105 protein-coding genes, 1 pseudogene and 1 riboswitch (1 of these 107 only partly in view) are annotated in these 112307 nt (G+C 72.1%); of the genes and pseudogenes, 51 read left to right on the plus strand and 55 right to left on the minus strand.

Annotated elements, in window-relative coordinates:
• Positions 1–119: 119 nt before the first annotated feature.
• On the minus strand, positions 120–767 hold the full coding sequence (locus AC27LF_RS24700; RefSeq protein WP_479658661.1) for a class II aldolase/adducin family protein: 648 nt from the start codon (positions 765–767) through the stop codon (positions 120–122).
• Between the two features lie 220 nt (positions 768–987).
• Between AC27LF_RS24700 and AC27LF_RS24705 the strand changes: the two genes are divergently transcribed.
• The 9 genes from AC27LF_RS24705 (at position 988) to cobI (ending at position 14169) form a co-directional block, all read left to right on the plus strand.
• Positions 988–2244: an inorganic phosphate transporter gene (locus AC27LF_RS24705; protein WP_479658605.1), complete on the plus strand. Its 1257-nt coding sequence runs from the start codon at positions 988–990 to the stop codon at positions 2242–2244.
• Between the two features lie 70 nt (positions 2245–2314).
• Positions 2315–2536, plus strand: coding sequence for a hypothetical protein (locus AC27LF_RS24710; protein WP_479658604.1), 222 nt, complete (start codon positions 2315–2317; stop codon positions 2534–2536).
• A 438-nt stretch (positions 2537–2974) separates the two neighbouring features.
• Positions 2975–3095, plus strand: a riboswitch (cobalamin riboswitch).
• A gap of 98 nt (positions 3096–3193) precedes the next feature.
• Entirely contained in the window at positions 3194–4135 is a 942-nt protein-coding gene (locus tag AC27LF_RS24715; RefSeq protein ID WP_479658603.1) for a cobalamin biosynthesis protein, read from the plus strand.
• The gene (locus tag AC27LF_RS24720; protein ID WP_479658602.1) at positions 4132–5643 is read left to right on the plus strand and encodes a cobyric acid synthase; all 1512 of its coding nucleotides are present in this window, start codon (positions 4132–4134) and stop codon (positions 5641–5643) included. The genes AC27LF_RS24715 and AC27LF_RS24720 overlap by 4 nt, the downstream gene beginning before the upstream one ends.
• Entirely contained in the window at positions 5640–9290 is a 3651-nt protein-coding gene (gene cobN, locus AC27LF_RS24725) for a cobaltochelatase subunit CobN (RefSeq protein ID WP_479658601.1), read from the plus strand. Before AC27LF_RS24720 ends, cobN begins: the two co-directional genes overlap by 4 nt.
• Before the next feature lie 169 nt (positions 9291–9459).
• The gene (locus tag AC27LF_RS24730) at positions 9460–11460 is read left to right on the plus strand and encodes a putative cobaltochelatase (RefSeq protein ID WP_479658600.1); all 2001 of its coding nucleotides are present in this window, start codon (positions 9460–9462) and stop codon (positions 11458–11460) included.
• Positions 11460–12074 (plus strand): cob(I)yrinic acid a,c-diamide adenosyltransferase, encoded by a 615-nt coding sequence (gene cobO, locus AC27LF_RS24735; protein ID WP_479658599.1) that lies wholly within the window; start codon positions 11460–11462, stop codon positions 12072–12074. Before AC27LF_RS24730 ends, cobO begins: the two co-directional genes overlap by 1 nt.
• On the plus strand, positions 12068–13441 hold the full coding sequence (locus AC27LF_RS24740) for a cobyrinic acid a,c-diamide synthase CobB (RefSeq protein WP_479658598.1): 1374 nt from the start codon (positions 12068–12070) through the stop codon (positions 13439–13441). Before cobO ends, AC27LF_RS24740 begins: the two co-directional genes overlap by 7 nt.
• On the plus strand, positions 13438–14169 hold the full coding sequence (cobI, locus tag AC27LF_RS24745; protein WP_479658597.1) for a precorrin-2 C(20)-methyltransferase: 732 nt from the start codon (positions 13438–13440) through the stop codon (positions 14167–14169). The genes AC27LF_RS24740 and cobI overlap by 4 nt, the downstream gene beginning before the upstream one ends.
• A gap of 17 nt (positions 14170–14186) precedes the next feature.
• On the opposite strand, the gene AC27LF_RS24750 is transcribed toward cobI, so the two are convergent.
• On the minus strand, positions 14187–15164 hold the full coding sequence (locus tag AC27LF_RS24750; RefSeq protein WP_479658660.1) for a ZIP family metal transporter: 978 nt from the start codon (positions 15162–15164) through the stop codon (positions 14187–14189).
• A 128-nt stretch (positions 15165–15292) separates the two neighbouring features.
• On the opposite strand from AC27LF_RS24750, the gene cobM reads away from it, so the two are divergent.
• From cobM to cobC, 6 genes are read left to right on the plus strand one after another with little or no spacing between them, the layout of a single operon-like run.
• Positions 15293–16111 carry a precorrin-4 C(11)-methyltransferase gene (gene cobM, locus AC27LF_RS24755; RefSeq protein WP_479658596.1) on the plus strand — a complete coding sequence of 273 codons (819 nt, stop codon included), beginning with the start codon at positions 15293–15295 and terminating at the stop codon, positions 16109–16111.
• A 5-nt stretch (positions 16112–16116) separates the two neighbouring features.
• Positions 16117–17349, plus strand: coding sequence for a precorrin-6y C5,15-methyltransferase (decarboxylating) subunit CbiE (cbiE, locus tag AC27LF_RS24760; RefSeq protein ID WP_479658595.1), 1233 nt, complete (start codon positions 16117–16119; stop codon positions 17347–17349).
• Complete coding sequence (gene cobJ / locus AC27LF_RS24765) at positions 17346–19040, plus strand: precorrin-3B C(17)-methyltransferase (RefSeq protein ID WP_479658594.1); 1695 nt, start codon at positions 17346–17348, stop codon at positions 19038–19040. The genes cbiE and cobJ overlap by 4 nt, the downstream gene beginning before the upstream one ends.
• Positions 19037–19627, plus strand: coding sequence for a precorrin-8X methylmutase (locus tag AC27LF_RS24770; RefSeq protein ID WP_479658593.1), 591 nt, complete (start codon positions 19037–19039; stop codon positions 19625–19627). The genes cobJ and AC27LF_RS24770 overlap by 4 nt, the downstream gene beginning before the upstream one ends.
• Entirely contained in the window at positions 19624–20547 is a 924-nt protein-coding gene (locus tag AC27LF_RS24775; RefSeq protein WP_479658592.1) for a sirohydrochlorin chelatase, read from the plus strand. The genes AC27LF_RS24770 and AC27LF_RS24775 overlap by 4 nt, the downstream gene beginning before the upstream one ends.
• Positions 20537–21646, plus strand: coding sequence for an Rv2231c family histidinol phosphate aminotransferase CobC (cobC, locus tag AC27LF_RS24780; protein WP_479658591.1), 1110 nt, complete (start codon positions 20537–20539; stop codon positions 21644–21646). The genes AC27LF_RS24775 and cobC overlap by 11 nt, the downstream gene beginning before the upstream one ends.
• A 436-nt stretch (positions 21647–22082) precedes the next feature.
• Here the strand turns inward: cobC and AC27LF_RS24785 are convergent, their stop codons facing one another.
• The 5 genes from AC27LF_RS24785 to AC27LF_RS24805 form a co-directional block, all read right to left on the minus strand.
• Positions 22083–23009 carry an SCO1860 family LAETG-anchored protein gene (locus tag AC27LF_RS24785; RefSeq protein WP_479658590.1) on the minus strand — a complete coding sequence of 309 codons (927 nt, stop codon included), beginning with the start codon at positions 23007–23009 and terminating at the stop codon, positions 22083–22085.
• A 150-nt stretch (positions 23010–23159) separates the two neighbouring features.
• The gene (locus tag AC27LF_RS24790) at positions 23160–24251 is read right to left on the minus strand and encodes an amidohydrolase family protein (protein WP_479658589.1); all 1092 of its coding nucleotides are present in this window, start codon (positions 24249–24251) and stop codon (positions 23160–23162) included.
• Between the two features lie 21 nt (positions 24252–24272).
• On the minus strand, positions 24273–25064 hold the full coding sequence (locus AC27LF_RS24795; RefSeq protein ID WP_479658588.1) for an amino acid ABC transporter ATP-binding protein: 792 nt from the start codon (positions 25062–25064) through the stop codon (positions 24273–24275).
• Positions 25061–25897, minus strand: a complete 837-nt coding sequence (locus AC27LF_RS24800) for an amino acid ABC transporter permease (RefSeq protein WP_479658587.1) — start codon at positions 25895–25897, stop codon at positions 25061–25063. The genes AC27LF_RS24795 and AC27LF_RS24800 overlap by 4 nt, the downstream gene beginning before the upstream one ends.
• Positions 25894–26745: a transporter substrate-binding domain-containing protein gene (locus AC27LF_RS24805; RefSeq protein ID WP_479658586.1), complete on the minus strand. Its 852-nt coding sequence runs from the start codon at positions 26743–26745 to the stop codon at positions 25894–25896. Before AC27LF_RS24805 ends, AC27LF_RS24800 begins: the two co-directional genes overlap by 4 nt.
• 188 nt (positions 26746–26933) lie before the next feature.
• Here AC27LF_RS24805 and AC27LF_RS24810 point away from each other — a divergent pair, with 188 nt between their 5' ends.
• From AC27LF_RS24810 to thpD, 5 genes are all read left to right on the plus strand, one after another.
• Positions 26934–28034 (plus strand): pyridoxal-phosphate-dependent aminotransferase family protein, encoded by a 1101-nt coding sequence (locus AC27LF_RS24810; RefSeq protein ID WP_479658659.1) that lies wholly within the window; start codon positions 26934–26936, stop codon positions 28032–28034.
• A 304-nt stretch (positions 28035–28338) separates the two neighbouring features.
• Positions 28339–28857 (plus strand): diaminobutyrate acetyltransferase, encoded by a 519-nt coding sequence (ectA, locus tag AC27LF_RS24815; protein WP_479658585.1) that lies wholly within the window; start codon positions 28339–28341, stop codon positions 28855–28857.
• Between the two features lie 12 nt (positions 28858–28869).
• Positions 28870–30141, plus strand: a complete 1272-nt coding sequence (ectB, locus tag AC27LF_RS24820; protein ID WP_479658584.1) for a diaminobutyrate--2-oxoglutarate transaminase — start codon at positions 28870–28872, stop codon at positions 30139–30141.
• A gap of 98 nt (positions 30142–30239) precedes the next feature.
• Positions 30240–30644 carry an ectoine synthase gene (locus AC27LF_RS24825; RefSeq protein WP_479658583.1) on the plus strand — a complete coding sequence of 135 codons (405 nt, stop codon included), beginning with the start codon at positions 30240–30242 and terminating at the stop codon, positions 30642–30644.
• Between the two features lie 4 nt (positions 30645–30648).
• Positions 30649–31533 carry an ectoine hydroxylase gene (thpD, locus tag AC27LF_RS24830; protein ID WP_479658582.1) on the plus strand — a complete coding sequence of 295 codons (885 nt, stop codon included), beginning with the start codon at positions 30649–30651 and terminating at the stop codon, positions 31531–31533.
• A gap of 130 nt (positions 31534–31663) precedes the next feature.
• Here the strand turns inward: thpD and AC27LF_RS24835 are convergent, their stop codons facing one another.
• From AC27LF_RS24835 to AC27LF_RS24865, 7 genes are all read right to left on the minus strand, one after another.
• Entirely contained in the window at positions 31664–32089 is a 426-nt protein-coding gene (locus AC27LF_RS24835) for an NUDIX domain-containing protein (protein WP_479658581.1), read from the minus strand.
• A gap of 18 nt (positions 32090–32107) precedes the next feature.
• Entirely contained in the window at positions 32108–32905 is a 798-nt protein-coding gene (locus tag AC27LF_RS24840) for an STM4013/SEN3800 family hydrolase (RefSeq protein WP_479658580.1), read from the minus strand.
• Positions 32902–33405: a hypothetical protein gene (locus AC27LF_RS24845; protein WP_479658579.1), complete on the minus strand. Its 504-nt coding sequence runs from the start codon at positions 33403–33405 to the stop codon at positions 32902–32904. Before AC27LF_RS24845 ends, AC27LF_RS24840 begins: the two co-directional genes overlap by 4 nt.
• Positions 33383–34048, minus strand: a complete 666-nt coding sequence (locus tag AC27LF_RS24850) for a dTMP kinase (RefSeq protein WP_479658578.1) — start codon at positions 34046–34048, stop codon at positions 33383–33385. The genes AC27LF_RS24845 and AC27LF_RS24850 overlap by 23 nt, the downstream gene beginning before the upstream one ends.
• A complete protein-coding gene (locus AC27LF_RS24855) occupies positions 34045–35064 on the minus strand; it encodes a radical SAM protein (RefSeq protein ID WP_479658577.1) in 1020 nt (339 codons plus the stop codon). The genes AC27LF_RS24850 and AC27LF_RS24855 overlap by 4 nt, the downstream gene beginning before the upstream one ends.
• 209 nt (positions 35065–35273) lie before the next feature.
• Complete coding sequence (locus AC27LF_RS24860) at positions 35274–35564, minus strand: hypothetical protein (RefSeq protein WP_479658576.1); 291 nt, start codon at positions 35562–35564, stop codon at positions 35274–35276.
• Between the two features lie 279 nt (positions 35565–35843).
• On the minus strand, positions 35844–36257 hold the full coding sequence (locus AC27LF_RS24865; protein ID WP_479658658.1) for an ATP-binding protein: 414 nt from the start codon (positions 36255–36257) through the stop codon (positions 35844–35846).
• A gap of 355 nt (positions 36258–36612) precedes the next feature.
• On the opposite strand from AC27LF_RS24865, the gene AC27LF_RS24870 reads away from it, so the two are divergent.
• Positions 36613–38001 carry an NsdA family TPR-like regulatory protein gene (locus AC27LF_RS24870; protein WP_479658575.1) on the plus strand — a complete coding sequence of 463 codons (1389 nt, stop codon included), beginning with the start codon at positions 36613–36615 and terminating at the stop codon, positions 37999–38001.
• 30 nt (positions 38002–38031) lie between these two features.
• Complete coding sequence (locus tag AC27LF_RS24875) at positions 38032–38505, plus strand: SAM-dependent methyltransferase (protein WP_479658574.1); 474 nt, start codon at positions 38032–38034, stop codon at positions 38503–38505.
• A gap of 328 nt (positions 38506–38833) precedes the next feature.
• Here AC27LF_RS24875 and AC27LF_RS24880 read toward each other — a convergent pair whose 3' ends face one another.
• The 4 genes from AC27LF_RS24880 to AC27LF_RS24895 form a co-directional block, all read right to left on the minus strand.
• Complete coding sequence (locus tag AC27LF_RS24880; RefSeq protein ID WP_479658573.1) at positions 38834–39886, minus strand: aminotransferase class V-fold PLP-dependent enzyme; 1053 nt, start codon at positions 39884–39886, stop codon at positions 38834–38836.
• A 97-nt stretch (positions 39887–39983) separates the two neighbouring features.
• Complete coding sequence (locus AC27LF_RS24885; protein ID WP_479658572.1) at positions 39984–40700, minus strand: DsbA family oxidoreductase; 717 nt, start codon at positions 40698–40700, stop codon at positions 39984–39986.
• A gap of 183 nt (positions 40701–40883) precedes the next feature.
• Positions 40884–41492: a DUF1349 domain-containing protein gene (locus AC27LF_RS24890; protein ID WP_479658571.1), complete on the minus strand. Its 609-nt coding sequence runs from the start codon at positions 41490–41492 to the stop codon at positions 40884–40886.
• A gap of 176 nt (positions 41493–41668) precedes the next feature.
• The gene (locus AC27LF_RS24895) at positions 41669–43198 is read right to left on the minus strand and encodes an aldehyde dehydrogenase (NADP(+)) (protein WP_479658570.1); all 1530 of its coding nucleotides are present in this window, start codon (positions 43196–43198) and stop codon (positions 41669–41671) included.
• A 120-nt stretch (positions 43199–43318) separates the two neighbouring features.
• Between AC27LF_RS24895 and AC27LF_RS24900 the strand changes: the two genes are divergently transcribed.
• The 5 genes from AC27LF_RS24900 to AC27LF_RS24920 all read left to right on the plus strand — a co-directional run bounded on the left by AC27LF_RS24900 (position 43319) and on the right by AC27LF_RS24920 (position 48674).
• Entirely contained in the window at positions 43319–44092 is a 774-nt protein-coding gene (locus tag AC27LF_RS24900; RefSeq protein ID WP_479658569.1) for an IclR family transcriptional regulator, read from the plus strand.
• Positions 44093–44180: 88 nt separating this feature from the next.
• The gene (locus AC27LF_RS24905) at positions 44181–45212 is read left to right on the plus strand and encodes a hypothetical protein (RefSeq protein ID WP_479658568.1); all 1032 of its coding nucleotides are present in this window, start codon (positions 44181–44183) and stop codon (positions 45210–45212) included.
• Positions 45209–46459: a sensor histidine kinase gene (locus AC27LF_RS24910; RefSeq protein WP_479658567.1), complete on the plus strand. Its 1251-nt coding sequence runs from the start codon at positions 45209–45211 to the stop codon at positions 46457–46459. The genes AC27LF_RS24905 and AC27LF_RS24910 overlap by 4 nt, the downstream gene beginning before the upstream one ends.
• On the plus strand, positions 46456–47163 hold the full coding sequence (locus AC27LF_RS24915) for a response regulator transcription factor (RefSeq protein ID WP_479658566.1): 708 nt from the start codon (positions 46456–46458) through the stop codon (positions 47161–47163). Before AC27LF_RS24910 ends, AC27LF_RS24915 begins: the two co-directional genes overlap by 4 nt.
• Positions 47164–47216: 53 nt before the next feature.
• The gene (locus AC27LF_RS24920; protein WP_479658565.1) at positions 47217–48674 is read left to right on the plus strand and encodes a peptidoglycan D,D-transpeptidase FtsI family protein; all 1458 of its coding nucleotides are present in this window, start codon (positions 47217–47219) and stop codon (positions 48672–48674) included.
• Positions 48675–48766: 92 nt separating this feature from the next.
• Here the strand turns inward: AC27LF_RS24920 and AC27LF_RS24925 are convergent, their stop codons facing one another.
• Positions 48767–50218 (minus strand): NCS2 family permease, encoded by a 1452-nt coding sequence (locus tag AC27LF_RS24925; RefSeq protein WP_479658564.1) that lies wholly within the window; start codon positions 50216–50218, stop codon positions 48767–48769.
• A gap of 210 nt (positions 50219–50428) precedes the next feature.
• Here AC27LF_RS24925 and AC27LF_RS24930 point away from each other — a divergent pair, with 210 nt between their 5' ends.
• The 3 genes from AC27LF_RS24930 (at position 50429) to AC27LF_RS24940 (ending at position 52329) form a co-directional block, all read left to right on the plus strand.
• Positions 50429–51031 (plus strand): SigE family RNA polymerase sigma factor, encoded by a 603-nt coding sequence (locus tag AC27LF_RS24930; RefSeq protein ID WP_479658563.1) that lies wholly within the window; start codon positions 50429–50431, stop codon positions 51029–51031.
• A complete protein-coding gene (locus AC27LF_RS24935) occupies positions 51028–51786 on the plus strand; it encodes a hypothetical protein (protein WP_479658562.1) in 759 nt (252 codons plus the stop codon). The genes AC27LF_RS24930 and AC27LF_RS24935 overlap by 4 nt, the downstream gene beginning before the upstream one ends.
• A gap of 135 nt (positions 51787–51921) precedes the next feature.
• Positions 51922–52329, plus strand: a complete 408-nt coding sequence (locus tag AC27LF_RS24940) for a hypothetical protein (RefSeq protein ID WP_479658561.1) — start codon at positions 51922–51924, stop codon at positions 52327–52329.
• Between the two features lie 37 nt (positions 52330–52366).
• Here the strand turns inward: AC27LF_RS24940 and AC27LF_RS24945 are convergent, their stop codons facing one another.
• From AC27LF_RS24945 to AC27LF_RS25000, 12 genes are all read right to left on the minus strand, one after another.
• Positions 52367–53500: a pectinesterase family protein gene (locus AC27LF_RS24945; RefSeq protein WP_479658560.1), complete on the minus strand. Its 1134-nt coding sequence runs from the start codon at positions 53498–53500 to the stop codon at positions 52367–52369.
• Positions 53501–53575: 75 nt separating this feature from the next.
• Positions 53576–54895: a pectate lyase family protein gene (locus tag AC27LF_RS24950; RefSeq protein ID WP_479658559.1), complete on the minus strand. Its 1320-nt coding sequence runs from the start codon at positions 54893–54895 to the stop codon at positions 53576–53578.
• Positions 54896–55083: 188 nt separating this feature from the next.
• Positions 55084–56421, minus strand: a complete 1338-nt coding sequence (locus AC27LF_RS24955; protein ID WP_479658558.1) for an ABC transporter substrate-binding protein — start codon at positions 56419–56421, stop codon at positions 55084–55086.
• Between the two features lie 152 nt (positions 56422–56573).
• The gene (locus tag AC27LF_RS24960) at positions 56574–58136 is read right to left on the minus strand and encodes a glycoside hydrolase family 43 protein (RefSeq protein ID WP_479658557.1); all 1563 of its coding nucleotides are present in this window, start codon (positions 58134–58136) and stop codon (positions 56574–56576) included.
• Entirely contained in the window at positions 58133–58978 is an 846-nt protein-coding gene (locus tag AC27LF_RS24965) for a DUF6807 domain-containing protein (protein WP_479658556.1), read from the minus strand. Before AC27LF_RS24965 ends, AC27LF_RS24960 begins: the two co-directional genes overlap by 4 nt.
• On the minus strand, positions 58975–60123 hold the full coding sequence (locus AC27LF_RS24970) for a Gfo/Idh/MocA family protein (RefSeq protein ID WP_479658555.1): 1149 nt from the start codon (positions 60121–60123) through the stop codon (positions 58975–58977). Before AC27LF_RS24970 ends, AC27LF_RS24965 begins: the two co-directional genes overlap by 4 nt.
• On the minus strand, positions 60120–61004 hold the full coding sequence (locus AC27LF_RS24975) for a carbohydrate ABC transporter permease (protein ID WP_404029167.1): 885 nt from the start codon (positions 61002–61004) through the stop codon (positions 60120–60122). Before AC27LF_RS24975 ends, AC27LF_RS24970 begins: the two co-directional genes overlap by 4 nt.
• Positions 61001–61936 (minus strand): carbohydrate ABC transporter permease, encoded by a 936-nt coding sequence (locus AC27LF_RS24980; protein ID WP_479658554.1) that lies wholly within the window; start codon positions 61934–61936, stop codon positions 61001–61003. Before AC27LF_RS24980 ends, AC27LF_RS24975 begins: the two co-directional genes overlap by 4 nt.
• A 102-nt stretch (positions 61937–62038) precedes the next feature.
• Positions 62039–63775, minus strand: coding sequence for an L-arabinonate dehydratase (gene araD, locus AC27LF_RS24985; protein ID WP_479658657.1), 1737 nt, complete (start codon positions 63773–63775; stop codon positions 62039–62041).
• Entirely contained in the window at positions 63772–64680 is a 909-nt protein-coding gene (locus AC27LF_RS24990; protein WP_404029171.1) for a dihydrodipicolinate synthase family protein, read from the minus strand. Before AC27LF_RS24990 ends, araD begins: the two co-directional genes overlap by 4 nt.
• Positions 64677–65468: a GntR family transcriptional regulator gene (locus AC27LF_RS24995; protein WP_479658553.1), complete on the minus strand. Its 792-nt coding sequence runs from the start codon at positions 65466–65468 to the stop codon at positions 64677–64679. Before AC27LF_RS24995 ends, AC27LF_RS24990 begins: the two co-directional genes overlap by 4 nt.
• Positions 65469–66273: 805 nt before the next feature.
• Positions 66274–66867, minus strand: a complete 594-nt coding sequence (locus AC27LF_RS25000; protein WP_479658552.1) for a TIGR03086 family metal-binding protein — start codon at positions 66865–66867, stop codon at positions 66274–66276.
• Positions 66868–67038: 171 nt separating this feature from the next.
• On the opposite strand from AC27LF_RS25000, the gene AC27LF_RS25005 reads away from it, so the two are divergent.
• Complete coding sequence (locus AC27LF_RS25005) at positions 67039–68271, plus strand: MFS transporter (protein WP_479658656.1); 1233 nt, start codon at positions 67039–67041, stop codon at positions 68269–68271.
• Between the two features lie 123 nt (positions 68272–68394).
• On the opposite strand, the gene AC27LF_RS25010 is transcribed toward AC27LF_RS25005, so the two are convergent.
• Together AC27LF_RS25010 and AC27LF_RS25015 are read right to left on the minus strand one after the other, a co-directional pair.
• On the minus strand, positions 68395–69558 hold the full coding sequence (locus AC27LF_RS25010; protein ID WP_479658551.1) for a hypothetical protein: 1164 nt from the start codon (positions 69556–69558) through the stop codon (positions 68395–68397).
• A complete protein-coding gene (locus tag AC27LF_RS25015; RefSeq protein WP_479658550.1) occupies positions 69555–70496 on the minus strand; it encodes a 5-dehydro-4-deoxyglucarate dehydratase in 942 nt (313 codons plus the stop codon). Before AC27LF_RS25015 ends, AC27LF_RS25010 begins: the two co-directional genes overlap by 4 nt.
• A 230-nt stretch (positions 70497–70726) precedes the next feature.
• Between AC27LF_RS25015 and AC27LF_RS25020 the strand changes: the two genes are divergently transcribed.
• The 7 genes from AC27LF_RS25020 to AC27LF_RS25050 all read left to right on the plus strand — a co-directional run bounded on the left by AC27LF_RS25020 (position 70727) and on the right by AC27LF_RS25050 (position 78269).
• Positions 70727–71536 (plus strand): NAD-dependent epimerase/dehydratase family protein, encoded by an 810-nt coding sequence (locus tag AC27LF_RS25020; protein WP_479658549.1) that lies wholly within the window; start codon positions 70727–70729, stop codon positions 71534–71536.
• A gap of 311 nt (positions 71537–71847) precedes the next feature.
• Positions 71848–72618, plus strand: coding sequence for a DeoR/GlpR family DNA-binding transcription regulator (locus AC27LF_RS25025; RefSeq protein WP_479658655.1), 771 nt, complete (start codon positions 71848–71850; stop codon positions 72616–72618).
• A gap of 127 nt (positions 72619–72745) precedes the next feature.
• Positions 72746–74116 carry an ABC transporter substrate-binding protein gene (locus AC27LF_RS25030; RefSeq protein ID WP_479658548.1) on the plus strand — a complete coding sequence of 457 codons (1371 nt, stop codon included), beginning with the start codon at positions 72746–72748 and terminating at the stop codon, positions 74114–74116.
• On the plus strand, positions 74113–75051 hold the full coding sequence (locus tag AC27LF_RS25035) for a carbohydrate ABC transporter permease (protein WP_479658547.1): 939 nt from the start codon (positions 74113–74115) through the stop codon (positions 75049–75051). Before AC27LF_RS25030 ends, AC27LF_RS25035 begins: the two co-directional genes overlap by 4 nt.
• Positions 75048–75893: a carbohydrate ABC transporter permease gene (locus AC27LF_RS25040; RefSeq protein ID WP_479658546.1), complete on the plus strand. Its 846-nt coding sequence runs from the start codon at positions 75048–75050 to the stop codon at positions 75891–75893. Before AC27LF_RS25035 ends, AC27LF_RS25040 begins: the two co-directional genes overlap by 4 nt.
• A complete protein-coding gene (locus tag AC27LF_RS25045; RefSeq protein ID WP_479658545.1) occupies positions 75890–76879 on the plus strand; it encodes a zinc-dependent alcohol dehydrogenase family protein in 990 nt (329 codons plus the stop codon). The genes AC27LF_RS25040 and AC27LF_RS25045 overlap by 4 nt, the downstream gene beginning before the upstream one ends.
• 205 nt (positions 76880–77084) lie before the next feature.
• Positions 77085–78269, plus strand: coding sequence for a TerD family protein (locus AC27LF_RS25050; protein WP_479658654.1), 1185 nt, complete (start codon positions 77085–77087; stop codon positions 78267–78269).
• 130 nt (positions 78270–78399) lie between these two features.
• Here the strand turns inward: AC27LF_RS25050 and AC27LF_RS25055 are convergent, their stop codons facing one another.
• From AC27LF_RS25055 to AC27LF_RS25080, 6 genes and pseudogenes are all read right to left on the minus strand, one after another.
• Entirely contained in the window at positions 78400–79842 is a 1443-nt protein-coding gene (locus AC27LF_RS25055; protein WP_479658544.1) for an alkaline phosphatase PhoX, read from the minus strand.
• Between the two features lie 503 nt (positions 79843–80345).
• On the minus strand, positions 80346–81773 hold the full coding sequence (locus tag AC27LF_RS25060) for a hypothetical protein (protein ID WP_479658543.1): 1428 nt from the start codon (positions 81771–81773) through the stop codon (positions 80346–80348).
• A gap of 284 nt (positions 81774–82057) precedes the next feature.
• A complete protein-coding gene (locus AC27LF_RS25065) occupies positions 82058–82798 on the minus strand; it encodes an SRPBCC family protein (protein WP_479658542.1) in 741 nt (246 codons plus the stop codon).
• Between the two features lie 443 nt (positions 82799–83241).
• A pseudogene (locus tag AC27LF_RS25070) lies at positions 83242–83823 on the minus strand (ArsR/SmtB family transcription factor); the annotation flags it as partial.
• Positions 83824–83917: 94 nt separating this feature from the next.
• The gene (locus AC27LF_RS25075) at positions 83918–84643 is read right to left on the minus strand and encodes a hypothetical protein (RefSeq protein WP_479658541.1); all 726 of its coding nucleotides are present in this window, start codon (positions 84641–84643) and stop codon (positions 83918–83920) included.
• Complete coding sequence (locus AC27LF_RS25080) at positions 84640–84786, minus strand: hypothetical protein (protein ID WP_479658540.1); 147 nt, start codon at positions 84784–84786, stop codon at positions 84640–84642. Before AC27LF_RS25080 ends, AC27LF_RS25075 begins: the two co-directional genes overlap by 4 nt.
• A 169-nt stretch (positions 84787–84955) precedes the next feature.
• Between AC27LF_RS25080 and dapA the strand changes: the two genes are divergently transcribed.
• The 3 genes from dapA to AC27LF_RS25095 all read left to right on the plus strand — a co-directional run bounded on the left by dapA (position 84956) and on the right by AC27LF_RS25095 (position 87031).
• Entirely contained in the window at positions 84956–85858 is a 903-nt protein-coding gene (gene dapA, locus AC27LF_RS25085; protein WP_479658539.1) for a 4-hydroxy-tetrahydrodipicolinate synthase, read from the plus strand.
• 157 nt (positions 85859–86015) lie between these two features.
• Positions 86016–86477, plus strand: coding sequence for a pyridoxamine 5'-phosphate oxidase family protein (locus AC27LF_RS25090; RefSeq protein WP_479658653.1), 462 nt, complete (start codon positions 86016–86018; stop codon positions 86475–86477).
• A 59-nt stretch (positions 86478–86536) separates the two neighbouring features.
• Positions 86537–87031, plus strand: a complete 495-nt coding sequence (locus AC27LF_RS25095; protein ID WP_479658538.1) for an NUDIX hydrolase — start codon at positions 86537–86539, stop codon at positions 87029–87031.
• Between the two features lie 278 nt (positions 87032–87309).
• Here the strand turns inward: AC27LF_RS25095 and dapD are convergent, their stop codons facing one another.
• From dapD to AC27LF_RS25110, 3 genes are all read right to left on the minus strand, one after another.
• Entirely contained in the window at positions 87310–88299 is a 990-nt protein-coding gene (gene dapD / locus AC27LF_RS25100; protein WP_479658537.1) for a 2,3,4,5-tetrahydropyridine-2,6-dicarboxylate N-succinyltransferase, read from the minus strand.
• A 327-nt stretch (positions 88300–88626) separates the two neighbouring features.
• Positions 88627–89163, minus strand: coding sequence for a TetR/AcrR family transcriptional regulator (locus tag AC27LF_RS25105; protein ID WP_388722095.1), 537 nt, complete (start codon positions 89161–89163; stop codon positions 88627–88629).
• Positions 89163–89483 (minus strand): DMT family transporter, encoded by a 321-nt coding sequence (locus AC27LF_RS25110; RefSeq protein ID WP_404029206.1) that lies wholly within the window; start codon positions 89481–89483, stop codon positions 89163–89165. Before AC27LF_RS25110 ends, AC27LF_RS25105 begins: the two co-directional genes overlap by 1 nt.
• A gap of 215 nt (positions 89484–89698) precedes the next feature.
• On the opposite strand from AC27LF_RS25110, the gene AC27LF_RS25115 reads away from it, so the two are divergent.
• Entirely contained in the window at positions 89699–90550 is an 852-nt protein-coding gene (locus AC27LF_RS25115) for an AbfB domain-containing protein (protein ID WP_479658536.1), read from the plus strand.
• 107 nt (positions 90551–90657) lie between these two features.
• On the opposite strand, the gene AC27LF_RS25120 is transcribed toward AC27LF_RS25115, so the two are convergent.
• From AC27LF_RS25120 to AC27LF_RS25155, 8 genes are read right to left on the minus strand one after another with little or no spacing between them, the layout of a single operon-like run.
• Positions 90658–90993: a metal-sulfur cluster assembly factor gene (locus AC27LF_RS25120; protein ID WP_479658535.1), complete on the minus strand. Its 336-nt coding sequence runs from the start codon at positions 90991–90993 to the stop codon at positions 90658–90660.
• A complete protein-coding gene (sufU, locus tag AC27LF_RS25125) occupies positions 90990–91457 on the minus strand; it encodes a Fe-S cluster assembly sulfur transfer protein SufU (RefSeq protein WP_404029211.1) in 468 nt (155 codons plus the stop codon). Before sufU ends, AC27LF_RS25120 begins: the two co-directional genes overlap by 4 nt.
• A gap of 16 nt (positions 91458–91473) precedes the next feature.
• Positions 91474–92730, minus strand: coding sequence for a cysteine desulfurase (locus AC27LF_RS25130; protein WP_479658534.1), 1257 nt, complete (start codon positions 92728–92730; stop codon positions 91474–91476).
• Positions 92727–93491 carry a Fe-S cluster assembly ATPase SufC gene (sufC, locus tag AC27LF_RS25135; RefSeq protein ID WP_479658533.1) on the minus strand — a complete coding sequence of 255 codons (765 nt, stop codon included), beginning with the start codon at positions 93489–93491 and terminating at the stop codon, positions 92727–92729. The genes AC27LF_RS25130 and sufC overlap by 4 nt, the downstream gene beginning before the upstream one ends.
• A 7-nt stretch (positions 93492–93498) precedes the next feature.
• The gene (locus AC27LF_RS25140) at positions 93499–93819 is read right to left on the minus strand and encodes a non-heme iron oxygenase ferredoxin subunit (protein ID WP_351743334.1); all 321 of its coding nucleotides are present in this window, start codon (positions 93817–93819) and stop codon (positions 93499–93501) included.
• Entirely contained in the window at positions 93816–95039 is a 1224-nt protein-coding gene (gene sufD, locus AC27LF_RS25145) for a Fe-S cluster assembly protein SufD (RefSeq protein WP_479658532.1), read from the minus strand. Before sufD ends, AC27LF_RS25140 begins: the two co-directional genes overlap by 4 nt.
• A gap of 58 nt (positions 95040–95097) precedes the next feature.
• Positions 95098–96519, minus strand: a complete 1422-nt coding sequence (gene sufB / locus AC27LF_RS25150; protein WP_479658531.1) for a Fe-S cluster assembly protein SufB — start codon at positions 96517–96519, stop codon at positions 95098–95100.
• Positions 96516–97259, minus strand: coding sequence for a helix-turn-helix transcriptional regulator (locus AC27LF_RS25155; RefSeq protein ID WP_479658530.1), 744 nt, complete (start codon positions 97257–97259; stop codon positions 96516–96518). The genes sufB and AC27LF_RS25155 overlap by 4 nt, the downstream gene beginning before the upstream one ends.
• A gap of 171 nt (positions 97260–97430) precedes the next feature.
• On the opposite strand from AC27LF_RS25155, the gene AC27LF_RS25160 reads away from it, so the two are divergent.
• From AC27LF_RS25160 to AC27LF_RS25175, 4 genes are all read left to right on the plus strand, one after another.
• Positions 97431–98240 carry an AAC(3) family N-acetyltransferase gene (locus AC27LF_RS25160; protein WP_479658529.1) on the plus strand — a complete coding sequence of 270 codons (810 nt, stop codon included), beginning with the start codon at positions 97431–97433 and terminating at the stop codon, positions 98238–98240.
• Between the two features lie 31 nt (positions 98241–98271).
• Positions 98272–99249, plus strand: a complete 978-nt coding sequence (locus AC27LF_RS25165; protein ID WP_479658528.1) for an ABC transporter ATP-binding protein — start codon at positions 98272–98274, stop codon at positions 99247–99249.
• A 50-nt stretch (positions 99250–99299) separates the two neighbouring features.
• Positions 99300–100025 (plus strand): ABC transporter permease, encoded by a 726-nt coding sequence (locus AC27LF_RS25170; RefSeq protein ID WP_479658652.1) that lies wholly within the window; start codon positions 99300–99302, stop codon positions 100023–100025.
• A 126-nt stretch (positions 100026–100151) separates the two neighbouring features.
• Positions 100152–101162: a COX15/CtaA family protein gene (locus AC27LF_RS25175; RefSeq protein WP_479658527.1), complete on the plus strand. Its 1011-nt coding sequence runs from the start codon at positions 100152–100154 to the stop codon at positions 101160–101162.
• Between the two features lie 283 nt (positions 101163–101445).
• On the opposite strand, the gene AC27LF_RS25180 is transcribed toward AC27LF_RS25175, so the two are convergent.
• From AC27LF_RS25180 to AC27LF_RS25190, 3 genes are all read right to left on the minus strand, one after another.
• Positions 101446–102555, minus strand: coding sequence for an amidohydrolase family protein (locus tag AC27LF_RS25180; RefSeq protein WP_479658526.1), 1110 nt, complete (start codon positions 102553–102555; stop codon positions 101446–101448).
• A 155-nt stretch (positions 102556–102710) separates the two neighbouring features.
• Positions 102711–103031, minus strand: coding sequence for a hypothetical protein (locus AC27LF_RS25185; protein ID WP_479658525.1), 321 nt, complete (start codon positions 103029–103031; stop codon positions 102711–102713).
• 58 nt (positions 103032–103089) lie between these two features.
• Complete coding sequence (locus AC27LF_RS25190) at positions 103090–104058, minus strand: heme o synthase (protein ID WP_479658524.1); 969 nt, start codon at positions 104056–104058, stop codon at positions 103090–103092.
• Positions 104059–104390: 332 nt separating this feature from the next.
• Here AC27LF_RS25190 and tkt point away from each other — a divergent pair, with 332 nt between their 5' ends.
• From tkt to pgl, 5 genes are read left to right on the plus strand one after another with little or no spacing between them, the layout of a single operon-like run.
• Complete coding sequence (gene tkt / locus AC27LF_RS25195) at positions 104391–106478, plus strand: transketolase (protein ID WP_479658523.1); 2088 nt, start codon at positions 104391–104393, stop codon at positions 106476–106478.
• A gap of 34 nt (positions 106479–106512) precedes the next feature.
• Positions 106513–107631 (plus strand): transaldolase, encoded by a 1119-nt coding sequence (tal, locus tag AC27LF_RS25200; RefSeq protein WP_479658522.1) that lies wholly within the window; start codon positions 106513–106515, stop codon positions 107629–107631.
• A 4-nt stretch (positions 107632–107635) separates the two neighbouring features.
• Positions 107636–109201 (plus strand): glucose-6-phosphate dehydrogenase, encoded by a 1566-nt coding sequence (gene zwf / locus AC27LF_RS25205; protein WP_479658521.1) that lies wholly within the window; start codon positions 107636–107638, stop codon positions 109199–109201.
• On the plus strand, positions 109198–110253 hold the full coding sequence (gene opcA, locus AC27LF_RS25210; protein WP_479658520.1) for a glucose-6-phosphate dehydrogenase assembly protein OpcA: 1056 nt from the start codon (positions 109198–109200) through the stop codon (positions 110251–110253). The genes zwf and opcA overlap by 4 nt, the downstream gene beginning before the upstream one ends.
• Complete coding sequence (gene pgl / locus AC27LF_RS25215; protein ID WP_479658519.1) at positions 110250–111032, plus strand: 6-phosphogluconolactonase; 783 nt, start codon at positions 110250–110252, stop codon at positions 111030–111032. Before opcA ends, pgl begins: the two co-directional genes overlap by 4 nt.
• 37 nt (positions 111033–111069) lie before the next feature.
• Here the strand turns inward: pgl and AC27LF_RS25220 are convergent, their stop codons facing one another.
• Entirely contained in the window at positions 111070–111909 is an 840-nt protein-coding gene (locus tag AC27LF_RS25220; protein WP_479658518.1) for a carbohydrate ABC transporter permease, read from the minus strand.
• Positions 111906–112307: the 3' end of an ABC transporter permease gene (locus AC27LF_RS25225; RefSeq protein WP_479658517.1), read on the minus strand. It continues 957 nt past the right edge of the window; only the last 402 of its 1359 coding nucleotides appear in the window; its start codon lies off the right edge, out of view; its stop codon occupies positions 111906–111908. The genes AC27LF_RS25220 and AC27LF_RS25225 overlap by 4 nt, the downstream gene beginning before the upstream one ends.

The following is a 112307-nucleotide window of genomic DNA, read 5'->3' on the forward strand; positions in this document are numbered from 1 at the left end:
GGTTCGGCCGGGTTGCGCAGTTCCCGGCGGCCCTGGGGAGGGGGGTGCGTGGCGTTGTGGCTGAGTGCGGGGCGTTGTGGCTTGGTGTGCGGTTTCCCGCGGTCCTGGAGAAATGGGGGTCAGGGGTGTTGGCCGTAGGTGGTGAGGTGGGTTGCCGTCTCTGTCAGTTGGGCGGGGGTCAGGAGGGTGGGGGTGTGGCCCGGTACTGAGGATGCCGTCAGCCACAGGCGGCACATCCACTCCAGTTGGGCGGTGCGGTCGTAGGCCTGGTCGAGGGTGGCGCCGTAGGTGAGGGTGCCGTGGTTGCGCAGCAGGCAGCCGGAGCGGCCGGCGAGGGCGCGGAGCATGTTCCGGGCCAGTTCCTCGGTGCCGTACGTGGCGTACGGTGCGACGCGGACGGGGCCGCCGAGCGCCGCCGTCATGTAGTGGATCGCGGGCAGTTCCAGGACCAGCGTGGAGACGGCCGTGGCGTGCACGGCGTGGGTGTGGACGACGGCCCGCGCGTCGGTGGCGCGGTAGACCGCGAGGTGCATGGGCAGTTCGCTGGTGGGCACCAGCGTGCCGAGCACCTGCCGGCCGTCGAGGTCGACGCCGGTCACATCGTCCGGCGTGAGCCGGTCGTACGGTACGCCCGAGGGTGTGACCAGCACGGTGTCGCCGACGCGCACCGAGACGTTCCCGGAGGTGCCGACGACCAGCCCGTCGGACACGGTGCGGCGGGCCGTGCCGACCAGCGCCTCCCAGGCGTGCGCCGTCTGTTCCGTCATGCCCTGGGCGACGCCCTGTTCCCTGCCTTGGTCCCTGCCTTGATCCCTGCCCTGATCCATGTCCTGATCCTGGCGGGTGACGCGGATCTCTTCAACGGGTCGCGGCGGACACCGCGGGCACACCGCTCACGACACCGTGAATCCCTCCTCAGTTCATCTTCCGTTCATCAAGGTTGCCTACGTTCAACCAGCCAATGACTTCGAACGATTGCCTGGGTAAATGGAAAGCTTCTCGCTGATCCTCGCGATTGTGGTGATCACCGCACTCGCGTTCGATTTCACGAACGGTTTCCACGACACCGCCAACGCGATGGCCACGACCATCTCGACCGGTGCGCTCAAGCCCAAGGTCGCGGTGGCCATGTCCGCCGCACTCAACCTGGTGGGCGCCTTCCTCTCCGTGGAGGTCGCCAACACGATCTCCAAAGGTCTCGTCGACGAGACCGGCATCCGTCCCGAGGTCATCTTCGCCGCCCTGGTGGGCGCGATCCTCTGGAATCTGCTGACCTGGCTGGTGGGCCTGCCCTCCAGTTCCTCGCACGCCCTGATGGGCGGCCTGATCGGCGCCACCGTCGCCTCCGCGGGCGCGGGCGCCGTGCACGGCGACGCGCTCGTCACCAAGGTCCTCATCCCGGCGCTCGCCGCGCCGGTCGTCGCGGGCGTGGCGGCGCTGCTCGCCACCCGCCTGTCGTACCGGCTCGGCGCGAAGGCGGACGGCAGGGCCGCCGAGAAGGGGTACCGGGCCGGCCAGATCGCCTCCGCGGGCCTGGTCTCCCTGGCCCACGGCACGAACGACGCCCAGAAGACGATGGGCATCATCACCCTGGCGCTGATCGCCGGCGGCGCCCTCGCCCCCGGTTCCAACCCTCCCACCTGGGTCATACTCTCCGCCGGCCTCGCCATCGCCCTCGGCACCTACCTCGGCGGCTGGCGCATCATCCGCACGATGGGCAAGGGCCTGACCGACCTCCAGCCGCAGCAGGGCTTCGCCGCCCAGACCAGCGCGGCGACCGCCATCCTGGCCTCCTCGCACCTCGGCTTCTCCCTGTCCACCACGCATGTCGTCTCCGGTTCCGTGATGGGCGCGGGGCTTGGCCGCAGGGGCGGCGTGGTCCGCTGGTCCACGGCGACCCGGATGGTCGTCGCCTGGGCGCTGACGCTGCCGGCCGCCGCGCTGGTCGGCGCGCTCGCGGAGACCGTCACGGACCTCGGTGACTGGGGCACCGGGTGCGTGGCCGTCTTCCTGGTCGCCGCCGCCGCCGCGATCTGGAAGACCTCCCGGCGCGAGGTCGTCGACCACAGCAACGTCAACGACACCGGCGAGCCGGCCGGTGTGGTGACCGCCGCGATCGCCGCCGTGACGCCTCCGGCGGCGGGCACCCCGGCGGCGGATCTGACGGCCACGATCCCGTCGCCGCCGGTGTCCGCGGCCCCGGCCGCCGCCGACCAGGCCGTGCCGCCGGCCGCCGCCGTCTGACCGTCCGATCGACTCCCTCTCTTCTCTCTCCCCCGCCTCCCCTGACTCCGGTACCCAAGGAAGCATCACCATGAAGATCGACTGGGCGGCCCTCGGCTCCGTCTTCGGCGTCAGCCTCGCGGTCACCGTGGCGCTGGTGGCCCTGTTCACCCTCGGCGTGGCCGGCCTGTCGCACCGCGAACGGGCCGCCGCCCGGGGCGGATCGGCCGGCCTCGCGCTGACCGCCGCGTACACATGCTTCGCGGCGTGCGCCGCCGCGGTGGCCTACGGGATCCACCTCATCACGGCGTAAGCGCTCCGCTGGGTGGGCCGCGGTATGCCGTCAGTTGTCTGCGGCGCCGTCGTGGCTTGTCGCGCCCGCGCGGCGGAGCCGCACATCGATACAGCCCCGCGCCCCTTTGGGGCGTTGCCCTGCCGCAGCGGGCTTCGCCGGACCCTGCTTAGGCCGAAGCCGGCGTGGCTGAGCGCGCCCGCGCCGTCGTGGCGGATCCGCCGGTCTCGCGCTGACCGCCGCGTACACGTGCTTCGCGGCGTGAGCGCTCCGCTGTGTGCTGCGTTGTGCCGTCGGTCGTCTGCGGCGCCGTCGTGGCTTGTCGCGCAGTTCCCCGCGCCCCTTTGGGGCGTTGCCCTGCCGCAGCGGGCTTCGCGGGACTGTGGATATGAGTCTCGGCACACTCTCCCCTTGCAGGTCAGCGGTCAGTTGACGGGGGTTCCGGGGGCGTGGTGGACTGCCCGGGCCATGTACGGCGGCAACGAGAGGAAGCCGGTGTGAATCCGGCGCGGTCCCGCCACTGTCACCGGGGACGAACTCCCCGGGAGCCAGGAACTCTCGCCGCCGGTCTCGTCGAACCAGGGCGTGGACACCCTGAGTGAGGACACATCGCCATGCTCGGCTGCGCGTTGAGGTACAGCACCAGGTCGCTTCCCGACCCCACGGCCGGCTGAGCCGGTGCGTGCCGAGCGCGTCTTCGCGTACGGCGCCGCCCTCGGCCTCCTCGGTGATCTGCTCGTCGGCGATCCGCGCCGCGGGCATCCGGTCGCCGTGTTCGGGCGTGCCGCCGGCGCGGCGGAGCGGGCGCTGTGGCGGGACCACCGCGGATGGGGTGCGCTGCACACCGCCGTGTGCGTCGGCGGCGCCGCGGCCCTCGCGGCCGTGGCACAGCGGGCCGTACGCCCCTCCCCCGCCGCCTCCGTAGCGCTCACCGGGGCCGCCACCTGGGCGGTGGTGGGCGCCACTTCGCTGGCCCGGGAGGCCCGGGCGATCGGGCGGGCCCTGGATATGGGGGACGTCGCGGCGGCCCGGGCACGGCTGCCGCATCTGTGCGGGCGGGACCCCGAGGCCCTGGACGCCGACGGGATCGCCCGGGCGGTCGTGGAGTCCGTGGCCGAGAACACCTCCGACGCGGTCGTCGGGGCCCTGGTGTGGGGGGCGTTGGCCGGGGTGCCCGGGCTCGTCGGGTTCCGTGCCGTGAACACCCTCGACGCGATGGTCGGGCACCGCTCGCCGCGCCACCGCCGGTTCGGCTGGGCCGCGGCGCGGCTCGACGATGTCGCCGGCTGGCCGGGGGCCCGGCTGACCGCCGCGCTGGCCGCCGTCTGCGGGCCCGACGCGCGGGGCGCCGTACGGGCGTGGCGGGCCGACGCCCGCCGGCATCCGAGCCCCAACGCCGGTCCCGTGGAGGCGTCTTTCGCGGGGGCGCTGGGCGTGCGGCTGGGCGGGACCCTGTCGTACGGGGGGCGGGTCGAGCACCGGCCCGTGCTCAACGGCGGCGGGCGTGCCGTCGCCGCCCCGGACATCGAACGTGCCGTACGGCTCTCCCGCCGGGTCGGCCTGCTCGCGTTCGGCGTCGTGGCCGCCGCGCGCCTGACCGTGAGGGGACACGGGTCATGACCGGTGGGGGTCTCCTCGTCGCCGGCACCACCTCCGACGCCGGCAAGAGCGTCGTCACCGCGGGGATCTGCCGGTGGCTGGTGCGGCAGGGGGTCAAGGTCGCGCCGTTCAAGGCGCAGAACATGTCGCTGAACTCGTTCGTCACCCGGGAGGGCGCCGAGATCGGGCGGGCCCAGGCCATGCAGGCCCAGGCGTGCCGGATCGAGCCGACCGCGCTGATGAACCCGGTGCTGCTCAAGCCCGGCGGGGAACAGAGCAGTCAGGTCGTGCTGCTGGGCAGGCCCGTGGGCGAACTGAGCGCGCGCGGCTACCACGGCGGGCGGCAGCAGCGGCTGCTGGGCACCGTCCTCGACTGTCTCGCCACGCTGCGCTCCACGTACGACGCCGTGATCTGCGAGGGGGCGGGCAGCCCGGCGGAGATCAACCTGCGGCGCACCGACATCGTGAACATGGGCATCGCGCGGGGCGCGCGGCTGCCCGTGCTGGTGGTCGGTGACATCGACCGCGGGGGCGTCTTCGCGTCGTTCTTCGGGACCGTGGCGCTGCTGTCACGCGAGGACCAGGAGCTGGTCGCCGGGTTCCTCGTCAACAAGTTCCGCGGGGACGTGGGCCTGTTGGAGCCGGGCCTCGACATGCTGCACGCCCTGACCGGGCGGCGCGCCTACGGCGTCCTGCCGTTCCGGGACGGACTCGGCATCGACGAGGAGGACGGCCTCGCGGTCTCGTCGCGCGGCTCGGTGCGGGAGTCGGCCGCGGCCGAACCCGTCGGTGAGGACGTGCTGCGGATCGCCGTGTGCGCCGTGCCGCTGATGTCCAACTTCACCGACGTGGACGCGCTGGCCGCCGAACCGGGCGTGCTGGTGCGGTTCGTGGACCGGCCCGAGGAGATGGCCGACGCCGACCTGGTCGTCGTCCCGGGGACCCGGGGCACCGTACGGGCCCTGGAGTGGCTGCGGGAGCGCGGCCTGGCCCGGGCGCTGCGCCGCCGGGCCGGCGAGGGCCGCCCGGTCCTCGGCATCTGCGGCGGCTTCCAGATCCTCGGCGAGCACATCGAGGACGAGGTCGAGTCGCGGGCCGGGCGGGTGCCGGGGCTGGGCCTGCTGCCGGTGCGGGTGCGGTTCGCCCGCGAGAAGACCCTTGCCCGGCCCACCGGTTCGGCCCTCGGGGAGCACGTCGAGGGCTATGAGATCCACCACGGCGTCGCCGACGTCACGGGCGGCGAGCCCTTCCTCGACGGCTGCCGGGTCGGCCGGACCTGGGGCACGCACTGGCACGGCGCGCTGGAGTCGGACGGTTTCCGGCGGGCCTTCCTGCGCGAGGTGGCGGCCGCCGCGGGCCGCCGCTTCGTACCGGCCGACGGCACCTGCTTCGCCGCGCTGCGCGAGCAGCGGCTCGACCGGCTCGGCGATCTGATCGAACAGCACGCGGACACGGACGCGTTGTGGCGGCTCATCGAGTCGGGCGCGCCACGAGGACTGCCCTTCATTCCACCGGGAGCGCCCGCATGAGCACAGTGTTGTTGTTGTCGACGGCCGACACCGATCTGCTGGCGGCGCGTGCCGCCGACGCGTCCTATCTGATCGGCAACCCGACCCGGCTCGACGTCGCCGAGGAGCTTCCGGCGCTGCTGCGGGGCGCCGACCTCGCGGTGGTCCGGCTGCTGGGCGGCAAACGGGCCTGGGAGGACGGGCTGGCCGCGGTGCGGGCGTCCGGTGTGCCGGCCGTGCTGCTCGGCGGCGAGGCCGTCCCGGACGCCGAGTTGATGGCCGAGTCGTCCGTGCCCGCGGGTGTCGTGGCCCAGGCGCTGCGCTATCTGGTGGAGGGCGGACCCGCCAACCTCGGCGAACTCGCCCGGTTCCTGTCCGACACGGTGCTGCTGACCGGCGAGGGCTTCGAAGGACCGCAGTCGATGCCGGAGTACGGCGTGCACGGCGAGCGCGCCCTGGTCGCGGACCGCCCGACCGTCGGTGTGCTCTTCTACCGGGCCCATGAACTGAGCGGCAACACCGCCTTCGTGGACACCCTGTGCGACGCGATCGAGGCGCGCGGCGCCAACGCCCTTCCCGTGTACTGCGGTTCGCTGCGCGGCGCGGACGCCGGGCTGTACCGGCTGCTCGGCCGGGCGGACGCGCTGGTGGCGACCGTGCTGGCCGCGGGCGGCACCCACGCCTCGCGGGCGTCGGCCGGCGGCGACGAGGAGAGCTGGGACGTCGGGGCGCTCGCCGACCTCGACGTGCCCGTGCTGCAAGGGCTGTGCCTGACCTCGTCGCGGCAGGCGTGGGAGGCGTCGGACGCGGCGCTCTCCCCCATGGACGCGGCGATGCAGGTCGCCATCCCGGAGTTCGACGGGCGGCTGATCACGGTGCCGTTCTCGTTCAAGGAGCAGGGTCCTGACGACGTGCCCGTGTACGTCGCCGACCCGGAGCGGGCCGGCCGGGTCGCCGGAATCGCCGTGCGGCACGCCCGGTTGCGGCACAAGCCGAACGCCGAGAAGAAGATCGGGCTGGTGTTCACCGCGTACCCGACCAAGCACTCCCGGGTCGGCAACGCGGTCGGACTCGACACGCCCGCGTCGGCGGTCCGGGTGCTGGACGCGCTGCGCGAGGCGGGCTACTCGCTCACCGAATACCCCGCGGGAGGCGACGAGTTGATCCACCGGCTGATCGCGGCCGGCGGGCATGACGTCGAGTGGCTGACGGAGGAGCAGCTGGCCGCCGCGCCCGCGCGGGTGCCGCTCGCCGACTACCGGGCGTGGTTCGACACCCTCGACCCGCGGCTGCGCGGCGCCATGCTGGAGGCGTGGGGCGAGCCGCCGGGCAGCCTGTACGTGGACGGCGAGGACATCGTGCTGGCCTGCCTCCGTTTCGGGAACGTCGTCGTGATGATCCAGCCGCCGCGCGGCTTCGGCGAGAACCCCATCGCGATCTACCACGACCCCGACATGCCGCCGTCCCACCACTATCTGGCGGCCTACCGCTGGCTGGAGAACAGCTTCGGCGCCGACGCGGTCGTGCACATGGGCAAGCACGGCACGATGGAGTGGCTGCCGGGCAAGGGCCTCGGGCTGAGCGCCGGCTGCGCCCCGGACGCCGTCCTCGGCGATCTGCCCCTCGTCTACCCGTTCATCGTCAACGACCCCGGTGAGGGAACCCAGGCCAAGCGGCGCGGCCACGCCACCGTCGTCGACCACCTCGTGCCGCCGATGGCCCGCGCCGACAGCTACGGCGACCTGGCCAAGCTGGAGCAGCTGCTGGACGAGTACGCGCTGGTCAGCGACCTGGACCCGGCGAAGGCACCGGCGGTGCGCAGCCAGATCTGGACGCTCGTTCGGGCAGCGGAACTCCAGCACGATCTGCATGTCGACGAGCAGCCGGACGACGATGAGTTCGACGAGTTCGTCATGCACATCGACGGCTATCTGTGCGAGATCAAGGACGTGCAGATCCGGGACGGTCTGCACGTCCTGGGTGCCGGCCCGGTCGGCGAGCCGCGCGTGAACCTGGTGCTGGCCGTGCTGCGGGCGTCCCAGGTGTGGGGCAGGCAGGCCGACGCCCTGCCGGGGCTCAGGGCGTGCCTCGCCGCCCGTTTCGGGCTGGTCGAGAAGGAGTTGCTGGCCGAGCCGGGCGCTCCGGTGAAGGTGCCGGTGGAGCTGACGGACCTGGTGGAGGGTCCGTCCCGTACGGCCGCCGACGCGATCGACCTGCTGGAGCGGCTGTGCCGGCGGATCGCGGAGGGCATGGAGGAGCGGGCCTGGGACCGCACGGCCGTGCCCGCCGTCCTCAGTGACGCGCTCGGCATCGAACTCCCCGATGCCGTCGCGGTGTTGGACTTCGCCTGCGCCGAGGTCGTACCGCGGCTGGCCCGGACGACCGACGAGATCGGGCACATCCTGCGCGCGCTGGACGGCGGTTATGTCCCGGCGGGCCCTTCGGGCTCCCCCACCCGCGGGCTGGTCAATGTGCTGCCGACCGGCCGGAACTTCTACTCGGTCGACCCCAAGGCCATTCCGTCCCGGCTGAGTTGGGAGGTCGGCCAGTCCCTCGCGGACTCGCTGGTGCAGCGGTATCTGAGCGACACCGGCGCGTACCCGAAGTCCGTCGGCCTGACGGTCTGGGGCACGTCCGCGATGCGCACCCAGGGCGACGACATCGCGGAGATCCTGGCGCTGCTGGGCTGCCGCCCGGTCTGGGACGACGCCTCGCGCCGGGTGACCGGCTTCGAGATCGTGCCGCTCGCCGAACTCGGCAGGCCCCGCATCGACGTCACGGTCCGTATCTCCGGTTTCTTCCGGGACGCGTTCCCGCACGTGGTCGCTCTGATCGATGACGCGGTGCGGGCGGTAGCGGAACGGGAGGAGCCCGCCGAGGCCAACTACGTGCGCGCCCATGTGGAGCAGGACACGGCGCAGCACGGTGACCGGCGGCGCGCGACGGCCCGGATCTTCGGCTCGAAGCCGGGCGCGTACGGCGCGGGTCTGCTGCCGCTGATCGACGCCCGCAACTGGCGCTCCGACGCGGACCTCGCCGAGGTGTACGCGGTGTGGGGCGGTTACGCGTACGGGCGCGGGCTCGACGGGCGGGCGGCGCGCGGCGACATGGAGACGGCGTTCCGGCGGATCGCGGTGGCGGCGAAGAACGTCGACACGAGGGAACACGACATCGCGGACGCCGACGACTACTTCCAGTACCACGGCGGCATGGTCGCCATGGTCCGGCATCTGACCGGCGCCGACCCCGAGGCGTACGTGGGCGATTCCGCCGTACCGGACCAGGTGAAGACCCGCACGCTGGGCGAGGAGACGCACCGGGTCTTCCGGGCCCGGGTGGTCAACCCGCGCTGGATGGCGGCGATGCGGCGGCACGGCTACAAGGGTGCCTTCGAGATGGCCGCGACCGTGGACTACCTGTTCGGCTACGACGCGACGGCGGGCGTGGTCGACGACTGGATGTACGAGAAGCTCAGCGCGGAGTACGTCTTCGCCCCGGAGAACCGGGACTTCATGAAGAAGTCCAACCCATGGGCGCTGCGCGGCATCACCGAGCGGCTGCTGGAGGCGGCGGACCGCGGGCTGTGGGCGGAGCCGGACCAGGAGACCCTGGACCGGCTCCGGGTGACCTACCTCGAACTTGAGGGAGATCTGGAGGGCGGCGCATGAACGCTCTGCGCACCCCCGCGTCGGCGGGGACAACAGCGCACGGGCGGCCGTCGATTGGGCGGTGCCCGGATCGCCCCCGCGTCGGCGGGAAACATGCCCACACCCTGTCAGCCGCAACGGCCTGCGACGCACGGTCATCGCACCAGCCATTCAAAGGAGTGATCTCGGCGTGAGTGTCCCCTATCCGTTCACTGCCGTCGTCGGGCAGAGCGATTTGCGGCTGGCCCTGCTCCTCAACGCAGTGAGCCCTGCCGTGGGCGGAGTGCTGGTCCGAGGGGAGAAGGGGACCGCGAAGAGCACGGCCGTGCGCGCTCTTTCGGCGCTGCTGCCCGAGGTGGCCGTCGTGCCGGGCTGCCGTTTCTCCTGCGACCCGGACTCGCCCGACCCGGCGTGCCCGGACGGGCCGCACGAGGGGGGCAACGGCGTCGTTCGCCCCGCGCGCATGGTCGAACTGCCCGTCGGCGCCTCCGAGGACCGGCTCGTCGGCGCGCTGGACATCGAACGTGCGCTGGCCGAGGGCGTGAAGAGCTTCGAGCCGGGCCTCCTGGCGCAGGCGCACCGCGGCATCCTCTACGTGGACGAGGTCAACCTGCTCCACGACCACCTCGTCGACCTGCTGCTGGACGCCGCCGCGATGGGCGCCTCGTACGTCGAGCGCGAGGGAGTCTCCGTACGGCATGCCGCGCGTTTTCTGCTGGTCGGCACCATGAACCCCGAAGAGGGCGAACTGCGCCCGCAGTTGCTGGACCGGTTCGGGCTGACCGTGGAGGTGGCCGCCTCGCGGGAGCCTGAGCAGCGGGTGGAGGTCGTGCGGCGCAGGCTTGCCTACGACGACGACCCGAGCGGGTTCGCCGCGCAGTGGGCCGAGGAGGAGGCCGCCGTACGGCAACGGATCGTCGCCGCACGGGAAGTGCTGCCGCGGGTGCGGCTGGGTGACGGTGCGCTGCGGCAGATCGCGGCGACCTGCGCGGCCTTCGAGGTGGACGGCATGCGCGCCGACATCGTGATGGCGCGCACGGCGACCGCGCTGGCGGCCTGGGCGGGCCGGACCGACGTGCTCGCCGAGGACGTGCGGCAGGCGGCGCTGCTCGCGCTGCCGCACCGGCGCAGGCGGAATCCGTTCGACGCGCCGGGCTTGGACGAGGACAAACTGGACGACACGCTGGAGGAGTTCTCCGGGCAGGACGAGGGCGACGACGATCCCGATCCCGACGGGCCCGGCGGCGGCGGTGGGCAGCCGGCGCCCGACAGCGGCCCGCAGGGCGACGGGGACACCGCCGCACGGCCCGAGACCGGTGAGGGCGGCCAACCGCAGGCGTCCGGCGGGCCGGAGCAGTCGGCCGTAGGGGCCGGGGAGCCGTTCCGTACCAAGGCGCTGAGCGTGCCCGGGATCGGTGAGGGTGCCGCCGGGCGGCGGTCTCGGGCACGTACCGAGCACGGGCGGACGACCGGGGCCCGGCGGCCCCAGGGTGCGCTGACCAAGCTGCATCTGGCCGCCACCGTGCGGGCCGCCGCCCCGCACCAGCGGGCGCGCGGGCGGTCGGGGCCGGGGCTGGTGATCCGGCGGGACGATCTGCGCCAGGCGACGCGGGAAGGCCGCGAGGGGAACCTCGTTCTCTTCGTCGTGGACGCCTCCGGTTCGATGGCGGCCCGGCAGCGGATGGGCGCCGTGAAGGGTGCCGTGCTGTCACTGCTGCTGGACGCCTATCAGCGGCGGGACAAGGTGGGGATGGTGACCTTCCGGGCCTCGGCCGCGGAGGTCGCGCTGCCGCCGACCTCGTCGGTGGACGCGGCGGCGGCCCGGCTGGAGTCGCTGCCGACCGGCGGCCGTACACCGCTCGCGGCCGGGCTGCTCAAGGCGCACGAGGTGCTGCGGGTGGAGCGGCTGCGGGATCCGGCGCGCCGGGCGCTGGTCGTGGTGGTGACCGACGGGCGCGCCACCGGCGGCCCCGATCCGGTGGCCCTCGCCCAGCGTGCGGCGCGGCTGTTCGCGGCCGGGCAGATCGCCTCGGTGGTCGTGGACTGCGAGTCGGGTCCTGTGCGGCTCGGACTCGCCGGGCGGCTCGCGGACGAACTGGGCGGTACGGCCGTCACGTTGGACGCCTTGCGTGCCGATGCGATCGCCGGTCTGGTCAGGGATGTGCGGGGGACGTCGAGGAGGGCCGCGTAATGCCGCAGGGAAAACCGAGTGTGGTGCCTGACGACGGGCTGACGACGCGTCAGCGGCGCAACCGTCCGCTCGTCGTGGTCCACACGGGTGTGGGCAAGGGCAAGTCCACGGCCGCCTTCGGTCTTGCGCTGCGCGCCTGGAACCAGGGCTGGCCGATCGGGGTGTTCCAGTTCGTCAAGTCGGCCAAGTGGCGGGTCGGCGAGGAGCGGGCGCTGCGGGTGCTCGGGGATTCCGGCGAGGGCGGGTCCGTCGTCTGGCACAAGATGGGCGAGGGCTGGTCCTGGGTGCAGCGGGACGCACTGGACGACCTGGACAACCTGGGCAACGCGGAGAAGGCCCGGGAGGGCTGGGAGCAGGTCAAGCGGGACCTGGCGGCGCAGACGTACCGGCTGTACGTGCTCGACGAGTTCGCGTACCCGATGCACTGGGGCTGGGTGGACACGGACGAGGTGATCGCGGTGCTGCGCGACCGGCCGGGCACACAGCACGTGGTGATCACCGGGCGGCACGCGCCCGCGGCGCTCGTGGACTTCGCCGACCTCGTCACCGACATGTCGAAGGTCAAGCACCCCATGGACGTGGGCCAGAAGGGCCAGCGGGGCATCGAGTGGTGACGTCCGTACCCCGTCTGGTCATCGCCGCGCCCGCGTCGGGCAGCGGCAAGACCACGGTCGCCACCGGGTTGATGGCGGCGCTGGCCGGCCGGGGGCTCGCCGTGTCCCCGCACAAGGTCGGCCCCGACTACATCGACCCCGGGTATCACGCGCTGGCCACCGGGCGCGCGGGCCGCAACCTGGACGCGTATCTGTGCGGCCCCGAGCTGGTCGGCCCGCTGTTCCTGCACGGGGCGCGCGGCTGTGACATCGCCGTCGTGGAGGGCGTGATGGGGCTGTACGACGGGGCCGCAGGGGAGGGCGAGCTGGGGTCCACGGCACAGGTGGCGAAGCTGCTGCGGGCGCCGGTCGTGCTGGTGGTGGACGCGTCCGCGCAGTCGCGGTCGGTGGCGGCGCTGGTGCACGGGTTCGCGTCCTGGGATCCGCAGGTGCGGATCGGCGGGGTGATCCTGAACAAGGTGGCGTCCGACCGGCACGAGGAGCTGCTGCGGGAGGCGTTGGAGTCGGCGGGGGTGCCGGTGCTGGGGGTGCTGCGGCGGGCGGCCGCCGTGGCGACGCCGTCCCGGCATCTGGGTCTTGTGCCGGTCGCGGAGCGCCGGTCCGCGGCCCTCGACGCGGTGCGGGAGATGGCGGCGCTGGTGTCCGAGGGGTGCGATGTGAGCGCGCTGGCGGCGCTCGCCCGTACGGCCGGTCCCCTTCCGGAGGGCTCGGCCCCCTGGGACCCCGCCTCGGCCGCCGCCGGTTCACCGCAGGCCGGGCGGCCGGCGCCGGCGGTCGCCGTCGCCGGTGGCCCCGCGTTCACGTTCTCCTATGCGGAGCACACCGAACTGCTCACCGCCGCCGGTGCCGACGTGGTGACGTTCGATCCGCTCCGGGACGAGCAACTTCCCGAGGGCACGGCCGGGTTGGTCATCGGCGGCGGTTTTCCCGAGGTGTACGGCGCCGAGCTGTCCGCCAACGAGCCGCTGCGCGACGCCATCGCCGGGCTGGCACGGCGGGGCGCCCCGCTCGCCGCGGAGTGCGCCGGACTGCTGTATCTGTGCCGGGAGTTGGACGGCCGGCCCATGTGCGGGGTGCTGGACGCCACCGCGCGGATGACTGAGCGGCTCACCCTCGGCTACCGGGACGCGGTCGCCGTCAGCGACAGCGTGCTGGCCGGGGCGGGCACGCGGATGCGGGGGCACGAGTTCCACCGGACCGTCGTCGCGCCGGGCGCGGGGGCGGCCCCGGCGTGGGGCGTGCGGGGCCCGGAGCGGCGCGTCGAGGGTTTTGTGCAGCAGGGGGTGCACGCGAGTTATCTGCATACGCACTGGGCCGCGCGGCCCGGCGTGGCCCGTCGGTTCGTGGAGAGGTGCCGGACGTCATGAGCAGCAGGCTGATCGGGGTCGGGGTCGGTCCGGGCGACCCGGAGCTGGTGACCGTGAAGGGCGTGAACGCGCTGCGCGCCGCCGATGTCGTGGTCGTACCGGTGATGGACACCGGGGAGCGCGGGCGCGCGGAGGCGACCGTGCTGCACTACGTGCCGGCGACGAAGGTGGTCCGGGTGGTGTTCGCGCTCAACGAGCGCACGGACCGGGCCCGGCGGGAGGCCGCCTGGGACGCGGCCGGGGAGCGGGTCGCGCGGTTGCTGCAAAAGGCGCGGACCGTCGCCTTCGCGACCATCGGCGACCCGAACGTGTACTCCACGTTCACCTATCTCGCCCAGACCGTCGCACGGCTGGTGCCGGGGACCGTCGTGCAGACCGTGCCCGGGATCACCGCGATGCAGGACCTGGCGGCCCGGTCGGGCGCCGTGCTGACGGAGGGGACCGAGCCGCTGACGCTGGTGCCGGTGACCGCCGGGGCGTCCGCGCTCAAGGACGCGCTGGCCGGGCCCGGCACGGTCGTCGCGTACAAGTTCGGGCGGCAGGCCGGGGAGGTGGCGGAGGCGCTGCGGGAGACCGGGCGGCTCCAGGACGCCGTGTGGGGCTCGGCGCTCGGCCTGCCGGAGGAGTCGGTACGGCCCGCCGCCGACCTGGACGGGGCGCCGCTGCCGTATCTGTCCACGCTCATCGCGCCGGCCCGGCGTGACGGCTCGCGGGGCGGCAAGCTGTGAGCGTCGCCGGGGCGCCCTCAGCCGGCGACGCCCACCACCAGCCAGATGAACGCGGCGCCCGCGACGGTGCACAGCACGGTCGAGCGTGCGGGGTGCTGGTGGTGCGCCTCGGGCAGGATCTCGGCCGCGGCGAGGTACAGGAGCACACCGCCGAAGAGGCCGAGATAGCCGCCGAGAGCCTGCTCCGGGATGGTGAAGAGCGCCGTCGACAGGGCGCCGACCAGCGGGGCGCAGGCGTCGGCGAACAGCATCGCGAGCGCCCTGCGGCGGGCGTTGCCGTACAGGCTGGTGAGGGTGAACGTGTTGAAGCCGTCCGCGAAGTCATGGGCGATCACCGCGAGCGCGACGGCCACGCCCATGCCGCCGTCGACCTGGAAGGCGGCGCCGATGGCCACGCCGTCCATGGCGCTGTGCCCGACCATCGCGCCGGCCGCGGTGAGCCCCACCTCGGGCGAGCGGTGGTCAGGGGAATGCGACGGCGCGACGGTCTGCGGCGACACACCGGACACGGGCCCGAGAGCCTGAGCGTCACCACCCACACGGTCCACCGCGGGCGCACGGCCGGACATCGCGGAACCCGGTGGATCGACAGGCTGAGCGTCACCACCCGCACGGTCCACCGCGGGCGCACCCGACCGGCCCAGGGGCCCGGCCTCGCCGCTGTCCCGGTCCGGCGTGGGGGCGGGTGTCGGGGAGTCCGTGGGGCCGTGAGGCCGAGTGGGGCCGGTCGGCCGGACCGCCGCGGGACGTTCCGCGGCGCCGTGGGCCGTGCGGCGGGCCGCCAGGAGGCGTTCCACCAGATGGGCCAGGAGGAAGCCGGCCACGAACAGCAGCAGGGCGGCCGGCACGCCGAACACCTCCCGGCCGGCCACCGCCAGGGCCTCGGGGAGCAGATCGAAGCCGACCACGCCCAGCATCAGGCCGCCGGCCAGGCCGAGGACCAGGTGGCGGCGGTCGGTCACCCGCTGTGCCGTCCAGCCGCCGGCCAGCGTCATCAGGAACGCGCCGAGCGCGACGAAGACAGCCATGGGCCCTTGCTATCCGATCAGCCGCCGACCGCGCACATCCGGCCCGCGCACCCACCGCACCAACCATGACATTTCTTACGAGAGGACCCCTTCCCATGGCCGATGCCTCCACCGGCAAGGTGACGTTCGTCGGTGCCGGCCCCGGCGCCGCCGATCTGCTGACGTTCCGTGCCGCGCGCGCCATCGCCGAGGCCGACGTGGTGATCTGGGCGGCCAGCCTGGTCCAGAGGGAAGTCCTCGACCATGCCCGCGAGGACGCGCGGATCCTGGACTCGGCGACCATGGCGCTGGAGGACGTCGTCGCCGTCTACCGGCAGGCGCACGCCGAGGGGCTGCGGGTCGCGCGGGTGCACTCCGGCGACCCGGCCCTGTGGGGCGGCACCCAGGAACAGCTCGACCGGTGCGCGCAGATCGGGATCGAGACGGAGGTGGTGCCCGGGGTCTCCGCGTTCTCCGCGGTCGCCGCGCTCGCCCGGCGCGAGCTGACCGTTCCCGAAGTGGCGCAGTCCGTGGTCCTCACCCGGCTCGGCGGGGGCAAGACGCCGATGCCGCCCGGTGAGGAGGTGCGCGAGTTCGCCCGGCACGGCACGACCATGGCGGTGTTCCTGTCCGCCGCGCGCAGCGGGCAGCTGGTGCGGGAACTGCTGGAGGGCGGCTATCCGACCGGCACCCCGGTGCTGGTCGCCTACCGGGCGACCTGGCCCGACGAGCTGGTGGTGCGCTGCACGATCGGCACGCTGGAGGAGACGGTCAAGGAGCACCGGCTGTGGAAGCACACGCTCTTCCTGGTCGGCCCGGCCCTGGACGCGCACGGCACCCGTTCGCACCTCTACCACCCCGGTCACTTCCACGGCTTCCGCAGGGCCGACCCCGAGGCCCGCAGGGCGCTGCGCGAGCGGGGCGCGAGACCGTGACGCCGTTGATCACCGTCGTCGGCACGGGTACCGGGGCGCCGGTCCGGCAGGACGTCCTGTCCGGTGCCGCTCTGGTCGTGGGCGCGCGCCGGCACCTGGACGCCGTACCGCTGCCCCAGGACGCCGAACGGCTGGTGCTGGGGCCGCTCGGACCCGCCCTCGACACCATCGCCGCGTATGCCGGGGCGGCCCGGCCTGTCGTGGTGCTGGCCTCCGGTGACCCGGGGTTCTTCGGGATCGTGCGGGCGCTGGCCGAGCGGTTCGGGCCGGGGCTGCTCGATGTGCGGCCCGGTGTCTCGTCGGTCGCGACGGCGTTCGCGCGCATCGGGCTGTCCTGGGACGACGCGGTCGTGGTCAGCGCGCACGGGCGGGACCTGCGCACCGCCGTCAACGTGTGCCGGGCGCATCCCAAGGTGGCCGTGCTGACCGGTCCTGGCGCGGGCCCCGCCGAGCTGGGGGCCGCGCTCGACGCGGGCCGGGTGCTCGTCGTGGCGAGCGCGCTCGGCGACCCGGCCCGTGAGCGGGTGGAGCGGGTCACGCCCGCCGAGGCCGCCGCCCGGGACTGGGGCACCGCGGTGAACGTGGTCGTCTGCCTGGACGAGGCGCGGGCGCCGGGGGCGGTGCGCACGGTGGCCGGGCCGGGCGCCGGGCCGTCCCGATGGGCCCTGGAGGAGGCCGAGTTCGCCCACCGCGACTCGATGATCACCAAGTTCGAGGTGCGGGCGCTGGCCCTGGCCCGGCTCGGGCCGCGCCTGGGCGACCTGGTGTGGGACGTCGGCGCGGGCTCCGGTTCGGTGGCCGTGGAGTGCGCGCGGCTCGGTGCCGCCGCGGTGGCCGTCGAGAAGAGCGCGGACGGCATCGAGCGGATCCGTGCCAACGCGGCGGCGCACGGCGTCGACGTACGGGCGGTGCACGGGACGGCGCCTGCCGTGCTGTCCGCACTGCCCGATCCCGACGCCGTGTTCGTCGGCGGCGGCGGCCGGGAGCTGCCCGCCGTCGTCACGCAGTGCGCCCGGCGGGCCCGGCGGGCGGTGGTGGTCGCCGTGGCCGCCCTGGACCGGGTGCCGGCGGCGCGCGCGGCGCTCACCGATGCCGGGTTCTCCTGCGACGGCGTGCTGCTGCAGTCGTCGCGGCTCGCGCCGCTGCCGGGGGACGTGACCCGGCTGGCCGCGACCAATCCCGTGTTCCTGCTGTGGGGCGAGCGGCCCCACGCGCGTGTCGAAGGAGTTGTTCAGTGATCGGCCTGATTTCCGCCACGGCCGCGGGGGCGGCGGCGCGCGACCGGCTGGCCGCGGCCTGGCCGGACCGCACCCGGGTGTACGACGGCCCGGTCAAGGACGCCGTACGGGCCGCGTTCGCGGAGTGCGAGCAGCTGGTGTGCTTCCTGGCGACGGGGGCGGTGGTCCGGCTGATCGCCCCGCTGCTCGGCGACAAGGCGGCCGATCCGGGCGTGGTGTGCGTGGACGAGAGCGGCCGGTTCGCCGTGTCGCTGGTCGGCGGGCACGGCGGCGGGGCCAACGAACTCGCCCGCGAGGTGGGCGGGTTGCTGGCGGCGACACCGGTGGTGACGACGGCGACGGACGCGGTGGGCGTGCCCGGCCTCGACACCCTCGGGCTGCCCGTGGAGGGCGCCGTCGCGGCCGTCTCCCGGGCGCTGCTGGACGGCGCGCCGGTCGCCCTGGAGGCCGAGGTGACCTGGCCGCTGCCGCCGCTGCCGGTCGCCGCGGAGGGCGCGTACACGATCCGGGTGACCGACCGGGACGTCGAGCCCGGCCCGCGTGAGGTGCTGGTGCGCCCGCCGACACTCGTCGTCGGCGTCGGCGCTTCCCGCGGCGCCCCGGCCGATGAGGTGCTGGAGCTGATCGCGGACGCGCTGCGGGACGCCGGACTCTCGGCCGCGTCCGTCGCCGAACTCGCCACCGTGGACGCCAAGTCGGCGGAGCCGGGCATCGTGGCCGCCGCCGCACGGCTCGGCGTGCCCCTGGTGACCTGCTCCGCCGAGGAGTTGGCGGGCGTCGACGTGCCGAACCCGTCCGCCGCGCCTCTCGCCGCCGTCGGCACCCCGTCCGTCGCGGAGGCCGCCGCCGTGCTGCGCGGCGGTGAACTCCTCGTGCCCAAGCGGAAGTCGGCCGGGCGGCCCGCCATGGCGACCTGCGCCGTGGCGCGGCGGCCGGCGCGCGGACGGCTCGCGGTCGTCGGGCTCGGACCCGGCGCCCGCGATCTGCTCACGCCACGCGCCGGGGCCGAACTGCGGCGCGCCTCGGTGGTCGTCGGTCTGGATCAGTACGTCGACCAGATCCGTGACCTGCTGCGACCGGGCACCCGGATCCTTCAGTCGGGCCTGGGCGCCGAGGAGGAGCGGGCCAGGACGGCGGTCGCCGAGGCCCGTGCGGGGCATGCGGTCGCGCTGATCGGGAGCGGGGACGCCGGCGTGTACGCGATGGCGTCGCCCGCGCTCGCCGAGGCGTCCGACGACATCGACGTGGTCGGCGTGCCGGGCGTGACCGCGGCGCTGGCCGGCGCGGCGGTCCTGGGCGCGCCGCTGGGCCACGACCATGTGTCGATCAGCCTGTCCGACCTGCACACGCCGTGGGAGGTGATCGAGCGGCGGGTGCGGGCCGCCGCCGCCGCGGACCTCGTGGTGACGTTCTACAACCCGCGTTCCCGGGGCCGCGCCTGGCAGTTGCCCGCGGCGCTCGCGATCCTCGCCGAGCACCGTGCGCCGGCCACCCCGGTCGGTGTGGTGCGCAACGCCTCGCGGGCCGACGAGTCGAGCAGGCTGACCACGCTGGCGGCGCTCGATGCGGCGTGGGTGGACATGATGACGGTCGTGACGGTGGGCAACACGGCGACCCGCGAGATCGCGGGACGCATGGTGACGCCGCGCGGCTACCGCTGGCAGGACACCCGGCAGGAGGAGGCCCGGTGAACCGTGTGATCCACCCGATCGAGCAGGAGTCCTTCCGGCGGCTGCGGGCCCGTCTCGACACCTCGCGGTTCGCGCCGCTGACCCGGGCCGTGGTGGAGCGGGTCATCCACTCCGCCGCCGATCTGGACTACGCGCACGACCTGGTCATGGCCGAGGACGACCTGGTGCGGGCGCACGCCGCGCTGCACGCCGGGGCGCCGGTCGTCGTGGACGTGGAGATGGTCGCGGCCGGCATCACCCGCCGCGACACCGTCTGCCGGCTGCGGGACGCCGCGTCCGGGCCCGGACTTACCCGTTCGGCGCACGCGGTCCGGCTCGCGTACGAGGACGTGGGACCGGGGGCGCTCTGGGTGATCGGCTGTGCGCCGACCGCCCTGGAGGAGCTGCTGACGCTGGACGCCTCCCCCGCGCTCGTCATCGGTCTGCCCGTCGGCTTCGTCGGCGCGGCCGAGTCCAAGGCCGCGTTGCGCGCGAGCGGGCTGCCCGCCGTCAGCAACGTCTCCGAGAAGGGCGGTTCCGCGGTGGCCGCCGCCGCCCTCAACGCCCTTCTCTACCATCCGACTTCACCGACCGAGGAGAATCAGTGACCACCCCGCCGCCCGCTCTGCTCATCGCCGGCCACGGCACCCGGGACGAGGCCGGAGCCGAGGCGTTCCGGTCGTTCGTGCGGGAGTTGGGTCGCCGCCACCCCGAACTGCCCGTGGCGGGCGGCTTCATCGAGCTGTCCCCGCCGCCGCTGGGCGAGGCCGTGACCGCGCTGGTGGAGCGGGGCGTGCGCCGGTTCGCCGCCGTGCCGCTGATGCTGGTGTCCGCGGGGCACGCCAAGGGCGACATACCGGCGGCGCTGGCCCGGGAGAAGGAGCGGCATCCCGGTGTCTCCTACGTCTACGGCCGTCCGCTGGGCCCGCATCCGGCGCTGCTGGACGTGCTGGAGCGGCGGCTGGACGATGTGCTCGGCGCCGCCGCCCGCACGCCCGCCGACCGGGCCGATGTGACCGTGCTGCTGGTCGGCCGTGGCTCCACCGACCCGGACGCCAACGCCGAGGTGTTCAAGGCGGCGCGGCTGCTGTGGGAGGGGCGCGGGTACGCGGGTGTGGAGACGGCGTTCGTGTCGCTGGCGGCGCCGGACGTGCCGAGCGGGCTCGACCGGTGTGCCCGGCTGGGGGCGCGCCGCATCGTGGTGCTGCCGTACTTCCTGTTCACCGGCGTCCTGCCGGAGCGGGTGCGGCAGCAGGCCGAGGGCTGGGCCGCCGCGCACCCGGGGCTGGACGTGCGCTGCGCCGAGGTCATCGGGCCCGAGCCGGAACTGCTCGACCTGGTGATGGAGCGGTACGTGGAGGCCGTCAAGGGCGATGTGCGGATGAACTGCGACGCGTGCGTGTACCGGATCGCGCTGCCGGGCTTCGCGGACAAGGTGGGCCTGCCGCAGCAGCCGCACTTCCACCCGGACGACGACGGACACCACCACGGCGGGCACCAGCACGGCGGGCACGCCCATGCCCACTGAGGACGGCGCCGGACCCGATCTGCGCCACCACGGCGACGCGGAGGTCCGTGACGACGGGTCGGCGCTGGTCGATCTCGCGGTCAACGTCCGTGCCGGTACCCCGCCGGACTGGCTGCGGGAGCGGATCGCCGAGTCGCTGACCGCTCTGGCGGCCTACCCGGACGGGCGGGCCGCGCGGGCGGCGGTGGCGGCGCGGCACGGGGTCGGGGCGGACCGGGTGCTGCTGACGGCGGGGGCGGCGGAGGCGTTCGTGCTGCTCGCCCGCGCCCTGAAGGTGCGCCGGCCGGTGGTGGTGCACCCGCAGTTCACGGAGCCGGAGGCGGCGCTGCGGGACGCGGGGCACTCGGTGGACCGGGTGCTGCTGCGCGCCGAGGACGGTTTCCGGCTGGATGCGGCGGCGGTCCCCGAGGAGGCCGACCTGGTGGTGATCGGCAATCCGACGAACCCCACCTCGGTGCTGCACCCGGCGGCGACGCTGGTCCGGCTCGCCCGCCGCGGGCGGACGCTGGTGGTGGACGAGGCGTTCATGGACGCGGTGCCGGGCGAGCGGGAGGCGCTGGCCGGCCGGACGGATGTGCCCGGCCTTGTCGTGCTGCGCAGCCTGACGAAGACCTGGGGCCTGGCCGGGCTGCGCATCGGCTACCTCCTGGCGGCGGAGGAGACCGTCGCGGAGCTGGCGCGGGCCCAGCCGCTGTGGCCGGTGTCCACGCCGGCCCTGGCGGCGGCGCGGGCGTGTGTGACGCCGCGGGCGCTGGCGGAGGCGGCGCACGCGGCCCATCGCATCGCGGCCGACCGGGCCCACCTGGTGGCGGGCCTGGCCGCGTTCGCCGCGCGCGGGGTGCGGGTGGCCGAGCCGGCCGAGGGCCCGTTCGTGCTGGTCCGCATCGCGGACGCGGCGGGGGTGCGGCGGCGGCTGCGCGACCTCGGCTACGCCGTGCGCCGCGGGGACACGTTTCCGGGGCTCGGCGCGGACTGGGTCCGGGTGGCGGTGCGCGACCGGGCCACGACGGACGGCCTGCTACGCGCCCTGCACACGGCCCTCCCCGCCCCGACCGACACCCCCACCCACATCCCCCTGACCACACCGACCCCACCCTGACCGCACCGACCCCGCACTGACGGGACCGACCCGCACCTGCCCCTCGGAACCCGCCCCTCCCCCACGGGACCGCCGAGAGGCCACCCGTCCCCCGCCCACGAGCCCCCGAGCCTCACGCCGACGCGAACCGCCGGGACCCACGGTTGCGCGAGGCCCCCGGGACCCACGGCTGCGGGAGACCACCGGGGCTCATGGCTGCGCGAGACCACCGGGACCCACGGCTGAGCGAGACCACCGGGGCTCATGGTTACTCGAAGGCCGCCGGGACCCACGGCTGCGCGAGGCTGCCGGGGCCCGGCGGCCGGCTCCGGTTCGGGGCCCCGTCCCGGTTCGGTGATGCCGGTTCGCGCGTTGGCACCCGCCGCGGTCCCGAGGCGGGATCAGCCGTGCCGCGTGCGTCCCCCGGGGCGGCCCTGCCCTCGGGCGCGCCGGACGGTCAGTTCCGGCGGCGGGCCAGGGCCACTGCGCCGCCGCCCGCCAGGACGAGGGCGACGGCGCCGCCCGCGATGTACGGCGTCGCCGAGTTGCCGCCGGTCTCCGCGAGGTCGGCCTCGGCGGCGCCCTGGGGCTTGACGTCCGACGCGGGTTCGGCCGGGTCCGCCGGGCCGGCGGGCTTGGCCGGTTCGCTCGGCTTGGCCGGTGCGTCGGGTGCCTCGCAGGTCGCCTTGGCGAGGGTGACGGTCCCCTCGACCTCGGCCACGTTCAGCTTCAACGGGTTGACGGAGACCTTCAGTTCGAGCGCGGTGGCGGCGGCCGTGCGGGACGTGGTCTCCCGCTTCGACAGGTCCAGGCGTACCGCGCCGACCCCGGGCACCTCGACGTTGGTCGGGCCGCCCGCGCTGAGCGTGACCCGCTTGCCGAGGACCGTCACCGCGCCCAGCACATTGGCGGTGGCGGTGGGCTGCTTCCCGGCCTCGCAGGTCGCCTTGGAGGTGACCGCGTCGATCTCGACGACGGAGAGCAGGGGCAGGCCGGGCACGTGCAGCTTGGCGTGGGCGAGTTCGACGGAACCCTCGGCGCGGCCGTCGGCCACGGTGGCCTTGGCGGCGGCCACGTCCGCGCCGAGCACGGTGAACGGCTTGCCGCCGTCCACGCCGTCGAGCCGGGCGGACAGCGCCGTCTTGTCGGCGCTCTGCGGTGCCTGCACCTCGTTGAGGGAGACCGCGAGCGGGACGTTCACGGTCTTGTTGAGCAGGGACACATCGAGCCCGGTGCGCAGGACGACGGCACTGGCGCGCCCCTTGTCGGTGGTCGCGTGCGCGGCGCTCGCGCCGGCCAGCGCCGCCGGGCCCGCGGCGAGGGCCGTGGCCGCGGCGACGGCGGCCAGACGGCGTGCGGGCATACGGAAATCATTGCTGTTCAAGGCGGTGGGACCCCCAGTGGGATGAGCTTGGGACCCGGCCAGAATTACGTACTGTGGGTGAACCGTCAGCGATCCTGAGTTACTTCACCCGTTCGTGGTGTTTTCGCGAGGCTTTTCGAATCCCAGGACACAGGCGTTCGCCGCTTTCACCTAGCCCACGATCCGTCCCCGCAGCACCACCCGCCGCGGGGCCGCCAGCACCCGTACGTCCGCCCGCGGATCCGCCTCGTACACGACCAGGTCGGCGGGCGCGCCCTCGGCAAGGCCCGGCCGGCCGAGCCAGGCGCGGGCGCCCCACGTGGTCGCCGACAGCGCGTCGACGGGCGGGATGCCCGCGGCGACCAGTTCGGCGACCTCGGCCGCGACCAGACCGTGCGCCAGCGAACCGCCGGCGTCCGTGCCGACGTACACCGGGATGCCCGCGTCGTGGGCGCCGCGCACCGTGTCGTAGCGCCGCTCGTGGAGCCGCCGCATGTGCGCCGACCAGCGCGGGTACTTGCTCTCGCCGTCGGCGGCGAGCTGCGGGAACGTCGCGATGTTGACGAGCGTCGGGACGATCGCCACGCCGCGCTCGGCGAACAGCGGGATCAGGTCCTCGGTCAGCCCGGTGGCGTGCTCGACGCAGTCGATGCCCGCCTCGACCAGGTCGCGCAGGGAGCTGGTGGCGAAGCAGTGCGCGGTGACCCGGGCGCCGAGGCGGTGGGCCTCGGCGATCGCCGCCGCCACGGCCTCGCGCGGCCAGCAGGCGGCCAGGTCGCCGAGGTCGCGGTCGATCCAGTCGCCGACCAGCTTGACCCAGCCGTCGCCGCGCATCGCCTCCTGGGCGACGTAGGCGACGAGTTCGTCCGGCTCGATCTCGTGGGCGAAGTCGCGGATGTAGCGGCGGGTGCGGGCGATGTGCCGGCCGGCCCTGATGATCCTCGGCAGGTCCTCGCGGTCGTCGATCCAGCGGGTGTCCGAGGGCGAACCCGCGTCGCGGACCAGCAGGGTGCCCGCCTCCCGGTCGGTCAGCGCCTGCTTCTCGGCGGCGTCCGCGTCGACCGGGCCGCGCGTACCGAGGCCGACGTGGCAGTGGGCGTCGACCAGACCGGGCAGCGCCCACCCGGTCACGCTCGTCACCTCGCGGGCGCCGGCCGGACGGTCGTAGCAGATCCGCCCGCCGACCACCCACACCTCGTCGCGGACCTCGTCCGGTCCGACGAGAACGCGCCCCTTCACGTGCAGCACCGCACCATCGCTCATGTACGGCACCTTAGTGAGCCGTCAGTCCGTGTGGGTCACCCGGTCGGGGGGCTCCTGCTCGACGTCCGCACTCGCCGGGTCGAGGAGGCGGGCGAGGAAGTGGCGGGTGCGCTCGTGGCGCGGGGCGCCGATGACCTGGTCGGGGGTGCCGTCCTCGACGATCACCCCGCCGTCCATGAAGACGACGCGGTCGGCGACCTCGCGGGCGAAGGTCATCTCGTGGGTGACGACCATCATGGTCATGCCGTCGTCGGCGAGCATGCGCATCACGGCGAGGACGTCCCCGACGAGTTCCGGGTCGAGCGCGGAGGTCGGCTCGTCGAACAGCATGACCTCGGGGCCCATGGCGAGCGCGCGGGCGATGGCGACGCGCTGCTGCTGGCCGCCGGAGAGGGCCGCGGGGTAGGCGTCCGCCTTCTCGGACAGGCCGACCCGGGCCAGGTTCCGGGCGGCGACCCGCGCGGCCTGCGCCCGGTCCCGGCGCAGCACGCGGCGCTGCGGCAGGGTGAGGTTCTGGACCACCGTCAGGTGCGGGAACAGGTTGAACTGCTGGAAGACCATGCCGATGCGGCGGCGTACGGCGTCGATGTCGACGTCGGGGTCGGTCAGTTCGACGTCGCCGACGAACACCTGGCCCCGGGTCGGCTCCTCCAGCAGGTTGACGCACCGCAGCAGGGTCGACTTGCCGGAGCCGGAGGGGCCGATGACGCAGACGACCTCGCCCCGGCCGACCTCCAGGTCGATGCCGCGCAGCACCTCGTCGGCGCCGAAGGACTTGTGCAGGGCGCGGAGGCGGATCTCGGGCCGGCTCATCTGACGGCCTCCTGGGCTTTGGACTCCATGCGGCGGACGACGAGGCTGAGCGGGATGGTGACGAGCAGGTAGCACAGGCCGGCCACCAGGATGGGCGTGGAGTTGGCGGTCTGGCTTGCCAGGTCCCGGCCGAACTTGGACAGTTCGCGCTCCTCCAGGGTGACGCCGAGGAACAGCACCAGTGAGGAGTCCTTGAACAGCAGCACCAGTTCATTGGTGAGCGGCGGCAGGATGATGCGGAACGCCTGCGGTACGACGACAAAGACCATGGCCCGCGCGGGCGTGAAGCCCAGCGAACGGGCCGCCTCCGTCTGCCCCTTGGGCACGGCCTGGATGCCGGCCCTGATGGTCTCCGCCATGTAGGCGGCGGAGACCAGGCCGAGCGCGAGCGCGACCTTGCCGTACGTTCCGCCGGGGATCTCGGTGCCGGGGAAGGCGAGCGGCACGGCGACACCGACGAAGATGAAGATGAGCAGGGCGGGCAGACCGCGGAAGACTTCGATGTAGACGCTCGCGAGCCAGCGGTAGGGGCCCACGGACGACAGCCGCATGAGGGCGATCACCATGCCGAGCACCAGCCCGAAGACGAAGCCGGACAGGGTGTAGAGCACGGTGTTCCTCAGCGCCAGGGTGATGACGTCGGGGAACATCTGCCGGGCGATGTCCGCCTGCGCGAACTGGTTGCGCAGCCGGCCCCAGTCGGCGCCGACCGCGAGGGCGATGACCGCGGCGGTGAACACGGCGTACTGGACGCCCCGTGACAGCCCGCGCATCTGACGGCGGGTCAGCCTCTTTCTGCGGGGTGCGGTCTTGGTGTGCTCCGGGCCGGTCATGAGGCGGAGGGCGAGGCGGCGGAGGCGTCGTACGGGCCGATCCACCGCTCGTACAGCTTCTTGTACGTGCCGTCCGCCTTGGCGTCCGCGATGGCCTTGTCGACGGCGGCGAGCAGCTTGGCGTTGCCCTTCTTCACGGTGAAGCCGTACTGCTCGCCGGTGTCGAGGTTGTCGACCACCTGGAACGCGTCGGCGTTGGCCTTGTCCTTCAGCCAGCCCTGGACGACCGGGTAGTCGATGACGACGGCCCGTACCTGGCCGGTGCGCAGGCCGTTGAGTACGGCGTCGGAGGACTCGAAGGAGACCGGGTCGTAGCCCTTGCCCTTCGCGTAGTCCTCGCCGGTGGTCTGCGCCTGGGCGCCGAGCTTGGCGCCCTTGGCCTTGATGTCGGCGAAGGAGGCGATGCCGCTCTTCTTGTCGACGAGGACGGCCTGGGTGGCGTCGAAGTACGGGTCCGAGAAGTCGACGTTCTTCTTGCGCTCCGCCGTGATGGTCATGCCGGCGGCGGCCAGGTCGCACTGCCCGGAGTTGAGGAAGGCCCCGGTCTTGAAGTTCTCGAAGGGCGTGTCGAGGATCTGCTGGCGGACGCCCAGGTCCTCGGCGACCAGGTCGATCAGGGAGACGTCAAAGCCCTGCACCTTGCCGTCGATCTCGGACTGGAAGGGCGGGTAGGGCAGATGGGTGCAGGTGGTGAGCTGCCCGGCCTTGACCAGTTCGACCCCGCCGGCGGCGGTCTTGGCCGCGCCGCCGGAGCTGTCGCCCGACGAGCAGCCGGCCACGAGGGCCAGCCCGGCCGCGACGGCGGTGGCGGCCAGGGCGCGGGTCCGGCGCCGAGGGAGGGTGATCACGGGACCTCCTGTGGGGGGAGTGTGACTTCCGGAATGCGACTTCCGATTATAAGGATATCTTGGGGTCCCCAAAATTGATCCGATGGTTGCGGGGGCATTTGACCTAAGAAGTCACCGGTCGTCGCTCTCGGAAAGGGGCCGGTTACGCTCGTCGGGTCGGTCCCCCCGTGAGCGAAGAGAGCGCCGCCGTGACACACCCCTTCCTCGATCTGCCCCCGCTGACCGCCGCGCGGTTCGCCGCCGTCGAGGACCGGGTGGCCCGGCTGCTCGACACCCGGCACGACGTCGTGATCATGCAGGGCGAGGCGCTGCTGCCGCTGGAGGGCGCGATCCGGGGCACGGCGGGTCCCGGCACCACCGCGCTGAACGTGATCACCGGACCGTACGGGCAGACCTTCGGGAACTGGCTGCGGGACTGCGGCGCGAAGGTGGTCGACCTGTCGGTGCCGTTCCACGCGGCGGCCACCGCGGACGGGGTCCGTGCCGCCCTCGCCGAACACCCCGAGATCGACTTCGTCTCCCTGGTGCACGCGGAGGCGGCGACCGGGAACACCAACCCGGTCGCGGAGATCGGCGAAGTGGTCCGGGCGCACGGCGCGCTGTTCTACCTGGACGCGGTGGCCTCCGTCGGGGCCGAACCGGTGCTGCCGGACGCCTGGGGCGTGGACCTGTGCGTGATCGGCGCGCAGAAGGCGATGGGCGGTCCGGCGGGGGTGTCGGCGGTGTCGGTGAGCGAGCGGGCCTGGGCCCGGATGGCGGCGAACCCGCATGCGCCGCGGCGGTCTTATCTGTCCCTGCTCGACTGGAAGGAGCGCTGGATCGACGCGGGCCATACGGCGCTGCCGCACGCGCCGGCGCAGTTGGAGATGCTGGCGCTCCAGGCGTGTCTGGAACGGATCGAGAGCGTGGGCCTGGATGCGGTGATGGCCCGGCACCGCGGTGCCGCGCGGGCCGTGCGGGCGGGGGCGGCGGCGCTGGGCGGGGGCCTGGAGCCGTTTGTGTACGAGGCCGCGGACGCGGCGCCGGTGGCCACGACCCTGCGGGTGCCGCCGGGCGTGGTCGCCTCGGAGCTGGTGGCCCGGGCGCTGGCGAGCGATCCCGCGCTGCCGCTGGCGGCGGGGGGCGGCGCGCTGGCCAAGGAGATGATCCGGGTCAACCACTACGGGGCGGACGCCACGGTGGCGGCGGTGCACGGCTGCCTCGCGGCGCTGGGCGCGGCCCTGGCGGAGCGGGGACTGACCGTCGATCCTGCGGCCGCCCGGGACGCTGTCGAGTCCGCCCACGGGTGACGCCCTCGCGGCGGCGTTCTGCGGGCGCTTGTCGGCGGTATGGCCGGGGGTTGAAATTCTCAACAATCCAGACAAAAATTCAGTTTCTTTATTTCGGATAGCTTTCCCGAGTTCTTCTGCCCGCTTTTTCCGAGGCTAAACAAGAAGATTTTCGCCCAGGTTTCGTCCGTGTGACGCACTCCACATCGAGGGGCGATTTGCACCTTTTGATGCAGGTCAAACCGGTTCATATCGGACCAGCTTGTGAAGCGATGCACATCCGTAACCGTGCATTTCTGAATTCACCTCGCTAAATTCAATACGCATGACTGCCGCACAAGCAGACCTGCTCATCGACCGTCCGACGGTGACGGACGGAGCCGCACTCTGGCGTATTGCCAAGGACTCCGGAACCCTCGATCTGAACTCCTCGTACAGCTATCTGCTGTGGTGCCGCGACTTCGCGGGCACCTCGGCGGTGGCCCGCGGAACGGACGGGGCGCCCGTCGGCTTCGTCACCGGATACGTGCGGCCGGAGCGCCCGCGGACCCTGCTGGTGTGGCAGGTCGCGGTGGACACGGCCCACCGCGGCCACGGCGTGGCCGCCGCGCTGCTCGACGGGCTGACCGGGCGGCTCGCCGCCGGGCACGGGATCGCCCGCGTCGAGACGACCATCACCCCCGGCAACACCGCCTCCGAGCGCCTGTTCACCTCGTACGCCGCACGGCACGGCGCCCGTGTCACCCGCGAGGTGCTGTTCGACTCCGGGTTGTTCCCCGACGGCCCCCACCAGCCGGAAGTCCTGTACCGGATCGGCCCGCTGACCCCCCACTCGTCGCACTGAGGAGCGATCACCGTGACCATCACCCAGCCCGACCTGAGCGTCTTCGAGACCCTGGAGTCCGAGGTGCGCAGCTACTGCCGCGGCTGGCCCACCGTCTTCGACCGTGCCCAGGGCAGCCTGATGTACGACGAGGACGGGCACCGGTACCTCGACTTCTTCGCCGGCGCGGGCTCACTCAACTACGGCCACAACAACCCCGTGCTCAAACGGGCGTTGATCGACTATCTGATGCGGGACGGCGTCACCCACGGCCTCGACATGTCCACCACGGCCAAACGGTCCTTCCTGCAGACCTTCCAGGACCTGGTGCTGCGCCCGCGCGACCTGCCGTACAAGGTCATGTTCCCGGGCCCGACCGGCACCAACGCGGTCGAGTCCGCGCTGAAGCTGGCGCGGAAGGTGAAGGGACGCGAGGCGATCGTGTCGTTCACCAACGCCTTCCACGGCATGTCCCTCGGCTCGCTGGCCGTCACCGGCAACGCCTTCAAGCGGGCCGGTGCCGGTATCCCGCTGGTGCACGGCACGCCGATGCCCTTCGACCACTACCTGGACGGGCAGGTCCCCGACTTCCTCTGGTTCGAGCGGCTGCTCGGCGACCAGGGTTCCGGGCTCAACCAGCCCGCCGCGGTGATCGTCGAGACCGTGCAGGGCGAGGGCGGCATCAACGTCGCCCGGCCCGAATGGCTGCGCGCGCTCGCCGAGTTGTGCGCGCGCCGTGACATGCTGCTGATCGTCGACGACATCCAGATGGGCTGCGGCCGCACCGGCGCCTTCTTCTCCTTCGAGGAGGCCGGCATCGTGCCCGACATCGTCACCGTCTCGAAGTCCATCGGCGGCTACGGACTGCCCATGGCGCTGTGCCTGTTCAAGCCCGAACTGGACATCTGGGAGCCGGGCGAGCACAACGGCACGTTCCGCGGCAACAACCCGGCGTTCGTCACCGCGACCGCGGCCCTGGAGACCTACTGGGCCGACGGCTCCGCCATGGAGAAACAGACCCGGGCCAGGGGCGAGCGGATCGAGCGGGAACTGGTCGCCGTCACCGAGGAGAACCGCGCCGATGTGAAGGAGCACCGGGGGCGGGGGCTCGTGTGGGGCCTGGAGTTCCACGACAAGGGCCGCGCGGAACGGGTCGCCCGGCGCGCCTTCGAACTCGGGCTGCTCATCGAGACGTCCGGCCCGGAGAGCGAGGTCGTCAAGCTGCTGCCCGCGCTCACCGTCACCCCGGACGAGTTGGACGAGGGGCTGAGCATCCTCGCCCGGGCCGTCCGGGAGACCGCCTGACCCCGACCGGCATCGGACGGCGCCGCCCGGCACGGGCCGGCGCCGCCGTCCGGCGCCGTCGCACCACGACACATCCACCGAGGAGGCTGTGCACCACCGTGATCGTCCGTTCGTTCAAGGAGATCGAAGGCACCGACCGGCATGTGAAGTCGGCATCCGGCACCTGGGAGAGCAAGCGGATCGTGCTCGCCCGGGAGCGGGTCGGCTTCTCCGTCCACGAGACCGTCCTGTACGCGGGCACCGAGACGTCGATGTGGTACGCCAACCACATCGAGGCCGTCGTCTGCGTGGAGGGCGCGGCCGAACTCACCGACCACGAGACCGGGAAGACGTACTCGATCACTCCCGGCACCATGTACCTCCTCGACGGGCACGAGCGGCACACGCTCCGCGTCCACGAGGACTTCCGCTGCATCTGCGTGTTCAACCCGCCGGTGACCGGACGGGAGGACCACGACGAGAACGGCGTCTACCCCCTGCTCACCGAGCCCGAGGAGGTCTGAGCACATGACCGTCACCGACCTCTACCCCAGCCGCGGCGCCACCGAGGTGTCCGTGCCGCGCCAGGACCCCGTCGTCTGGGGCTCCCCGGATACGCCGGGACCCGTCTCGGCCGCCGAACTCCAGGCGTACGACCGTGACGGCTTCCTCACCGTCGAGCAGCTGATCGAGGCAGACGAGGTCGCCCGCTACCGGCGGGAGCTGGACCGGCTGGTCGCCGACCCGGCCGTGCGCGCCGACGAGCGCTCGATCGTGGAACCGAAGTCGAAGGAGATCCGCTCCGTCTTCGAGGTCCACCGGATCAGCGAGGTGTTCGCGGGCCTCGTGCGCGACGAGCGGGTGGTCGGCCGGGCCCGGCAGATCCTCGGCTCGGACGTGTACGTCCACCAGTCCCGGATCAACGTCAAGCCGGGCTTCGGGGCCAGCGGCTTCTACTGGCACTCGGACTTCGAGACCTGGCACGCGGAGGACGGGCTGCCGCGCATGCGGACGGTGTCCGTGTCGATCGCGCTGACCGAGAACCACGACACCAACGGCGGGCTCATGATCATGCCGGGCTCGCATCGCACGTTCCTCGGCTGTGCGGGGGCCACGCCCGAGGACAACTACAAGAAGTCGCTGCAGATGCAGGACGCGGGCACCCCGTCCGACGAGGCGCTGACCGCCCTCGCGGGCGAGCACGGCATCCGGCTGTTCACGGGCCGGCCGGGCTCCGCGACCTGGTTCGACTGCAACTGCATGCACGGCTCGGGCGACAACATCACCCCGTTCCCGCGCAGCAACGTGTTCATCGTGTTCAACAGCGTGGAGAACACGGCGGTCGAACCGTTCGCGGCACCCGTACGACGCCCGGACTTCATCGGCGCCCGGGACTTCACCCCGATCCGCTGAGCCGGCTCCGAGCTGACCGGGCGAAGAGCCGTCGGACCCGCCTCCCTCGAAAGGAGTGCGGGTCCGACGGCTTACGGCGGTCACCGGCCCGCCGCGGCTGTTCCGGGCAGTACACAGCCCGCCGATGGCGTTACCGCCTGTGGTGTGCCAGGAGAAGAGCGAGCGGCCCGGCGGGGAGAAGGAACCGGCCGTCATGCGCGGCTTGCAGGGCATCGTCCATGGGCCACCACATCAGCTTGAAGTCCATTTCGGTCTCGGTGAGTTCCTGCGGTCCGAGTGTGAGGTCGCTGGCCTCGAACAGGTGAACTCGTGCCGGGGAGTTGAGTGTGATGGCGTAGGAACCCAGGGACCGCCAGGAGACGGCGGTGACGCCGGCCTCCTCACGCAGTTCCCGACGGCCGCAGTCCAGAGGGGACTCTCCTGCTTCGAAACGGCCGCCGGGGAGAAACAGGTACTCACCTCCGTGGGTGGTGAACTCGGCGCTCAGCAGGGCCACTAGGCCATTCGCGTCGCGTGCCGCAACCACGGAGGCGTCGCGCATCGCCGCATCGCTCATGCTGGCTGAGCCTAGCGGTCAGCCGTGCACCCAGGAGGCGAACGGCACAGTGAACACTGCCGGGTGGGCGATGCCCCGTCCGTGATACCCGTCGTCGCCGTAGGCGTCGCCGTGATCGGCACACATGATGACGAGCCAGCGGCCGCGTACGGTGAGCCCGTCGAGGAGGCGCCCGAGGTGCTCGTCGGCCGATGCGAGCGCAGCAGCCTGGGAGGCGGCCGTGTCCTCGCCGGAGTCCGGGTAGTGCCCGTGCGGGACGTGTGTCGCGCTGACATTGACGAACAGGAACAGGGGTTGCTGACCGGTGTACTGGTCGGCGATCTCCAGCGCCTGGTCGACCTGGTGCCGGGTGGAATCCAGGTAGGGGGAGCAGAACTCGGGCCGCCAGTGATCTTCCTGGAACAGGTCGGGCAGTACCGAGCCGAGCGGCGTCTCGCGCGAGAAGTAGGTGACGCCGCCGACGCACACGGTGCGGTAGCCGTGCTGCACCAGACCCTCAAGGAGATTGGGTGCGTCGAACTTGAACGTCTCGGGCGGGACCATCTTGAAGGCGGGCGGGCGGCACTCCCAGAGTCGTGACGGCTGCACGGGCTGGGGCAGCTTGGGCAGGAAGCCGGAGAAGAAGGCCATGTGTGCCGGCAGCGTGAAGGTTCCCGGAGTCTGCCGGCGGTCCCACATCCCGCCGGGGAGCAGCTTGGCCAGGCGGGGTGTCCGGTCGGCGGTGAGAGCGGTCTCGGCGACGTCGTACCGCAGGGAGTCGAGGGTGACGAAGAGTATCCCGGTCCCGGATCGGATGATGTCCGCAGCGTCGATCACAGGTGGTCGCCTCCGGTGAGGTGGTCGTGGCGGGGAACGACGCGCCCTTTGGCCTGGTCGTTGACGGGGATGGGGACGCGGTCCTCGGAAATACGGCGGCGGATCTCTGCCAGGCCGTTGGTCTCATCGAGGAGTAGTCCCTCACGGTTGAAAAGCTCGATGCGCACCCTCGTGCGGCCGTCGCCGCCCGAGGCCGTCAGCCATGCCCCAGGAACGCCCGCCTGCCGGAGGTCGGACAGCAGGCGCTCACGGGTGTCCCTGCCGATGAATTGCACGGTGCACGCGTAGTGCTCGGCGTTGATGGCTCCGCGGCAGAAGCGGGAGGCGAAACCGCCGATGGCCGGGTGGTCGTCGTGAGCGACGAGGATCTGGCCGGCCTTCTGGGTGACGACGACGCAGGCTCCCAGCCACCATGCCACGCCCTCGTGGATCTGTCCGGGGAACACTCCGACCGCTCCGCCGTGCTGAATGACGGTGTCAGTGTCGATGGGGTTCAGCACGGTCCTTCTCCAGGTGGGTGACGATCTCGTCGGCGATATCGGCGGCGCTCTTGTCGTCGGTCTCGATCAAGACGGCGCTGGGGTCCGCCTTGGCGACCACGGCGAAGTTCTCCAGCAGTCGGGTCAGGCGCCCCTCCACCTCCAGCAGGTCGGCATCGTCACGGGTGCGGTCGCTCTTGCCGGCGATGCGCCTGCGCAGTTCCTGTTCCGAGCAGGACATGTAGAACGTGCGGGTGGGCTGAGTCAGGTAGGTCCGGTAGGGCTCCATGAGCTGACAGACCGTTTTAACCGGCACGCGGTGCACAGCCGCGTGGCATGCGACGACCGAGGAGACGTACCGGTCGGCGATGACGGGACCTATGGCGCGCGCCCGCCGGATCGCGTCGGACGCGTGCAGGAGGCCCGAGAGGTAGAACGCGAACTGTGGCAGAGATCGCAGCTCGCTGTTGACGTTCGTGGACCACTGGGTGTGCGGGACTGGCAGGGTGTGGATGCCGGTACCGGCGAGCCGGTTTTCCAGGAGCGCGCGCAGTGTGGACTTGCCGACGCCGGAAACGCCTTCCAGGACGACGAGGGGTCCCTGCTCGCCCTCGTAACGGACGGGCTGGTACGGCGGGGGCAGGCAAGGGGAACGGGCGGTCATAGCGTTCCCTCCGTGAAGGCGGTGACATGACTGGCGACGTTGTCGGCCAACCGGCTGTACGCCGGCAGCGGGACGAGGTCAAGACGGAGGTCATCGCGGAGGAGACAGGGCTGCAAGCCACCGTTGTGGTCCAGGCGCAGCGCCCAGAACCCCTCCACGCAATCGGCGCGGCGTGGGCAGGTACCGCACTGCCCGACGTGGTGGCGTCCCAGGTTGCGGTGGATGACATCGATCTCAACGCCGTCGATGAGGAAGACCCGGCGGCCTTGACCGACGCCGGCGACCTCGGTGTGTTCGTCGCTCGTCAGCGTCCGCAGGTAGGTGATCAGGCCCTCGGCGGACACAGCGGAAGCTGCGCGCCCCTCGTTGAAGTCGGTGCCGACCAGTTCGATGAACTGCACGGGCAGGCGGCGGTCGAGCGCGAAGTCGAGGATGTGAGGAACCTCGTCCTTGTTCTCGCTCAGCAACAGCGTGTTCAGCTCCACGCGGGGGCAGCTCTCGCGAGCAGCTTCGATGCCGTCGAGGACCAGGTCGATGCCGTACCGAGTTCCGGCGATGCTGCGCAGTGTCTCGTCGGAGAAGTAGTGCAGGCTGACCTTGATCTTGTCCAGGCGAGTGCGGGAAAGCCATGCCTTGTGGGTACGCACGCGTGTGCCGTTGGTGATGAGGGTGTAGCTGGCGTCCGGGCCATGCTCGGGAAGCTGCTCCAGGACCGGCCGGGCGAGCGGTGAGACAAGCGGTTCCCCTCCAGTGAAGTAGACGCGTTTCAGCCCCGCGGCCATGACAGAGCCGATGATCGTGAGGTAGTCCTCGGGACCCAGCACTCGGGGGCGGGGCTGCTGGGAGCGATCGAGGCGCGTGGCCGGGGGCGGGACGTCTCCCTCGTTGTGGCAGAAAAAGCACGCGACGTTGCAGCGAGGAGTGAAGCTGACGCGGAACTGCCCACGGAGGGCGGCGAAGTTCTGTAATGCCGTGAAGTCGACAGCATCCGCTGCCAAGGCACGAAGCTCTTGCATGCTGGCCTCCAGACCAAGTGAGGTCGTGTCTCTGCCGCGGCTGGGTAAGGCGGCGAGGAAGGGGCCCGGCGCGGGAAGACGCCTGGCGTATGGGACGTCTGGTCGTGCTTGCCGGCGCCGGGTGTGCGCCTGCCTGGTGGCCGCCGTCGGCGGTCCGGGCCACCAGGCACGGGTCTATGCGGCGCAGGCCAGCTGACCGGAGCGGGGGCTCATTCGTGGTCCTCGAAGGGCTGCGCGCCGAGCGTCTTGAGTCGGCTCATGTCTGCTCTCAGCTGTGCCAGCCCGACCTCCGGGTCGAAGCGGCCCGACTCCCGATCGAACGCCACGATCAGCTGGCGAGTGTTGTCGGATCTGCGGTGCAGTTCTCGCTGGCTCGCGTGCCGGCGCCACCAGTCCTCCGCCCGCCACACCAGGGACCAGAATCGGTCCTTGAACGTTGTCCGGGACAGAGCGGGGATGCGCTCGATGTCGCGCAGCCTGTTCAGTTCCGCCTGGGACATCGGCGGCTGGTGCCGGCAGCGGGTTCGGCTGCCGCCGAGTCGTTGCATCAGCCCTCACGCCTTCCTGGAGCAGCACGGTGGCCACGTGTATCAACGCACCGCCTAAGCGCTCCGGTATCTGGTCGAGTGTGTCGTCTGCCGGCGGGCACTTGCCGATCGCCGGGTCCAAGTCGTCGAACATCGGTGCCGGGGCTATCGGCTGCCATGCAGCCCTCATGCGTCTGGCGAGGCTTTCCGGTTGGTCGGCATCCAAAGGCGGACGACAGGTCGATACCGCGGTCATCTGGCCAGCACCTCCAGTTCGGCCCAGACGACCTTGCCCCACTGCTTGCGGTCGTAGCCGCACTTGGTGCTCAGTTGGTCCACGAGGTTCAGGCCGCGACCTGTGACGGCGTGCTCATCTGCCCCACAGATCTCAGGCACTTCCCGGTTCGTGTCCGAGACGAGGATCTTCACGGTCGTCGCATCGGGGCGGGCGATCTTGATCTGGAAATTGCGGCTGTGGGAGTGGACAATCGCGTTGGTGGCGAGTTCGGAGGCGATCAGCTCGGCGTTCGCTGCTGCCTCAGCTATGCCCCACAGCGCCAAGGCTGACGAGACGAGGAGGCGAGCTTTCCTCGCCGACTCGGGTTCGCACGGCCAAGTCTCTGTGTAACTGGGGACGTCAGTGCCTGAAGCTCTGGCAGCAGTCATCGTCACGAGTGGTCCTTCCGGCGTGATGTGCACCCGGTCCTGTCGGGAGAAGCAGCGCCGGTCGGGCTCAGCGCACACTTTCGCGCTCCTCCACACGGCCGCTGGCGCATACACAGAGCCAACCGCGGTGACGGCTAGCGGGGTACCAGGCCGGGAGTGGCGAACTGACAAACGTGACACAAGATCTTTTCGCGTGTGAGTCCAGCCGATCCCCCGAGCAGTGACGTCCCGCCAGGTATGAGGTCGAGGCCCCGGGAGTTGAGCAGTACTTTGGTACTTCTGACCCTGCGCGGGCATAGCCCCGAACGCAGTTGACACACACGGCTCAAGATCATCGGCAGTGCGGGGGCGCACCATGGCGCGCGAGCGAAACGAGGGGTTCGCAGCCCTACTGGAAGAGGCGGGCTGGTCACGGGCCCAAGCCGCCGCCGCTTTCGTCAAAGTCGCGAGGGAGAACCAACTCACCGCGTACACCAGCATTCAGCGACAGCACGTCACGCATTGGGTGGCAGGTCATCAGCCGTCCGGGCGAGCCCCCATAATCATGTGCGAGGCACTGTCCCGCCGTCTGAAACGAGTCGTCACCACGGACGAATCCGGGTTCACAGTTCCTAGCTCACCAGCACAGGGGGCACTGGACTGGCGCGTCGATCCATTGATCGCGCTGAATGATCTGGGGAGAACCGACTTGGATGCGGACCGGCGCAGTCTGCTACGTGGCAGCTTGTACTCTGCTGCGGCGCTCGTGGTGCCGTCAGATGCCTGGTGGGCTGAGATGGCGAAGCAGACACCGCCCGAGGACCGTAAGGGAACCCAACGCGTCGGGCGGGGCGATGTCGAGAGCGTGCGGGAAATGGTCCTGGCCTTCTCCCACATGGACCAACGGCGCGGGGGTGGCCATGGCCGCACGGCACTCGTGGAATACCTCCGGTCCGACGTAGCCGGTTACTTGGTGGGCGAGTTCCCGAACGACCAAGTGCGCCGCGACATGTACTCGGCTGCTGCCGAAGGCTCCTACCTCTCCGGTTGGATGGCCTTCGACAACGGCGAGCACGGTGTCGCCGAGCGGTACTTCACGCTGGGCGTGAAACTTGCCGCCCGAGCCGGCGACGCCCCGCTGTCAGGCCACATTTTCCGCGCCATGGCACACCAAGCCCTCGACATGGGGTTCTTCAGTGATGCGCTGGAACTGTCGACGGCCTCGATCGCCGGCCAGCGCTATCAGTCGGCGACTCCTCGGGAACGTGCGCTGCTCGGCGTCGTCCATGCCCGCTGTCTCGCCGCGAATGAACAGAAACAGGCCGCAGCCAAGGCGCTCCTTCGCGCCGAGGACGACCTGCGTCAGGCTCATGATGGCATCGAGGAGCCGTCTCGCACGTTCTTCTTCGCTGAGGCGTCACTGGCTCATGAAACGGCCTGCACCCTTCGCGACCTGGGTGACCGCAAGGGGGCGGTCAAGAACTTCCGGCGCAGCGTGCGGACACGAGGCGCTTCGTTCAAGAGGACACATGCAGTGACCCTCGGGTACCTCGGCGCCACACAAATATCCGCAGGCAATGTGGAAGAAGCCTGTGCCACCTGGTCCAGCGCTCTTGATGCCATGGAGGAGGGCATCTACTCGGGCCGCGCCCGCCAGCGGGTCGTCGAGATGCGTCAGTTTCTGTCTCCGTACCGTAGGCGTGGCATCTCTGCCGCTGTTGAGCTGGAATCAAGGGCAACCGAGTACCTGCGCACCGTAGATTGATCACCTCACTTCGAGGGACGAAGGGAAGCAATGACGCTGCAGATCGAGCCCATCGGCAACGTCGTCGGCGGTCGCACAAAGGTCGCCGACGACTACTGGGGTGGCGTCGAGTCCATCATCCGTCTGGACCCGAAGTTCCCCCTTGACGTGGTGAGGGGCCTGGAGGAGTTCTCGCATCTGGTCGTGACCTGGCACTTCAGCAAGGCATCCCCGGATGACGTCGCCCTGCATGCGCGCAGCCCCCGCAACGACCCCCGCTGGGAGCCCTCGGGCACCTTCGCGCACCGCAACCATCGGCGACCGAACCAGCTCGCCACCAGTTTCCCGCGCCTGCTCAAGGTCGACGGCTTGGATCTGAGTGTGACCGACTTCGACGCGGTCGATGGGACCCCTGTCTACGACCTGGCGCCGTACTTCACTGAGATGGGGCCCCGTGGCGAGATCCGTGAGCCAGCCTGGCCGGGAGAGATGCTCAAGGATTACTGGGCCGCGACCAAGAAATGATGGAGGGCGCCGGGTAACTGGCCGGTCTTGCCCGGGGCCACGGATGGCCCGTGTCCCCGCCGGCCAGGGGGCGTAGGGCTCCGAGCGCTCCGTCCACCGGGGCAGCTCCCTGCATTCGCGATACGTGGATGCGCCTCGCACCGCCGCCCACCAGCAGCTCGGCAGCACTGGTCGAAGTCATCCCGGGCGGGCGATGGCCAGATCATCCGTAGCGCGTTTTCGGGCTGCGGCCACCTGACGAGCCACTTCCTGACCGGAGCCTCCTGCACGAGCTGCGCGCTGTCGGAGTCATCACCCGTTCCCGCACAGCAACGTGCTCATCAGGGGGTCAGCCGGACAGTGCGTCCAGTAGGCGGTCGATGTCCGCGGGGGTGTTGTACAGGTGGAAGGAGGCCCGTAGATGGCCCGCACGGTCGGAGACCTGGATGCCCGCGCGGGCCAGCTCGGGACGGCGGTGGCCGAGCCCCGGCACGGAGACGATCGCCGAGCCGGGCGCGGGCAGGGCTTCGCGGCCGAGCCCGGCGAGCCCGGCGCGGAAGCGGTCGGCGAGGGCCAGGTCGTGGGCGTGCACGGCGGCCACGCCGATCTCCTCGATCAGCGCGAGCGAGGCGCGCAGCCCGGCATGGCTGAACAGGGCCGGGCTCACGTCGAACCGCCGGGCGGAGCGGGCCAGTTCCTCGACGGGCCCGTAGCAGCTCTCCCAGGGTCTCTCCCCCGCGACCCAGCCGGCCAGCAGCGGCGTCAGCGCGCCGAAGTCCTCGGGTACGACGAGGAAGGCCACGCCGTGCGGGCCGAGCAGCCACTTGTACGTGGTGGCGACGGTGAAGTCGGACGCGTCGGCGTCCATCGGCAGCCAGCCGGCCGCCTGCGAGAAGTCGACGTAGGTGCGGGCGCCGTGGGTGGCCGCGGCGGCGCGCAGCGCGGGCAGGTCGGCGACCCGGCCGTCCGCGGACTGCGCGGCGCTCACCGCGACCAGTGCGGTGCCCGGCCGGACGGAGTCGGCGAGCCGTTCCAGCGGGACGGTCCGCACCTTGAGGTCGGCGCGCAGGTGGAACGGGTTCACCACGGAGGTGAAGTCGGCCTCGGCGGTGAGGACTTCGGCACCGGCGGGCAGCGAGGCGGCGACGAGGCCGGTGTGCGCGGCCACGGAGGGGCCCGCCGCCACCCGGCCGGCCGGGACGCCGGCCAGCCGGGCGAAGGACGCCCGGGCCCGCTCGACGTCCTCGTACAGCGGGTCCAGCGGGGCGCCCGCGGCCCGGAGCGCCACCGCCTCGTGCAGCGCGGTGACGGACCGGGCCGGCAGCAGTCCGCTGCTCGCGGTGTTCAAATAGGTGTTCTTCGGGGCGAACTCGGCGCGGACGACGCTCTCGAAGGTCTCCATGGGTCCACTGTGCGGCCCGGTGAAGTCACCGTCCATTGCGGATGGTTACGCGGTTCTCCTCAGCGACGCTGATACGTCCGCCCCGACCTGCGGTTTCTCAGTTCTGCGGCACCGCGCAGCCGTCCGGGCCGCAGGCGTCCGCGGCACCCTGGTCGATCAGTTTCAGCGGGGAGCGCTCGCCCCACGCCTGGGTGAGCGCCTGGGTGAAGACCTCGGCGGGCTGGGCGCCGGAGACACCGTACTTGCGGTCGAGGACGAAGAACGGTACCCCGTTCGCGCCGAGCTGCGCGGCCTCGCGTTCGTCGGCCCTGACCTCGTCGGCGTAGGCGTCGGGGTCGGCGAGGACCGTGCGGGCCGCGTCGGCGTCGAGTCCGGCCTCGGCGGCCAGCAGCACCAGCCGTTCGTCGCCCTCGCTGAAGACGGAGCGCTCCTCGGCGAAGTTGGCCCGGTACAGGATCTGGATCAGCTCGTCCTGGCGGCCGTGCTCCTTGGCGAAGTGCAGCAGGCGGTGCATGTCGAAGGTGTTGCCGTGGTCGCGGCCCCGGGTGCGGTAGTCCAGGCCCTCGGCGGCGGCCTGCGCGGCGAGGTTGTCCTCGCCGGCCTGGGCCTGCGCCTCGCTCATGCCGTACTTGCGGGTGAGCATCGTCAGCACGGGCTGCACGTCGCCCTTGGCGCGGCCGGGGTCCAGCTCGAAGGAGCGGTGCACGACCTCGACGCCGTCGCGGTGCGGGAAGGCCGCGAGCGCCTTCTCGAAGCGGGCCTTGCCCACGTAGCACCAGGGGCAGGCGATGTCGCTCCAGATTTCGACGCGCATGGTGTCGGCTCTCTCCAGGTCCCGGTGGCACGGGGACGGTCCCCGCGCTGTGGGTGAACGTTCAAGCAGTCTGTTCCATTCCCCGGTTCGGCGGCCGGTGCCGGAGCCCGCCGGACCGCGCCGGGCCAGGTGCGGGCGCGGGCTGCGGGGCGAGCAGGGGGTGGCGAGGGCGGGCCCGTGCGGTCAGCTGCCGTCCCTCAGGTCGCTCGGCCAGGCGGGCCTGAACTCGATGTGGTCGTAGGTCACGACACACCCCTCCCCCATCGGCGACTGGGTCAGGAAGCCGACCAGGGCGGCGCCCGTCTCCTTCTCGCCGTCCAGCGTGAACAGCCGTACGAAGGTCCAGCGGGCGCCGTCGCGGGAGGCGTGGAAGGCGAATGCGCGGCCGGTGCGGCTGATCCGCAGCCAGACGGAACTGCCGTCCACGGTGAAGGAGTTGGCGTCGTCGGAGTGGCCCCGGGTGACCACCGTGCAGACGGTGGGCAGGTCCGGGGAGTACTCCAGGCAGAGCTTGGCCCAGGCCCGGTCGCCGACGTGGACGTAGAGCACACCGGCGTCGAAGGCGGCCCGGAACCCTACGGTGACCCGGGCGATCAGCTGGAAGTCACCCTCCGGCGCCCCGAGCAGCCGGGGTGCGTCGGAGGCCGGGTCCAGGGCCTCCCCGGTCGGCGGCACGAAGCGGTCCTGCCGGGGACCGGCCCACCCGGTGAGCACGCCGTCCTCATAGGACCAGTGGCCGTCGGGTCCGTAGGTGCGCAGCGGGAAGGGCAGCTCGGGAAGTTCCACGTCCATCGGCCGATTCTCGCAGCCGCCCGCCACGGCCGCCCCAGGGGCACGCACACCACGCGCCGGCGCACGCCACTCACGTCCGGTTCGCCCGCGCCCCGAAGGGGCGCGAGGAACTGCGCGACCAGCCACGACGGCGCCGCAGACGACCCGGAACACATAGCGGCGCACCCAGCGGAGCGCTACCGCTCCAGGACGCCGTTGAACCGGCGGGGCAGCCCCAGCGGGTTGTCGTCCCGCAGTTCCGGCGGGAGCAGGGCCTCGGGGGTGTTCTGGTAGACGACCGGCCGCAGCCAGCGCTCGATCGCCGTGCCGCCCACGGAGGTCGAGGTGGAGGTCGTCGCCGGATAGGGGCCGCCGTGGTGCTGGGCGGGCGCCACCGCGACCCCCGTCGGCCAGCCGTTGACCAGGACACGGCCGGCCAGCGGGGTCAGCTCGGCCAGGATCTCGGCGCCCCGGCCGGCGCCCGCCGCCTCCTCGGCGGACAGCTGCACGGTCGCGGTGAGGTTGCCGGGCAGCCGGGACAGCACGGCGCCGACCTCGGCCTCGTCGTCGTAGCGGGCCACGACCGTCACCGGTCCGAAGCACTCCTCCAGGAGCAGGTCGTAGGCGCCCGCCTCGGCCAGCTTCGCGGCCGGCACCGTGAGGAAGCCCGCGCTCACCGTGTGCTCGCCGCCCGCGCCCGGGGTGACCGGGGAGTCCACGCCGTCCAGCCCGGCGCGTTCGGCGACCCCGGCGATGAAGTTGTCCCGCATGCGGTGGTCCAGCAGGACCCCGGCCTCGGTGTCGCTGACCGCGTCGGTCAGGGACTTCACCAGCTGGTCGCCGGCCGCGCCCGACGGCGCGAGCACCAGGCCCGGCTTCACGCAGAACTGGCCGACGCCGAGGGTCATGGAACCGGCGAGGCCGGCGCCGATCGCCTCGGCGCGCTCGGCGGCGGCGGCCTCGGTGACGACGACCGGGTTCAGGGAGCCCAGCTCGCCGTGGAAGGGGATCGGGACGGGCCGGGCGGCCGCCGCGTCGAACAGGGCACGGCCGCCGCGCACGGAACCGGTGAACCCGGCCGCGGCGACCAGCGGGTGCTTGATCAGTTCGATGCCCGCCTCGAAGCCGTGCACCAGGCCGACGGCGCCCGCCGGGATGCCGTGCTCGGCGGCGGCGCGCCGCAGCGTGTCGGCGACCAGTTCGGACAGGGCCGGGTGGTCGGGGTGGGCCTTGACGACCACCGGGTTGCCCGCGGCCAGCGCGCTCGCGGTGTCGCCGCCCGCGACGGAGAAGGCGAAGGGGAAGTTGGACGCCGAGTAGACGGCGACGACGCCGAGCGGGACCTTGATGCGGCGCAGGTCCGGCACGGGTGGGGTGGCGGTGTCGTCGGGGTGGTCGATGATGACGTCGAGGAAGGCGCCCTCGTCGACGAGCTTCGCGAAGGCGCGCAGCTGGTAGGTGGTGCGGGCGAGTTCGCCGGTCAGCCGGACCGGGCCGAGCGCGGTCTCCGCGTCGGCGGCCTCGACGAGCCGGTCCCGGGCCGCGTCCAGGCCCGCCGCGGCCGAGCGCAGGAAGGCCGCGCGGACCGCGCGGTCGGCCAGGGAGCCGCGCGCGGCGTGGGCGGCCCGTACCGCGGCGTCGACCTCCTCGGCCGTGGCCTCCACCGCAACCTGTTCACGCTGCTTCCCGGTACGCGGGTCGACACTCCAGACTGGTGCTGCTGCCACCGCGGGTCCCTCCACAAAGATCTGGGTCATCCACCAGGCCGTTCGATATACTGAACGCCGTCTCAGGTGATGAATATGCTGTTGGAGAGTATTTCCCGTCCAACGAAGGGGTCAAGGGCGATGTCGGCAGGCGAGACAGGCGGCGGGGCGCAGGTCAAATCCGCGGTGCGGACCGTTGAATTGCTCGAATACTTCGCCGGCCGGCCCGGTATGCACTCCCTCGCGTCCGTCCAGGAGGCCGTCGGGTACCCCAAGTCCAGCCTGTACATGCTGCTGCGCACCCTCGTGGAGCTGGGCTGGGTGGAGACGGACGCCACCGGCACGCGCTACGGCATCGGGGTGCGGGCCCTGCTCGTGGGGACGTCGTACATCGACGGCGACGAGGTGGTGGCCGCGGCCCGCCCCACCCTTGACCGCCTGTCGGACGACACCACGGAGACCATCCATCTGGCCCGCCTCGACGGCACGAACGTCGTCTACTTGGCCACCCGTCAGTCGCAGCACTATCTGCGCCCCTTCACCCGCGTGGGCCGCCGGCTGCCCGCGCACTCCACGTCCCTCGGCAAGGCGCTGCTCGCCACCCACACCGACGAGCAGGTGCGCAAGCTGCTCCCACAGACGCTGCCCGCCCTGACCGAGCACACCCTCACCGACCGGGAAAAGCTCATCGAGGAGCTGCACCAGATCCGGGAGCAGGGCTTCGCCGTCGACCGGGAGGAGAACACGCTCGGGCTGCGCTGCTTCGGCGTCGCCATCCCCTACCGCACGCCGGCCCGCGACGCGATCAGCTGCTCGGTGCCGGTGGCCCGGCTGACCCCGGCCCATGAACAGATGGTCAAGGACGCCCTGTTCGACGCCCGCGACCGGCTGACGCTGGCCACGCGCAGGCTGTGACGGACGAGGGCCCTCTCCCCCGCGCGGCGGAGGCGAATCGTCACGGCGCGGGAGGTGCCGCGACCGGTGCGCCCGGGAGCGTGGACCCATGACACCGCCCCCGGCGTCCGCCGCCCCGCCCGTACCCGCGCCCCGCGCCACCGTGCCCCGGCTCGATCCGCGCCGCCGGCTGCTGCGGTCCGTCGCGATCGTGGCCTGTGTGCCGTACATCGGACTGAAGGCCGCCTGGCTCGCGGGCAGCCGAGCCGGGATACCGCAGGGCAGCCCGCTGCTGGAGCACCGCACCACGATGGCGGTCGCCAACGCGCTGAGCGTGCTGCTGGACGCGGCCGTGATCGTGCTCGCGGTGATGCTGACCCGGCCGCGGGCCCGGACGGCACCCGCCTGGGCCGCGGTGTTCCCCGTCTGGGTCGGCACCGGACTGCTCGCGCCGATCACGGCCGGCTATCCGCTCCAACTGGTCGCCGGCGCGCTCGCCCAGGGCGGCGCCGGGCCCGCGGATCCCGGGCGCCGGCCCTTCCTCGACGCATGGGTCTTCGCCGTCGTCTACACCGGGTTCATCGTGCAGGGGCTCGCGCTGGGCGCGCTGTTCGCGCTGTACGCACGCGACCGCTGGGGCCGGGTGTGGCGCGGCAGGGTGGGCGACCTGCCGGCCGGGACCACCCGGGCGGCGCAGCGGGCCTGCGCCGGGGGTGCCACGCTCGCCGCGCTGCTGCCCCTCGGCACCCATCTCGTCTGGATGCTGGGCGGCACCGCGGGGCTCGGCCCCGGCCGTGCCGCACACCGCACCAGTGACTTCTATGTGATGGAGGCCGTGGCCATCGGCTTTCTGCTCGCCGCCGTCACCGGCGGCCGGCTGCTCGGCTCCCGGCACGCCCGTACCCTGCCGGTCGCGGTGCCGCTGACCCTGGCCTGGCTCGGCTCGGGCGGCACCGCCTGCTGGGGCGGCTGGCTGTCGCTGGCCCCGCTCGGCGACGGCGGCGACCTCGGCGACCCGCCGACGCAGCTGATGAACCTCACCTACGCCGGCCAGCTCGTCACCGGCGTCCTGGTCGCGGCCCTCGGCGCCCACTTCTGCGCCGAGCGGCACGCCGAGGCCCCGAAGCGGCCACCGGCGTGAGCAAGTTCGCCCGGTCGGTGTTCGGCCGTACCGCGCGCCGCCGCTGGATCCATCTGATCCTGGGCGGCGCGCTCGCCATGCCGTACGTCCTCGTCGGCGCGGTGGTCGTCGGGCCGCTCACCGGCTCGCGCCAGGTGTTCTCCGAACTGCCGCTGCAACTCGCCTCCTTCGCGCTGGGGCTGCCGCTCGCCGCGCTCACCGCGCTGCTGTTCCCGCTCGCCCGGCCGCTGGAGGCCGCCGCCGCACGCGCCCTGTGCGGGCTCCCCCCGGACGCGCTGGACCAGGGCCCGGCCCGTACCCGGGCCGCGCGCGGGCGCACGGCGGCCTGGTTCACGCTGCACCTCGGGTTCGGCGGCATCGTCGCGGGGATGTCCCTCGCCGTGCCGCCGCTGGCGCTGGTGCTCATCGTGCTGCCCGTCCCCGCGGTGCTGGGCGACGCACGGCTCGGGCTGCCCGAAGTCCTCGGCAGGCCCTGGGCGTTGCCGCTGTGCCCGCCGGCCGGTATCGCCCTGCTGCTCGCGCTCGCGGGCTGCGCCGCCGGGTGCGGCACGCTGCTCGCCCGGTGGGCGCCCGCGCTGCTCGGGCCCACGCCCGAGGACCGGCTCGCGGCGGCCGAGGCGCGCGCCGCCGACCTCGCCGTGCGCAACCGGCTCGCGCGCGAACTGCACGACTCCGTCGGGCACGCGCTGAGCGCGGTCACCCTCCAGGCGGGCGCGGCCCGCCGGGTCCTGGACACCGACCCGGGGTTCGTGCGCGAGGCGCTGGCCGCCATCGAGGACACCACCCGGCGCACCGTCGGCGAACTCGACGCCGTGCTCGGTGTGCTGCGGGACGGCGATACGCCCGGCACGGCGCCCGCGCCGACCCTCGCGGCCGACCTCGACGGGCTGGTGCGCCGCACCCGGGCCGGCGGACAGCGGGTGACGGCCACCGTCACCACCGATCCCGCCGCCCTGCCGCCGCTGGTCTCCCGCGAGGCATACCGGATCGTGCAGGAGGGGCTGAGCAACGCGCTCAGGCATGCGGCGGGGGAACCGGTCGCCGTGCGCATCGGCGGCGCCGGCGGACGGCTGGAGATCACCGTGGAGAACCCGCTGGGCGCCGCCGGCGTCTCCCGTCCCGGCGGCGGCCACGGCCTGCGCGGCATCGCCGACCGGGTGCGGCTGCTCGGCGGGGAGTGCCGGGCGGGCGCGTCCGGCGGGACGTGGCGGCTGCACGTACGACTGCCGTGGAAGGGACCCGAATGACACCGCCGCCGACACCGCCGCCGGCATCCGCGCCGGCACCGCCGCCCGCACCGCCGTCGATCCGTATCGTCGTCGCGGACGACGAGCGCATGGTGCGCACCGCCCTGCGCGCCATCCTCGCCGCCGAACCGGACCTGGTGGTGGTCGGCGAGGCGGCGACCGGCGCCGAGGCCGTGTCGGTGGTGCGGGAGCTGCGGCCCGACGTGGTGCTGATGGATGTGCGCATGCCCGAGACGGACGGGATCCGGGCCACCGAGCGGATCCTGGCCACGCTCGACGCGCCACCTCGCGTCGTGGTCGTGACCACCTTCGAGAACGACGCGTATGTGTACGACGCGCTGCGCGTCGGGGCCGCCGGGTTCCTGCTGAAGCGGGCCGACGCCGACACCCTCGTCCAGGCGGTGCGGCTGGTCGCGCGCAGCGACTGCCTGCTGTTCCCGTCCGCCGTACGGAGCCTCGCCGCACAGCACGCGCGCGCGTACCCGGCTCCCCCGGCCTGGGCGGCCAGGCTCACGGGCCGCGAGCGCGAGGTGCTGCGGCATCTGGCCGACGGGCTGACCAACGCGGAGATCGCGCGCCGGATGCGGGTGGGGCCCGCCACGGTGAAGACGCATGTGGCGGCGGTCCTGGCGAAGACGGGGACCCGGGACCGCACCCAGGCGGTGATCGCCGCGTACGAGGCGGGTTTTCTGAGCGCACGATGAGAAAACGGGCCAACGGGAACGTTTCCCACCGCTGCCTCGTCCTTGTCACCGGGATGAACAAGACGATCAGGCGGGCGTCCGTCTTCGCGCTGCTGCTCGTGCTCGCCCTGCTCCTGCGGGCGACCTGGGTGCAGTTCTACGACGGCAAGGCCCTCGCGGACGACAAGAACAACCGGCGCAACGCGATCCGGACGTACGCGGCACCGCTCGGGAACATCATCGTGGCCGGGGAGTCGATCACCGGCTCGGCGCGCGCCTCGGGGGGCGACCTCGCGTACAAGCGCACCTACAAGGACGGCGCGCTGTACGCCGCGGTGACCGGCTACGCCTCGCAGAGCTATGCGCCCACCCAGCTGGAGGGCATCTACCAGGACCTGCTCAACGGCACGGACACCCGGCTCAAGACCGTCATGGACACGATCACGGGCGAGCGGGCCGACCCGGGCGACGTGGTCACGACGATCGACCCGGACGTGCAGAAGGCTGCGTACGACGCGCTCGGCGACAAGAAGGGCGGCGCCGTCGCGATCGATCCCAAGACCGGCCGGATCCTCGCGGTCGTGTCGACCCCGTCGTACGACCCGAGCACGCTCACCGACGCCAACACCGCCGGGTCCGCCTGGAAGCGGCTCAACGCCGACCCGGACAAGCCGCTGACCAACCGCGGGCTGCGCCAGCCGCTGCCGCCGGGCTCGACGTTCAAGCTGGTCGTCGCGGCGGCGGCGCTGGAGGACGGGCGGTACGCGACGGTGGACGAACCGACCGACAGCCCGGACCCGTACCGGCTGCCCGGCACCACACGGGACCTCGCCAACGAGAACACCTCCGCGCCCTGCGAGAACGCCTCGATCCGCACCGCCCTGCGGTACTCCTGCAACAACGTCTTCGCGAAGATGGCCGTCGACCTCGGCCAGGACAAGGTGAAGGCGATGGCCGACAAGTTCGGCTTCGACGACGACAGGCTGGACGTGCCGGTACGGGCCTACACCAGCGTCTACCCGTCCGGGATGGACGACGCGCAGACCGCCCTGTCGGGCATCGGCCAGTTCGATGTGACCGCGACCCCGCTGCAACTGGCGATGGTGTCGGCAGCCATAGCCAACGACGGGGTACTGGTCTCGCCCCATATGGTGTCGCGCATCACCGACAGCGGCGGTGATGTGGTGCGCAACTATGACGAAGGCGCCCACGGCACCCGGATCGTCAGCTCCACGACCGCCGGGCAACTCCAGTCGGCGATGCGGACGGTGGTCGAGCAGGGCACCGGCACCAACGCGCGGATACCGGGCGTCACCGTCGGCGGCAAGACCGGCACCGCGCAGCACGGCGAGAACAACAGCAAGACACCGTACGCCTGGTTCACCTCCTACGGCACGTCCGACACATCGGGCAAGGAGGTCGCCGTCGCGGTGATGGTCGAGCAGTCGGACGCGGCGCGGTCGGAGGTCAGCGGCAACGGGTTGGCCGCGCCGGTCGCGCAGGCCATGATGCGGGCCGCGTTGAAGAACTGAGGGAGGCGGAACGCCGCGTGGTCGGCCGCGGGTCGTCCGTGACTGATCGCGCGGTTCCCCGCGCCCCTCGCGGGGCGCGAGGTCCCCGGCGTCTACTTCACGCCGAGGAGCTGTTCCACCGGGTCGATCGCGAAGTACACCAGGAACAGTGCGGAGACGGCCCACAGCAGCCAGTTGACCTCCCTGGCCCTGCCCAGCACCGTCTTGATGACGACATAGGACAGGAACCCGGCGCCGATGCCGTCGGTGATGGAGTACGTGAACGGCATCGCGGCGATGGTGAGGAAGGCAGGGACGGCGATCTCGTACCTGTCCCACTCGATGTGCTTGACGTGGGTCATCATCAGGAAGCCCACCGCGATCAGCGCGGGCGCCGCCGCCTGGAGCGGGACGATGGTCAGCAGCGGGGTCAGGAACAGCGCGAGACCGAAGAGTCCGCCGGTGACCAGGTTGGCGAAGCCGGTGCGGGCGCCCTCGCCGACGCCCGCCGCCGACTCGATGTAGGCGGTGTTGGAGGAGGCGGAGCCGATCCCGCCGGCGACCGCGGCGGCCCCGTCGATGAACAGCACACGGCCGATGTGCGGCACCTGGCCCCGCTCGTCGAGCAGCCCGGCCTCCGCGCTGACGCCGACGATGGTGCCCATGGCGTCGAAGAAGTCCGACAGGATCAGGGTGAAGACGAGCAGGACGGCGGTGAGGACGCCGGCCTCGGCGAAGCCGCCGAACAGGCTGAAGTGACCGAAGAGCCCGAAGTCGGGGGCGGCGACGATCTCGTCGGGCACCTTGGGTGTGGTCAGGCCCCAGCTCTTGATGTCGGCGACGGCGTCGATGACGATCGCGACGACGGTCATCGTGACGATGCTGATGAGGATCGCGCCCTTCACCCCGCGCGCGAGCAGCGCGACGGTCAGCAGCACGCCGAGGCAGAACACGAGGACGGGCCAGCCGGTCAGTCGCCCGACGGAGCCCAGTTGGACGGGCACGGTGGTGTTCGCGACGTCCGGGACGCGGCTGACGAACCCGGCGTCGACGAAGCCGATGAACGCGATGAACAGTCCGATGCCGACGCCGATCGCCTGTTTGAGCTGCTGCGGGATCGCGTTCATGATCGCTTCCCGGAGTCCGGTGAGCACCAGGACGCAGATCACGACGCCTTCGATGACGACGAGACCCATCGCGTCGTCCCAGCTCATCAGGGGGGCGAGCTGGAAGGCGACGACGGCGTTCAGGCCGAGACCGGCGGCGATGGCGAGCGGGAGGTTGCCGCCGACCCCCATGACGACGGTCATCACGCAGGCCACCAGGGCGGTGGCGGTGACGAGTTGGCCGGTGTCGAGCTGATGGCCGAACTTGTCCTTGGCGCCGCCCAGGATGATCGGGTTCAGCACGAGGATGTAGGCCATGGTGAAGAAGGTGGCGAAGCCGCCGCGTATCTCCCGGCCCAGGGTGGAGCCCCGGGCGGTGATCCTGAAGTACCGGTCGACGCCGCCGGTTCCGGGTGGCGGGGCGGGTGACCGGTCGGCCGCCTTCTGCGTCTCGGACATGGTCGGGCTCCTCGATGCCTGAGTGATCGGTGCGCGGATGCTGGCTGGATTGTTCCCGCGTCGACGCGGTCTCAGGTTTTCGCCGTGTTAAGGAAATCGGGTTCGGCCGCCCCTGCATTGTTCGAGGAATCGCACGACCGCTGCTACAGTTCCCGGTCCCGTCCGGCGCACGCCGTTCGGCGCCGGGAAGCGCTGCGAGGAGACAGACGCGTGGGTCACGTCGCGGACGACGCCGCCGCGGAGTTCCATGCCTTCTTCGAACGCCACTACGCCGAACTCTCCCGCCTCGCCCACCTGTTGACGGGGGAGCCGGACGCCGCCGACGATCTGGCCGCGGATGCGCTGCTCGCGCTGTGGCACCGCTGGGACCGGGTGCGGGCGGCCGACCACCCGGTGGCGTACGCGCGGGGCGTGGTCGCCAATCTGGCCCGCACCCGGATCCGCAGCGCGGTCCGCGAGCGGCGCCGGATCGCGCTGTTCTGGCCGCACCGCGAGGAGCGCACCGAGAACCCGGACGTGCCGGGCGTGGTCGATGTGCGGGAGGCGCTGCGCGGGCTGCCGTTCCGGAAACGGGCGTGTGTGGTGCTGCGGCACGCCTTCGACCTGTCGGAGCGGGAGACCGCGCTCGCCCTCGGTATCTCCGTGGGTACGGTGAAGAGCCAGACGTCGAAGGGCATGGCCGAACTCCAGCGGCGGCTTGGCCCGCGGGAGTCGCCGCGGGCGATGCCCGCGGTGGTGGGGGCGGCACACCGGGCGGAGACGGCCGCGGCCCTGCGGGTGCCCGGCGGCGAAAGCGGAGGACGGCGCCGATGACGGCACGGCAGACGCCCGAGGAAGGGCCCGGGGAGGGACCTGAGGGGCCCGAGGAGGCGCAGCGGGAGGTGCGCGCCCGGCTGCGCGCGGCGGCCGACACACACCACCCGGACCGCGCCCGCATCCTGGCCCGCATCGAACGGGGCAGGGCACAGACGGTGACCCGCGGGGTGTGGGTCGGGGGTTGGGGGTGGGTGGTCGGGGCTGTGATGGGGGTTGCCGGGGTGGTTGCCCTTGGTGGGTACGGGGTGGTGTCCCTCGCCGGGGAGGCCCCGCCGGCGCGGCGGACCGTCGCGGCCTCGCAGGACCCGGGGCCGCGGAGCCCGGCGCCCGTCGCGCGTGGCGCGCGGGACGGCCCGCTGTCGGCGGACGGCGCGGTCGACCCGCACAGCAACGCGTTCTGGGCGCAGAGCGAGGTGACCCTGAGGACGTCGCGGCCGCTGACCTCCCTCAGCGTGCGGCTGGCCGTCGCCCAGACCGGCGGGGTGACCTCCACCGGTGCCTGGCGCACACTGCCCGAGGACGACTTCGCGCTGACGGCACGTGAACGGGACGGCTTCCTCGTCTTCACCTGGACGCTCAGACGGGGGCGTACGGTCCCGGCGGGCGCATGGATCTTCGCCGGGCAGTACGACCACGACCGCGGCGGCCGGGACGCCGGGCGCGACCGCTACACCGTCACCGGCACGGCGGACGACGGGCGCCGCGCCTCCGTGACGGGCGGCTTCGCCGCGCCGGGGCGTGCACGGCCGTAGGCAGCCGCCGGGCCACGGCCGCATCGGAGAGGCTTCCCACGATTGGCGGCGGCGGACGGCGGACACCATCACTGTGCGGGAGCCGTCGCCGACGGTGACCGTCGAGCCGCCGAGCGGACGGAGGGGGACACCGCGATGGATCTGACGCCGATCGTGGCACCGGGGGCCCAGGCGCTGGTCGCCGCGATCATGACCGACGGTTGGGAGCGGGTGCGCGCCTGGCTCGCGGCCCGGTGGAGCGGGCGGACCGGCGAGCCGGCGGACGAGATCGAGCGGCGGCTGGACGACGCGCACCGGCACACGGCCGACGCGGACCCGGACGACGGCCAGGCACCGCACGACGGCGAGGCGCGGGACCGGGTCACCGCCCGCTGGACCGCGTTCCTGCTGGCCGCCGTCGCCGAGCGGCCCGAACTCCTCGGCCTCGTCCGCGAACTCGGCGCGCCCGCCGGGTCCGTGCACAACAGCAACAGCGGAACGGTCACCTCGCTCGTGCAGAGCCGTGACGTGCACGGCGGAATCCGGTTCGGCCCGGGTTCCTGAACGTGTCCGCCGCTTCAAGGGCGGGCGGCCGTGCCGGTTACCGCGGGCGGACGGCCGGGGGCCGCCAGTCGCCGAGGTAGGCCGCCGGGGTGTGCGACTCGGCCTCGGCGTCGGTGAGTTGGGGCCGGTTGCCGGGGACGACGACCGCGGCGCCGGGGCCGGTGTTGCGGTATTCGGCGAACCGCTGCTCCTGCCACGGGAAGGCGTTGGACATGGTGGCGTAGGGCGCGGTCGCGTCGACGCCGGGGCCGAGCCGGGTGTCGCGCACGGTGAGCATCGGGCGGGCGGTGACGTCCGAGCTGGGCACCCAGGGGCGGGCCAGTTTGTACGCGCCGTCCGGGGCCGCGCTGCTGATCCGGCCGCGGGTGACCAGGAAGCCGCGCGGGTTGGCGCCCGCCGTGGACGGCGCGAAGACGAAGCCGTACGGGGCCGAGCCCAGGTCGGTGCGGTCCAGGGTGCGGAAGTGGCAGTCCTCGTAGACGGCGGTGGCCCGGCCGAAGACGAAGTCCACGTCGCCCTCGATGTAGCAGTGGCGGTAGTACTGGCGGGCGAAGGCGGCGAGCGCCGTCGAGTCGGCGTACAGGGTGTCCTGGTGGCCGAGGAAGCGGCAGTGCAGGAAGGCGCTGCGGTCGCCCTGCACCTTGACGGCCACCGCCTGGGTCCCGGTGATGTCCGGATGGTCGGCGCGCAGCCAGTCGTTGGCGAAGGTGATCCAGCGGGCGGTGAAGCCGTCCGCCTGGAGGGTCGTGGTGGCCGAGCCGGTGGTGCCGTGGGTGCCGCCGCCGGGCTTGGGCGTGCCGGCCGCGTTGTCGTAGACGAGCACGACGTCCCGGGGGTCCTCCGAGGCGCCGATCCAGGTCGCCCCGGTGCGGCCGGCGTCGAGGGTGACCGTCTCGCGGTAGACGCCGGGGGCGATGACCAGCGTCCAGCCGTCGCCGCTCGCGGCGGACACGGCGTCCCGGACGGTGGTGACGTCGCCGCGGCCGTGCGGATCGACGTAGAGGGTGCGGGGCGTGAGGCGGTGCCGGGGGGAGCCGTGGCGGCCGAACGGGCGGGGCGCCGCGGCGGCCCTGGCGGGTGCCGGGGCGAGGCCGAGCGCCGCGCCCGCCGCGGCTCCGGCGGCCAGGAAGCCCCTTCTGGTCAGGGAATTCGGGGGGTGGGGCGAGGGCATGCGGAAGCTCCTTCGCGGTGCGGCGGTTGGTCCGGGCGGGCCGGGGGCCGTGGGCCCCGGCCCGTGCGCTGCGGGTCAGCCGAGCCGGCCGGCGCCCGCTCGGTGGCCGACGATGCCGGGCACGGCCCTGGCCGGGTCGATCCGGGTGCGCAGGGTGGGTGTCCAGCCCGCGCCGCGCTGCAGGGTCTCGCCGGGGACCTCGGCGTTGTGGACGGCGATCAGGTCGGTCCGTACGCCGTTGACGTAGTTGTCCTCGGCGGTGACCGGCGCCTCCTTCCACTTCTTCAGGACGGACCCCGCCGTGACCCCGTCGGCCAGGGTGAACGCGTTGTGTTCGGCGACGAGTTGGGACTCCATGCCGATGCCGTAGGTGTAGCCGTAGCCCGCCTCGGCGACGAAGTGGTTGTTGTAGGAGTCGACCTGTCCGAAGCGGACCCGGGGCGCGCGCTCGACCAGGTTCGCGAACAGGTTGTGGTGGAAGGTGACCTTGAGGTGGCCGCGGTCGACCGCGGCGGTCGAGGCGCTGTCGCTGTTGCCGATCAGGATCGTCTTGTCGTGGTCCTTGAAGACGTTCCAGGAGGCCGTGACGTAGTCGGCGCCCTTGACGATGTCCAGTTCACCGTCGTGCTGTTGGTAGATCCGGCCGTAGTAGTACGGGAGGGTGCTGTCGGGGTGGTCGCCGTCGGTGAAGGTGTTGTGGTCGATCCACACATGGGTGGAGCCGTAGATCACGGCGCTGTCGTACTCGGAGTTCCAGTTGCCGTCGGCGGTGTCGGTCGGGTCCCACTGCGGGAAGCAGTCGAGGGGGCTCTCGAAGGTCAGATTGCGGACGATGACGTTGTCGACGTCCTTGATCTGCAGGCTGGCGCCCTTGAAGCCGGCGTTCTTGCCGATCCCGACGATGGTCGTGTCGGCCGGGACGAACGCCTTGATGTAGGCGTCCTGGCGGGCGGCGGAGGCGCGGCGCAGCCCCTCGGGGCTGTCGGCGGGCTCGTCGTCCAGGGTTGTGTCGCGGCCCCAGTTCTGCGGGGAGTAGGTGTCCAGGTAGGTGGCGAGGTCGTAGCCGGGCGCCTGGAAGGAGGTGCAGTCCGGGCCGTCGGCGTCGATGGTGCCCTTGACTTTGACGATCCTGGGCGCGCTGCCGCCGTCGGCCAGGGCGGCCTTGAACTCCTCCCAGGTGGTGACGGTGTAGACGTGGGCGCGGTCGGCGGCGGCGCCGCCGGTGGTGCCGGTGCCGTGGGCGCCCCAGCCGTCGTTCGCGGGCAGCACCTGTCGGGTGGCGTCGGCGCGGTGGGCGGGCTGTGCGGCGGCGGTGCCGGTGACGGTGAGCACGAGGCCGGCGCAGGTCGCGGCGACGGCCGCCCGGGTGGCACGTTCATGACATATATGACGCATGGTGTGTTCTCCTCGGTGACGAGTCCGATGCGGGCCAGGTGAGCGCCGGGTCCCGGCCGGGGCCTCGGCGGGGGTCTTCGGTGCTGCGGTGGAGTCGCCGGCCGGGAAGGCCGGGGCGCGCGGGGAGCCGCGCGCCCCGGCCCGCGCCGGACGCCGGCGGCTCCCCGCCGCCGGGACCCACCGGGACCTCAGTGGTTCTGCTTCCAGTCGGCCTGCGCCGTGTTGAGCTGGTCGGCCAGGGTGTCCAGGAAGTCCTTCGCGGTCATCTTCCCGAGCAGCACCTTCTGGAAGTTCGGCTCGTTGTCGGCCTTCGAGATGGTGTTCCAGTCGGGCAGGTAGTACGGCAGCTGCACGATCTTGGTGCTGGCTCCGTCCAGCGCCTGCGCCGCCAGCTTCGTCGGCTCGGACTGCTGGATCCAGGCGTCCTTGGCCGCGTCGGTGTTCGCCGGGACCTGGCCCGCGGACCGGTTGAACTTGGAGTTCTCCTCGTGCGACACCGCGAACTCGATGAACTTCCAGGCCGCCGCCTTGTTCTTGCTCGACTTGAACAGGCTCAGCCCGTCGACCGGGTTGGACACCTGCACCCGGGTGCCGTCCTGAAGCGTCGGGTTCGGGATGCCGCGGAACTTCCCCTCGCCCAGCGCCTTGAGATGGTCCTGGTAGGAGCCCAGGTTGTGGCTCAGCATGCCGATCGTGCCGCTGTCCCACTGGGCGACCATCTTGGTGAAGTCGTTGTTGACGTCGGCGGCCGGGGTGACCTTCTTGTACAGGGCGACGTACTTCTCCAGGGCGGCCACGTTCCGCGGATCGTTGACGGTGGTCTTGTCGCCCTTCCAGAACGAGGTGATCCCGGTCTGGCCGTACACCGCGTCCAGGGCCGGCGCGATGGCGCCCTCGCCGCCGCGGATGGTGAAGCCGAACCGGTTCTTGGCCCTGTCGGTGAGCTTGTCCGCCGCGTCGTAGAACTTCGACCAGGTGGTCGGCGCGTCGAGGCCGGCCTGCTCGAACAGGTCGGTGCGGTACCACAGGGTGCCGTTGTTCGCCGAGGTCGGCACCTGGTAGAGGGCGTCCCCGCCGCCCGCCGATGTGGAGATCGCCAGCAGGCCCTCGTTCAGCTTGCCGTTCAGCGGGCTCTTCGCGATCCGGTCGTCCAGCGGCTCCAGCGCGCCCTGCACCGCGACCTCGGCGAGCATCGCGGTGCCCACCCCGCCGACGTCGGGCAGCCCGCCGCCCTGGATGGCGGTGTCGTACTTCGACTGGGCGCTCGCGGCCGGGATGCCCACGTACTCGACCTTGATGTCCGGGTACTTCTTCTCGAAGTCGGCGATGACCTGCTTCCAGATGTCGGTGCGCACACCGCCGTTGTTGTCCCAGAAGGTGATCGTGCCCTTGCCCGAGCCCTCACCGCCCTTGTCCCCCGCGCTGCCGCTGCCGTCGTCGCCGCAGGCGGTGGCGGTCAGCACGAGCACGGAACCCAGGGCGACGGCCGTGGCGGCGCGCCTGCTTCTGCGGATGGTCTTCTTCATCGGTCGGCTCTCTTCTTCTGGATCCAACGGGGATGTGACGGTGTGGGGCGGGTGTCCGCTCTCGCGGGTGCCCGGTCTTACCGGTGTCCGTTCTCGCGGCCGCCGGCGGGGACCGTCGGCGGTCGTCGTGCCGTGTCCCGGCCCGGACGGGTTCAGGACGGGGTGATGCGGAAGTGCGTGAAGACGGCCGCCCCGGCGGGGCCCGGTCCCTCGGGCGCCAGGGCGAACAGGCCGAGCAGGGCGCCGACCCAGCGCCAGGGGGTGGCGGCGAACACGGGCCCCGAGGGGCGCGGCCCGGCCCCGGCGTCGTAGGCGAAGCGGCAGCGCGCCCCGGGTCCGGCCTCGATCAGCAGCCGGACCCGTCCCGCGGGCACGGGGACCGGCCGGGCGGCGTCCCGCTCGCTCTCCCGCCGCTCCGGGGACGTTCCCGGTGCCGCCGCCGCGGCCGGCTCGGCGAACCGGTGCACGAGCCAGGCCGTGCCGTCCGCGTCCCGTTCGAGGCCGATCCAGGCGTAGGCGTCCCCGAGCACCGCGAGTCCGGCCCGTGCGCCCGTCTCCGCGCCGTCCAGCCGCAGTTCGACCTCGGCCGCGCACGGCGAGCCGGGCAGCCGCTGGGTGAGGACGTTCGGCACCGCGCGTAGGTCGTGCGGGCCGGCCGAGCGGACGCAGGCAAGCCTGAGCCCGTCCCCGGAGTGCTGGGTGGCCCAGCCGTCCCGCGGATTGGCCGTCCACTGCCACTGCCGCCCGTACCGTCCGCCGGGGAAGTCGTCGTCGGTGGCGGGCGCGGCGGCCGGCTGGGGCGGCAGTGCGGGTTTGCGGTGGACGGCGACCGGGCGGCCGTCGTCCCCGAGCACCGGCCAGCCGTCGGCGGCCCAGCGCATCGGCTGGAGGTGGACCACCCGGCCGTACGCGCCGCGCTGCTGGAAGTGCAGGAACCAGTCCTCGCCCGACGGGGTGCGCACCCAGCCGCCCTGGTGCGGACCGTTGACGTCGGTGTCCCGCTGCTCCAGCACGGACCGCTCCTCGTACGGCCCGAAGAACGCGCGGGACCGGAAGGCGCCCTGCCAGCCCGTCGCCACTCCCCCGGCGGGCGCGAAGATCCAGAACCAGCCGTCGTGCCGGTAGAGCTTGGGGCCCTCCAGGGTGAACCAGCCGGGGATCGGGTCACCGTCGACGATCACCTCGCCCTCGTCCAGCAGGCCGGTGCCGTCGGGGTGCATGCGGTGGCCGGTGAGCCGGTTCTTGACGCCGGAGCGGGACCTGGCCCAGGCGTGCACGAGATAGGCCGCGCCGCTCTCCTCGTCCCACAGCGGGCAGGGGTCGATCAGTCCCTTGCCCTCCTTCAGGAGGTGCGGCGCGGTCCAGGGGCCGCGGATCTCGGGCGCGTTGATCTGGAAGAGGCCCTGGTCGGGGTCGCCCCAGAAGATCCAGAAGCGGTCGTCGTGGTGGCGCAGCGACGGCGCCCACACCCCGCAGTCGTGGCGCGGCACGGCGAACCGCGCGGCCGGTTCCAGGGCGGGCAGCGCATGGCCGACCAGCGTCCAGTTGACCAGGTCGCGGGAGTGCAGCAGGGGCAGTCCGGGGGCGCGGCCGAAGCTGGAGGCGGTGAGGTAGTAGTCGTCGCCGACGCGGACGACGTCCGGGTCGGACCAGTCGGCGTCGAGGACCGGGTTGCGGTAGGTCCCGTCGCCGAGGTCGGCGCCGCGCAGGCTCATGGGCTCACCGCCTTGCGCACCAGCGCCGCGGCCTCGTCCCGGCCGGGGCGGCCGTCGGCGACGACGGTGACGACGCGCCGTACGACGGTGCCGTCGGGCGGCACGGGCAGCCGTTCGGCGTGCGCCAGCGAGGAGCCCACGCCGGGGTACTGTGCCGTGCGCACGAACCACGGGTCGCGCCGGGTGTCCGCGGTGGCCCCGGCGAACACCAGCGTCCAGTCCGCGCCCGCCAGGGCCAGCCAGTCGGCCCTCCGGCCGTGCACCTCGGGCTCGCCCGCGCGGTCGGCGGTGAAGACCTCGGGCGCGCGGTCCGCCGTGCGGGCCCGCCAGAAGAAGCCGCCGTAGGCCGCGCCGGGCCGCCCGTTGGTGGCGGGGCTGCCGAGGGACAGCGGGTCCGCGGTGACATTGGTGAGGGAGAAGGTGAAGTCCAGCGCCCAGGCGGTGGCCGTGAGTTCGGTGGCGGCGACGGTGCGCCGCTCGCGCAGCAGTTCGCGTCCGGCGGCCACCCAGCGCAGCTCCTCCACGAAGCCGTCGGGGTCGCGCAGCTGGAAGGAGATGTGGCGCTGGGCGCCGTGGTTGTCGAGTTCGGTGGGGCCGCGGTCGCGGACGAAGGTGCGGCCGCCCCAGAAGTTGTGCCCCTCGACGTCGGGAACGGCGACACCGACGCCGAGGTGGTGGAGGTGGTCGGCGGGGCTCAGCTCGGTGACCGCCGTGCCGGCCAGGGTGGTGACGGGGTGCAGGAAGGGCCGCGGGGAGAGCCGGGCCGGAAGGTCGGGCCGGGTGAGGTAGCGGCCGACCGGGCGGCCCGCGGCCCGCAGCACCAGGGTGTCGTCGGTCGTCATCGGGTGCTCACCTGTTTCGGTGGGGCCCAGGGGGCGCCCAGCTCGGAGTAGAGGGCGAGGGAGTCGGCACAGGCCGCGACGAGTTCGTCGACGCCGGGCACCACCCGGCGGTTCTCACCGGGCAGGAACCGCCACGCCCCGGCGGGCAGCGCGACCGGTTCGGGGGCCCGCCGGATCGCCTCGACGACCTCCATGAAGGCGCCCGTCGCGGCCGGCGGGACCAGCGGCTCCTGCCCGGTGGTCAGGTGGGCGACCAGGTTCTCCAGCAGGTCCGTGCGGCCGTACTCGGTCTCCTCGGGGCCGTGGCCCGCCCGTTGCAGCAGCACCCGGTCCTGCTTGTACCAGAAGGTGATCCGGCCGCGCTCGCCGTGCACCATGACGTACGGCTCGCCGGGCCGCTCGGCGCACAGGGTCGCGGCCACGGCGACCGGGCCGCGCCGGGTGCGCACGCGGACGCAGGAGGTGTCGTCGGACTCGATGTCGTTGGCGCGCAGCAGTTCGGTCTCGACGCCGGTGACGTCGTCGGCGCGCGTGGTGCCGAGCAGGGCGAGCGCGGTGGCCACGGCATGGGCCAGCGGGTTGGTGAGCACACCGTCCGCGACGTCGACGCCGTTCAGGCGCCGCTTGCCGGACCAGGGCACCCGCCGGAAGTACGCCTCGTCGCGCGCCCAGGCCCCGGCCCCGCCGACGCCGACGACCTCCCCGACGGCGCCCTCGGCGATCAGCTTGCGGATCGCGGGCAGCGCGAGCGAACCCAGCGACTGGAAGCCGATCTGGCAGGTCACCCCGGCCGCGGCGACCCCGTCGGACAGCCGCCGGAACTCGGCGTAGGAGGGGGCGGGCGGCTTCTCCAGCAGGATGTGCACGCCCCGCACGGCCGCGGTGAGGGCGAGGTCCGTGTGGGTGGGGATCGGAGTGCAGATGACGGCGATCCGGGCGCCGGTGGCGTCGAGCAGGGCGCCGAGGTCGGACGACTGGGCCGGCGCGCCGAGCCCGTCCGGGATCTCGTGCGGGGCGAGCGGGGTCAGCTCGCAGATGCCCACCAGCCGCACCAGCCCCCGCCGTTGGAGCCCGCGGATGTTGTCCAGGTGCCGGCGGCCGTGGCCGCGGGCGCCCGCCAGGACCACCGGAAGGGCCGTGCTCATCCCTTGACCGCCCCCGCGCTGAAGCCCGTGATCAGCCACTTCTGGATGAACGCGAACACCACGACGACGGGGACGGCGGCGACGATGCCGCCCGCGGCGAGCGCGCCGAGGTCGACGCTGTCCGCGCTCATCAGGGTGTTGAGGCCGACCGGAATGGTCTGCTTGCCCTGGTCGGACAGGAACATCAGGGCGAACAGGAAGTGGTTCCAGGCGTGCACGAAGGCGAAGGAGCCGACGGCGATCAGCCCGGGGCGCAGCAGCGGCAGGACGACGATCCGGAAGGCGGTCAGCCGGCCGCAGCCGTCGACCCAGGCGGCCTCCTCCAGGGAGTACGGCACGTTTCTGATGAAGCCGCTGATCAGGATCATCGACAGGGGCAGCTGGAAGACGGTCTCGGCGATGATGACGCTGCCGAGTGAGTTGATCATCTTCAGCTCGGCGAAGATCTGGAAGAGCGGGACCAGCAGCAGCGCGCCGGGCACGAACTGCGAGCACAGCAGGGCCAGCATGAAGCCGCGCTTGAGGCGGAAGTCGAACCGGGCGAGGGCGTAGCCGCCGGCCAGCGCGACGACGGTGGTCAGCAGCAGGGTGGCGATGCCGACGTACACGCTGTTGGCGAAGTAGGTGCCGAAGCTGCGCTCGGTCCACACCTTCTGGAAGTGGTCGAAGGTCATCGGCCAGGGCACCAGCGAGGTCGAGCCGGCCGGGCGCAGGGCGAACAGCAGGATCCAGTAGAACGGGATCAAGGTGAACAGAAGGTAGATCGACAGCGGGAGGTAGATCTGCCAGCGCGGGACCTCGTCCCAGGCGCGGCGCCTTCGGTGCGGCCGGGCGGGCTCGGCGGCCACCCGTTCGGGTGCCGGGGCGATCTCGGTGATCACTTGGTCTCGCCTCCGAACTTGCTCAGTCGCAGATAGACGATCGAGCAGAAGAGCAGGATCACGAACGCCACCGTGGTGAGGGCGGACGCGTAGCCGAAGTTGTGGGCGTCGACGCTGGTGTTGGCGATGTACAGGGGCAGGGTGGTGGTCTCGCCGGCCGGGCCGCCGCCGGTGAGGGTGTAGAGCAGGTCGACGTTGTTGAACTCCCACACCGCGCGCAGCAGCGTGGACAGGACGATGGCGTCCTTCAGGTGCGGCAGGGTGATGTGCCAGAACTGCTTGAGCCGGCTCGCGCCGTCGACCTCGGCGGCCTCGTACAGGTCCTTCGAGACGGACTGGAGGTCGGCGAGGATGAGGATCGCGAAGAAGGGGACGCCGCGCCACAGGTCGGCGATCACCGCCGCGGGGAAGACGGTCGAGGTGTCCGAGAGCCAGCTGGTGCCGTAGGAGCCGATGCCCAGGTCGGCGAGGTAACGGGTGATGCCCGTCTGGGAGTTGTAGAGCAGCACCCAGATCGCGGAGGTCAGCACCCCGGAGACGGCCCACGGGGAGAAGACCAGCGCGCGGCCGAGGGAGCGGCCCACGAAGGTCTGGTTGACGATGAGGGCGAGCGCGAGACCGAACAGCAGCTGGAGCCCGACCTCCACGACGACCCACTGGGCGCTGAAGGTCAGCGTCTGCCAGAACTGCGGGTCGTCGGTGAAGGCGTGGACGAAGTTGTCGAAGCCCGCATAACCGTTCCGCCACGGCTTGGTGGGGTTGTAGTTCTGCAGGCTGTAGTAGAAGACGCTGATCACCGGGTAGGCGATGAAGCCCAGCATGAGCAGGGCCGCGGGGGCGATCAGCAGGTACGGCAGCCTGCGCGGTGTCGCGGAGGCACGGCGCCGCCGGGGTGGCGCGGGCGGTTTCGCCACGGCTGCGGCTTGGGCCATGACTGTTCTCCGATCTGATACGGCTCGTACGTGTGTTCGGGTGAAGCGCTTTCCATCCGGGTGTTCGGCTGCCCGGCCGCGGGCGACCGCGGCGGGGCGGGGCTAGCCCGCGTAGGGGTCCTGCACCCGGCCCGGTCGGGCCAGGAACTCGAAGTCGCAGCCGGTGTCGGCCTGGGTGATCTGCTCGCTGTAGAGCGCGCCGTAGCCGCGCTCGTAGCGCACGGGCGGCGGCGTCCACCGCGCCCTGCGCCGCTCCAGCTCCTCGTCGGACACATGGAGCCGCAGGGTGCGGGCCTCGACGTCCAGCGTGATGGAGTCCCCGGTGCGCACCAGCGCCAGCGGCCCGCCGACATACGACTCGGGGGCCACGTGCAGCACGCACGCGCCGTAACTCGTGCCGCTCATCCGGGCGTCGGAGATCCGCACCATGTCCCGCACGCCCTGCTTGAGCAGGTGGTCGGGGATGGGCAGCATCCCGTACTCGGGCATCCCGGGGCCGCCCTTGGGCCCCGCGTTGCGCAGCACCAGCACGCTGTCCGCGGTGATACCGAGGGCCGGGTCGTTGATGGTGCGCTGCATGGTCCTGTAGTCGTCGAAGACGACCGCGGGACCGGTGTGCCTGAGCAGGTGCGGCTCGGCGGCGATGTGCTTGATGACGGCACCGTCCGGGCACAGGTTGCCGCGCAGCACGGCCACCCCGCCCTCCTGCGCGACCGGGTTGTCGCGCGGCCGGATCACGTCGTCGTCATGCACCCGGGCACCGGCGAGCTGCGCGCGCAGGGTGTCGTGCGCGACCGTCGGCCGGTCCAGGTGCAGCAGGTCGGGGATGCGGGAGAGGAAACCGGGCAGCCCGCCCGCGAAGTGGAAGTCCTCCATGAGGTACGTCCGTCCGCCGGGCCGCACATTGGCCAGCACCGGGACCGTGCGGGCGATGCGGTCGAAGTCGTCCAGGGTGAGCCGCACGCCCGCCCGGCCCGCCATCGCGATCAGATGGATGACGGCGTTGGTCGAGCCGCCGAGGCCGAGCACGGTCGTGACCGCGTCCTCGAAGGCCGCACGGGTGAGGATCTGCGACAACCGGCGGTCCCGGTGGACCAGTTCGACGATGCGCAGCCCGGACGCCGCGGCCATCCGGTCGTGCCCGGAGTCCACGGCCGGGATGCTGGACGCGCCGGGCACCGTCACGCCGAGCGCCTCGGCCGCCGCGGTCAGCGTGGACGCCGTGCCCATGGTCATGCAGTGGCCGGGCGAGCGGGCGAGGCCGCTCTCCAGCTCGGACATCTCGCAGTCGCCGATCAGCCCGGCCCGCTTGTCGTCCCAGTACTTCCACATGTCGGTGCCGGAGCCCAGCACCTCACCCCGCCAGTGACCGGGCAGCATCGGCCCGGCCGGCACGAACACCGTCGGCAGGTCGACGCTCGCGGCGCCCATGAGCAGCGCGGGCGTGGACTTGTCGCAGCCGCCCAGCAGCACCGCGCCGTCGACCGGGTAGGAGCGCAGCAGCTCCTCGGTCTCCATGGCCAGCAGATTGCGGTACAGCATCGGGGTCGGCTTCTGGAAGGTCTCGCTCAGGGTGGCGACCGGGAACTCCAGCGGGAAGCCGCCCGCCTGCCACACCCCGCGCTTGACGGCCTGCGCGCGGTCGCGCAGGTGCACATGGCAGGGGTTGATGTCGGACCAGGTGTTGAGGATCGCGATGACCGGCTTGCCCAGGTGCTCCTCGGGCAGATAGCCGAGCTGACGGGTGCGGGCACGGTGGCTGAAGGAGCGCAGCCCGTCCGTGCCGTACCACTGGTGGCTGCGCAGTTCCTCGGGAGCCTTGCGCGGGGCGGCGGTCATATCGACCATCCGGCGACGATCGCGGCGACCTCGGCCCGCTCGTCCTCGGGCAGCGGCCGGCTGGGCGGGCGGACGTCGCGGCGGCACAGGCCGAGCGAGGCAAGGGCCTCCTTGACGACGGTGACGTTGTTGGCGGAGCCGTTCGCCGCGCGCAGCTCCTCGAACCGGCGGATCTGCTCCCACACCTTCATCGCCGCCGGGTAGTCACCCGAGCGCAGCGCCTCGATCATGTTCCGCGACACGGCCGGGGCGACGTTCACCAGGCCGGAGGTGAAGCCGGTGGCGCCCGCCGAGAAGTAGGACGGGGCGTAGGGCTCGGCGAGCCCGGCCACCCACACGAAGCGGTCGAGGCCCGCGTCCCGGGCGAAGGCGGCGAAGCGGGCGGCGTCCGGGACGGCGTACTTGACGCCGATCACGTTCGGGCAGGCGTCGGCGAGTTCGGCGAGCCGGGCGCCGGTCAACTGGGCGTTGCGGATGTAGGGGACCACGCCCAGCTCGGGGACGGCCTCCGCGATGGCCCGGTGGTAGTCGATCCAGCCGCGCTGCGAGACATAGGGGTGGACGGGCTGGTGGACCATCACCATCGAGGCGCCGAGCACACGGGCCTCGCGGGCGGAGGCGACGGCGGAGGGCACGTCATGGCCGACGCCGACCAGGATCTCGGCCCGGTCGCCGACCTCGTCGACGGTCAACTGCGTGACCAGGCGGCGCTCTTCGGGGGTGAGGGCGTAGAACTCGCCGGTGTTGCCGTTGGGGGTCAGGGTGACGACGCCGCCGTCGAGCAGCCGGCGCAGCAGGGCCCGGTGGGTGTCCCGGTCGACGGTGCCGTCCTCGGCGAACGGGGTCACCGGGATGGCCACCACGTCGGCCAGGGCGGCTCGCTGGGCCTCGAACCTCGCGCTCATTCCTGCCCTTCCTCTTGCCGTGCCTGCGCTTGCTGATGCTGTGCCTGTTGCTGTGGCTCTTGCTGCTGACGTGCCTGTTCCGGCTGTTGCCGTGCCTGATGCTGTGGCTCTTGCTGCTGACGTGCCTGGTGCTGGTGCTGTGGCGGTTCCTGCTCCGCGTCGGGGTACGCGCGCCGCACGAACGACGCGATATGGGCGCGCAGGGCGTCCGCCGCGCCGTCCGCGTCGCCCGCCAGGGCGAGCCGCAGAATCTCCCGGTGCTCGCCCGCCTCCCGCTCCCAGGAGGGGTCGGCGGCCCAGGCCACGGCGGAGACCAGGGCGGCCTGGTCGCGGACCTCGTCGAGCATCCGGCCGAGCAGCGGGTTGCCGCACGGCAGGTACAGCGCGCGGTGGAACTCCCGGTTGGCGAGGGAGCGTTCGGCGGTGTCGGTGGCGCGGTCGGCCCGGGTCAGGGCGTCCCGCGCCTCCTCAAGGGAGGCACCGCGGCGCACCGCCCGGCGCAGCGCCTCGGGTTCGAGAAGCAGCCGCACGTCGTAGACCTCGCGCGCCATGTCCGCGTCCACCATGCGCACCGTGACGCCCTTGTACTGGCTCATCACGACCAGTCCGGTCCCGGCCAGGGTCTTGAGCGCCTCGCGCACCGGGGTCTTGGACACCCCGAACTGCGCGGCCAACTCGGTCTCCACCAGGGCCTGACCGGGCGTCAACTGCCCGGTGAGGATGCGGTGTTTGATCGCGTCCAGCACGAACTGCGTACGGGACGGGATCGGCATGGGCACAGAGGTCATGCGCGCCTCTCGGATCTCGCGTATGTGATCTCGCATATCGCGTCTCATATATGACGTACGAGGTACGACGCGATGAAGGTAGAAGGGGGCGCGGGGTTCGTCAATGCTTCGCACAGAAGAAGGGCGCCGCGACGAGTTTTCGATACTTTTCGACGCCCCGGAGCGCACGCCTTCGGCGGGCCGACGGGAGAGCACGGCTCCACCGCGCCCCCGAGCCCGCGGCTCGGCCGACGCGGGAGCGGAGTACACGGTGGGGCGGACGGCCGTTGGTCACCCCGCCCGGTCGGACGCGCTCAGATCACACACCCCACCCCTGGCCCCCGCCTGCGCCGCCCTCCACGCCCAGCACTCGCCGACTCCCACCCCGGCCCCCCGCTCGGCGGCTCGCGGCAACCCGGCCGGCGCACACCCGGCCACCCCTGCCGTCCAGGTGTGCGGCACGCAGCGCGTCGGGCACGGTGTGCGCGTCACCGAGGACATGGGTGACCGGCACCAGGACGGCCTGAGTGGCCGGCCCCGACGCCGGGCGCGCACCAAGGGGCCGTGCCGAGCACCCACCGCACGCGCAGCTCAGCGGCTCACGCCGGCGCAACCGGCACGTGAACGACCGCCCCCGGCCACCGCCGCCGACGCCGCCGCAACCGGCGCAGCCGCGTCCCGCGCCCACCGGCTCCCGGCTCTCGTCAGCCCAACCGATACACCACCGACCACCCCAAGGCGCCGCGGATGGCGGCGGCGGGGCTTCCTCGGGTGCCTGGGCCGCACCGGCGGCTGCGTGAAGGAACCGCCGGACAGGCCCCCCGCCTCACCCCCGGAGGGTCCAGTGCGGGTTCCGGCCGCTCAGGCCCACCGTTCGGTCCAGCAGGGGCGCGTCGGCCGGGACGGGGACGACCGGGCCGAACGGCCCCCTGTCCCCGGCCGGGTGCTCGGCCGCGGCGAGCAGGAAGCCGTACGACGCCTGGAGTGCGGCCGGGTCGGGCTCGTAGGGCTGACCGGTGGTCCTGGCCAGGTCCCAGCCGTGGATCACCAACTCGTCCGCGGCCACCGCGCCGGCGACGGCGCCGGGCAGGTTCACCCCGCCGGCCCGTGTCATACCGGTCCAGGCGTCCGGATCGCGCCAGGCCCCGGCGAGTTCCGCGAGCGCCTTGGGCAGCTCCGTGCGCCAGTCGGGGCCGAGGTCGGGCACGGCGGCGTCCGGGGCGGTGTCGGTGGTGGCGCCGAGCCGCTTGCCGGCCGCGTCGCGAAACGCCGTGGCCAGCCCCAGCACATGCCCCAGCAGGTCGCGCACCGTGTAGTCCGGGCACGGCGTCGGCGCCGAGAGCTGTTCGTCGGTCACCCCCTCGGCGAGCCCCGCCAGGACGCGCGTCTGCGGGCCGAGGTCGACCATCGTGTCGGTCATGCCGGTTTCTCCTGTCGTGCGTAAGGGTCCCTCGGAGGGCAGACCGGTGCCGGCCGCGGAACTCATCGCACGTCCCGGGGCCGGACGAACACCGCGGGCCCACGGTTTCCAAGGCATCCGCCCGATGCCCGCGCCCCCGCCTTAGACCCACGATGACCTGGCATGACGAGCATGGAGACTTCCTGGGCGGCGGCGCGCGTCCTGCGGGACCGCAACGCGGGGCTGTATCTGGCGGGGCTGGTGGTGTCGGGCTTCGGCACGTCCTCGCTGTGGCTGGCGTCGGGCGTGTGGGTCAAGGACCTCACCGGTTCGAACGGGCTGGCCGCGCTGTGCATGCTGGCGATGTGGGCGCCGACCCTTGCGGGTCCGGCGCTCGGCACGCTCGCCGACCGGGTGCGCCGCAAGCCGCTGCTCGTCGCCGTGAACCTGTTCCTGGCCGGCCTGCTGCTGACCCTGTTCACCGTCGACTCCCCGGACGGCCTGTGGCTGCTGTTCGCGGTGCTGTTCGTGTACGGCGCGGCGGGCGTCGTACACGACGCCGCCGAGTCGGCGCTCGTCGCCGCGGCCGTCGCCCCGGATCTGCTCGGCGACTTCAACGGCCTGCGGATGACCGCGAACGAGGGCATGAAGCTGGTGGCCCCGCTGGCCGGGGCCGGTCTCTACACGGTGTACGGCGGGGCGGCCGTGGCCCTGCTGGACGCGGTCACCTTCGTGCTGGCCGCCGGGCTGTGCGTCCTGCTGCGGGTCGGCGAGGAGCGGCCCGGCCGGCCCGCCGCCGGCTGGCGCGGGCAGACCGCGGAGGGCGTGCGGCACCTGTGGGCACACCCGGCGCTGCGCGCGCTGGTCGGTGCGGGCGGCGTGACGATGCTCTTCGCCGCCCTGACCGGCGCGCTGACGTACGCCGTCGTGGACGGCCTCGGCCGCTCCCCCGCCTACGCGGGCGTGCTGTACGCCGCGCAGGGCGTCGGCTCGGTGGCGGTCGGGCTGGTCTCCGGGGCGGCGCTGCGCCGGCTCGGTGAGCGGGGGTTCGCGGCGGCCGGCATCGCCCTGCTGGCGCCTGCGGTGGCCGCCCGGGCGGTGCCCGACGAGCCGCTGGCACTGGTCAGCAGCGTGGCGACCGGGGTGGGGCTGCCGTGCGTGCTGATCGCCGCGCTCACCGCGGTGCAGCGTGCGACGCCCGGCCCGCTGCTGGGCCGGGCGGCCGCGACCGCCAACACGGTGATGTTCACGCCGAATGTGATCGGGCTGGCCGTCGGTGCCGCCCTGGTCGAACTGGCCGATCACCGGCTGCTGTCGCCGCTGTTCGGCGGGGCGCTGCTCCTGACGGCCCTGTCACTCGCTCACCGCCCGGCAACCGCCTCCCGCACCGCCACCAAGTCCCCGACCGACGCCAACCCCACCTAATGGGGTTCATCGGGTCGTGGGTGAGACTCGATGAGTGGCCGCCAACAGATGAGCACTTTCCGACCCCGAGCCACAAGCACCACCGTCGGCCCGGCAGCTGCTACAGACACCCCCGTCGCTCACTCACCACCCCGCCAGCACCTCCCGTACCGCCGTCAAGTCGTCGTCCGACGCCAAACCGGCGTGGTACAGGCGCAGTTCGGTGGCGCCTGCCGCTCGGGCGCGGGCCGCGTCCGCCGCCAGGGTGCCGGGGCTGCCGCCCATGCCGGAGACCACGGTGAAGTTGGCCGCGAGCACGGCGTCCGGGCGCCGCTGGTCCGCGAAGGGCGCGAGCAGCCCGGGGCCGCCGGTGCAGGGCACGACGACCCCGTCCGCGACGGTCAGGATGTGCGCGGGGTCCACGCCCGCGTTGGCACCGCAGTGGTACGACACCGGGTCCGCGTGCAGCAGCACCTGGAAGCCCTCGGGCGCGGCGGCGCGGACGGCGGCGACGGCCGCCTCCTGGAGCGTGCGGGCGGTGTCGTCGCGCCACGCGCGCGTGGCGGCGGCCCGCGGTTCGCCGAGGAGCTTCGCCACGCCCGCCCAGCCGCCGTCGTCGGGTACGCCCCGCCACAGCGGCTCCAGCGCCGTGCGCACACGGGCGGCCAGGTCGTCGGGGTCAAGCCCCCGTTCGCCGTAGCCCGTGCGGCAGTCGGGGCAGAAGCACAGCGACATCAGGTACTGCCCGGCCTCGCCGAGCCCCACCCCGCCGATCTTGTCATGGGCGTGCAGATGGGCGAGCCCGTACCAGCCCAGGGACTCCAGTTCGGTGCCGCGCGCGCCGGGGCGCACGGCGGCCTCGGCCGCCAGGTCGACGAGGTACGCGCGCGTGGCGGGCTGTGCGATGCAGGGCGCCCACGGGTAGCGGTCGCCGTAGGCGTTGACGACGGAGGTGCCCGGGTGCTCGGCGCCCAGGCGGGAGTTGTGTGCGAGGACGACCCAGGTGTGCACCTCCAGGCCGGCCGCGGCCAGCGCCTCGGCGGCCTCGCCGTAGGCGTCGCCGGGCGCCCAGTCGCCGGCCGGGTGGGGGCGCGGGGCGCGGCCGGCCCAGCGGTCGCCGGGCGGGTAGAGCACGGCGGCGTGTTCAGCGGTGACGACGCGGTGGCGCGGGTGGCGGGGGGTCAGCGCGCGCGTGGAGTGGTAGGCGGCGGCGAGGGTGACCTGGGCCGCGCCGAGCCGGGCGAGCCGCGCGGGCGCCTCCGGGTCGCCGTTGACGTCCCAGGGGTAGACGAACGCCGAGGTCTTCATGCGCCCTCCTCCAGCAGCGCGTACCCGCGCTCGATCACCTGGGCGAGCTGTTTGACGTGCTCCTCGCTCGGCTCGTGCAGCGGGGGCCGGACCTCTCCGACGTCGAGGCCGCGCAGCCGCACGCCCGCCTTGACGAGGGCGACGGCGTAGCCGCGGCCCTGGGCGCGCAGTTCCCCGAAGGGGCGGTAGAAGCCGTCCAGGAGCCGGTGCGCGGTGGTCTCGTCGCCGTCGCGCAGCGCCCGGTGGAAGGCGAGGGCGATCTCGGGTGCGAAGCAGAAGACGGCCGAGGAGTAGAGGGTGATGCCGAGGGCGCGGTAGGCGAGCTGGGTCTGCTCGGCGGTCGGCAGGCCGTTGAAGTACAGGAAGTCGCCGGGGGCCTCGGTGCGTACGGCGCTGACGATGCGCTGCATCAGGTCCAGGTCGCCGAGGCCGTCCTTGAAGCCGATGATCCCCTCCGTGCGGGCGAGTTCGGCCACCGTGGGCGGGGTGAACACCGCGTTGTCGCGCTGGTAGACGATCAGGGGCAGGTCGGTGGCGGCGGCGACCTCCCGGTAGTGCCGCAGCAGTCCCTCCTGTCCGGCGGCGACGAGGTACGGCGGCATGGCGAGCAGCCCGTCGGCCCCGGCGTCCCGGGCGAGCCGCGCGTAGCGTGTGGCGAGCGCGGTGCCGTAGCCTGCGCCCGCGATCACCGGCACCCGTCCGCCGGCCGCCTCGACGGCGGCGCGTAAGCAGGACTCGAACTCCTCGGGCAGCAGCGCGTGGAACTCCCCGGTGCCGCAGCAGGCGAACACGGCGGCGGCCCCGGCCTGGACGCCCCGGCGCACGTGCGCGCGGTAGACGTCGAGGTCCACGGAGCCGTCGGCGCCGTACGGGGTGACGGGGAAGAACAGCGGCCCGCTGGGGTTGCGGAGTCGAGCGGCGAGAGGGGCTGACGTCACGGGCGCTCCCTGACGGTGCATGTCTATGATCGGCGTCTATATTTCTGAACGCGTCCACGCTAAGGGCCCCACTTGGGCCGGTCAAGCGCGCAAACCCGCAATGCGAGAGCGGATTTCCGCACCGCACACCCCACTTGACGAGCCGGACCGACGCTCCCTAGCGTGTCCACGAATGTGAATGCTGGCCATGAATGCGGCTGTTGAGTCACGTTGACCCAAGGAGACCGAGGATGCCCGCTCCCCGCACCGTTCTGCTCACCGGCGCCGCCGGCGGACTCGGCACCCTGATGCGGGAGTTGCTCCCGGGCTACGGCTACGAACTGCGGCTGTTCGACGTGCGCCCGATCGAGGGCGAGCCGGACGCGATCACCGCGGACCTCTCGGACACCGAGGCGCTGCGCGAGGCCGTGCGGGGCGTCGACGCGATCATCCATCTCGCGGGCATCTCCCTGGAATCGACCTTCGAGAAGGTCCTGAAGGCGAACATCGAAGGCACCTACCACCTGTACGAGGCGGCCCGCGAGGCGGGCGTGCCCCGGATCGTGTTCGCCTCCTCCAACCACGCGGTCGGCTTCACGCCCGCCCCGCGCGGCGACGACCCGCTGATCCCGGTCGACACCCCGCGCCGCCCCGACACCTTCTACGGCCTGTCCAAGTGCTTCGGCGAGGACCTGGCACAGCTCTACTGGGACAAGCACGGCCTGGAGACCGTCTCCATCCGCATCGGCTCCTGCTTCCCCGAGCCGACCAGCGTGCGGATGCTCTCGGTGTGGATGAGCCCGGCCGACGGGGCCCGGCTGCTGCACGCGGCCCTGACCGCCGAGCACGTCGGGCACACCGTGGTGCACGGCTCGTCCGCCAACACCCGTCTGTGGTGGGACCTGACGTCCGCGCGTGCGCTCGGCTACGCACCGCAGGACGATTCGGAGCCGTACGCCGCCAAGCTGATCGCCGAACAGGGGGAACTGGACCCGGACGATCCGGCCCACACCCACCTCGGCGGACACTTCGTGAACGACCCGCCGATCTGGCCGTACTGACGGTACCGGCTGCGGCCGGGGCGGCCACCGGCGGCAAACCGGCGGCGGCGGAAAAACGCCGTTCATGCGGGCGGGCGGGCACCGATCGGGCCCGCCCGTCCGCGTATTCGGGCAGGCGCCCTGCCCGTTCTCACCCCTGCCCGCACAGCCGCGCAGGTCCGCGGCGGGCACTCCGCAAGGGGATCGGGCACACACGGGCAGCATCGGGCCCGCAACAGACCTGGTCAGCGCCGCACACCCGCTGTACAACTTCCCCCATGGGTCGCACCGGGCCCGAACGGGCACACCTCAGCGTGGAGGCGGGTGAAGCGATGAGCGCCAGGACGGCCGAAGAGCGCCAGCGGGAGATCGTGCGGGCCGCGCGGGCCGCAGGCTCCGTCGACGTCACCGTGCTCGCCACCGAGCTGGGCGTGGCCAAGGAGACCATCCGGCGCGATCTGCGCGCCCTGGAGGACCACGGCCTGGTGCGCCGCACCCATGGGGGCGCCTATCCCGTGGAGAGCGCCGGGTTCGAGACGACGCTCGCCTTCCGGGCCACCAGCCATGTGCCCGAGAAGCGCCGGATCGCCGCCGCGGCGGCCGAACTGCTCGGGGACGCGGAGACGGTGTTCGTCGACGAGGGCTTCACCCCGCAGCTCATCGCCGAGTCGCTGCCCGTGGACCGGCCGCTGACCGTGGTCACCGCCTCCCTGCCGGTCGCCGGCGCGCTGGCCGAGGCCGAGAACGTCTCGGTGCTGCTGCTCGGCGGCCGGGTCAGGCCCGGCACGCTGGCGACCGTCGACCACTGGACCACGAAGATGCTCAGCGGATTCGTGGTCGACCTCGCCTTCATCGGCGCCAACGGCATCTCCCGCGAGCACGGTCTGACCACCCCCGACCCGGCGGTCAGCGAGGTCAAGGCGCAGGCGATCCGGGCGGCCCGGCGCACCGTCTTCGCGGGCACGCACACCAAGTTCGGCGCGGTCAGCTTCTGCCGGTTCGCCGATGTCGGCACGCTGGAGGCGATCGTGACGAGCACCCTGCTCCCGGCGACCGAGGCCCATCGGTACTCACTGCTGGGGCCGCAGGTCATCCGGGTCTGACCCCCACATGTCCAGGCGTTACCCAGGGATTCCGCGCACCCGGCGGCGCCCCTTGCACCCCCCTGCCTCCTTTGCCTTCTTTACCCTCTCTACCTCCTTTTGTCCCCACATCTTCCAGGAGCGATCCATGCGCACCCAGAGCCGACGGAGGCCGCGAGCCACGCTCGCCATGGCCGCCGCAGGGACGCTGCTCGCCCCGCTGCTCTCCGGCTGCTGGGTCGGCGCGGGCGGGTCCGGTTCCGGCGGCGACTCCATCAACGTACTGATGGTCAACAACCCCCAGATGACCGAGTTGCAGAAGCTCACCGCCGCGCACTTCACCAAGGAGACCGGCATCAAGGTGAACTTCACGGTGCTGCCCGAGAACGACGTCCGCGACAAGATCAGCCAGGACTTCGCCAACCAGGCCGGCCAGTACGACGTGGCGACGCTGAGCAACTACGAGATCCCCATCTACGCCCGCAACGGCTGGCTGCACACGATGGACTCCTACGTCGCCGACGACCCGGCCTACGACGAGCAGGACGTCCTCAAGCCGATGCGCCAGTCCCTGACCGGCGACGACGGCAAGCTCTACGGTCAGCCCTTCTACGGCGAGTCGTCCTTCCTCATGTACCGCAAGGACGTGTTCGCCGAGAAGGGCCTGACGATGCCCGAGCACCCGACCTGGACCCAGGTGGCCGACCTCGCCGCCAAGGCCGACGGCGCCCAGCCCGGCATGAAGGGCATCTGCCTGCGCGGCCTGCCCGGCTGGGGCGAGCTGATGGCACCGCTCACCACCGTGGTGAACACCTTCGGCGGCACCTGGTTCGACAAGGACTGGACGGCACACCTCGACTCCCCCGAGTTCGTGAAGGCGACGAAGTTCTATGTCGACCTGGTGCGCGACCACGGCGAGTCCGGCGCCGCCCAGTCCGGGTTCGCCGAGTGCCTGAACAACATGACCCAGGGCAAGGTCGCCATGTGGTACGACGCCACCTCCGCGGCCGGACTCCTGGAGGCGGACAAGTCCCCCGTCAAGGGCAAGCTCGGCTACGCCCCCGCCCCGGTGGAGAAGACCGAGTCCTCCGGCTGGCTCTACACCTGGGCGTGGGGCATCCAGAACGCCTCCCGAAACCCCGACAAGGCGTGGAAGTTCGTCTCCTGGGCGTCCGGCAAGGGGTACGAGCAGCTGGTCGGCGACACCATCGGCTGGTCCAACGTGCCGGCCGGCAAGCGCGCCTCGACCTATACCAACCCCGCCTACCGGCAGGAGGCCGCCGCCTTCCAGGACATGACGAGGGACGCCATCGAGAGCGCCCGGCCGGGCGACCCCGGTGTGCAGCCGCGTCCCGCACCCGGCATCCAGTTCGTCGGCATCCCCGAGTTCACCGACCTCGGCACCAAGGTCTCCCAGGAGATCAGCGCGGCCATCGCCGGACGCCAGTCCGTCGACGCGGCCCTGAAGAAGTCCCAGCAACTCGCCGAGAAGATCGCCAAGGAGTACGAGGGACGATGACCGCCACGACGACAGCACCGATGTCAGCGACACCCGTACGCGCCGCCGCGCAGCCGCCCGCCCGGCTGCGCGCCTGGGCGACCCGGGCCCCGCTGCTCCCCGCCCTGATCTTCATGATCGCGGTGACCCAGCTGCCCTTCGTGGCCACGCTGGTGATCTCCTTCTTCGACTGGAACGCCCTCTATCCCAAGGCCCGCCACTTCACCGGCGTCGACAACTACCGGCAGGTGCTCACCGACGCCGACCTGCGCCACTCGGTGTGGACGACCGTGCTGCTCACGGTGGCGGTGGTGCTGGCCAGCCTGGTGCTCGGACTGGCGCTCGCGCTGCTCCTTGACCGGCGCTTCCGCGGCCGGGGTGTGGTCCGCACCCTGCTGATCGCACCGTTCCTCGTGGTGCCCGTGGCCGCCGCCCTGCTCTGGAAACATGTGCTCTACAACCCTGAATACGGTCTCTTCAACGGGTTGCTGCACTATGTGGGCGGGCCACAGCCCGACTGGATCTCCGACACCCCGCTGCTCGCCGTCGAGGCGGCCCTGGTCTGGCAGTGGACGCCGTTCATGATGCTGATCCTGCTCGCCGGGCTGCAGAGCCGCGACCAGCAGCAGATCGAGGCCGCCCGGGTGGACGGGGCGAGCGACTGGCAGATCTTCCGCCATCTGACCCTGCCCCATCTGCGCCGCTACCTCGAACTCGGCGCCCTGCTGGGCTCCATCTACATCGTCCAGAACTTCGACGCGGTCTTCACGATCACGTCCGGCGGCCTGGGCACCGCGAACCTGCCCTACACCGTGTACCAGAGCTTCTACCAGGCCCACGAGAACGGCCTCGCCTCGGCCGCGGGCGTCCTGGTGGTCATCGGCTCGATCATCATCGCGACCTTCGCGCTGCGCGTGGTGTCGTCGCTGTTCCGCGAGGAGGTGTCCCGCGCATGAGCGCCGCAGTCGTTCCCGCCCGCCGCCGCAGGGGCGTCGGCCTGGGCCTGGTCGCCTGGCTCGCCGGCATCCTGTTCTTCCTGCCCATCGCCTGGATGGCGCTGACGTCCTTCCACTCCGAACAGGACGCGGCGACCAACCCGCCGTCGTTCACGGCCGCCCTGACCCTGGACGGCTATCGCGAGTTCTTCGGCACCGGCGGCGGGGCCAGCCCCTGGCCCGCGCTGATCAACTCCACGGTGGCGTCGGTGGTCTCGACGCTGTGCGTGCTGCTGCTGGCGCTCCCGGCGGCCTACGCGCTGTCGATCCGCCCGGTGAGGAAGTGGACGGACGTCCTGTTCTTCTTCCTGTCGACGAAGATGCTGCCGGCCGTGGCGGGCCTGCTGCCGATCTACCTGTTCGCGAAGAACGCCGGGATGCTCGACAACATCTGGCTCCTGGTCATCCTCTACACGGCCATGAACCTGCCGATCGCGGTGTGGATGATGCAGTCGTTCCTCGCCGAGGTCCCGGTGGCGGTGATCGAGGCCGCCCGGGTGGACGGCGCCCGGCTGCCCACGGTGCTCGGCCGGATCGTGGCCCCCATCGCCCTGCCCGGCATCGCCGCGACGGCGCTGATCTGCTTCATCTTCAGCTGGAACGAGCTGCTGTTCGCCCGGGTCCTCACGGGCGTGGTCGCCGAGACCGCCCCCGTCTTCCTGACCGGCTTCATCACCAGCCAGGGCCTGTTCCTGGCGAAGGTGTGCGCCGCGTCGCTCGTCATCTCCCTGCCGGTGCTCGCCGCGGGGTTCGCCGCCCAGGACAAGCTGGTCCAGGGCCTGTCGTTGGGAGCCGTGAAATGAAGGCCGCCGTCATCGAGTCCGTGGGCCGCGCCGTCGTCACCGAGGTCCCCGACCCGACGCCAGGGCCTCGCCAGGTCGTCGTCGAGGTGGCGGCCTGCGGGCTGTGCGGCACCGATCTGCACATCCTCCAGGGCGAGTTCGCGCCCAAGCTGCCGATCGTGCCCGGCCATGAGTTCGCGGGCCAGGTGGTCGGCGTGGGCAACCAGGTCACCGAGGTCGCCGTCGGCGACCGGGTGGCGGTCGACCCGTCGCTGTACTGCTACGAGTGCCGCTACTGCCGCAGCGGCCACAACAACCTCTGCGAGCGCTGGGCCGCGATCGGCGTGACCACCGCGGGCGGCGCGGCCCAGTACGCGGTGGCACCGGTGGCGAACTGCGTGAAGCTGCCCGAGCACGTACGCACCCAGGACGCGGCCCTGATCGAGCCGCTGTCCTGCGCGGTGCGCGGCTACGACATCCTCCAGACCCGGCTCGCCGCCCATGTGCTGATCTACGGCTCCGGGACCATGGGCCTGATGATGCTGGAGCTGGCCAAGCGGACGGGCGCGGCGAGCGTGGACGTGGTCGACCTCAACCCGGCCCGGCTGGAGACGGCCCGCCGGCTCGGCGTCTCGGCGTCCGCGGCGAACGCGGACGAACTGGACCGGCCGCAGGGCTGGGACGTCGTGATCGACGCGACGGGGAACGCGGCGGCGATCCAGGACGGCCTGGACCGGGTGGCCAAGGCGGGCACGTTCCTGCAGTTCGGGGTCGCCGACTACGCGACCCGCGTGACCATCGACCCGTACCGCGTCTACAACCAGGAGATCACCATCACCGGCTCGATGGCGGTGCTGCACAGCTACGAGCGGGCGGCGGAACTGTTCGCGAACGGCGTGCTCGACCCCGACGTCTTCATCAGCGACCGCATCCCCCTGACCCACTACCCAGAGGCCCTGACCCAGTTCGCAGCAGGAGTAGGCCGCAAAATCGTGGTGGTGCCGTAACAAAACCCACTGCGCTTCCCCGCGCCCCTTTCGGCAGCGCCCCCGAAGGGGCGCGGGGCTGTATCGACATGCGGCTCCGCCGCGCGGGCGCGACCAGCCCCCACAAAGCCGCAGACAAAGAACAACCCATCACGGCCCACCCAGCGGAGTGACAAGGTAAGGGAACGGTAAAGCGCCCCCGCTCGTTACTCATGGCATGACAGCTATGACCCCCGGCTCGAACATCCCTCTCGCCGCCGCCCGTGTGACGGTGGACGTCGCCGCCCCGGTGCGGCTCGACGTATCGGGCCTGCTGCTCACCGCCGACGGCAAGGTGCGCTCCGACGACGACTTCATCTTCTACAACCAGCCCACCGGCCCGGGCGTGACCTACCGCTCGGGCGGCGGCGCGGCACCCGACGCGATCGTCGTCGACACCGGCGCCGTCCCACCCGGCATCGAGAAGATCGTCGTGACCGCGAGCCCGGACGCCGCGGGCCAGACCTTCCAGGGCGTCGAACCGACGGCGACGATCCGCAACGCAGACGACAACACCGTGCTGGCGACCTTCACACCCCCGCAGCTCGGCACCGAGACCGCGCTGGTGGTCGTCGAGATCTACCGGCGCAACGGCCAGTGGAAGGCCCGCGCCGTCGGCCAGGGGTACGCCGACGGGCTCGCCGGCATCGCAACCGACTTCGGCGTCACCGTGGAGGAACCGGCACCGGCACCGGCCGCCCAGCCCGTGGCACCGCCGCCGCCCGCCGCCCAGCCGGCCGCGCCCCCGATGCCCGCCGCTCCCCCGGCGCCGCCCGCCCCGGCGCCCGGCACCGGGAAGATCAACCTGGACAAGGGCCGGGTCAGCCTCCAGAAGAACCAGACGGTCTCCCTCGTCAAGGGCGGCCGCCCGCTGCTGTCCCGGGTGCAGATGGGACTCGGCTGGGAGCCCGCGTTCCGCGGCAAGGACATCGACCTGGACGCCTCGGTCATCGCCTACGGCCCGCAGCGCAACCACATCGACAGCTGCTACTTCGGCAAGCTGACCATCCTGAACGGCGCGATCAAGCACTCCGGCGACAACCTCACGGGCGAGGGCGGCGGCGACGACGAGGTGATCGTCGTCGATCTCGGCCGGATCCCGCAGGAGGTCTCCGGCCTGGTCTTCACCGTGAACTCCTTCTCCGGCCAGAAGTTCACCGAGGTCGCCAAGGCTTATTGCCGCCTCGTGGACACCGCGACCGGCGAGGAACTGGTCCGCTTCGACCTGACCGGCGCCGAGGCGCAGACGGGCGTGATGATGGCCAAGCTCATCCGCCAGTTCTCCGGCGAGTGGGAGATGACCGCGATGGGCGACTTCGTCAAGGCCCGCACGGTCCGCAACATGGTCAAGCCGGCCGCCCAGGCGCTGTAGCGCGGGGATACACCGGCACGGGCGCCCCCGGCCCCGGGGGCGCCCGCCGGCGCGCTGTAGCCGTTCAGTGCGGGCCGGGCCCGCCGAAGTGGGCCCGGCCCGGCCGCCCCCGTGCGGGCGCGGGAATCGACTACCGCCTCTGACGCTTCCAGGGGCCGGTGACGGCGAGCATGATGCCGGGTTCCTGGATGTTGGCGAACAGGGTCCGGCCGTCGGGCGAGAAGGTGACGCCGGTGAACTCGCTGTACTCCGGTTCCTCGGCGGTGCCGATGTTCAGCTCGTTGCGGGCGATCGGGTAGGTGCGGCCGCTGTCGGTGGCGCCGAACAGGTGCTGGATGCCGTCGCCGTCCTCGGCGATGACGAGGCCGCCGTACGGGGAGACGGTGATGTTGTCGGGGCCGTCGAAGGCACCCTCGGCGGAAGGGTCGGGGTTGACGCCGAGCAGCACCTTCAGGGTGAGCGTGCGGCGCTTCGGGTCGTAGAACCAGACCTGCCCGTCGTGCTGGACGGGGCTCTCCCCACGGGCGTAGGAGGAGACGACGTAGGCGCCGCCGTCGCCCCACCACATGCCCTCCAGCTTGCGGGCGCGGGTCACCTGGCCGGTGCCGAACTGCTTGCGGACGGAGGTGGTGCGCGCGTCCCGGTCGGGTACGTCGACCCAGTCGACGCCGTAGACCGTGCCGATCCGCGTGGCGCGGGACAGGTCGTCGACGAACGCGCCGCCGGAGTCGAAGCACTTGAACGCCTGGAGTCGGCCCGCGTCGGCGGCGAGGGTGCGCAGCCTGCCCCGGCCGTGGTGGAAGCCCTCCGGCGGGGTCCAGCGGTAGAAGAGCCCGTTCGGGGAGTCCGCGTCCTCCGTCAGATAGAGGTGGCCGCGCTTGGGGTCCACGACGACGGCCTCGTGTGCGTAGCGGCCCAGCGCCTTGATCGGCTGCGGGGCGCGGTTGGCGCGGCGGTCGGCCGGGTCCACCTCGAAGACATAGCCGTGGTCCTTGGTCATGCCGTTCTGGCCGGCCTTGTCCTCGGTCTCCTCGCAGGTGAGCCAGGTGCCCCACGGCGTGCTGCCGCCCGCGCAGTTGGTGGAGGTGCCGGCGATGCCGACCCACTCGGCGACGTGGTCGCGGCGGACCTCGACGACCGTGCAGCCGCCCGAGGCGGCCGGGTCGTAGACCAGTCCCTCGGTGAGCGGAACGGGGTACTCCCACTTGCTGCGCGGGCCCTTGAGTTCGTGGTTGTTGACGAGGAGGGTGGCGCCGCGCGGGCCGTCGAAGGTGGCGGTGCCGTCGTGGTTGGAGGGCGTGAACTCGCCGGACTCCAGCTTGGTCCTGCCGCTGTGGGTGATGATCCGGTAGGTGAACCCGGCGGGCAGCGCGAGGATGCCGTTCGGGTCGGGGACGAGCGGTCCGTAGCCGACCCCGGGGTGTCCGACGGCCTTCTCCTCCCCCGCGCTCTCGGTGTCCGTGGAGGCCAGCGCGTTGGGTGCGGTGGCGAGGGCGCCGACGCTGCCCGCCAGCGCGACACCGGCGCCGGTGATCGCGGATGTCCTGGCGAAGTCCCTGCGGGTGAGCGACATGCTGTCTCCTGTGACGGTGGGAAATGCCGTGGAGGGTGGCGGATCGCGCTGCGCGGAACCCTGCCGCCTCCCCCTGAACGGCGATTGAACACCGGGCGACTTCGTGATCCCCGCTTCCCCGGACCCGTAAGCCTCACCGCGCCCAGCACCGAGACACCGACTCGGTGCCGGCCGGCGGGAGATGGGCGTGCGGGGTACCGGGGCGCGGGGGCCTGGGGTGCGGGGCCTGGGGTGCGGGGCCTGGGGTGCGCAGGGTCCGGGGCGCACGGTTGCGAGGCCCCCTGGAGTTTCGGGGGTGCACGACGCCGGGCGCCCCCCTGCGTCTGAGCCACGTCGAGGCACCCGCCCCGCCCGCCGCCGGGGGCACCGCCCTGGCCCCCGGCGCGCCGCCGACCGAGGGGGCTGCCTGTCGTGGCCCGCATGTCGTGCTGCGGCATCCGGGGCGCCCGCTCGCCGCCGGACGCCCCGTGACCTCGGGAGCCCCGAAACCCCGGGGAAGGGGGTCAGGTGCCCTGCTGTGAGCGGGCCTTGAAGGCCGCCTTGCGGGCCTCCTTGGCGATCTTCTTGTCCGGGTGCAGCCGGCCCATCGCCTCCAGCACGTCCGCGGTCGCCGGGTGCTCCACCCGCCACGCCGCCGCGAAGAACCCGCTGTGCTGGGCCGCAAGCCCCTCCACCAGGCCACGCAGTTCCTCGGAGTTGCCCTCGGCGGCGAGCTGTGCGGCCACCGTGTCGATGGTGAGCCAGAACACCAGCTCCTGCGACGGCGCCGGCACACCGGGGATGCCCCGCTCGCTCAGCCACACCCGGGCAAGCCCGCCCAGTTCGGCGTCGTCAAGGACCTCCCGCAGCGCCGGCTCGGCTTCACTGCCGACCAGGGACAGCGCCTGCTGGCAGCGCAGCCTGCGCAGCGGCGCCCCGGCGTCGCCGCCGCGCGCCGCGGCCAGCAACTCCCGTGCCGCGGCGAGGGGTTCGCGGCGGGCCAGCCACTGCTCGGTCTCGGCCCTGGCCGCCGCCTGCGGAAAGCGGGACGTGCCGTCGAGCAGGACGTCCGCGCCCTTGTCCACGAGTTCGCCGACCGCGGGCGCCTCGAAACCGGCCTCCAGCAGCCGCGCCCGCAGCCCGTACAGACCGAGCGGGGTGAGCCGCACCAGGCCGTAACGGGAGACGTCGGTCTCGTCCTCCGGCGCGGCCGGCTCGTCGTCGCCCTCGGCCATGAGCGCCTCGTCGACGGGCTGGTACTCCACGATGCCGATCGGTTCCAGCAGCCGGAACTGGTCGTCCAGGCGCATCATCGCGTCGGACACCTGCTCCAGCACGTCGTTGCTGGGTTCGCCCATGTCAGGGGGCACGATCATGGAGGCGGCGAGCGCGGGCAGCGGCACCGTGCCGTCGCCGGGGCCGTCCGCGCCGACGGTCAGCAGGTACAGGTTGCCGAGGACGCCGTCGAGGAAGTCGGCCTCGGCCTCCGGGTCCCAGTCGAGTGACGAGAAATCGACCTCGCCGTCGCCGTCCGCCGCGTCCATGAGCCCGTCCAGATCGGGCACGCTCGCGTCGGCGACTACGGCCTCCAGGGCGGCGAGCCACACCGTGAGCACGTCGTGCGGCGAGCCGGAGGTGAGCAGGGCCAGCTCCTCCCCCGCCTCGACGGTCCCGGCTTCCTCGTCGACGATCTCGACCAGACCGGTGTCCACGGCGACCCGCCATGCCTCGCTCGCCCAGGCCGCGGCGTCGTCCCCGGTAAGACCCAGCAGCTCGACCGCGGCGGGCAGCTGCTCGTCGACCAGGCTGCCCCCGACGTCCACTCTGGTGTCGGGCCCGGCCCAGCGGGCGAGCCGGACGGCCCGGGACAGCGACGGCGTGGACAGCGCGGCGCGCGCCAGCTCCGCTTCGGAGTGCAGCCGCACCGGCGGCAGGGGGGAGCTGTCTGACATCGGCTGGTTCTCCTCGCGGCCGTGATGGGACTCAGCGGTTCAGCCTAGACGGGTTTCCACCTATGCCGCCCGGTTCCTCTCCTCACCGGGACCGGCACCTGGCCGAAACCCTGACGTCCCCGTCGACCGGACCGGACCTTGATGCGCGTAGAGGAAGGCGATGCGGCCCGCCGAATCGACGCGAGGTCACCGCCGGACGCGCACGCCCCGCTGTGCGCCGGCGCGCGCCGGCGCCGGGCGCGGACCCGCCGGACGGCGGCGGTTGCGCCCGCGACGCCGTTCGCTCAGGACTGGCCGAACACCCCGTTCAGCCAGCCCTGCCACACGGCCTCGTTCGCCTTGGCGTCGGCGTCCGGAGCGAAGTCGTGCACGGAGATGCCGACCGGCGCGCCCCAGTGGTTGCGCCCGAAGAAGCGGATCAGGGCGTTGTCGGTGCGCAGTCCGATGAAGTAGGGGTTGCGGAAGTCGAGGACGGCGTCGAGGGGCCGCCCCTGCGGGCCGTGTGCCTGGACACGGGCTCCCTGCGCGGTGTCGGCGGCGAGGCCGAGGGCCCGGCCGACGGCGGTGAAGGCGTCGGCGGTCTTGGACGCCTCGGGCCCGTCGAACGTGGCGAACGCCACCGGGCGGGGCGCGAAGTGGACCAGGTACTCACGCAGGGTGTGCAGATAGAACTCGGTGTGCTTGCTCGCGCCGTCGTACTGGTTGTCCCAGTCGTCGACGAAGATGCCGCTGTGCACGTACCGCACCCAGGCGCGGCGGCCCTCGTCGCGCGGCTCGATGGTGTAGTCGAGCTGGTTGAGGGTCTGCTGGGAGATGCCCTCGACGTTCTCGACACGGTTCGTGTAGCGGTGCGGCGGGTCCCAGGCGGTGACGGCGGACCCGAAGGGACCCCGGCCGCCCACCCGCGGCTCCGGCGGCTCCATCGGCCACAGGTAGCCGCCGGTGCCGGTGGTCACGGCCTGCCACACCTCCTCCGGAGTGGCGTCGACCTCGAACTCGCTGACGATCTCGAATTCCTTGGACATGGCGGGGCTCCTGATTACTGCGGGTCCGGTTCCGGGGCGGACCGCTCCCGGATCGAGGCATGGCCCTGGACCGCGCCGCGGTCCTGGGAGGTGATCTGGTCCTGGGCGGTGATCTGATCGTCGGCCGGACCGGAGCGTCCGTCACCCGCGGACCGGCCGACCCCAGCGGGCCGGTCGCTGACAGGGGGCCGATCGGTGCCAGCAGGCCGATCGCTGACAGCAGGCCGATGGCTGACAGCGGGCCGATCGCTGACCGGCGGCCGGTCACCGCCCGGGGCCTGCCCACCGACCGACGGCCGCCCACTCACAGAAGACTCCTCGCCGCCCCGCGACTGCCCACCGACCGTGACCTGCCCACTCACCTGGGCCCGGCCACCGCCCGGGGGCTGCCCCTCAACAGAGGGCTGCCCGCCGACCGCGGGCCGCCCACCGGCCGGGGTCTCGTCCTTGACCGTCGGGTGCACGGCGACGACGATCCGGTGGTCCCGTCCGCCCTCGGCGTCGGGAGCGTCGTACTTGCGGATGAGGGCGCTCACCCCCGCCGTCAGCTCCTGGACGAAGGCCGCACGGTCGGCGGCCGAGGCGAAGCGGACCTCGCCGTCCAGGGCGTACGTCGCCAGCCGCTTGCGGGCCTTCGCCGCGCCGGTGATCAGCGTGCCGACGTCCCGGACGAGCCGGGCGCCGAGCGCGAGCAGCCAGCGCGCGGACAGCTGGTCACGGAAGCGATCCGGGTCGGGCTGTACGGCGGCCAGCGCGAGCGGGCTGATCACGTACGACGCCGCGGTCGCGCGCATCAGCCGCTCGGTGACGTTGCCCTTGCGGCGCTCGCCGGCCAGTTCGACCAGGCCGTGCCGCTCCAGCGCCTTGAGGTGGTAGTTCACCTTCTGCCGGGGCAGTCCGACCCGGCCGGCCAGCATGGCGGCCGACGCGGGCGCGGAGGTCAGCTCGGCGAGCAGCCGGGCCCTCGTCGGGTCCAGCGACACGGCGGCGGCCTCGGGGTCCTCGATCACGGTCACGTCCAGCATGCGCCCACCCTCTCACCGAAAACTTTTCTTGTCCAGGCGGTTCAAGCTTTCGGTGAGTGGGGGCGCCGGGGCCGCGGCGCCGTGCCACCGCGGGTCAGTTCTCGCCACTCCCTTCGGTACCGCGGTCGCCGAGGCGAGCCAACTGGGTCTGGAACCAGTCGAGGCGGGCCTGCAACAGGGCGGCCTCGGCGACGAGTTCGGGCACGCCGAACCCTTCGGCCGCACCGGCCCCGCCGGGCACGCCGCGCGGGCCGTCGCCGGCCGGCCCGCCCGGCGACGGCCGACCGCCGGTCGCCGACACCCGCAGCCCGTCGCCGGCCAGCCCGGCGAATCCGGCGAGCGAGACCGACGTACGGGCGCGCACACAGCTCGCGCAGGCGGGCGCAAGCGCTCGCCAGCCCGGGCGGCCCCAGCCGGCGTCGGCCAGCGCGGCGGCGCGGGCGCCGCAGGCGCACGGTCCGACGGCCGCCGTGCGCACCCGCTGCCGGGCGTAGCGGAAGCCGCGTTCGAAGCGGATGTAGGCGCCGAGGACGGAGACCTCCAGGAGGACCGCCGCACGGTGCTCCACGGTGCACAGCAGCGCCTCGGCGGCCGTCCGGTCGTGCACGCAGTGGAAACCGCAGTCGCACAGCCGCGCGGGTGGGCGGTGCCGTCGGCCGTAGACGCAGGAGGCGTCGTCGAGGACCCCGTACGGCAGCGCGCCGCCCAGTGACACCCCGGTGAAGCCGGCCCGGGTGCCGTCCTGGGACAGCATCGGGTGGGCGATCTTGTATCCGGTGGGCGGCTCCGTCGGGCGTTCCGCGGGGAGCCGCAGCCTCATCGGGCGGCCGGCACCTCTTCCGGCGCGGACGGCTGCGGTTCGGCGGTGCGCGCGGGGGTCTCCTCGGGCCGTTCACGTTCTTCGTGGTGGTCGAGTGGCTGTTCCTGCGCGATTCCGGTGGCCAGTGCCTTGCCGAGCTTCATGGTTGCCTCCCATGACTGCCGTAGGTGACCGTTCCGCCCATGGTGACCCACACGGGCCGAGTTGGACACAGGGCAGCGGTCGGACCCCCTCCGACCCTCAGCAACGCTTACGGATATCTCGTAGAAGAATTAAGTGGAGCTACACCATTGTGCTGCCGAGACTGGAGCCATGACGAACCCGGACCGCCCCGCTCCGCCCTTCGGCCGCGCCCTGTGCGCCATGGTCACGCCCTTCACGCCGACGGGCGCGCTCGATCGCGACGGCGCAGGACAACTGGCCGAGCGGCTGGTCACGGAGGGCTGCGACGGACTCGTGCTCGGCGGCACGACGGGCGAGTCGCCGACCCTCACCGACGCCGAGAAGGCGGAGCTGGTGCGGGCCGTCCGGGAGGCCGTCGGCCCGCGGGCGACGATCGTCGCGGGCGTCGGCACCTTCGACACCCGGCACACCGCCGAACTGGCCCGCGCCGCCGAGAAGGCCGGCGCCGACGGCGCGCTGGTCGTGACGCCCTACTACTCCAGGCCCCCGCAGGACGCGCTGGAGGCCCACTTCCGGGAGGTCGCGGACGCGAGCGGACTGCCCGTCATGCTGTACGACATCCCCGGCCGCACCGGCACCCGCATCGAGCCCGAGACGATGATCCGGCTCGCGGACCACCCGCGGATCGTGGCCGTCAAGGACTGCTCCTACGACTTCCTCGGCACCCAGAAGGTGCTGGCGCGCACGGAACTGGCGTACTACGCGGGCTGCGACGAGCACATCCTCGCGCTGTACGCGGTGGGCGCGGCGGGCTGTGTCAGCACGGTGGCGAACGTCGTGCCACGCGAAGTCGCCGACATCCTGGCGGCGTTCGACGCGGGCGACCCGGCACACGCGGCCCGGCTCCAGCGACGGGCCACGCCCTTGATCGAGGCCACGACGGCCGCGGGCCTGCCCGGCACCGTCACCACCAAGGCCCTCCTGAACGCACTCGGCCACCCCGCGGGCCCGGTACGCCCCCCACTACGCCCGGCCACCCCCGAGACCACGGCCCGACTCCTCACCCACTACACCCAGTTCACAGCGACCTGAACAGCCCCGGTACCGCGGAGCGGCTACCCCGGAGCCGCGCGCCCGGCGAGGCAGCCACCGGGCAGGATCACGAGGGAGCCAGGGGGTTCATCGGTCGCTGGGAGTAGGTCCTGCGCCTCAGGCGCGCTTCGTGCCTGCTTGGCTAGGGTCCGTGCTCATGGAGACCACAGGAATCGTTCGCCGCCGGACGGCGGAGCGTAGGCGCGACGCTCTGGAACGGCTCGTTGCCGAGCGGGATGCATGGGTGTCGACGGCTCACCCTGATCACGGGCCGCATCAGGTGCCGCTGTGGTTCCTGTGGGACGGGCGAGCCGTGTGGATGTGCACCAGCGCCACTTCCGTGACGGCGCGGAACGTCCGCGAGGAGCCGCGGGTGCGCCTGGCGCTGCCTGACACCTTCGACGTGGTGCTTCTCCAGGGTGAGGCGGAGTGCTTCCTGGACCACGAGGTGCCCGAGGACGCGGCGGAGGCGTTCGCCGCCAAGTTCGGGTGGGACCCGCGGGCGGAGGAGGGTTCCTTTCTGTATGTGCGCGTGGTGCCGAAGAGTGTGCGCGCGTGGCGCGGCGAACCGGAACTACGCGGCAGAGTCATCATGCGCGACGGAACATGGCTGGAATAACAGCCGTGCCACTCCTGCCTCCCCGGATCACCTGAGCGTCCCGAGGCTAGGGTTTCCGGATGGCCTCGGTGAACCTGCGTCGCGCTGTCCGGGCGCTCGTGCTGGACGAAGACGAACGCGTGTTGCTGTGCCGGTTCGATATTCCCGAGCCGGCGGGGACGGTCGTGTGGGCTGCTCCGGGCGGAGGCATCGAGCCTGGCGAGACCCCGCTGGCCGCCCTGCGCCGTGAGCTTCACGAGGAGGTGGGCCTGGTCCTGGACGAGGATCCGCCTCATGTCTGGCATCAGGTGGTGGTGGCTCCAGGCCATGCCGCGGGTTACGACGGCGTGGTCAACGACTACTTCCTTGTGCGAGCCGCGTCGTTCACTCCTCGCGGGGCCATGTCGGACGCGGAGCTGGCTGCGGAGCACATCAGCGGGACGCGGTGGTGGCGGCTGCGCGAGATCGCCGCATACCGAGGTCCCGACCTGTTCTCACCTCGTGCCCTCGCCGGCCCGTTGAAGGAGCTGATCGTCCGTGGTGCCCCAGCCGAGCCGGTAAGGCTCGGGCTGTGAAGTACGTGCCGTAGCGTCCTCAAGTTCACGGCAGGGAGATCCGCTGGGGGGCGACGTCGAGCGGAACAGCGGCCCGTCGATGCGGCCCGGTACTCGACGCAGGCGGACATCCCGCCGAACCACACGGCGAGCGGCGCTTTTTCTGGTCTGCTGGCTGACGCGTCGGCCGGGGTCATGAGCTGATCCAAGCAGAACGTCCGGGCGAGCTCCGCGGCGGAACCCCGGCGGCGCGTCAGGGTGTTGATCGGTGGGCGGCCGCAGGTCACGGCCGCCCGAGGTCAGTTGTGGGTGTGCAGGATCTCGTTCAGGCCGTCCCAGACCGCGTTGTTCGGACGGGCCTCCACGGCGCCGGTGACCGAGTTGCGGCGGAAGAGGATGTTGGAGGCGCCGGACAGCTCGCGGGCCTTGACGATCTGGCCGTCGGGCATGGTCACGCGGGTGCCCGCGGTGACGTACAGGCCGGCCTCCACGACGCACTCGTCGCCGAGCGCGATGCCGACGCCCGCCTCGGCGCCGATCAGGCAGCGCTCGCCGATGGAGATGATCACGTTGCCGCCGCCGGACAGCGTCCCCATGGTGGAGGCGCCGCCGCCGATGTCCGAGCCGTCGCCGACGACGACGCCCGCGGAGATGCGGCCCTCGACCATGGAGGTGCCCAGGGTGCCCGCGTTGAAGTTCACGAAGCCCTCGTGCATGACCGTGGTGCCCTCGGCGAGATGGGCGCCGAGGCGCACGCGGTCGGCGTCGGCGATGCGGACGCCCTTCGGCGCGACGTAGTCCGTCATGCGCGGGAACTTGTCGATCGAGGTCACCTGGAGGTGCAGGCCCTCGGCGCGGGCGTTGAGCCGCACCGTCTCGATGTCGTCGACGGCGACCGGGCCGAGCGACGTCCAGGCGACGTTGGCGAGGAAGCCGAAGATACCGTCCAGGCTCTGCCCGTGCGGCTTGATCAGGCGGTGCGAGAGCAGGTGCAGGCGCAGGTAGACGTCGTGCGCGTCGATCGGCTTCTCGTCGAGGGAGGAGATGACCGTGCGCACCGCCACCACTTCGACGTTCCGGCGGGGGTCGGGGCCGACGGCCCGCGTGGCGCCCTCGCCGAGCAGCCGCCCGGCCTGCTCGGCCGACAGCGACTCGGTGCCGGACGGTCCGGGCTCGGCGACCAGTTCGGGCGCCGGGAACCAGGTGTCGAGAACGGTGCCGTCGGCGGCGACGGTGGCGAGACCGGCGGCCACGGCGCCGGTGGTACGAGGAGCAGTCGTGTCGGTCATGAGGGCAACCTAACGTGGGCGGGCCCGCACGGGCGAACCGGCGGACCAGCGTCTCAGCTGCCGGTCGGCGAACCACCCCAGACACCGGCCGGCGCAGCCCCCCGAGCACCGGTCAGCAAACCGTCCCAGGCGACCGGCGAAGCACCCCAGACACCGGCCGGCGAAGCACCTCAGGCACCGGTCGCACACCGTCCCGGACACCGGCCGGCGCAGCACCCCAAGCACCAGCCGGCGAAGCGCCCCGCACCGGCCGGCGCACCGCCTCCGGCCGGCACCGGACCGCCCTCGGCCCCGCCGGGCCGGACAGGTCCGGTCCGGTCCGGTCCCTCAGGGAATCACCCGTGCCAGTGCCTCCCGCGCATACTCCTCGTCGTACTCGCCGCCGGTCAGCAGTACCTGGAGGCAGATGCCGTCCATCAGGGCGAGCAGGGCACGGGCGGTCACCGGGTCGGTCCGGTTGGCCAGCCGCCGTGCCGTCTCCTCGGTCCACTCCGCGGCCACGGGCCGCAGCGCGGGGCGGCGCAGGGCCGCCAGATACAGCTCGTACTCCAGCTCGACGCCCGTGCGCTCGCCGCCCAGCCACTCCCCCAGCACCCGCGCGAGCCCGGCTGCCAGGTCGCCCTCGGTGTCGTCCGGCACGCCGCTGCCGACCAGTACTCCGGCGAACCCCTCGTTGGCCTGCCGCAGGGCCGCGACCAGCAGTTCGTCGAGGGTGGCGAAGTGGTACGTCGTGGAGCCGAGCGGTACGTCCGCCTCGGCCGCGACGGTCCGGTGGCTCAGCCCGGCGATGCCCTTCGCGCCGACGACCCGGATCGCCGCGTCGATGATCCGCTGCCGCCGGTCCGGGTCGTGGCGCCGGGCCATCAGTGCGCGCCGCCCAGGTTCAGGACCACGACGCCGCCGATGATCAGCAGCAGCCCGGTGATCTTCGTCGCGTTCAGCCCCTCCCCGAACAGCAGCAGCCCGAGCACCGCGATGGTCGCGGTGCCGACCCCGGACCAGATCGCGTACGCCGTGCCGATCGACAGGCTCTTCAGTGCCCGGGCGAGCAGCACGAAGGAGACGAGATAGCCGACAGCGGTCAGCAGCGCGGGCCCCGGCCTGCTGAGGCCGTCGCTGTACTTCATCGCGGTCGTGGCGGCCACCTCGGCCGCGATGGCTCCGGAGAGCAGCAGATACCCCATGTGTACGAGCGTACATAACGGTGCGCGGCCGCTTCGGACGGGTCGCCCGATCACTCAACTCTGGTATAGCAGGCAAGAGTTGACGAAACGTCAGTCAACAAGCCGCGCGCTGAAACCCTCCCCGCCGGCTCCCCGGCTCCACTACTGTTTCAGCCTCGATCACCTCGCCCCCACGTCCCCGGCCGCCGCCCAGGGCGCCGCTGGAGGAACAGCGCATGCCAGAAACCACCCCCCGGCCACCGCGGCACCCGTCATGGGAGCGCGGCTGGTCCCCCGACACGTCCCGGGCGCCGGGAACCCGAAGACTCTGGCTGGCCGGCGGGCTGGCCGCGGCCACGGTCGTGGCCTGTCTGACGGCGATATCCGTCGACCGCCCGCCCGCCGACCAGTCGTCGGCCCCGGTGCCGTCCGGGGCGCCCACGGACGCCGGCCCCGGACTGCTCTCCTTCGCCTCGCCCTCGTCGGGCACGACGGCTCCGCCGCGCGACGGCAGCGGCCCGACACCGGCCACGCCCACCGCGTCCGCGCCGCGCACGCCGGCGCAGGGCGACGGTACGCGGACCACCGCGCCGCCCTCGGCTCCCCCGGCCCGGCCGTCCGGGCCCGGCGCCGCGCACGGCGGCCCGTCCGGCGCCTCGAAGGACTCCCCGCGCCTGCGGTCCGTCCGCTCGGTGAACTACCCCGACCGCTACTGGCACGTGAGCGGCGGCCTGGTCCAGCTGGATCCCGTCGGATCGCCCGCGGACCGCCGCGCCGCGACCTTCCGGCTGGTCGACGGGCTGGCCGACGGATCCTGCACCTCGTTCGCCACGGCCGACGGCGCCTATCTGCGCCACCGCGGCTTCGTGCTGCGCGCCGAACGCGACGACGGCTCGGCGCTGTTCCGCGAGGACGCCACCTTCTGCCGGCGTCCCGCCGCCCGCTCCGGCGCGGTCGTGCTGGAGTCGGTGAACTACCCGGGCCGCTTTCTGCGCCACCGTGACTTCCGGCTCAGGCTGGACCCGTACCAGGACTCCGACCTGTACCGCGCGGACTCGGCGTTCCGTCTGGAGGACGGGCTGAACTGAGCGGCCGGGGCCCGCACGGACGGGAACGGCGGCACCCCAAAGGGTGCCGCCGTTCGCTTCCGCGCAAGCCGTGCGGACGAGAGCCGGCCGTGCGCCGGGCGCGGATCTCAGACGTTGAATCCGAGCGCCCGCAGCTGCTCGCGGCCGTCGTCCGTGATCTTGTCGGGGCCCCACGGCGGCATCCAGACCCAGTTGATCCGCAGCTCGTTGACGAGGCCGTCCGTGGCGGACTTGGCCTGGTCCTCGATGACGTCCGTCAGCGGACAGGCCGCCGACGTCAGGGTCATGTCGACGGTGGCGACGTTGGCCGACTCGTCGATGTGGATGCCGTAGATCAGGCCGAGATTGACGACGTCGATGCCCAGCTCGGGGTCCACCACGTCCATCAGGGCCTCGCGGAGCTCATCCTCCGAGACCGGCTTCATCTCCGCGGTGTCGCTCATGCCGTCTTCCTTTCGGCGTCGGCTCCGCCCAGCACCTGGGCCGTCGCGTCCTTCCACGCCATCCAGCTCAGGAGGGCGCACTTCACCCGGGCCGGGTACTTGGAGACACCGGCGAACGCGACCGCGTCCTCCAGGACGTCCTCCATCGCGTCGTCGGGCTCGATCCGGCCCTTGGACTGCATCAGCTCCAGGAAGGTCTCCTGGATCTTCTGCGCCTCGGCCAGCTCCTTGCCGACGAGGAGATCGTTCAGTACGGAGGCCGATGCCTGGCTGATGGAGCAGCCCTGGCCCTCGTACGAGACGTCCTCGATCGTCGTTCCGTCGTACTTCACGCGAAGGGTGATCTCGTCACCGCACGTCGGGTTCACATGGTGCACCTCGGCGTCGCCATCCCGCAGACCACGCCCGTGCGGGTGCTTGTAGTGGTCCAGGATGACTTCCTGGTACATGGAATCCAGCTTCATGCGATCGCTCGTCCCGTCAGCCGAAGAAGTTCCGTACGTGCTCCAGTCCGTCGACCAGAGCGTCGATCTCGGTCGGCGTGGAGTACAGATAGAACGACGCTCGCGTGGTCGCGGGAATTCCGTAGCGCAGGCAGACGGGGCGCGCGCAGTGGTGTCCGACGCGTACCGCGATGCCCAGCTCGTCGAGGACCTGGCCCACGTCGTGCGGATGGATGTCACCGAGCGTGAAGGAGATCGCCGCGCCCCGCTCCTCGGCCGTGGCCGGGCCGATGATCCTCAGGTCCGGAACCTCGCCCAGCCGCTTGACCGCGTACTCGGTGAGCGCGTGCTCATGGGCGAGGACCTTGTCCATGCCGATCGTGTTCAGGTAGTCGATCGCCGCGCCCAGCCCGACCGCCTGCGCGATCGGCGGGGTGCCCGCCTCGAACTTGTGCGGGGCCGGAGCGTAGGTGGACGAGTGCATCGACACCGTCTCGATCATCTCGCCGCCGCCGAGGAACGGAGGCAGGTCCTCCAGCAGCTCCTGGCGGCCCCACAGCACGCCGATGCCCGTGGGACCGCACATCTTGTGGCCGGTGAAGGCCACGAAGTCGGCCTGCAGCGCCTGCACGTCCAGCGGCATGTGGGGGGCGGCCTGGGAGGCGTCGATGCAGACCAGGGCGCCGACCTCCTGGGCGCGGCGCACTATCGCCTCGACCGGGTTGACCGTGCCCAGGATGTTGGAGACCAGCACGAAGGAGACGATCTTCGTCTTCTCGGTGATGACCTCCTCGATGTCGGAGAGGTCGAGCCGGCCGTCGTCGGTGAGGCCGAACCACTTCAGCTTCGCGCCCGTGCGCTGCGACAGCAGCTGCCACGGGACGATGTTGGAGTGGTGCTCCATCTCCGTGATGACGATCTCGGTGTCGTGGTCCACCCGGTAGGGCTCGTCGGCCCAGCCGAGCATGTTCGCCACGAGGTTCAGCGACTCGGAGGCGTTCTTGGTGAAGATCACCTCGTCGCGGCTGGGGGCGTTGATGAACTCCGCGACCTTGTCGCGCGCGCCCTCGTACAGCGCCGTGGCCTCCTCGGCGAGCACATGCACACCGCGGTGGACGTTGGCGTTGTGGCGCTCGTAGTACTCGCTCAGGGCGTCCAGTACCTGGCGCGGTTTCTGCGAGGTCGCCGCGTTGTCCAGGTACACGAGCTTCTTGCCGTCGTGGACCAGTCGGTCCAGGACGGGGAAGTCCTTGCGGATCGCCTCGGTGTCGAGGAGGCCCGGCATCTGTGTCACGCGGATGCGCCACCCTTCACGTATGCCTCGTAGCCCTCGTTCTCCAGCTTGTCCGCGAGCTCGGGGCCGCCGGACTCGGCGATCCGGCCGTCGGCGAACACATGGACGTGGTCGGGCTTGATGTAGCGCAGAATGCGCGTGTAGTGCGTGATCAGCAGGGTGCCGACCGCGCCGGTCTCACGGACCCGGTTCACGCCCTCCGAGACGATCCGCAGGGCGTCGACGTCCAGCCCCGAGTCGGTCTCGTCCAGGATCGCGATCTTGGGCTTCAGCAGCTCCAGCTGAAGGATCTCGTGGCGCTTCTTCTCGCCGCCGGAGAAGCCCTCGTTGACGTTGCGCTCGGCGAAGGACGGGTCCATGTGGAGGCGTTCCATGGTCTCCTTGACCTCCTTCACCCAGGTGCGCAGCTTGGGCGCCTCGCCGCGGATCGCGGTGGCGGAGGAGCGCAGGAAGTTGGAGACCGAGACGCCGGGGACCTCGACCGGGTACTGCATCGCAAGGAACAGGCCAGCGCGGGCCCGCTCGTCGACGGTCATCTCCAGGACGTCCTCGCCGTCGAGCAGGACGGTGCCGTCGGTGATCGTGTACTTGGGGTGGCCCGCGAGCGAGTAGGCGAGGGTCGACTTGCCCGAGCCGTTGGGGCCCATGATGGCGTGCGTCTCGCCCTGCTTCACGGTGAGGTCGACGCCCTTGAGGATCTCCTTCGTGGCGTTGTCTGCCTCGACGGTGACGTGCAGGTCTCGGATTTCAAGCGTTGCCATGGGTGCCTCAGGACTCCTGGGTGAGGGAGACGAGCACGTCGTCCCCTTCGATCTTTACGGGGTATACGGGGACGGGGCGCGTCGCGGGGAGGGCGTCGGGCTTTCCGGAGCGGAGGTCGAAACGCGAGCCGTGCAGCCAGCACTCGATGTGGCAGTCGTCGACCTCGCCCTCGGAGAGCGAGACGTTGGCGTGCGAGCAGATGTCGTTGATCGCGAACACCTCGCCCTCGGTCCTGACGACCGAGACGGGCGTGCTGTCGATCTCCACCCGCTTCGGGGTGTCCTCCTCCAGCTCGCTCAGCCCGCAGACGCGTACGAAGGCGCTCATGCGACCGACGCCTCCAGCTCCTCTTCGATCTTCGCGAGCAGCCGCTCCTCGATGTCCGCGACGCCGATCTGCTGGACCAGCTCGGCGAAGAAGCCGCGGACCACGAGGCGGCGGGCGTCGCGCTCCGGGATGCCGCGGGCCATCAGGTAGAACAGCTGCTCGTCGTCGAAGCGGCCGGTGGCGGAGGCGTGGCCGGCGCCGACGATCTCGCCGGTCTCGATCTCCAGGTTCGGCACCGAGTCGACGCGGGCGCCGTCGGTCAGCACCAGGTTCCGGTTCATCTCGTAGGTGTCGGTGCCCTCGGCCTTGGCCTCGATCAGCACGTCCCCGATCCACACGGCGTGCGCGTCGTCGCCCTGGAGCGCGCCCTTGTAGGCGACGTTCGACTTGCAGTGCGGGGTGTTGTGGGTGACCAGGAGGCGGTGCTCCTGGTGCTGGCCGGCGTCCGTGAAGTACAGGCCGTACAGCTCGGCCTCGCCGCCGGGGCCCGTGTAGCTGACGCGCGGGTGCAGGCGCACGACGTCGCCGCCGAAGGTGACGACGACCGACTTGAAGGAGGCGTCCCGGCCGACGAGGGCGTTGTGCTGCGCCACGTGCACGGCCTTGTCGTCCCAGTCCTGGACGGAGACGACGGTCAGCTTGGCGCCGTCGCCGACGATGTAGTCGACGTTGCCGGCGAGCACCGCGTCACCGGTGTGGTCGATGACGACGACGGCCTCCGCGAAGGCGCCCAGCTCGATGACCTGCTGGCCGAAGGCGGTGCCGCCCTCGCCGCGCACGGCGATGCGGATCGGCTCGGTCAGGACGGTCTCCTTCGGGACGGTCACCACCGATGCCTTCTCGAAGGCGGAGAACGCCTGGGCGGCGACGCGGTCCACCGGGGTGCCCGCGCGGCCGACCCGCGCGTCGTCGCGGCCGACGGTCTCGACGATGACGCCCTCGGGGGCCTCGACGTCCACCCGCACGCCGTCGCCGGTGGCGACCGCGCTGCCGTCGTGCAGACCGCGCAGCCGCTCCAGCGGGGTGAAGCGCCACTCCTCCTCGCGGCCGTGCGGCACGGGGAAGTCCGCCACGTCGAAGGAGGGCGGCGCGCTCATACGGGTGGCGACGGTCGACTCGGCGGCCACCGCGATCCGGCCGGAGGTGGTGGAGCCCACCGGTGGGGGTCCCCCCTGTCCGAGCAAAGTCGAGGACTTGGGGGATGTCTGGGCCTCAGCCATGGCTGTCGTATTGCTCGCTTTCTTGCGTAGGGCTTGACGGGGACTGCGGGCCGGCGGCTCAGCCGACCGCGCCCTCCATCTGCAGCTCGATCAGCCGGTTGAGTTCCAGCGCGTACTCCATGGGCAGTTCCTTGGCGATCGGCTCGACGAAGCCACGCACGATCATCGCCATCGCCTCGAACTCGGACAGGCCGCGGCTCATCAGGTAGAACAGCTGGTCCTCGGAGACCTTGGAGACGGTCGCCTCGTGGCCCATGGACACGTCGTCCTCACGGACGTCGACGTACGGGTACGTGTCGGACCGGGAGATGGTGTCCACCAGCAGGGCGTCGCAGAGCACATTGGACTTGGCGCCCGGTGCGCCCTCGCCGATCTCGATGAGACCGCGGTAGGAGGTGCGGCCGCCGCCGCGCGCCACCGACTTGGAGACGATGTTGGACGACGTGTTCGGCGCCATGTGGACCATCTTGGCGCCCGCGTCCTGGTGCTGGCCCTCGCCCGCGAAGGCGATGGACAGGGTCTCGCCCTTGGCGTGCTCGCCCATCAGGTAGACGGCCGGGTACTTCATCGTCACCTTGGAGCCGATGTTGCCGTCGATCCACTCCATGGTCGCGCCCTCGTAGGCCACGGCGCGCTTGGTGACCAGGTTGTAGACGTTGTTCGACCAGTTCTGGATGGTGGTGTAACGGCAGCGGGCGTTCTTCTTGACGATGATCTCGACGACCGCGGAGTGCAGCGAGTCCGACTTGTAGATCGGTGCCGTGCAGCCCTCGACGTAGTGCACGTAGGCGCCCTCGTCGACGATGATCAGGGTCCGCTCGAACTGGCCCATGTTCTCGGTGTTGATACGGAAGTACGCCTGGAGCGGGATCTCCACGTGCACGCCCGGCGGGACGTAGATGAAGGAGCCACCGGACCACACGGCGGTGTTCAGCGAGGCGAACTTGTTGTCACCGGCGGGGATGACGGTCCCGAAGTACTCCTTGAAGAGCTCCGGGTGCTCCTTCAGGGCGGTGTCGGTGTCGAGGAAGATGACGCCCTGCTCCTCCAGGTCCTCGCGGATCTGGTGGTAGACGACCTCCGACTCGTACTGCGCGGCGACACCGGCCACCAGGCGCTGCTTCTCCGCCTCGGGGATGCCGAGCTTGTCGTACGTGTTCCTGATGTCCTCGGGCAGGTCTTCCCAGGACTCCGCCTGCTTCTCCGTGGAGCGCACGAAGTACTTGATGTTGTCGAAGTCGATGCCCGACAGGTCCGAGCCCCAGTTCGGCAGGGGCTTCTTCTCGAAGAGCCGCAGGCCCTTGAGGCGCAGCTTGGTCATCCACTCCGGCTCGGACTTCTTCGCCGAGATGTCCCGGACGACGTCCTCGTTCAGGCCGCGCTTCGCCGCGGCACCGGCCTCGTCGGAGTCGGCCCAGCCGTATTCGTACGTGCCCAGGCCCTCAAGTTCGGGGTGGGCAGTCTCCGTGGGGAGAGTCATGCGGGGTTCCTCCCGGCCGTGCTAGCAGATGCGTCAGTGGAAATCTTGGGGATGAACGTCGTGCAGACGCCGTCGCCGTGGGCGATGGTCGCCAGCCGCTGGACGTGCGTTCCGAGCAGTTCGGCGAAGATCTCCGTCTCCGCCTCGCACAGCTGCGGGAACTGCTCGGCGACGTGGGCGACCGGGCAGTGGTGCTGGCACAGTTGCTCGCCGACCGGTGCGCTGCGCGCCGTAGCAGCGTACCCGTCGACGCTCAGGGCCTTGGCCAGGGCTTCGGCGCGTTTGTCGGGGGTGGCGGCCTCGATCGCCTTGCGGTAGGCGCCTGCCTGCGCGGCGATCCGGGCGCGGGCGAAGGCGGCGACCGCCTCCGGGCCGCCCTCCCGGTCCGCGATCCAGCGCAGCGCGTCCGCGGCGAGCTTGTCGTACGACTGGTCGAAGGCGTCGCGGCCGCAGTCGGTGAGCGCGAAGACCCTGGCCGGGCGGCCACGGGTCCGCGCCCCGTACACCCGCTGCTCGCGCGCCTCGACGACGTCGTCGGCGGCCAGGGCGTCCAGGTGCCGGCGCACGGCGGCCTGGGTCAGTCCCAGCCGTCCCGCCAGCTCGGCGACGGTCGACGGGCCGTGGTCCAGGATGGACCGCGCGACCCGGTTGCGCGTGGAACGATCCGAGCGCACCCCGGCCGCGAGCTCTTCCTGGGGGGTACCCCTGGGGGTCTCCCGAACCTCGCCGACGTTTTTCACAACGCCATTGTTGCGTAATTCCTCAGAGCCTGACAAGCCGCGTCCCGCCGAGCGGACGGTGCCCTGGGTCACTTAGGCATACCTAATCCGACCTGCGGAAACGATCTTTGATCGATCGTCGCCGGCCAATTCGATGGCGGCGCGGCACCGCGTCCGGCAGACTCCCGGGCCATGCCCGACACCGTGAAAGGCCCGCTCGTCACCCGCGACACCGTCTCCGCCGGGCTGCGCGCGCTCGGCGTCGAACCCGGCGAGATCCTGCTGACGCACTCCTCGCTCAGCTCGCTCGGCTGGGTGTGCGGCGGCGCCGTCGCGGTGGTCCAGGGGCTGCTCGACGCCCTCGGCCCGCACGGCACCCTCGTGGTGCCCGCCCAGTCCGGCGACCTGTCCGATCCGGCCGTGTGGCGCAGCCCGCCGGTACCCGAGCAGTGGTGGGAGACCATCCGGGCCACGATGCCCCGCTACGACCCGCGCACCACTCCCACCCGCGGGGTCGGCGTGATCCCGGAGACCGTACGCACCTGGCCGGGCGCCCTGCGCAGCGCGCACCCGCAGACCTCCTTCGCCGCGCTCGGCCCGCACGCCGCCGAGATCGTCGCCGGACACGCGCCCGACTGCCGGCTGGGCGAGCGCAGTCCGCTGGCCCGACTGGAAAAGCTGGGCGCCCGGGTACTGCTGCTCGGCGCGGGCTACGCCACTTGCACCGCGTTCCACCTGGCCGAGTACCGCATACCGGCCCCGCTGGTCGAGGTGGGCCGCCCCGGCCCCGACGGCTGGGAGCGGGTCACCGAGGTGTCGATCAGCTCGGACCGCTTCGACGAGTTGGGCCACGACTTCGAACGGGACCGGCCCGTCCTGCGGGGCACGGTGGGCGCCGCCGACGCGCGGCTGTTCCCGCTGGCGGACGCCGTGGCGTACGCCGAACGGTGGCTGTCGGTGCACCGGCCCCGCGAGGACGAGTTCCCGCACCCGCCGGTCTGAGAGCCGGGCGGCGTCCCTAGACTCTGGAGCCATGCGAAGTGAGCCCGCCCGCCCGTCTCCCGACCACCACCCCTCAGGGAGACGCTTCGTGTCGCACCCGGTCATCGAGGTCGAGTCCCTGGTGAAGCGGTACGGCACGAAGACCGCGGTGAACGGCCTCGACCTGGTGGCCGGTGCGGGCGTGACCGCCGTGCTCGGCCCCAACGGGGCGGGCAAGACGACCACGATCGAGACCTGCGAGGGATACCGGAGGCCGGACGCGGGCACCGTGCGCGTCCTCGGCCTCGACCCGGTGCGGGACTCCGCCGCGCTGCGCCCCCGCATCGGTGTGATGCTCCAGTCCGGCGGGGTGTACTCGGGCGCACGGGCCGACGAGATGCTGCGCCATGTGGCGGCGCTGCACGCCCGCCCGCTGGACGTGGACACGCTCATCGAACGGCTCGGGCTCGGCGGCTGCGGGCGCACCACCTACCGGCGGCTGTCGGGCGGACAGCAACAGCGGCTCGCGCTCGCCATGGCCGTCGTGGGACGCCCGGAACTGGTCTTCCTGGACGAGCCGACGGCCGGGCTCGACCCGCAGGCCCGGCACGCCACCTGGGACCTGGTCGCCGACCTGCGCGCCGACGGTGTCTCCGTGATCCTCACGACGCACCACATGGAGGAGGCCGAGCGGCTCGCCGACGACGTCGCCATCATCGACGACGGGCGGGTCATCGCCCAGGGCTCCCCCGACGAGCTGTGCCGCGGCGGCGCCGAGAACACGCTGCGCTTCACCGGCCGGCCGGGCCTCGACGTGAGTTCCCTGCTGAAGGCACTCCCGGCGGACTGCGCCGCGGCCGAGCTGACGCCGGGCTCCTACCGGGTCGTCGGCAAGGTCGATCCGCAGCTGCTGGCGACGGTGACCTCGTGGTGCGCCCAGCACGGTGTGATGCCGGACCGGATCTCCGTCGAACGGCACACCCTCGAAGACGTCTTCCTGGAACTGACGGGCAAGGAGCTGCGCTCGTGACCACCGTGGGCACCTACACCCCCGCGCCCGGCGCGGCGCCCCTGCCCCGCATGATCGCGGCCCAGGCCGCGTTCGAGACCCGGCTGCTGCTGCGCAACGGCGAGCAGCTGCTGCTGACGGTCGTGATCCCGACGCTGCTGCTCGTGCTGTTCGGCTCGGTGGACATCGTGGACACCGGCGCGGGCAGGGCGGTGGACTTCCTCACGCCCGGCATCCTGGCGCTCGCCGTGATGTCGACGTCGTTCACCGGCCAGGCCATCGCCACCGGCTTCGAACGGCGCTACGGCGTGCTGAAGCGGCTGGCGTCCTCGCCGCTGCCGCGCTGGGGACTGATGACCGCGAAGACCGCGTCCGTGCTGGTCACGGAGGTCCTTCAGGTGGTGTTGCTGACGGCGATCGCCTTCGCGCTCGGCTGGTCGCCGCACGGCGGGGCTCGCGCCGTGGCCGCCGTGCTGCTCCTGCTCGTCCTGGGCACGGCCGCCTTCTCGGGCCTCGGGCTGCTGATGGCGGGCACGCTGAAGGCGGAGGCGACGCTGGCCGCCGCCAATCTGGTCTTCCTGCTGCTGCTCGTCGGCGGCGGTGTGATCGTCCCGCTGGAGAAGTTCCCCTCCGGCGCCCAGGACGTGCTCGCGCTGCTGCCCGTCACGGCGCTGTCGGACGGGCTGCGGGACGTGCTCCAGCACGGGGCCGGGATGCCGTGGGGCGACCTGGGCATCCTGGCCGGCTGGGCGGTCGTGGGGCTGGCCGCGGCCGGGCGGTTCTTCCGCTGGGAGTGACCGGCTCGGCGCGGTCCGCGTACGCCGTGAGGGCGACGACGGCCGCGAGGTCGGCGCGGCTCCGCGGCGGCGCGGGGCAGCCGGAGCCGGGACCCTCGTGAACGCGTGCACAAGCGGCGCCCTACCATGGTGCGCGTGCCAAAGCTGACCCGCGCCGACGCCGCAGCGGCCGTGCGCAACCCGCTCGCCTTCATCGCCGAACGCTGGACCCCGAGCCCCCGGACGGTCCAGCGGGCGGCGCTCATCGCCCTCGTCATGTCGGTGGTCATCGTGGTCACCGGCGGTGCCGTCCGGCTGACCGGCTCGGGCCTCGGCTGCCCGACCTGGCCCACCTGCACCGACGACTCGCTGACCACCACCCGGGCCATGGGCCTGCACGGCGTCATCGAGTTCGGCAACCGCATGCTCACCTATGTGCTGTGCGCGGCCGTGGGCTGGGCGATCATCGCCGCCCGAGCGCAGAAGCCGTGGCGGCGCGGCCTCACCCGGCTGGGCTGGGCGCAGTTCTGGGTGGTCATGGGCAACGCGGTGCTCGGCGGCATCGTCGTCCTGGTCGGGCTGAACCCGTACACGGTCGCGGCCCACTTCCTGCTGTCCACCGCGCTCATCGCCGTGGCCACCGTGATGTGGCAGCGCAGCCGCGAGGGCGACGGGCCGCCCCGCCCGCTGGTCGGCAAGGCCGTGCAGCAGCTGGTGCGGGTCCTGGTGACCGCGTCCGTCCTGCTGATCGCCGTCGGCACGGTGGTGACCGGGGCCGGGCCGCACGCGGGCGACTCCAGCGAGGTCGACCGCATCCCGATCAACTGGGAGAACATCGCCGAACTGCACGCCGTGCTCGCCTGGATCGTGGTGACGCTGTCCTTCGCCCTGTGGTTCGTCCTCAAGGCGGTCGACGCGCCCAAGGGTCCGCTGGACCGCACACGCGAGCTGTTCATCGTGCTGCTGTGCCAGGGCGCGATCGGCTACGTCCAGTACCTCACGCATCTGCCCGAGGTCCTGGTGGGCGCGCACATGCTGGGCTCCTGTGTGATGTGGATCTGGGTGCTGCGCGTGCAGCTGTCGCTGCGGGAGCGCCCCGAGGCGACGACCCCGCTGCCGGGTCCCTCCCGGGAGACCCCGGTCGCCACGCGCGCGTGACCCGGCCGGGCGCGCGCGAGGGCGCCTATGGCGGGCCCACATGTGGGCGGACACCACAGGCGCCTTGGTAGGTGGGCGCCACGAGCGCATGCGTGGGCGGGTGTTGTAAGCCCACATGTGGGCGAGGCCGATGTGCGCGCACCGGGGCGGCGGTTGTCGCAGGGCCTATGCGCCCCAGCCACCACACAGCGCAGGCCCACATGTGGGCGAGCGCCATAGGCACACACGTGTGTGGCATCCCCACGTATGGGCGGGGGCCGCAGGTGTGCGGGTGGGGGGTGTCTCAGTCACCCAGGCCGTAGACGCGGCCCGCGTTCTCCGCCGCGATCAGGCCGGCCACCCGTTGTGCGTCCCCGAGCGACCAGGCACCCTCGGCGACCCATGTGCCCAGCACCCGCCCCAGCGCCTCGCGGAACAGGCTGGCGCCCACGACGTGCAGTTCGGGCAGCCCGTGTGCCCCGCTGGAGAAAAGGATCTTGCCGAACGGGGCCAGTTCCAGGATCTCCGCGAGGACACTGGCCGCGCGGGCGCCGGTGCGCACCAGCGCGGCACCGGAGTCGGCGTACACATGCGGGAACACCCCGGCCAGATGGGCGGCCTGCCGGTGGTACGGGTAGCCGTGCAGCAGCACGAGGTCCGTGCCGAGGCCCGCGGTGGCCCGCACGAAGTCGGTCAGCAGCACCGGGTCCGTACGGTCGATGCGCGAGCGCGGCTCGCCGAGCCCGGCGTGCAGTTGGAGCGGCAGGCCGGAGGCGACCGCGATCCACAGCACATGGCGCAGCAGCACCGGATCGTCGAGTTCTCCGCCGACCCGTCGCTCGGCCAGCCAGCGTCCCGCCGCCCCGCGCACCTCGCCGGGCCCGGGCGGCTCCGGTGCGAGCGCGAGCCCGTGCCGCACCCCCGCGACGGAGGTGAAGGCGACGGCGTTCGCGGCGGCCCCATGCACCGACTCGGCGAGGTTGGCGAGAAAGGACTCGACGGTGCCCGAGGTGTCGGCGACCTGCTCGGCGAGGAGTTCCAGGCGCACGATCTCGCGGGCTTCGGCGGCACCGGCGTACGCCATCTCGTCGGGGCCCGTGAGGTCGCCGGCCAGTCCCGTGTCGACGAGGTAGGTGGTGATGCCGCTGCCCCGCAGCAGCCTGCGCCCCGCCTCCAGCACGCCGAGTTCACGGCGCCGGGCGAGATAGCTCGCCGGCGGGCAGTGCGGTTCGAGGCCGAGCAGCGGGGGGCACCAGCGGCGCACGGCGAAGCCGGTCTGTGTGTCGAAGAGCGTGGTGCCCGGGGCGGGCGGCCCCTCGGTGCGGGCGAGCTGGGCCTCGAAGGTGCCGAGGCCCAGCTCGGTGCGGAGCACTCCATGGCAGTACTGGTCCACCAGGGACGGCGTCTCGATCATCCGGGCTCCCCGTTGTGGACGGTGTGCGTGCCTACCGTCTTAACGGGTGAACCCGGACTGAGGTCGCGGCCGGGGCGGGGAGCGTGGCTCGTCCGGCGGCCACGGGCCGCACGCGGCTGCCCGCGCGGTCTGCCGCCGGTCTCAAGGGGCCCAGGTCAGCCCCCGATCTGGAGGCCCGCCATCCGCTTCCACTCGTAGGCGCCCGTCCTCACCTTCGCAGCGAACTCGCCGTCGAAGGACTCGTGGGCCGTGATGCCGGACTTCGCCACCGCACGCTCGGCGATCTCGTACGTCGGGGCCACCAGGTCGCCCCAGCCGCCGTCCTCGCCCACGAGCACGATCCGGGCACCGCGTTCGCCGAGGTAGGCGACCTGGCCCTCGGCGCCGCCGTGGGCCTTGGCGAAGGCGCCGATCCGCTGGGCGAGGCGGGCCGCCGTGCGCTCGGCCTTCTGGTCAACCTGCTGCGTGTCTGCCATGACCAGGATGCTACTCACGAGTAGACCGGCTGGCGAGACCGGCACCCTGTGACGTGGGTCAGCGCAGGAAGGGGTCCACCGCGACCGCCACGAACAGCAGCGACACATAGGTGATCGACCAGTGGAACAGGCGCATCTCCTTGAGCTTCGCGCCCGTCACCTCGGCCTTCGCCCGGTGCTGGAGCGCGTGCGCCTCCCACAGCCACCAGCCGCCCGCCACCAGGGCGACCAGCGTGTAGAACCAGCCCGTGTAACCGAGGGGGGTGAGGAGCAGCGAGACGGCGACCATCACCCAGCTGTAGAGGACGATCTGCTTGGCGACCACCTTGTTGGAGGCGACCACGGGCAGCATCGGCACGCCCACGCGCGCGTAGTCGTCCCTGACCTTCATGGACAGCGGCCAGTAGTGGGGCGGCGTCCAGAAGAACATGACGAGGAAGAGGACGACCGGCGCCCAGGACATCGAGTCGGTGACGGACGACCAGCCGATGAGCACCGGCATGCAGCCGGCGATGCCGCCCCAGACGATGTTCTGCGACGTGCGCCGCTTGAGGATCATCGTGTAGACGACGACGTAGAAGAGGAGCGCTCCGAGTGACAGCCAGGCGGACAGCCAGTTGACGGTCAGCCCGAACAGCAGCGTGGAGACGACCGCCAGCGTGATGCCGAACGCGAGGCATTCCCGGGGGCTCACCATGCCGGTGACCACCGGGCGCTGTGAGGTGCGGTCCATGAGCGCGTCGATGTCGCGGTCGATGTACATGTTCAGCGCGTTGGCGCCGCCCGCGGAGAGATAGCCGCCGAGGCAGGTGAGCAGGACCAGGCCGAGGTCCGGCACTCCTTGCTGCGCCAGGAACATCACCGGAACGGTGGTGATCAGCAGCAGCTCGATGATCCGCGGCTTGGTCAGCGCCACAAAGGCCCTGACACGGGCCCCCAACGGCCGGTGGACCGGGCTCTGGCTCGCACCGATTACCCCCGCTGGACGGGATTCGACGGCCGTCACGCACACCCCTGACAGAGACATCCCAGCAAGCCTCCCCCCGTGAAGTCCCGGTAAAGGCTCGCGCGTACCACGCCACTGTAGACGTTGCCCATACCTCGGCCTTCGCGGGGGTGGGGTCGTGTTCACGGGGCTGGGAAGACGTGCGTACACGGGCTCGATTGAGCAGTCAGATGAGCGGGTCCGTATTCAGTTGCCGAATGTCGTACAACCCGGTCGGGAGGCGGATCCCCGCGAGTCCCGGCAGTCTGGAATGTGGGGAGAAAGCGCACGTACTCACGGGGGTAGGCTCGACAACGGCCGGTGGGCGCCCAGTGCACCGGCATTCGACATGTGGAGAGGAGCCCTGACTCAGGGTGAGCACCAAGCCGACCACTACAGACCTCGACTGGACCGAGTTGGACCAGCGGGCGGTGGACACCGCGCGCGTCCTGGCCGCCGATGCCGTACAGAAGGTCGGCAACGGCCATCCCGGTACCGCGATGAGCCTGGCACCGGCCGCCTACACCCTCTTCCAGAAGGTGATGCGGCACGACCCCGCCGACCCCGACTGGATCGCCCGCGACCGCTTCGTCCTGTCCGCCGGCCACTCCTCCCTGACCCTCTACACCCAGCTCTACCTCGCCGGCTTCGGCCTCGAACTCACCGACCTCGAAGCCTTCCGCACCTACAACTCCGCCACCCCCGGCCACCCCGAATACGGCCACACCAAGGGCGTGGAGACCACCACCGGCCCCCTCGGCCAGGGCGTCGCCAACGCCGTCGGCATGGCCATGGCCGCCCGCTACGAACGCGGCCTGTACGACCCCGACACCCCCCACGGCGCCTCGCCCTTCGACCACTACATCTACTGCATCGCCGGCGACGGCTGCCTCCAGGAAGGCATCTCCGCCGAAGCGTCCTCCCTCGCCGGCCACCAGCGCCTCGGCAACCTCATCCTCCTGTGGGACGACAACCACATCTCCATCGAAGGCGACACCGCGACCGCCGTCTCCGAAGACACCGTCAAGCGCTACGAGGCCTACGGCTGGCACGTCCAGCGCATCGCCCCCAAGCCCGACGGCGACCTCGACCCCCACGCCCTCTACAACGCCATCGAGGCCGCCAAACAGGTCACCGACAAGCCCTCGTTCATCGCGATGCGCTCCATCATCGCCTGGCCCGCCCCCCACGCCCAGAACACCGAAGCCGCCCACGGCTCCGCCCTCGGCGAAGACGAGGTCGCCGCCACCAAGCGGGTCCTCGGCTTCGACCCCGAGCAGCACTTCGCGGTCGCCGACGACGTCCTCGCCCACACCCGCCAGGCCCTCGAACGCGGCCACACCGCCCGGGCCGCCTGGGAGAAGACCTTCCAGGAATGGCGCGCCAACCAGCCCGAACGCGCCGCCGAGTACGACCGGATCACCTCCGGCGCCCTCCCGGCCGGCTGGCAGGACGCCCTGCCCGTCTTCGAGCCCGGCAAGGCCATCGCCACCCGCGCCGCCTCCGGCAAGACCCTCCAGGCCCTCGGCCCCGTCATCCCCGAACTGTGGGGCGGCTCCGCCGACCTGGCCGGCTCCAACAACACCACCATCGACGCGTCCTCCTCGTTCCTGCCGAAGGACAACCCGCTGCCGGGAGCCGATCCCTACGGCCGCACCGTCCACTTCGGCATCCGCGAGTTCTCCATGGCCGCGGAGATGAACGGCATCACCCTGCACGGCCACACCCGCGTCTACGGCGGCACCTTCCTGGTGTTCTCCGACTACATGCGCAACGCCGTGCGCCTGTCCGCCCTGATGCACCTGCCCGTCACCTACGTATGGACCCACGACTCCATCGGCCTGGGCGAGGACGGCCCCACCCACCAGCCCGTCGAACACCTCGCCTCGCTGCGCGCGATCCCGGGTCTGAACGTGGTGCGTCCCGCGGACGCCAACGAGACCGTGACCGCCTGGCGTGAGATCCTCTCCCGTCACACCAAGGAATACGGCAAGGGCGCCCCGCACGGCCTCGCCCTGACCCGCCAGGGCGTCCCCGTCTACGAACCCGACGAGGACGCCGCACGCGGCGGTTACGTCCTCTTCGACGCCGAGGGCGGCGACCCGCAGGTCATCCTGATCGCCACCGGCTCCGAGGTCCACCTCGCCGTCGAGGCCCGCACCCAGCTCCAGGCCGACGGCGTCCCCACGCGCGTGGTCTCCATGCCCTGCGTGGAATGGTTCGAGGAACAGGACCGGGCCTACCGCGACCGGGTACTGCCCCCCACCGTCCGGGCACGCGTGGCCGTGGAGGCCGGCATCGGCCTGACCTGGTACCGCTACGTCGGCGACGCCGGACGCATCGTCTCTCTCGAACACTTCGGAGCCTCCGCCGACGGCAAGGTCCTCTTCCGCGCCTACGGCTTCACCCCCGACAACATCGCCGCCAAGGCCCGGGAATCCCTCGCTGACGCACAGCGCTGACGCTGATACACGACACGTAGGAGATGCATTTTCCATGACAGACGCACTGAAGCGCCTCTCCGAGGAAGGCGTCGCGATCTGGCTGGACGACCTGTCGCGCAAGCGGATCACGTCCGGCAACCTCGCCGAGCTGATCGACCAGCAGCACGTCGTGGGCGTCACCACCAACCCGACGATCTTCCAGAAGGCCATCAGCAGCGGCGACGGTTACGAGCAGCAGCTCAAGGACCTCGCCGCCCGCAAGGTCACCGTCGAGGAAGCGGTCCGCATGATCACCACGGCGGACGTCCGGGACGCCGCCGACATCCTGCGCCCCGTGTTCGACGCGACCGACGGCCAGGACGGCCGGGTCTCCATCGAGGTCGATCCGCGGCTGGCCCACAACACCAGGGCGACCGTCGCCGAGGCCAAGCAGCTGGCCTGGCTCGTCGACCGCCCCAACACCCTCATCAAGATCCCCGCCACCAAGGCGGGTCTGCCCGCGATCACCGAGGTCATCGGCCTCGGCATCAGCGTCAACGTCACGCTGATCTTCTCCCTTGAGCGCTACCGCGAGGTCATGAACGCCTACCTCGCCGGCCTGGAGAAGGCCAAGGAGCGCGGCCTGGACCTGTCGCTGATCCGTTCCGTCGCCTCGTTCTTCGTCTCCCGCGTGGACACCGAGATCGACAAGCGGATCGACGCCCTGGGCACGCCGGAGGCCAAGGCCGCGCGCGGCAAGGCCGCCGTCGCCAACGCGCGCCTCGCCTACCAGGCGTACGAGGAGGTCTTCTCCTCCGAGCGGTGGAGCGCGCTGGAGAACGCGGGCGCGCACCGGCAGCGTCCGCTGTGGGCGTCGACCGGGGTGAAGGACCCGGCGTACAAGCCCACCCTGTACGTCGACGACCTGGTGGCGCCGAACACGGTGAACACCATGCCGGAGGCCACCCTGCGGGCCACCGAGGAGCACGGCGAGATCACCGGCAACACCATCGCCGGCACGTACGAGCAGGCCCGCGCGGACCTCGACGCCGTCGAGAGGCTCGGGATCCCGTACGACGACGTGGTCCAGGTCCTGGAGGACGAGGGCGTCGAGAAGTTCGAGGCGTCCTGGAACGACCTGCTGAAGTCGACCGAGGCGGTGCTTGACCGTCTCGCCCCCTCGGAGGGCTGACATCTTGTCCCCCCTTACCGGCTTTACCGGCTTTACCGGGTTCTCCGGTTCCGGAGCGAATCCGCTCCGTGACCCCGCGGACCGACGGCTCCCGCGCATCGCGGGGCCGTCGGGCCTGGTCATCTTTGGTGTCACGGGCGATTTGTCACGCAAAAAGCTGATGCCCGCCGTGTACGACCTCGCCAACCGGGGTCTGCTGCCGCCGGGCTTCTCCCTCGTCGGCTTCGCCCGCCGCGAGTGGCAGAACGAGGACTTCGCGCAGGAGGTCCACGACTCCGTCAAGCAGCACGCGCGGACGCCGTTCCGCGAGGAGGTCTGGCAGCAGCTCATCCAGGGGATGCGCTTCGTCCAGGGCACCTTCGACGATGACGACGCGTTCGAGCGGCTGCGCTCCACCATCGAGGAGCTGGACAAGGCACAGGGCACGGGCGGCAACTTCGCCTTCTACCTGTCCGTGCCGCCGGGCGCCTTCCCGGTGGTCATCCAGCAGCTGAAGAAGCACGGCCTGGCCGACCAGACGGGCGGCTCCTGGCGGCGCGCGGTCATCGAGAAGCCGTTCGGCCACGATCTGAAGTCGGCCGAGGAGCTGAACAAGGTCGTGCACGAGGTGTTCGAACCGGACCAGGTGTTCCGGATCGACCACTACCTGGGCAAGGAGACCGTCCAGAACATCCTGGCGCTGCGCTTCGCCAACCAGATGTTCGAGCCGGTCTGGAACCGGTCCTTCGTGGACCATGTGCAGATCACCATGGCCGAGGACATCGGCATCGGCGGCCGGGCGGGCTACTACGACGGGATCGGCGCCGCCCGTGACGTCATCCAGAACCACCTGCTCCAGCTGATGGCGCTGACCGCCATGGAGGAGCCGGCCTCCTTCGACGCGGACGCGCTGGCCGCGGAGAAGACCAAGGTGCTGGGTGCGGTACGGGTGCCGAAGGACCTGGGCCGCCACACCGTCCGCGGGCAGTACGCGGCGGGCTGGCAGGGCGGCGAGAAGGTCATCGGCTACCTCCAGGAGGACGGTATCGACGCCAAGTCGAAGACCGACACCTACGCCGCGATCAAGGTGGGGATCGACAACCGCCGCTGGGCGGGCGTCCCCTTCTATCTGCGCACCGGCAAGCGGCTCGGCCGCCGGGTCACCGAGATCGCGGTGGTCTTCCAGCGGGCGCCGCACTCCCCCTTCGACCACACCGCGACCGAGGAACTGGGCCAGAACGCGGTCGTCATCCGCGTCCAGCCCGACGAGGGCATCACGGTCCGGTTCGGCTCCAAGGTGCCGGGCACCTCGATGGAGATCCGGGACGTGTCCATGGACTTCGCCTACGGCGAGTCGTTCACGGAGTCCAGCCCGGAGGCGTACGAACGGCTCATCCTGGACGTGCTGCTCGGCGACGCCAACCTCTTCCCGCGCACCGAGGAGGTCGAGCTGTCCTGGAAGATCCTCGACCCGATCGAGGAGTACTGGGACAAGCACGGGAAGCCCGCGCAGTACCCGTCGGGCACGTGGGGTCCCGCGGAGGCCGACGAGATGCTCGCACGAGACGGACGGAGCTGGCGCCGGCCATGAAGATAGACCTCACGGACACCACGGCCGGCAAGGTCAACAAGGCGTTGGTGCAGGGCCGCCGCGCGATCGGCACGCCCGCCGTGGGCATGGTGCTGACCCTGGTCATCGTCACCGACGAGGAGAACGCCTACGACGCGTTGAAGGCCGCCGGCGACGCCTCGCACGAGCACCCCTCGCGCACCCTGGTCGTCATCAAGCGCGTCTCCCGCTCCCCGCGCGACCGCACCACCTCGCGGCTGGACGCCGAGGTGCGGGTGGGCGCGGACGCCGGCACCGGCGAGACGGTGGTGCTGCGGCTGTACGGCGAGGTCGCCGACCACGCCGACTCCGTGGTGCTGCCGCTGCTGCTGCCGGACGCCCCGGTCGTCGTGTGGTGGCCGGTGAACGCGCCGCTCGATCCCGCCAGGGACCCGCTGGGGGCCCTCGCGCAGCGCCGGGTCACCGACACCTACGCGTCCGAGCAGCCGGTGCGTGAGCTGTCCGCCCGCGCGGGCACCTACACGCCCGGCGACACCGATCTGTCCTGGACCCGGATCACGCCGTGGCGCTCGATGCTGGCCGCGGCGATGGACCAGGTGGAGTGCGAGGTCAAGGGCGTCGAGGTGGAGGGCGAGGAGTTCAACCCGAGCTGTGAGCTGCTGGCGATGTGGCTCGCGGACCGGCTGGACGTCCCCGTCAGGCGGTCGCTGTCGTCCGGGCCGGGTCTGACCGCGGTCCGGCTGGACACCGACTGCGGCCCGATCGCCCTGGACCGCGCGGACGGTTCGCTGGCCACGCTGTCCATCCAGGGGCAGCCGGACCGTGCGGTGGCGCTCAAGCGGCGCGAGACGTCCGAGCTGATCGCCGAGGAGTTGCGCCGGCTCGACCCGGACGACACCTACGCGTCGGCGCTGCGCTATGGCGTGGAGCGGCTGATCGGCTCGCCCGCCGCGGGCTCACCGGACGCGCAGGCCGAGTCCGTCACGGCGGGCGCCGCGGCGGCCGAGGCCGCGCCCGCTCCCGCGAAGAAGGCGGCGAAGAAGGCCCCCGCGAAGAAGGCGACGGCTAAGTGAGCACCCCGCAGCTGGTCGTGCACCGCGACAAGGAGCTGATGGCCCAGGCCGCGGCGGCCCGCCTGATCACCAAGGTCGTGGACGCGCAGGCTTCGCGCGGCTCCGCGTCCGTAGTGCTGACCGGCGGCCGCAACGGCAACGGTCTGCTGGCCGCGCTGGCGGCGGCGCCCGCCCGGGACGCCGTCGACTGGGCCCGGCTCGACGTGTGGTGGGGCGACGAGCGGTTCCTGCCCGAGGGCGATCCGGAACGCAATGTCACCCAGGCCCGCGAGGCGCTGCTGGACGCCGTGCCGCTGGACCCCGAGCGCGTGCACCCCATGCCCGCGTCGGACGGCCGGTACGGCAGCGACGTGGACGCGGCGGCGGACGCGTACGCGGCGGAGCTGGCCCGGGCCGCGGGCCCCGAGAACCATGGGGCCGTGCCCACCTTCGACGTGCTGATGCTGGGCGTCGGCCCGGACACCCATGTGGCCTCGCTGTTCCCGGAGCTGCCCGCGGTGCGGGAGACCGAGCGCACGGTGGTCGGCGTGCACGGCGCGCCCAAGCCGCCGCCGATCCGGGTCTCCTTGACGCTCCCGGCGATCCGGGCGGCCCGCGAGGTGTGGCTGCTCGCGGCCGGCGAGGACAAGGCGCAGGCCGCGCAGATCGCGCTGTCCGGCGCGGGCGAGATCCAGGCCCCGGCGGCGGGCGCGTACGGCAGGCAGCGCACCCTGTGGCTGCTGGACGCGGCGGCGGCCTCCGGGCTGCCGCGGTCGCTGTACCCGCCGGCCTCGGCGTGAGACGACGGGCGGCGGGGCCGGTGCCCCGCCGCCCGGGTCATTTCACGGACCCCGCCATCACGCCCTGCACGAAGTGCCGCTGGAAGGCGAAGAACACCGCCACGGGCACGATCAGGGAGAGGAAGGCGCCGGGCGCGAGCACATCGATGTTGCTGCCGAACTGCCGTATCTGGGACTGGAGTTCCACGGTCAGCGGCTGTGCGGAGGTGTCCGCGAACAGCAGGGCGACCAGCATGTCGTTCCACACCCACAGGAACTGGAAGATGGCGAGGCTCGCGAGGGCGGGCCGGCCGACGGGCAGCACGAGCCGGGTGAAGATCCGCCATTCGTCGCCGCCGTCCATCCGCGCCGCCTCCAGCATCTCCTTCGGCATCTCGGCGAAGTAGTTGCGCAGCAGGAACACCGCGAACGGCAGTCCGTAGGCGACGTGGAACAGCACCACGCCGGGGATGGTCCCGAACAGCCCGAGTTGGCCGAAGAGTTTGGCCACCGGCAGCAGACCGATCTGCACCGGCACCACCAGCAGGGCCACCACCAGCAGGAACAGCGGTTCGCGGGCCGGGAAGTCCAGCCAGGCGAAGGCGTATCCGGCGAGGGCGGCGATGACGACCACGAGCACGGTCGTCGGCACCGAGATCAGCACGGTGTTCCAGAACGCCTGGGTGATCCCGGCGTTCTTCAGCAGCGCCGAGTAGTTGTCGAAGGACAGCTGCCCGGGGGCGGCCAGTGCCGTCCACCAGCCGCCCTTCGCGGTGTCCTGGGCCGATCTGAGCGAGGACAGGAACAGTCCCGCGAGCGGAGTGAGCCAGATCAGGCCGATCACCACCAGGAACGCCTGGACCAGCCCGTTGCCCAGGCCGCGCCTGACCGCGTTCATCGCTGACTCCTTCGGAAGCGGCGGACGTTGAAGGCCATCGCGGGGATCACCAGGAGCAGGAGCAGCACTCCGAGGGCGCTGCCGAGGCCCTGGTTGTTGCCGCCGCCGAAGGACACCAGCCACATCTGCGTCGCGAGCACGGTCGCGTCCTCCTGCACCGGTCCCGGCGCGATGATGTAGACGAGGTCGAAGACCTTCATCACGTTGATGACGAGGGTGACGAAGACGACGGTGAGCACGGGCGCCAGCAGCGGCACGGTGATCCGCCGGAAGATCTGCCACTCGTTCGCGCCGTCGATCCGCGCGGCCTCCAGCGCGTCCCGCGGCAGCGTGGAGAGTCCGGCGCCGATCAGCACCATCGCGAACCCGGTCCAGATCCACAGGTAGGCGCCGATGAT

The sequence above is a fragment of the Streptomyces diversicolor genome, assembly GCF_057537855.1.

What these genes read in the sequence shown, in the direction of transcription:
- sufC (WP_479658533.1), bottom strand. Translation starts at nt 93,491, where the DNA reads ATGGCAACGCTTGAAATCCGAGACCTGCACGTCACCGTCGAGGCAGAC.
- AC27LF_RS25005 (WP_479658656.1), top strand. Translation starts at nt 67,039, where the DNA reads ATGGAGACTTCCTGGGCGGCGGCGCGCGTCCTGCGGGACCGCAACGCG.
- AC27LF_RS24925 (WP_479658564.1), bottom strand. Translation starts at nt 50,218, where the DNA reads ATGTCCGAGACGCAGAAGGCGGCCGACCGGTCACCCGCCCCGCCACCC.
- AC27LF_RS25035 (WP_479658547.1), top strand. Translation starts at nt 74,113, where the DNA reads ATGACCGCCACGACGACAGCACCGATGTCAGCGACACCCGTACGCGCC.
- AC27LF_RS25040 (WP_479658546.1), top strand. Translation starts at nt 75,048, where the DNA reads ATGAGCGCCGCAGTCGTTCCCGCCCGCCGCCGCAGGGGCGTCGGCCTG.
- AC27LF_RS25170 (WP_479658652.1), top strand. Translation starts at nt 99,300, where the DNA reads ATGATCGCGGCCCAGGCCGCGTTCGAGACCCGGCTGCTGCTGCGCAAC.
- cobI (WP_479658597.1), top strand. Translation starts at nt 13,438, where the DNA reads ATGAGCAGCAGGCTGATCGGGGTCGGGGTCGGTCCGGGCGACCCGGAG.
- AC27LF_RS25010 (WP_479658551.1), bottom strand. Translation starts at nt 69,558, where the DNA reads ATGAAGACCTCGGCGTTCGTCTACCCCTGGGACGTCAACGGCGACCCG.
- AC27LF_RS25115 (WP_479658536.1), top strand. Translation starts at nt 89,699, where the DNA reads ATGCCAGAAACCACCCCCCGGCCACCGCGGCACCCGTCATGGGAGCGC.
- sufU (WP_404029211.1), bottom strand. Translation starts at nt 91,457, where the DNA reads ATGAAGCTGGATTCCATGTACCAGGAAGTCATCCTGGACCACTACAAG.
- AC27LF_RS24865 (WP_479658658.1), bottom strand. Translation starts at nt 36,257, where the DNA reads ATGACTGCTGCCAGAGCTTCAGGCACTGACGTCCCCAGTTACACAGAG.
- opcA (WP_479658520.1), top strand. Translation starts at nt 109,198, where the DNA reads ATGAAGATAGACCTCACGGACACCACGGCCGGCAAGGTCAACAAGGCG.
- AC27LF_RS24750 (WP_479658660.1), bottom strand. Translation starts at nt 15,164, where the DNA reads ATGACGCTGGCCGGCGGCTGGACGGCACAGCGGGTGACCGACCGCCGC.
- AC27LF_RS24995 (WP_479658553.1), bottom strand. Translation starts at nt 65,468, where the DNA reads ATGACCTCTGTGCCCATGCCGATCCCGTCCCGTACGCAGTTCGTGCTG.
- AC27LF_RS24835 (WP_479658581.1), bottom strand. Translation starts at nt 32,089, where the DNA reads ATGAGCGATGCGGCGATGCGCGACGCCTCCGTGGTTGCGGCACGCGAC.
- AC27LF_RS24965 (WP_479658556.1), bottom strand. Translation starts at nt 58,978, where the DNA reads ATGACGACCGACGACACCCTGGTGCTGCGGGCCGCGGGCCGCCCGGTC.
- AC27LF_RS24710 (WP_479658604.1), top strand. Translation starts at nt 2,315, where the DNA reads ATGAAGATCGACTGGGCGGCCCTCGGCTCCGTCTTCGGCGTCAGCCTC.
- sufB (WP_479658531.1), bottom strand. Translation starts at nt 96,519, where the DNA reads ATGACTCTCCCCACGGAGACTGCCCACCCCGAACTTGAGGGCCTGGGC.
- AC27LF_RS24855 (WP_479658577.1), bottom strand. Translation starts at nt 35,064, where the DNA reads ATGCAAGAGCTTCGTGCCTTGGCAGCGGATGCTGTCGACTTCACGGCA.
- AC27LF_RS25220 (WP_479658518.1), bottom strand. Translation starts at nt 111,909, where the DNA reads ATGAACGCGGTCAGGCGCGGCCTGGGCAACGGGCTGGTCCAGGCGTTC.
- AC27LF_RS25025 (WP_479658655.1), top strand. Translation starts at nt 71,848, where the DNA reads ATGAGCGCCAGGACGGCCGAAGAGCGCCAGCGGGAGATCGTGCGGGCC.
- AC27LF_RS24870 (WP_479658575.1), top strand. Translation starts at nt 36,613, where the DNA reads ATGGCGCGCGAGCGAAACGAGGGGTTCGCAGCCCTACTGGAAGAGGCG.
- AC27LF_RS25000 (WP_479658552.1), bottom strand. Translation starts at nt 66,867, where the DNA reads ATGACCGACACGATGGTCGACCTCGGCCCGCAGACGCGCGTCCTGGCG.
- AC27LF_RS24700 (WP_479658661.1), bottom strand. Translation starts at nt 767, where the DNA reads ATGACGGAACAGACGGCGCACGCCTGGGAGGCGCTGGTCGGCACGGCC.
- dapD (WP_479658537.1), bottom strand. Translation starts at nt 88,299, where the DNA reads ATGACCGACACGACTGCTCCTCGTACCACCGGCGCCGTGGCCGCCGGT.
- AC27LF_RS25050 (WP_479658654.1), top strand. Translation starts at nt 77,085, where the DNA reads ATGACCCCCGGCTCGAACATCCCTCTCGCCGCCGCCCGTGTGACGGTG.
- AC27LF_RS24905 (WP_479658568.1), top strand. Translation starts at nt 44,181, where the DNA reads ATGACACCGCCCCCGGCGTCCGCCGCCCCGCCCGTACCCGCGCCCCGC.
- AC27LF_RS25185 (WP_479658525.1), bottom strand. Translation starts at nt 103,031, where the DNA reads ATGGCAGACACGCAGCAGGTTGACCAGAAGGCCGAGCGCACGGCGGCC.
- AC27LF_RS24860 (WP_479658576.1), bottom strand. Translation starts at nt 35,564, where the DNA reads ATGTCCCAGGCGGAACTGAACAGGCTGCGCGACATCGAGCGCATCCCC.
- AC27LF_RS24800 (WP_479658587.1), bottom strand. Translation starts at nt 25,897, where the DNA reads ATGACCGGCCCGGAGCACACCAAGACCGCACCCCGCAGAAAGAGGCTG.
- cobN (WP_479658601.1), top strand. Translation starts at nt 5,640, where the DNA reads ATGAGCACAGTGTTGTTGTTGTCGACGGCCGACACCGATCTGCTGGCG.
- AC27LF_RS25175 (WP_479658527.1), top strand. Translation starts at nt 100,152, where the DNA reads ATGGTGCGCGTGCCAAAGCTGACCCGCGCCGACGCCGCAGCGGCCGTG.
- AC27LF_RS25140 (WP_351743334.1), bottom strand. Translation starts at nt 93,819, where the DNA reads ATGAGCGCCTTCGTACGCGTCTGCGGGCTGAGCGAGCTGGAGGAGGAC.
- AC27LF_RS24705 (WP_479658605.1), top strand. Translation starts at nt 988, where the DNA reads ATGGAAAGCTTCTCGCTGATCCTCGCGATTGTGGTGATCACCGCACTC.
- AC27LF_RS24950 (WP_479658559.1), bottom strand. Translation starts at nt 54,895, where the DNA reads ATGCGTCATATATGTCATGAACGTGCCACCCGGGCGGCCGTCGCCGCG.
- AC27LF_RS25045 (WP_479658545.1), top strand. Translation starts at nt 75,890, where the DNA reads ATGAAGGCCGCCGTCATCGAGTCCGTGGGCCGCGCCGTCGTCACCGAG.
- AC27LF_RS24720 (WP_479658602.1), top strand. Translation starts at nt 4,132, where the DNA reads ATGACCGGTGGGGGTCTCCTCGTCGCCGGCACCACCTCCGACGCCGGC.
- AC27LF_RS25180 (WP_479658526.1), bottom strand. Translation starts at nt 102,555, where the DNA reads ATGATCGAGACGCCGTCCCTGGTGGACCAGTACTGCCATGGAGTGCTC.
- AC27LF_RS24915 (WP_479658566.1), top strand. Translation starts at nt 46,456, where the DNA reads ATGACACCGCCGCCGACACCGCCGCCGGCATCCGCGCCGGCACCGCCG.
- AC27LF_RS25060 (WP_479658543.1), bottom strand. Translation starts at nt 81,773, where the DNA reads ATGTCAGACAGCTCCCCCCTGCCGCCGGTGCGGCTGCACTCCGAAGCG.
- AC27LF_RS25190 (WP_479658524.1), bottom strand. Translation starts at nt 104,058, where the DNA reads ATGTCTCTGTCAGGGGTGTGCGTGACGGCCGTCGAATCCCGTCCAGCG.
- AC27LF_RS24935 (WP_479658562.1), top strand. Translation starts at nt 51,028, where the DNA reads ATGACGGCACGGCAGACGCCCGAGGAAGGGCCCGGGGAGGGACCTGAG.
- AC27LF_RS24945 (WP_479658560.1), bottom strand. Translation starts at nt 53,500, where the DNA reads ATGCCCTCGCCCCACCCCCCGAATTCCCTGACCAGAAGGGGCTTCCTG.
- AC27LF_RS25105 (WP_388722095.1), bottom strand. Translation starts at nt 89,163, where the DNA reads ATGGCCCGGCGCCACGACCCGGACCGGCGGCAGCGGATCATCGACGCG.
- AC27LF_RS24970 (WP_479658555.1), bottom strand. Translation starts at nt 60,123, where the DNA reads ATGAGCACGGCCCTTCCGGTGGTCCTGGCGGGCGCCCGCGGCCACGGC.
- ectA (WP_479658585.1), top strand. Translation starts at nt 28,339, where the DNA reads ATGACTGCCGCACAAGCAGACCTGCTCATCGACCGTCCGACGGTGACG.
- cobO (WP_479658599.1), top strand. Translation starts at nt 11,460, where the DNA reads ATGCCGCAGGGAAAACCGAGTGTGGTGCCTGACGACGGGCTGACGACG.
- AC27LF_RS24940 (WP_479658561.1), top strand. Translation starts at nt 51,922, where the DNA reads ATGGATCTGACGCCGATCGTGGCACCGGGGGCCCAGGCGCTGGTCGCC.
- AC27LF_RS25110 (WP_404029206.1), bottom strand. Translation starts at nt 89,483, where the DNA reads ATGGGGTATCTGCTGCTCTCCGGAGCCATCGCGGCCGAGGTGGCCGCC.
- AC27LF_RS24960 (WP_479658557.1), bottom strand. Translation starts at nt 58,136, where the DNA reads ATGAGCCTGCGCGGCGCCGACCTCGGCGACGGGACCTACCGCAACCCG.
- AC27LF_RS25030 (WP_479658548.1), top strand. Translation starts at nt 72,746, where the DNA reads ATGCGCACCCAGAGCCGACGGAGGCCGCGAGCCACGCTCGCCATGGCC.
- AC27LF_RS25090 (WP_479658653.1), top strand. Translation starts at nt 86,016, where the DNA reads ATGGAGACCACAGGAATCGTTCGCCGCCGGACGGCGGAGCGTAGGCGC.
- AC27LF_RS25020 (WP_479658549.1), top strand. Translation starts at nt 70,727, where the DNA reads ATGCCCGCTCCCCGCACCGTTCTGCTCACCGGCGCCGCCGGCGGACTC.
- AC27LF_RS24900 (WP_479658569.1), top strand. Translation starts at nt 43,319, where the DNA reads ATGTCGGCAGGCGAGACAGGCGGCGGGGCGCAGGTCAAATCCGCGGTG.
- AC27LF_RS24880 (WP_479658573.1), bottom strand. Translation starts at nt 39,886, where the DNA reads ATGGAGACCTTCGAGAGCGTCGTCCGCGCCGAGTTCGCCCCGAAGAAC.
- AC27LF_RS25165 (WP_479658528.1), top strand. Translation starts at nt 98,272, where the DNA reads ATGCGAAGTGAGCCCGCCCGCCCGTCTCCCGACCACCACCCCTCAGGG.
- AC27LF_RS24955 (WP_479658558.1), bottom strand. Translation starts at nt 56,421, where the DNA reads ATGAAGAAGACCATCCGCAGAAGCAGGCGCGCCGCCACGGCCGTCGCC.
- AC27LF_RS25120 (WP_479658535.1), bottom strand. Translation starts at nt 90,993, where the DNA reads ATGAGCGACACCGCGGAGATGAAGCCGGTCTCGGAGGATGAGCTCCGC.
- AC27LF_RS25075 (WP_479658541.1), bottom strand. Translation starts at nt 84,643, where the DNA reads ATGAGGCTGCGGCTCCCCGCGGAACGCCCGACGGAGCCGCCCACCGGA.
- AC27LF_RS25160 (WP_479658529.1), top strand. Translation starts at nt 97,431, where the DNA reads ATGCCCGACACCGTGAAAGGCCCGCTCGTCACCCGCGACACCGTCTCC.
- AC27LF_RS24790 (WP_479658589.1), bottom strand. Translation starts at nt 24,251, where the DNA reads ATGAGCGATGGTGCGGTGCTGCACGTGAAGGGGCGCGTTCTCGTCGGA.
- AC27LF_RS25065 (WP_479658542.1), bottom strand. Translation starts at nt 82,798, where the DNA reads ATGTCCAAGGAATTCGAGATCGTCAGCGAGTTCGAGGTCGACGCCACT.
- AC27LF_RS24795 (WP_479658588.1), bottom strand. Translation starts at nt 25,064, where the DNA reads ATGAGCCGGCCCGAGATCCGCCTCCGCGCCCTGCACAAGTCCTTCGGC.
- dapA (WP_479658539.1), top strand. Translation starts at nt 84,956, where the DNA reads ATGACGAACCCGGACCGCCCCGCTCCGCCCTTCGGCCGCGCCCTGTGC.
- AC27LF_RS24850 (WP_479658578.1), bottom strand. Translation starts at nt 34,048, where the DNA reads ATGACCGCCCGTTCCCCTTGCCTGCCCCCGCCGTACCAGCCCGTCCGT.
- AC27LF_RS24875 (WP_479658574.1), top strand. Translation starts at nt 38,032, where the DNA reads ATGACGCTGCAGATCGAGCCCATCGGCAACGTCGTCGGCGGTCGCACA.
- AC27LF_RS25055 (WP_479658544.1), bottom strand. Translation starts at nt 79,842, where the DNA reads ATGTCGCTCACCCGCAGGGACTTCGCCAGGACATCCGCGATCACCGGC.
- cobM (WP_479658596.1), top strand. Translation starts at nt 15,293, where the DNA reads ATGGCCGATGCCTCCACCGGCAAGGTGACGTTCGTCGGTGCCGGCCCC.
- AC27LF_RS24980 (WP_479658554.1), bottom strand. Translation starts at nt 61,936, where the DNA reads ATGGCCCAAGCCGCAGCCGTGGCGAAACCGCCCGCGCCACCCCGGCGG.
- cobC (WP_479658591.1), top strand. Translation starts at nt 20,537, where the DNA reads ATGCCCACTGAGGACGGCGCCGGACCCGATCTGCGCCACCACGGCGAC.
- AC27LF_RS24990 (WP_404029171.1), bottom strand. Translation starts at nt 64,680, where the DNA reads ATGAGCGCGAGGTTCGAGGCCCAGCGAGCCGCCCTGGCCGACGTGGTG.
- AC27LF_RS25080 (WP_479658540.1), bottom strand. Translation starts at nt 84,786, where the DNA reads ATGAAGCTCGGCAAGGCACTGGCCACCGGAATCGCGCAGGAACAGCCA.
- AC27LF_RS24890 (WP_479658571.1), bottom strand. Translation starts at nt 41,492, where the DNA reads ATGGACGTGGAACTTCCCGAGCTGCCCTTCCCGCTGCGCACCTACGGA.
- sufD (WP_479658532.1), bottom strand. Translation starts at nt 95,039, where the DNA reads ATGGCTGAGGCCCAGACATCCCCCAAGTCCTCGACTTTGCTCGGACAG.
- araD (WP_479658657.1), bottom strand. Translation starts at nt 63,775, where the DNA reads ATGACCGCCGCCCCGCGCAAGGCTCCCGAGGAACTGCGCAGCCACCAG.
- AC27LF_RS24920 (WP_479658565.1), top strand. Translation starts at nt 47,217, where the DNA reads ATGAACAAGACGATCAGGCGGGCGTCCGTCTTCGCGCTGCTGCTCGTG.
- AC27LF_RS24885 (WP_479658572.1), bottom strand. Translation starts at nt 40,700, where the DNA reads ATGCGCGTCGAAATCTGGAGCGACATCGCCTGCCCCTGGTGCTACGTG.
- AC27LF_RS25095 (WP_479658538.1), top strand. Translation starts at nt 86,537, where the DNA reads ATGGCCTCGGTGAACCTGCGTCGCGCTGTCCGGGCGCTCGTGCTGGAC.
- tal (WP_479658522.1), top strand. Translation starts at nt 106,513, where the DNA reads ATGACAGACGCACTGAAGCGCCTCTCCGAGGAAGGCGTCGCGATCTGG.
- thpD (WP_479658582.1), top strand. Translation starts at nt 30,649, where the DNA reads ATGACCGTCACCGACCTCTACCCCAGCCGCGGCGCCACCGAGGTGTCC.